This window comes from Leifsonia sp. NPDC058248 (assembly GCF_042881905.1).
Lineage (GTDB): Bacteria > Actinomycetota > Actinomycetes > Actinomycetales > Microbacteriaceae > Leifsonia.
The window spans coordinates 56,996-167,304 of the sequence record NZ_JBHVXB010000004.1 but is presented as its reverse complement, the minus strand read 5'-3'; the positions used below and the strand labels follow the sequence as shown (position 1 = coordinate 167,304).

Annotated in this window: 113 protein-coding genes, 2 tRNA genes and 1 pseudogene (2 of these 116 running past the window's edge); 82 read left to right on the top strand and 34 right to left on the bottom strand. The window is 68.2% G+C overall.

The window, feature by feature from the left end; genetic code table 11:
- From ACFVV5_RS08375 to ACFVV5_RS08360, 4 genes are all read left to right on the top strand, one after another.
- Positions 1–235: the 3' end of a copper homeostasis protein CutC gene (locus tag ACFVV5_RS08375; RefSeq protein ID WP_387241806.1), read on the top strand. It extends 494 nt beyond the left edge of the window; the window shows 235 of its 729 coding nt (coding positions 495–729); the start codon falls outside the window, past its left edge; it ends in the stop codon at positions 233–235.
- 232 nt (positions 236–467) lie between these two features.
- The gene (gene serA, locus ACFVV5_RS08370) at positions 468–2,060 is read left to right on the top strand and encodes a phosphoglycerate dehydrogenase (protein WP_387241804.1); all 1,593 of its coding nucleotides are present in this window, start codon (positions 468–470) and stop codon (positions 2,058–2,060) included.
- Positions 2,061–2,156: 96 nt separating this feature from the next.
- Positions 2,157–2,522: a YciI family protein gene (locus ACFVV5_RS08365; protein ID WP_387241801.1), complete on the top strand. Its 366-nt coding sequence runs from the start codon at positions 2,157–2,159 to the stop codon at positions 2,520–2,522.
- A 37-nt stretch (positions 2,523–2,559) separates the two neighbouring features.
- Positions 2,560–3,777: an RNA polymerase sigma factor gene (locus ACFVV5_RS08360; protein WP_387241798.1), complete on the top strand. Its 1,218-nt coding sequence runs from the start codon at positions 2,560–2,562 to the stop codon at positions 3,775–3,777.
- A 16-nt stretch (positions 3,778–3,793) separates the two neighbouring features.
- Here the strand turns inward: ACFVV5_RS08360 and ACFVV5_RS08355 are convergent, their stop codons facing one another.
- Positions 3,794–4,345 (bottom strand): TetR/AcrR family transcriptional regulator, encoded by a 552-nt coding sequence (locus ACFVV5_RS08355; RefSeq protein WP_387241795.1) that lies wholly within the window; start codon positions 4,343–4,345, stop codon positions 3,794–3,796.
- A gap of 60 nt (positions 4,346–4,405) precedes the next feature.
- Between ACFVV5_RS08355 and ACFVV5_RS08350 the strand changes: the two genes are divergently transcribed.
- The 3 genes from ACFVV5_RS08350 to ACFVV5_RS08340 are packed head-to-tail and all read left to right on the top strand — an operon-like array spanning position 4,406 to position 8,251.
- A complete protein-coding gene (locus ACFVV5_RS08350) occupies positions 4,406–5,941 on the top strand; it encodes an MFS transporter (RefSeq protein WP_387241793.1) in 1,536 nt (511 codons plus the stop codon).
- A gap of 56 nt (positions 5,942–5,997) precedes the next feature.
- Complete coding sequence (locus tag ACFVV5_RS08345) at positions 5,998–7,080, top strand: 3-isopropylmalate dehydrogenase (RefSeq protein ID WP_387241790.1); 1,083 nt, start codon at positions 5,998–6,000, stop codon at positions 7,078–7,080.
- Between the two features lie 40 nt (positions 7,081–7,120).
- Complete coding sequence (locus ACFVV5_RS08340) at positions 7,121–8,251, top strand: branched-chain amino acid aminotransferase (protein WP_387241787.1); 1,131 nt, start codon at positions 7,121–7,123, stop codon at positions 8,249–8,251.
- A gap of 88 nt (positions 8,252–8,339) precedes the next feature.
- Here ACFVV5_RS08340 and ACFVV5_RS08335 read toward each other — a convergent pair whose 3' ends face one another.
- Positions 8,340–9,401: an aminotransferase class V-fold PLP-dependent enzyme gene (locus ACFVV5_RS08335; protein WP_387241784.1), complete on the bottom strand. Its 1,062-nt coding sequence runs from the start codon at positions 9,399–9,401 to the stop codon at positions 8,340–8,342.
- Between the two features lie 80 nt (positions 9,402–9,481).
- On the opposite strand from ACFVV5_RS08335, the gene ACFVV5_RS08330 reads away from it, so the two are divergent.
- The 6 genes from ACFVV5_RS08330 (at position 9,482) to ACFVV5_RS08305 (ending at position 14,788) form a co-directional block, all read left to right on the top strand.
- Complete coding sequence (locus ACFVV5_RS08330) at positions 9,482–10,447, top strand: LysR family transcriptional regulator (protein WP_387241781.1); 966 nt, start codon at positions 9,482–9,484, stop codon at positions 10,445–10,447.
- A gap of 15 nt (positions 10,448–10,462) precedes the next feature.
- Entirely contained in the window at positions 10,463–11,347 is an 885-nt protein-coding gene (locus ACFVV5_RS08325) for a ketopantoate reductase family protein (RefSeq protein ID WP_387241778.1), read from the top strand.
- 10 nt (positions 11,348–11,357) lie between these two features.
- A complete protein-coding gene (locus tag ACFVV5_RS08320) occupies positions 11,358–12,125 on the top strand; it encodes a fumarylacetoacetate hydrolase family protein (protein WP_387241775.1) in 768 nt (255 codons plus the stop codon).
- Between the two features lie 25 nt (positions 12,126–12,150).
- Entirely contained in the window at positions 12,151–13,686 is a 1,536-nt protein-coding gene (gene gltX, locus ACFVV5_RS08315) for a glutamate--tRNA ligase (RefSeq protein ID WP_387241772.1), read from the top strand.
- A 10-nt stretch (positions 13,687–13,696) separates the two neighbouring features.
- Positions 13,697–14,659: an NAD(P)/FAD-dependent oxidoreductase gene (locus tag ACFVV5_RS08310; RefSeq protein WP_387241769.1), complete on the top strand. Its 963-nt coding sequence runs from the start codon at positions 13,697–13,699 to the stop codon at positions 14,657–14,659.
- Positions 14,660–14,716: 57 nt separating this feature from the next.
- A tRNA-Gln gene (locus ACFVV5_RS08305) sits at positions 14,717–14,788 on the top strand.
- Between the two features lie 575 nt (positions 14,789–15,363).
- Here ACFVV5_RS08305 and ACFVV5_RS08300 read toward each other — a convergent pair.
- Positions 15,364–15,705: a hypothetical protein gene (locus ACFVV5_RS08300; protein WP_387241767.1), complete on the bottom strand. Its 342-nt coding sequence runs from the start codon at positions 15,703–15,705 to the stop codon at positions 15,364–15,366.
- Between the two features lie 331 nt (positions 15,706–16,036).
- On the opposite strand from ACFVV5_RS08300, the gene ACFVV5_RS08295 reads away from it, so the two are divergent.
- The gene (locus tag ACFVV5_RS08295) at positions 16,037–16,861 is read left to right on the top strand and encodes an alpha/beta fold hydrolase (protein WP_387241764.1); all 825 of its coding nucleotides are present in this window, start codon (positions 16,037–16,039) and stop codon (positions 16,859–16,861) included.
- Between the two features lie 147 nt (positions 16,862–17,008).
- Positions 17,009–17,446, top strand: a complete 438-nt coding sequence (locus ACFVV5_RS08290) for a DUF2510 domain-containing protein (protein ID WP_387241762.1) — start codon at positions 17,009–17,011, stop codon at positions 17,444–17,446.
- An 80-nt stretch (positions 17,447–17,526) separates the two neighbouring features.
- Here the strand turns inward: ACFVV5_RS08290 and ACFVV5_RS08285 are convergent, their stop codons facing one another.
- Positions 17,527–18,162 carry a response regulator gene (locus tag ACFVV5_RS08285; protein WP_387242372.1) on the bottom strand — a complete coding sequence of 212 codons (636 nt, stop codon included), beginning with the start codon at positions 18,160–18,162 and terminating at the stop codon, positions 17,527–17,529.
- 198 nt (positions 18,163–18,360) lie between these two features.
- Here ACFVV5_RS08285 and ACFVV5_RS08280 point away from each other — a divergent pair, with 198 nt between their 5' ends.
- The 3 genes from ACFVV5_RS08280 (at position 18,361) to ACFVV5_RS08270 (ending at position 20,665) form a co-directional block, all read left to right on the top strand.
- A complete protein-coding gene (locus ACFVV5_RS08280) occupies positions 18,361–19,035 on the top strand; it encodes an SDR family NAD(P)-dependent oxidoreductase (protein ID WP_387241759.1) in 675 nt (224 codons plus the stop codon).
- A gap of 161 nt (positions 19,036–19,196) precedes the next feature.
- Complete coding sequence (locus ACFVV5_RS08275; protein ID WP_387241756.1) at positions 19,197–19,868, top strand: SMI1/KNR4 family protein; 672 nt, start codon at positions 19,197–19,199, stop codon at positions 19,866–19,868.
- A gap of 236 nt (positions 19,869–20,104) precedes the next feature.
- A complete protein-coding gene (locus tag ACFVV5_RS08270; protein ID WP_387241753.1) occupies positions 20,105–20,665 on the top strand; it encodes a dihydrofolate reductase family protein in 561 nt (186 codons plus the stop codon).
- Between the two features lie 40 nt (positions 20,666–20,705).
- Here ACFVV5_RS08270 and ACFVV5_RS08265 read toward each other — a convergent pair whose 3' ends face one another.
- The 4 genes from ACFVV5_RS08265 to ACFVV5_RS08250 form a co-directional block, all read right to left on the bottom strand.
- Entirely contained in the window at positions 20,706–21,095 is a 390-nt protein-coding gene (locus ACFVV5_RS08265; RefSeq protein ID WP_387241750.1) for an MmcQ/YjbR family DNA-binding protein, read from the bottom strand.
- Positions 21,096–21,154: 59 nt separating this feature from the next.
- The gene (locus ACFVV5_RS08260) at positions 21,155–21,508 is read right to left on the bottom strand and encodes a hypothetical protein (protein WP_387241747.1); all 354 of its coding nucleotides are present in this window, start codon (positions 21,506–21,508) and stop codon (positions 21,155–21,157) included.
- Positions 21,509–21,579: 71 nt separating this feature from the next.
- Positions 21,580–21,906: a hypothetical protein gene (locus ACFVV5_RS08255; RefSeq protein ID WP_387241745.1), complete on the bottom strand. Its 327-nt coding sequence runs from the start codon at positions 21,904–21,906 to the stop codon at positions 21,580–21,582.
- A 101-nt stretch (positions 21,907–22,007) separates the two neighbouring features.
- Positions 22,008–22,277, bottom strand: coding sequence for a hypothetical protein (locus ACFVV5_RS08250; RefSeq protein WP_387241742.1), 270 nt, complete (start codon positions 22,275–22,277; stop codon positions 22,008–22,010).
- A 976-nt stretch (positions 22,278–23,253) separates the two neighbouring features.
- Here ACFVV5_RS08250 and ACFVV5_RS08245 point away from each other — a divergent pair.
- The 3 genes from ACFVV5_RS08245 to ACFVV5_RS08235 all read left to right on the top strand — a co-directional run bounded on the left by ACFVV5_RS08245 (position 23,254) and on the right by ACFVV5_RS08235 (position 24,637).
- Entirely contained in the window at positions 23,254–23,496 is a 243-nt protein-coding gene (locus tag ACFVV5_RS08245) for a hypothetical protein (RefSeq protein ID WP_387241739.1), read from the top strand.
- Between the two features lie 66 nt (positions 23,497–23,562).
- Positions 23,563–23,877, top strand: a complete 315-nt coding sequence (locus ACFVV5_RS08240; protein WP_387241736.1) for a hypothetical protein — start codon at positions 23,563–23,565, stop codon at positions 23,875–23,877.
- A 331-nt stretch (positions 23,878–24,208) separates the two neighbouring features.
- Entirely contained in the window at positions 24,209–24,637 is a 429-nt protein-coding gene (locus ACFVV5_RS08235) for a hypothetical protein (protein ID WP_387241733.1), read from the top strand.
- Positions 24,638–24,692: 55 nt separating this feature from the next.
- Here the strand turns inward: ACFVV5_RS08235 and ACFVV5_RS08230 are convergent, their stop codons facing one another.
- From ACFVV5_RS08230 to ACFVV5_RS08215, 4 genes are read right to left on the bottom strand one after another with little or no spacing between them, the layout of a single operon-like run.
- The gene (locus ACFVV5_RS08230) at positions 24,693–25,637 is read right to left on the bottom strand and encodes a helix-turn-helix transcriptional regulator (protein ID WP_387241730.1); all 945 of its coding nucleotides are present in this window, start codon (positions 25,635–25,637) and stop codon (positions 24,693–24,695) included.
- Between the two features lie 18 nt (positions 25,638–25,655).
- On the bottom strand, positions 25,656–26,636 hold the full coding sequence (locus tag ACFVV5_RS08225) for a CorA family divalent cation transporter (RefSeq protein WP_387241727.1): 981 nt from the start codon (positions 26,634–26,636) through the stop codon (positions 25,656–25,658).
- Complete coding sequence (locus tag ACFVV5_RS08220) at positions 26,637–27,848, bottom strand: PucR family transcriptional regulator (protein WP_387241725.1); 1,212 nt, start codon at positions 27,846–27,848, stop codon at positions 26,637–26,639.
- On the bottom strand, positions 27,845–28,090 hold the full coding sequence (locus tag ACFVV5_RS08215) for a hypothetical protein (RefSeq protein ID WP_387241723.1): 246 nt from the start codon (positions 28,088–28,090) through the stop codon (positions 27,845–27,847). The genes ACFVV5_RS08220 and ACFVV5_RS08215 overlap by 4 nt, the downstream gene beginning before the upstream one ends.
- Before the next feature lie 433 nt (positions 28,091–28,523).
- Between ACFVV5_RS08215 and ACFVV5_RS08210 the strand changes: the two genes are divergently transcribed.
- The 3 genes from ACFVV5_RS08210 to ACFVV5_RS08200 all read left to right on the top strand — a co-directional run bounded on the left by ACFVV5_RS08210 (position 28,524) and on the right by ACFVV5_RS08200 (position 31,473).
- On the top strand, positions 28,524–28,937 hold the full coding sequence (locus ACFVV5_RS08210; protein WP_387241720.1) for a PRC-barrel domain-containing protein: 414 nt from the start codon (positions 28,524–28,526) through the stop codon (positions 28,935–28,937).
- 137 nt (positions 28,938–29,074) lie between these two features.
- Positions 29,075–29,746, top strand: coding sequence for a hypothetical protein (locus ACFVV5_RS08205; RefSeq protein WP_387241717.1), 672 nt, complete (start codon positions 29,075–29,077; stop codon positions 29,744–29,746).
- Between the two features lie 23 nt (positions 29,747–29,769).
- Positions 29,770–31,473 carry an ABC1 kinase family protein gene (locus ACFVV5_RS08200; protein WP_387241715.1) on the top strand — a complete coding sequence of 568 codons (1,704 nt, stop codon included), beginning with the start codon at positions 29,770–29,772 and terminating at the stop codon, positions 31,471–31,473.
- Positions 31,474–31,617: 144 nt separating this feature from the next.
- Here ACFVV5_RS08200 and ACFVV5_RS08195 read toward each other — a convergent pair whose 3' ends face one another.
- The gene (locus ACFVV5_RS08195) at positions 31,618–33,528 is read right to left on the bottom strand and encodes a protease pro-enzyme activation domain-containing protein (RefSeq protein WP_387241712.1); all 1,911 of its coding nucleotides are present in this window, start codon (positions 33,526–33,528) and stop codon (positions 31,618–31,620) included.
- 235 nt (positions 33,529–33,763) lie between these two features.
- Here ACFVV5_RS08195 and ACFVV5_RS08190 point away from each other — a divergent pair, with 235 nt between their 5' ends.
- The 5 genes from ACFVV5_RS08190 to ACFVV5_RS08170 all read left to right on the top strand — a co-directional run bounded on the left by ACFVV5_RS08190 (position 33,764) and on the right by ACFVV5_RS08170 (position 38,899).
- Positions 33,764–34,339 (top strand): dihydrofolate reductase family protein, encoded by a 576-nt coding sequence (locus tag ACFVV5_RS08190; protein ID WP_387241709.1) that lies wholly within the window; start codon positions 33,764–33,766, stop codon positions 34,337–34,339.
- 83 nt (positions 34,340–34,422) lie between these two features.
- A complete protein-coding gene (locus tag ACFVV5_RS08185; RefSeq protein ID WP_387241706.1) occupies positions 34,423–34,821 on the top strand; it encodes a DUF2510 domain-containing protein in 399 nt (132 codons plus the stop codon).
- A gap of 398 nt (positions 34,822–35,219) precedes the next feature.
- On the top strand, positions 35,220–35,915 hold the full coding sequence (locus ACFVV5_RS08180) for a FadR/GntR family transcriptional regulator (RefSeq protein WP_387241703.1): 696 nt from the start codon (positions 35,220–35,222) through the stop codon (positions 35,913–35,915).
- A gap of 234 nt (positions 35,916–36,149) precedes the next feature.
- Entirely contained in the window at positions 36,150–37,400 is a 1,251-nt protein-coding gene (locus ACFVV5_RS08175; RefSeq protein ID WP_387241701.1) for an MFS transporter, read from the top strand.
- On the top strand, positions 37,397–38,899 hold the full coding sequence (locus ACFVV5_RS08170; RefSeq protein WP_387241698.1) for an alpha-N-arabinofuranosidase: 1,503 nt from the start codon (positions 37,397–37,399) through the stop codon (positions 38,897–38,899). The genes ACFVV5_RS08175 and ACFVV5_RS08170 overlap by 4 nt, the downstream gene beginning before the upstream one ends.
- Positions 38,900–38,969: 70 nt before the next feature.
- Here the strand turns inward: ACFVV5_RS08170 and ACFVV5_RS08165 are convergent, their stop codons facing one another.
- Entirely contained in the window at positions 38,970–39,107 is a 138-nt protein-coding gene (locus tag ACFVV5_RS08165) for a hypothetical protein (RefSeq protein WP_387241695.1), read from the bottom strand.
- Between the two features lie 128 nt (positions 39,108–39,235).
- Positions 39,236–39,736, bottom strand: coding sequence for a hypothetical protein (locus tag ACFVV5_RS08160; RefSeq protein ID WP_387241692.1), 501 nt, complete (start codon positions 39,734–39,736; stop codon positions 39,236–39,238).
- A 165-nt stretch (positions 39,737–39,901) separates the two neighbouring features.
- Between ACFVV5_RS08160 and ACFVV5_RS08155 the strand changes: the two genes are divergently transcribed.
- From ACFVV5_RS08155 to ACFVV5_RS08135, 5 genes are all read left to right on the top strand, one after another.
- Positions 39,902–41,035, top strand: a complete 1,134-nt coding sequence (locus ACFVV5_RS08155; RefSeq protein ID WP_387241689.1) for an ABC transporter ATP-binding protein — start codon at positions 39,902–39,904, stop codon at positions 41,033–41,035.
- A gap of 73 nt (positions 41,036–41,108) precedes the next feature.
- Complete coding sequence (locus tag ACFVV5_RS08150; protein ID WP_387241686.1) at positions 41,109–42,299, top strand: ABC transporter substrate-binding protein; 1,191 nt, start codon at positions 41,109–41,111, stop codon at positions 42,297–42,299.
- The gene (locus ACFVV5_RS08145) at positions 42,278–43,153 is read left to right on the top strand and encodes an ABC transporter permease (protein WP_387241683.1); all 876 of its coding nucleotides are present in this window, start codon (positions 42,278–42,280) and stop codon (positions 43,151–43,153) included. The genes ACFVV5_RS08150 and ACFVV5_RS08145 overlap by 22 nt, the downstream gene beginning before the upstream one ends.
- The gene (locus ACFVV5_RS08140; RefSeq protein ID WP_387241680.1) at positions 43,153–43,965 is read left to right on the top strand and encodes an ABC transporter permease; all 813 of its coding nucleotides are present in this window, start codon (positions 43,153–43,155) and stop codon (positions 43,963–43,965) included. Before ACFVV5_RS08145 ends, ACFVV5_RS08140 begins: the two co-directional genes overlap by 1 nt.
- A 137-nt stretch (positions 43,966–44,102) precedes the next feature.
- Positions 44,103–44,492 (top strand): SHOCT domain-containing protein, encoded by a 390-nt coding sequence (locus ACFVV5_RS08135; protein WP_387241677.1) that lies wholly within the window; start codon positions 44,103–44,105, stop codon positions 44,490–44,492.
- A gap of 9 nt (positions 44,493–44,501) precedes the next feature.
- Here the strand turns inward: ACFVV5_RS08135 and ACFVV5_RS08130 are convergent, their stop codons facing one another.
- A complete protein-coding gene (locus ACFVV5_RS08130; protein ID WP_387241674.1) occupies positions 44,502–46,373 on the bottom strand; it encodes an alkyl/aryl-sulfatase in 1,872 nt (623 codons plus the stop codon).
- A gap of 40 nt (positions 46,374–46,413) precedes the next feature.
- Here ACFVV5_RS08130 and ACFVV5_RS08125 point away from each other — a divergent pair, with 40 nt between their 5' ends.
- From ACFVV5_RS08125 to ACFVV5_RS08115, 3 genes are all read left to right on the top strand, one after another.
- Complete coding sequence (locus ACFVV5_RS08125; protein WP_387241671.1) at positions 46,414–47,106, top strand: DUF1992 domain-containing protein; 693 nt, start codon at positions 46,414–46,416, stop codon at positions 47,104–47,106.
- A gap of 119 nt (positions 47,107–47,225) precedes the next feature.
- Positions 47,226–47,828, top strand: coding sequence for an HdeD family acid-resistance protein (locus ACFVV5_RS08120; protein WP_387241668.1), 603 nt, complete (start codon positions 47,226–47,228; stop codon positions 47,826–47,828).
- Between the two features lie 9 nt (positions 47,829–47,837).
- Positions 47,838–49,253 carry an ATP-binding protein gene (locus ACFVV5_RS08115; RefSeq protein ID WP_387241665.1) on the top strand — a complete coding sequence of 472 codons (1,416 nt, stop codon included), beginning with the start codon at positions 47,838–47,840 and terminating at the stop codon, positions 49,251–49,253.
- Positions 49,254–49,280: 27 nt separating this feature from the next.
- Here ACFVV5_RS08115 and ACFVV5_RS08110 read toward each other — a convergent pair whose 3' ends face one another.
- From ACFVV5_RS08110 to ACFVV5_RS08085, 6 genes are all read right to left on the bottom strand, one after another.
- On the bottom strand, positions 49,281–49,703 hold the full coding sequence (locus tag ACFVV5_RS08110; RefSeq protein WP_387241663.1) for a hypothetical protein: 423 nt from the start codon (positions 49,701–49,703) through the stop codon (positions 49,281–49,283).
- A gap of 16 nt (positions 49,704–49,719) precedes the next feature.
- Positions 49,720–50,118 carry an SHOCT domain-containing protein gene (locus ACFVV5_RS08105; RefSeq protein ID WP_387241660.1) on the bottom strand — a complete coding sequence of 133 codons (399 nt, stop codon included), beginning with the start codon at positions 50,116–50,118 and terminating at the stop codon, positions 49,720–49,722.
- 14 nt (positions 50,119–50,132) lie between these two features.
- Entirely contained in the window at positions 50,133–52,499 is a 2,367-nt protein-coding gene (locus ACFVV5_RS08100; RefSeq protein WP_387241657.1) for a sulfatase-like hydrolase/transferase, read from the bottom strand.
- 20 nt (positions 52,500–52,519) lie between these two features.
- Positions 52,520–52,933, bottom strand: a complete 414-nt coding sequence (locus tag ACFVV5_RS08095) for a hypothetical protein (RefSeq protein WP_387241655.1) — start codon at positions 52,931–52,933, stop codon at positions 52,520–52,522.
- A 172-nt stretch (positions 52,934–53,105) separates the two neighbouring features.
- A complete protein-coding gene (locus ACFVV5_RS08090; RefSeq protein ID WP_387241652.1) occupies positions 53,106–53,567 on the bottom strand; it encodes a DUF6325 family protein in 462 nt (153 codons plus the stop codon).
- Between the two features lie 200 nt (positions 53,568–53,767).
- Complete coding sequence (locus ACFVV5_RS08085; RefSeq protein ID WP_387241650.1) at positions 53,768–56,356, bottom strand: LuxR C-terminal-related transcriptional regulator; 2,589 nt, start codon at positions 56,354–56,356, stop codon at positions 53,768–53,770.
- Positions 56,357–56,507: 151 nt separating this feature from the next.
- On the opposite strand from ACFVV5_RS08085, the gene ACFVV5_RS08080 reads away from it, so the two are divergent.
- Genes ACFVV5_RS08080 through ACFVV5_RS08070 form a run of 3 tightly spaced genes read left to right on the top strand, consistent with a single transcriptional unit; the run spans position 56,508 to position 57,987 of the window.
- Entirely contained in the window at positions 56,508–57,353 is an 846-nt protein-coding gene (locus ACFVV5_RS08080) for a class II glutamine amidotransferase (RefSeq protein ID WP_387241647.1), read from the top strand.
- Complete coding sequence (locus ACFVV5_RS08075) at positions 57,350–57,748, top strand: TM2 domain-containing protein (RefSeq protein WP_387241645.1); 399 nt, start codon at positions 57,350–57,352, stop codon at positions 57,746–57,748. The genes ACFVV5_RS08080 and ACFVV5_RS08075 overlap by 4 nt, the downstream gene beginning before the upstream one ends.
- Before the next feature lie 17 nt (positions 57,749–57,765).
- The gene (locus ACFVV5_RS08070; protein ID WP_387241642.1) at positions 57,766–57,987 is read left to right on the top strand and encodes a hypothetical protein; all 222 of its coding nucleotides are present in this window, start codon (positions 57,766–57,768) and stop codon (positions 57,985–57,987) included.
- Here ACFVV5_RS08070 and ACFVV5_RS08065 read toward each other — a convergent pair.
- The gene (locus ACFVV5_RS08065) at positions 57,965–59,098 is read right to left on the bottom strand and encodes an AI-2E family transporter (protein WP_387241639.1); all 1,134 of its coding nucleotides are present in this window, start codon (positions 59,096–59,098) and stop codon (positions 57,965–57,967) included. The genes ACFVV5_RS08070 and ACFVV5_RS08065 overlap by 23 nt on opposite strands.
- Before the next feature lie 116 nt (positions 59,099–59,214).
- Here ACFVV5_RS08065 and ACFVV5_RS08060 point away from each other — a divergent pair, with 116 nt between their 5' ends.
- The 11 genes from ACFVV5_RS08060 (at position 59,215) to ACFVV5_RS08010 (ending at position 69,524) form a co-directional block, all read left to right on the top strand.
- Positions 59,215–59,880 carry a GAP family protein gene (locus ACFVV5_RS08060; protein ID WP_387241636.1) on the top strand — a complete coding sequence of 222 codons (666 nt, stop codon included), beginning with the start codon at positions 59,215–59,217 and terminating at the stop codon, positions 59,878–59,880.
- Between the two features lie 79 nt (positions 59,881–59,959).
- Positions 59,960–60,385, top strand: a complete 426-nt coding sequence (locus tag ACFVV5_RS08055) for a DUF6325 family protein (RefSeq protein ID WP_387241633.1) — start codon at positions 59,960–59,962, stop codon at positions 60,383–60,385.
- A gap of 29 nt (positions 60,386–60,414) precedes the next feature.
- On the top strand, positions 60,415–60,780 hold the full coding sequence (locus ACFVV5_RS08050) for an SHOCT domain-containing protein (protein ID WP_387241630.1): 366 nt from the start codon (positions 60,415–60,417) through the stop codon (positions 60,778–60,780).
- Positions 60,781–60,812: 32 nt separating this feature from the next.
- On the top strand, positions 60,813–62,495 hold the full coding sequence (locus ACFVV5_RS08045) for a SulP family inorganic anion transporter (protein ID WP_387241627.1): 1,683 nt from the start codon (positions 60,813–60,815) through the stop codon (positions 62,493–62,495).
- A gap of 46 nt (positions 62,496–62,541) precedes the next feature.
- Positions 62,542–64,155 (top strand): MFS transporter, encoded by a 1,614-nt coding sequence (locus tag ACFVV5_RS08040; protein ID WP_387241624.1) that lies wholly within the window; start codon positions 62,542–62,544, stop codon positions 64,153–64,155.
- Positions 64,152–64,682, top strand: coding sequence for a hypothetical protein (locus ACFVV5_RS08035; RefSeq protein WP_387241620.1), 531 nt, complete (start codon positions 64,152–64,154; stop codon positions 64,680–64,682). Before ACFVV5_RS08040 ends, ACFVV5_RS08035 begins: the two co-directional genes overlap by 4 nt.
- Entirely contained in the window at positions 64,682–65,800 is a 1,119-nt protein-coding gene (locus ACFVV5_RS08030; protein WP_387241618.1) for a DUF998 domain-containing protein, read from the top strand. Before ACFVV5_RS08035 ends, ACFVV5_RS08030 begins: the two co-directional genes overlap by 1 nt.
- 72 nt (positions 65,801–65,872) lie before the next feature.
- Positions 65,873–66,802: a 5'-3' exonuclease H3TH domain-containing protein gene (locus ACFVV5_RS08025; protein ID WP_387241615.1), complete on the top strand. Its 930-nt coding sequence runs from the start codon at positions 65,873–65,875 to the stop codon at positions 66,800–66,802.
- 5 nt (positions 66,803–66,807) lie between these two features.
- Positions 66,808–67,563, top strand: coding sequence for a 3-oxo-5-alpha-steroid 4-dehydrogenase (locus ACFVV5_RS08020; protein WP_387241612.1), 756 nt, complete (start codon positions 66,808–66,810; stop codon positions 67,561–67,563).
- Between the two features lie 57 nt (positions 67,564–67,620).
- Positions 67,621–68,289: a response regulator transcription factor gene (locus ACFVV5_RS08015; protein ID WP_387241609.1), complete on the top strand. Its 669-nt coding sequence runs from the start codon at positions 67,621–67,623 to the stop codon at positions 68,287–68,289.
- Complete coding sequence (locus ACFVV5_RS08010; protein WP_387241606.1) at positions 68,286–69,524, top strand: sensor histidine kinase; 1,239 nt, start codon at positions 68,286–68,288, stop codon at positions 69,522–69,524. Before ACFVV5_RS08015 ends, ACFVV5_RS08010 begins: the two co-directional genes overlap by 4 nt.
- A 35-nt stretch (positions 69,525–69,559) precedes the next feature.
- Here the strand turns inward: ACFVV5_RS08010 and ACFVV5_RS08005 are convergent, their stop codons facing one another.
- On the bottom strand, positions 69,560–70,810 hold the full coding sequence (locus ACFVV5_RS08005; protein ID WP_387241603.1) for an APC family permease: 1,251 nt from the start codon (positions 70,808–70,810) through the stop codon (positions 69,560–69,562).
- A 60-nt stretch (positions 70,811–70,870) separates the two neighbouring features.
- Positions 70,871–72,466 carry an MFS transporter gene (locus ACFVV5_RS08000; RefSeq protein WP_387241600.1) on the bottom strand — a complete coding sequence of 532 codons (1,596 nt, stop codon included), beginning with the start codon at positions 72,464–72,466 and terminating at the stop codon, positions 70,871–70,873.
- Between the two features lie 143 nt (positions 72,467–72,609).
- Between ACFVV5_RS08000 and ACFVV5_RS07995 the strand changes: the two genes are divergently transcribed.
- Together ACFVV5_RS07995 and sufU are read left to right on the top strand one after the other, a co-directional pair.
- Positions 72,610–73,887, top strand: coding sequence for a cysteine desulfurase (locus tag ACFVV5_RS07995; protein ID WP_387241597.1), 1,278 nt, complete (start codon positions 72,610–72,612; stop codon positions 73,885–73,887).
- Positions 73,884–74,324 (top strand): Fe-S cluster assembly sulfur transfer protein SufU, encoded by a 441-nt coding sequence (gene sufU, locus ACFVV5_RS07990; RefSeq protein ID WP_387241594.1) that lies wholly within the window; start codon positions 73,884–73,886, stop codon positions 74,322–74,324. The genes ACFVV5_RS07995 and sufU overlap by 4 nt, the downstream gene beginning before the upstream one ends.
- Positions 74,325–74,396: 72 nt before the next feature.
- On the opposite strand, the gene ACFVV5_RS07985 is transcribed toward sufU, so the two are convergent.
- Together ACFVV5_RS07985 and ACFVV5_RS07980 are read right to left on the bottom strand one after the other, a co-directional pair.
- Positions 74,397–74,924: a GNAT family N-acetyltransferase gene (locus ACFVV5_RS07985; RefSeq protein ID WP_387241591.1), complete on the bottom strand. Its 528-nt coding sequence runs from the start codon at positions 74,922–74,924 to the stop codon at positions 74,397–74,399.
- 23 nt (positions 74,925–74,947) lie between these two features.
- A complete protein-coding gene (locus tag ACFVV5_RS07980; RefSeq protein ID WP_387241588.1) occupies positions 74,948–75,919 on the bottom strand; it encodes a Dyp-type peroxidase in 972 nt (323 codons plus the stop codon).
- Positions 75,920–76,403: 484 nt separating this feature from the next.
- Between ACFVV5_RS07980 and ACFVV5_RS07975 the strand changes: the two genes are divergently transcribed.
- The 3 genes from ACFVV5_RS07975 to ACFVV5_RS07965 are packed head-to-tail and all read left to right on the top strand — an operon-like array spanning position 76,404 to position 80,317.
- On the top strand, positions 76,404–77,705 hold the full coding sequence (locus ACFVV5_RS07975; RefSeq protein ID WP_387241585.1) for a glycine betaine/L-proline ABC transporter ATP-binding protein: 1,302 nt from the start codon (positions 76,404–76,406) through the stop codon (positions 77,703–77,705).
- The gene (locus ACFVV5_RS07970) at positions 77,705–79,435 is read left to right on the top strand and encodes an ABC transporter permease/substrate binding protein (protein ID WP_387241582.1); all 1,731 of its coding nucleotides are present in this window, start codon (positions 77,705–77,707) and stop codon (positions 79,433–79,435) included. Before ACFVV5_RS07975 ends, ACFVV5_RS07970 begins: the two co-directional genes overlap by 1 nt.
- Before the next feature lie 9 nt (positions 79,436–79,444).
- The gene (locus ACFVV5_RS07965; protein WP_387241579.1) at positions 79,445–80,317 is read left to right on the top strand and encodes a metal-dependent hydrolase; all 873 of its coding nucleotides are present in this window, start codon (positions 79,445–79,447) and stop codon (positions 80,315–80,317) included.
- A gap of 43 nt (positions 80,318–80,360) precedes the next feature.
- Here the strand turns inward: ACFVV5_RS07965 and ACFVV5_RS07960 are convergent, their stop codons facing one another.
- The 3 genes from ACFVV5_RS07960 to ACFVV5_RS07950 all read right to left on the bottom strand — a co-directional run bounded on the left by ACFVV5_RS07960 (position 80,361) and on the right by ACFVV5_RS07950 (position 81,629).
- Positions 80,361–81,125: a nuclease-related domain-containing protein gene (locus ACFVV5_RS07960; protein WP_387241576.1), complete on the bottom strand. Its 765-nt coding sequence runs from the start codon at positions 81,123–81,125 to the stop codon at positions 80,361–80,363.
- Positions 81,126–81,190: 65 nt separating this feature from the next.
- The gene (locus tag ACFVV5_RS07955) at positions 81,191–81,355 is read right to left on the bottom strand and encodes a hypothetical protein (RefSeq protein ID WP_387241573.1); all 165 of its coding nucleotides are present in this window, start codon (positions 81,353–81,355) and stop codon (positions 81,191–81,193) included.
- A gap of 25 nt (positions 81,356–81,380) precedes the next feature.
- Entirely contained in the window at positions 81,381–81,629 is a 249-nt protein-coding gene (locus tag ACFVV5_RS07950; protein WP_387241570.1) for an SCO4226 family nickel-binding protein, read from the bottom strand.
- 120 nt (positions 81,630–81,749) lie between these two features.
- Between ACFVV5_RS07950 and ACFVV5_RS07945 the strand changes: the two are divergent.
- The 3 genes and pseudogenes from ACFVV5_RS07945 to ACFVV5_RS07935 all read left to right on the top strand — a co-directional run.
- A pseudogene (locus ACFVV5_RS07945) lies at positions 81,750–82,193 on the top strand (AAA family ATPase); the annotation flags it as partial.
- A gap of 475 nt (positions 82,194–82,668) precedes the next feature.
- On the top strand, positions 82,669–84,582 hold the full coding sequence (locus ACFVV5_RS07940; protein ID WP_387241567.1) for a LuxR C-terminal-related transcriptional regulator: 1,914 nt from the start codon (positions 82,669–82,671) through the stop codon (positions 84,580–84,582).
- A 140-nt stretch (positions 84,583–84,722) separates the two neighbouring features.
- Positions 84,723–84,986 carry a hypothetical protein gene (locus tag ACFVV5_RS07935; protein WP_387241564.1) on the top strand — a complete coding sequence of 88 codons (264 nt, stop codon included), beginning with the start codon at positions 84,723–84,725 and terminating at the stop codon, positions 84,984–84,986.
- Here ACFVV5_RS07935 and ACFVV5_RS07930 read toward each other — a convergent pair.
- Positions 84,983–85,621: an MBL fold metallo-hydrolase gene (locus ACFVV5_RS07930; protein ID WP_387241561.1), complete on the bottom strand. Its 639-nt coding sequence runs from the start codon at positions 85,619–85,621 to the stop codon at positions 84,983–84,985. The two genes, ACFVV5_RS07935 and ACFVV5_RS07930, sit on opposite strands and share 4 nt — an antisense overlap.
- Before the next feature lie 114 nt (positions 85,622–85,735).
- On the opposite strand from ACFVV5_RS07930, the gene ACFVV5_RS07925 reads away from it, so the two are divergent.
- From ACFVV5_RS07925 to ACFVV5_RS07915, 3 genes are all read left to right on the top strand, one after another.
- Positions 85,736–87,811, top strand: coding sequence for a heavy metal translocating P-type ATPase (locus tag ACFVV5_RS07925; protein ID WP_387242369.1), 2,076 nt, complete (start codon positions 85,736–85,738; stop codon positions 87,809–87,811).
- Positions 87,812–87,893: 82 nt separating this feature from the next.
- Positions 87,894–88,793 (top strand): diacylglycerol kinase family protein, encoded by a 900-nt coding sequence (locus ACFVV5_RS07920; RefSeq protein WP_387241558.1) that lies wholly within the window; start codon positions 87,894–87,896, stop codon positions 88,791–88,793.
- 86 nt (positions 88,794–88,879) lie between these two features.
- Positions 88,880–88,952, top strand: a tRNA-Glu gene (locus ACFVV5_RS07915).
- 64 nt (positions 88,953–89,016) lie between these two features.
- Here ACFVV5_RS07915 and ACFVV5_RS07910 read toward each other — a convergent pair.
- Entirely contained in the window at positions 89,017–89,280 is a 264-nt protein-coding gene (locus ACFVV5_RS07910) for a KTSC domain-containing protein (RefSeq protein ID WP_387241555.1), read from the bottom strand.
- Between the two features lie 23 nt (positions 89,281–89,303).
- On the opposite strand from ACFVV5_RS07910, the gene ACFVV5_RS07905 reads away from it, so the two are divergent.
- The 9 genes from ACFVV5_RS07905 (at position 89,304) to ACFVV5_RS07865 (ending at position 98,126) form a co-directional block, all read left to right on the top strand.
- Positions 89,304–89,558: a hypothetical protein gene (locus tag ACFVV5_RS07905; RefSeq protein WP_387241552.1), complete on the top strand. Its 255-nt coding sequence runs from the start codon at positions 89,304–89,306 to the stop codon at positions 89,556–89,558.
- A 185-nt stretch (positions 89,559–89,743) separates the two neighbouring features.
- Positions 89,744–90,826 carry a TerC family protein gene (locus ACFVV5_RS07900; protein ID WP_387241549.1) on the top strand — a complete coding sequence of 361 codons (1,083 nt, stop codon included), beginning with the start codon at positions 89,744–89,746 and terminating at the stop codon, positions 90,824–90,826.
- Positions 90,823–91,560, top strand: a complete 738-nt coding sequence (locus ACFVV5_RS07895; protein WP_387241546.1) for a PP2C family protein-serine/threonine phosphatase — start codon at positions 90,823–90,825, stop codon at positions 91,558–91,560. Before ACFVV5_RS07900 ends, ACFVV5_RS07895 begins: the two co-directional genes overlap by 4 nt.
- Positions 91,561–91,732: 172 nt before the next feature.
- Positions 91,733–93,247, top strand: a complete 1,515-nt coding sequence (leuC, locus tag ACFVV5_RS07890; RefSeq protein WP_387241543.1) for a 3-isopropylmalate dehydratase large subunit — start codon at positions 91,733–91,735, stop codon at positions 93,245–93,247.
- On the top strand, positions 93,247–93,846 hold the full coding sequence (gene leuD, locus ACFVV5_RS07885) for a 3-isopropylmalate dehydratase small subunit (protein WP_387241540.1): 600 nt from the start codon (positions 93,247–93,249) through the stop codon (positions 93,844–93,846). The genes leuC and leuD overlap by 1 nt, the downstream gene beginning before the upstream one ends.
- A 38-nt stretch (positions 93,847–93,884) precedes the next feature.
- Positions 93,885–95,213 (top strand): UDP-N-acetylglucosamine 1-carboxyvinyltransferase, encoded by a 1,329-nt coding sequence (murA, locus tag ACFVV5_RS07880; RefSeq protein ID WP_387241537.1) that lies wholly within the window; start codon positions 93,885–93,887, stop codon positions 95,211–95,213.
- Between the two features lie 7 nt (positions 95,214–95,220).
- The gene (locus ACFVV5_RS07875; protein WP_387242366.1) at positions 95,221–96,003 is read left to right on the top strand and encodes a lysophospholipid acyltransferase family protein; all 783 of its coding nucleotides are present in this window, start codon (positions 95,221–95,223) and stop codon (positions 96,001–96,003) included.
- On the top strand, positions 95,993–97,141 hold the full coding sequence (locus ACFVV5_RS07870; protein WP_387241534.1) for an NAD(P)H-dependent glycerol-3-phosphate dehydrogenase: 1,149 nt from the start codon (positions 95,993–95,995) through the stop codon (positions 97,139–97,141). Before ACFVV5_RS07875 ends, ACFVV5_RS07870 begins: the two co-directional genes overlap by 11 nt.
- Positions 97,038–98,126 (top strand): D-alanine--D-alanine ligase family protein, encoded by a 1,089-nt coding sequence (locus tag ACFVV5_RS07865; RefSeq protein ID WP_387241531.1) that lies wholly within the window; start codon positions 97,038–97,040, stop codon positions 98,124–98,126. Before ACFVV5_RS07870 ends, ACFVV5_RS07865 begins: the two co-directional genes overlap by 104 nt.
- Before the next feature lie 91 nt (positions 98,127–98,217).
- Here ACFVV5_RS07865 and ACFVV5_RS07860 read toward each other — a convergent pair whose 3' ends face one another.
- Positions 98,218–98,733 (bottom strand): DUF3515 family protein, encoded by a 516-nt coding sequence (locus tag ACFVV5_RS07860; protein ID WP_387241528.1) that lies wholly within the window; start codon positions 98,731–98,733, stop codon positions 98,218–98,220.
- A gap of 24 nt (positions 98,734–98,757) precedes the next feature.
- On the opposite strand from ACFVV5_RS07860, the gene thiL reads away from it, so the two are divergent.
- Positions 98,758–99,759: a thiamine-phosphate kinase gene (gene thiL / locus ACFVV5_RS07855; protein WP_387241524.1), complete on the top strand. Its 1,002-nt coding sequence runs from the start codon at positions 98,758–98,760 to the stop codon at positions 99,757–99,759.
- 50 nt (positions 99,760–99,809) lie between these two features.
- Here thiL and rsmD read toward each other — a convergent pair whose 3' ends face one another.
- The gene (rsmD, locus tag ACFVV5_RS07850) at positions 99,810–100,379 is read right to left on the bottom strand and encodes a 16S rRNA (guanine(966)-N(2))-methyltransferase RsmD (protein WP_387242363.1); all 570 of its coding nucleotides are present in this window, start codon (positions 100,377–100,379) and stop codon (positions 99,810–99,812) included.
- A gap of 49 nt (positions 100,380–100,428) precedes the next feature.
- Here rsmD and ACFVV5_RS07845 point away from each other — a divergent pair, with 49 nt between their 5' ends.
- The 10 genes from ACFVV5_RS07845 to mutM form a co-directional block, all read left to right on the top strand.
- A complete protein-coding gene (locus ACFVV5_RS07845; protein ID WP_387241521.1) occupies positions 100,429–101,169 on the top strand; it encodes a hypothetical protein in 741 nt (246 codons plus the stop codon).
- A complete protein-coding gene (locus tag ACFVV5_RS07840) occupies positions 101,166–103,367 on the top strand; it encodes an ATP-dependent DNA helicase RecG (RefSeq protein ID WP_387241518.1) in 2,202 nt (733 codons plus the stop codon). The genes ACFVV5_RS07845 and ACFVV5_RS07840 overlap by 4 nt, the downstream gene beginning before the upstream one ends.
- Positions 103,368–103,454: 87 nt before the next feature.
- Entirely contained in the window at positions 103,455–103,937 is a 483-nt protein-coding gene (gene coaD, locus ACFVV5_RS07835; RefSeq protein WP_387241515.1) for a pantetheine-phosphate adenylyltransferase, read from the top strand.
- A complete protein-coding gene (locus ACFVV5_RS07830) occupies positions 103,934–104,998 on the top strand; it encodes an AAA family ATPase (RefSeq protein WP_387241512.1) in 1,065 nt (354 codons plus the stop codon). Before coaD ends, ACFVV5_RS07830 begins: the two co-directional genes overlap by 4 nt.
- A gap of 33 nt (positions 104,999–105,031) precedes the next feature.
- Positions 105,032–106,315, top strand: coding sequence for a DUF58 domain-containing protein (locus ACFVV5_RS07825; RefSeq protein ID WP_387241509.1), 1,284 nt, complete (start codon positions 105,032–105,034; stop codon positions 106,313–106,315).
- The gene (locus tag ACFVV5_RS07820; protein ID WP_387241506.1) at positions 106,308–108,578 is read left to right on the top strand and encodes a transglutaminaseTgpA domain-containing protein; all 2,271 of its coding nucleotides are present in this window, start codon (positions 106,308–106,310) and stop codon (positions 108,576–108,578) included. Before ACFVV5_RS07825 ends, ACFVV5_RS07820 begins: the two co-directional genes overlap by 8 nt.
- Positions 108,579–108,677: 99 nt before the next feature.
- Positions 108,678–109,184, top strand: a complete 507-nt coding sequence (locus ACFVV5_RS07815) for a YceD family protein (protein WP_387242360.1) — start codon at positions 108,678–108,680, stop codon at positions 109,182–109,184.
- 2 nt (positions 109,185–109,186) lie between these two features.
- Positions 109,187–109,390 carry a 50S ribosomal protein L32 gene (gene rpmF / locus ACFVV5_RS07810; RefSeq protein WP_387241503.1) on the top strand — a complete coding sequence of 68 codons (204 nt, stop codon included), beginning with the start codon at positions 109,187–109,189 and terminating at the stop codon, positions 109,388–109,390.
- Positions 109,391–109,400: 10 nt separating this feature from the next.
- On the top strand, positions 109,401–110,132 hold the full coding sequence (gene rnc / locus ACFVV5_RS07805; RefSeq protein ID WP_387241500.1) for a ribonuclease III: 732 nt from the start codon (positions 109,401–109,403) through the stop codon (positions 110,130–110,132).
- Positions 110,110–110,309 carry the 5' portion of a bifunctional DNA-formamidopyrimidine glycosylase/DNA-(apurinic or apyrimidinic site) lyase gene (gene mutM, locus ACFVV5_RS07800; protein WP_387241497.1) on the top strand. 739 nt of this gene lie beyond the right edge of the window, so the window shows 200 of its 939 coding nt (coding positions 1–200); the start codon lies at positions 110,110–110,112; its stop codon lies beyond the right edge, outside the window. Before rnc ends, mutM begins: the two co-directional genes overlap by 23 nt.

The window sequence follows — 110,309 nt, the reverse complement described above, 5'->3', positions numbered from 1 at the left end:
AGTCGGGATGCTCGCCGCACTCACCGCCGAGGCGTCCGGCCGCCTCCAGGTGATGGCCGGAGGGGGAGTGACGGTGTCCGACATCCTCGCCATCGCCGCGACCGGGGTGGACGCGGTGCATCTGTCTGCGCGCACCATCGCGCTCGGGGCGCCCAGCGGCCCCGGCGGAGGCGACCCGTCGTACGACCTGACGGACCCCTCGATCGTGCGCGCCGCGGTCGCCGCCGCAGGCTGAGCCGGCCGCGCACGCCGCCTGCAATCGAGTCCTGAGTCGCTGGGTCGAAACGCGCCCGTTTCGACCCAGCAACTCAGGACTCGATTGCGCGGACGCGGGTGCGGGGTGCGGGGCGCGGGGCGTAACGCGGCGAAAGACGACCTGCGCCAGCCGGTAGAGTGTGTGCTGATCGCGCCCCAATGATCGTGGCGCTCGCCTCCCAAGCCTGCTCCCCTCTCAAAGGAACCGCCACGTGACAAAGCCGGTCGTGCTGATCGCCGAAGAACTCTCGCCTGCCACCGTCGACGCCCTCGGGCCGGACTTCGAGATCCGCTCGGTCGACGGAACGGATCGCCCCGCGCTGCTGTCCGCGGTCGCGGATGCGGAGGCGATCCTGGTGCGGTCGGCGACCAAGGTCGATGCGGAGGTGCTCGCGGCGGCACCCCGACTGCGCGTCATCGCGCGCGCCGGAGTCGGGTTGGACAACGTCGACATCAAGTCGGCCACCACCGCCGGCGTGATGGTCGTGAACGCTCCGACCTCCAACATCATCTCGGCGGCAGAACTGACGGTCGGCCACATCCTGAGCCTCGCCCGCCACATCCCGGCCGCGCACAGCGCTCTCGCGCAGGGCCAGTGGAAGCGCTCGAAGTACACCGGCGTCGAGCTCTACGAGAAGACGGTCGGGATCATCGGGCTCGGCCGCATCGGCGCGCTGATCACGGCCCGACTGCAGGCGTTCGGCACCAAGGTCATCGCCTACGACCCCTACGTCACCTCGGCCCGCGCGCAGCAGCTGGGCGTGCAGCTGGTGACCCTCGACGAACTGCTCGCCGAGGCCGACTTCATCACGATCCACATGCCGAAGACGCCCGAGACCACGGGCATGATCAGCGACGACCAGCTCGCGCTGATGAAGCCGACGGCGTACGTCGTGAACGTCGCCCGCGGCGGTCTGATCGACGAAGACGCGCTCTACCGCGCGCTCTCGACCAAGTCGATCGCGGGGGCCGGCCTCGACGTGTTCGTCAGTGAGCCGCCCACCGACTCGCCGCTGCTCGCGCTCGAGAACGTCATCGTCACGCCGCACCTCGGCGCCTCGACCGACGAGGCGCAGGAGAAGGCGGGCGTCTCGGTCGCCAAGTCGGTGCGCCTCGCACTGGCGGGCGAGCTGGTCCCGGATGCGGTCAACGTCGCCGGCGGCGTCATCGACCCCTACGTGCGCCCCGGCATCCCGCTGGTGGAGAAGCTCGGCCAGGTCTTCTCGGGCCTGGCGCACAGCCCGCTCACGAGCGTCGACGTCGAGGTGCGCGGCGAGCTCGTCGAGTTCGACGTGAGCGTGCTCAAGCTCGCCGCCCTCAAGGGGATCTTCACCAACGTCGTCAGCGAGAACGTCTCGTACGTCAACGCGCCGCTGCTCGCTGAGCAGCGCGGCATCGAGGTCCGGCTCATCACCGACTCGGTCAGCGAGGAGTACCGCAACCTGATCACTCTGCGGGGCGCCCTGAGCGACGGCTCGCAGGTGTCGGTCTCCGGCACGCTCACCGGGACGAAGCAGATCGAGAAGGTCGTGGAGATCAACGGCTACGACGTGGAGGTGCCGATCGCCGAGCACCTCATCGTCATGGTCTACGACGACCGTCCCGGCATCGTCGCCGTCTACGGCCACGAGTTCGGCGACGCCGAGATCAACATCGCGGGCATGCAGATCGCCCGCACCTCGGCCGGCGGCAAGGCGCTCAGCGTGCTCACCGTCGACTCCCGTGTGCCCGACGGACTGCTCGAGAAGGTGCGCGTCGCGATCGACGCCGACCTGATGCAGGAGATCGACATCACCGAGTCCTGAAACTTTTTCGGGCGGCCTGTCGATTTCTGCGGGAGGCTTACGTCGTACTGGTGTTCACATCAGAAGCGCGATCAGCGCGAGACGTAGGGAGACATCATGTCCGAAGAGTATGTGGTCCTCATCCGTGAGCCCGACTGGAACCCGGGGGAGATGTCCGCCGAGGCCATCCAGGCCGGCATGGCCGGTCACGGGGCGTTCCAGGAGGCAGTGGCCACGGCCGGGGAGAAGATCCTCGGAGGCAGCGCGCTGCAGTCGGTCTCGGAGGCGACCAAGATCACTCCGCGCGAGGGGAGCACTCCGGTCTTCACCGACGGACCCTTCGGTGAGACTCGCGAAGTGGTGACCGGCTTCTACAGCTTCACCGCGTCGAGCCCGGAGCAGGCCAGAGAGCTGGCCGCACTGGTGCCGACCCACGGCTGGGTCGAGCTGTATCCGGTGCTCGTGCTCGATCGGGTCAGCTGACCTGTCGTCCCGGAGGCCCGGCCTGATTGAATGAGCTGTGGCCTCCGGGATCGAGCAAGCCTTCCGTGCTGACGCTCCGCGCATCCTCGGCGCCGTCGCACGGTACACCGGCGATCTGCTGACGGCCGAGGATGCCGTGCAGGAGGCGTTCGCCCGTGCCGTCGAGCTGGCGGCCCGCGGCCACGCGCCCGACAACCCGTCCGCCTGGATCACCACGGTGGCCAGACGGATCGCGGTCGACACGATCCGCAAGGAACGCACGACCACGCGCTCGCTCCCCGCCCTCGCGGCCGAGCTGCGCCGAACCGCGGATACCCCCATGCCCGAGACAGAGTTCGCCTTCACCGGCGACGAACGACTGGAGCTGATCCTGCTCCTCTGCCACCCCGAGGTGAGCGAGGAGGCCAGGGTGGCGCTCGCCCTGCGATTCGTCTGCGGGGTTCCGACCCGTGAGGTCGCGGCGGCGTTGCTGGTTCAGGAGGCGACGATGGCCGCGCGGCTCACCCGGGCCAAGCGGCGGATCCACGATTCGAGCATCCGGTTCGCCATCGACGACGACGCCGACGTCGAGGCGCGGTTCCCGGATGCCCTCACCACCATCTACCTCCTTTACACCGTCGGCCACGCGGCGCCCGACGACCGCGTGCGTGCTGACGCCCTGGTGCTCGCCCGCGACGCCCACCGCATCCGGCCCGACGATCGCGAGGCGGACGGCCTCCTCGCGCTCCTGCTGCTCACCGAGGCGCGGCAGGCGACCAGACTGTCGCCCGACGGTGATTTCGTGACGCTCGCCGAGGCCGACCGCGGCGGCTGGAACGCCACGATGATCACCGAGGGGGAGCGCCTGGCGACGACGGCGCTCGGCGGACGGGGACGTTTCGCACTGCAGGCCGGGATCGCGGGACTGCATGCCCTCGCACCGAGCTGGGCCGCCACCGACTGGCCGGGGATCGCCCGGCTCTACGACCGCCTGGTCGAGATCTGGCCGTCGCCGTCCGCGCGCCTGGGCCGGATCGTCGCCCGCGGCTACAGCCCCGACGTGGGGCCGGAGGCAGCTCTTGCCGAACTCGGCGCCGATCGGGAGCTCTTCACCGGGACGCTCGCGCCGCAGGCGTTCGCCGTACGCGGCGACCTCGCGCGGCTGGCGGGGGATGCGCGCACGTCGGCCACCGCGTACCGGCGGGCGATCGAGCTCGAGCCGAACGAGCGGGTGCGCCGGTTCCTCAGCGCGCGGCTCGACGGCCTCGGGCGGTAGCCAGGGTCACCCGCCGTCAGCGGCCGGTCCCGCCGGCGAGCTCTTGCACGAGCGCGATCAGCCGGTCCATGTCCGCGTCGCTCGTGACCACTGCCGTGGTGTCGGGCAACAGGGCCGAGTTGTAGTAGATCCCGTCGCCGATGAGCATGATCGCCTTCGCCGCGATCGGGTCGGCGACGGCCGATTCCAGGATGCCCAGCCAGCCCTGCTGCATCCGGCTGAGGGTGTCGCGTGCTCGCGCATCTGCGCCCTGGGCGAGCCGCGCCGTAGCGATCACCGTGCGGTCGAGGGAGCTCTGCGACGACACGGAGCTGCGCACGAAGTAGTCGACAGGGCCGGCCGGCGCCGTGCGCATCCGCTCCAGGTCGTCGGCCACGAGCACCCGCAGCCGTTCGAGCACACCTTCGACCAGGGCGTCCTTCGATGCGAAGTGGTAGAGCAGGCCGCCCTTGGAGACGCCGGCGCGGGCGGCCACGGCGTCGAGCGTGGCGGCGCGCTCGCTCTGCTCGGTGAGCAGCTGTTCGAAGGCGTCGAGGATGCGGTCGCGGGCTGACGGGGTCGGGGGCATGACCACATGTTAGCCGTCTCGGAGTTGTTACTGTACCGTCCAGACGGTAAAGTAGGAATCATGTCCGCCCTGCCCACCACGCACCCGTCGCCCGTCGTCGCCCCCGCGCGCGCCGGCGCCCGGGAGTGGCTGGCGCTCGTCGTGCTCATGCTCCCGGTGCTCCTGGTCTCGATCGACAACACGGTGCTGAGCTTCGCGCTGCCGTCGATCGCGCAGGCGCTCGAGCCGAGCGGCACCGGGATGCTCTGGATCATCGACGCGTACCCGCTCGTGCTCGCGGGCCTGCTCGTCTCGATGGGGAGTCTCGGCGACCGCATCGGCCGCCGCCGGCTGCTGATGATCGGGGCGACCGGCTTCGCTGCCGTGTCGATCGCCGCCGCCTTCGCGCCGAGCACCGAACTGCTGATCGCCGCGCGAGCCAGCCTCGGCTTCTTCGGAGCGATGCTGATGCCGTCGACGCTCTCACTGCTGCGCAGCGTGTTCGCCGACCGCGACCAGCGACGGCTCGCGATCGCGATCTGGGCCTCCGGTTTCGCCGCCGGCTCCGCACTCGGTCCGATCGTGGGAGGGCTGCTCATCGAGCACTTCTGGTGGGGCTCGGTCTTCCTGCTGGCCGTCCCGGTGCTCATCCCGCTCCTGATCCTGACGCCGCTGCTCATCCGCGAGTCGCGCGACCCGAACCCGGGACCGATCGATCCGGTGAGCATCCTGTTGTCGCTCACGGCGATGGCGCCGGTCGTCTACGGGATCAAGACGCTCGCGGGCGGCGGCTTCTCCGTGGTCGGTGTCGTCGCGATCGCGGTGGGCGTCATCGCCGGCGTGCTCTTCGTGCGCCGTCAGCTGAGGCGGCCCATCCCGATGCTCGACATGCGGCTGTTCCGTCGCGCGTCCTTCAGCGGAGCGGTGCTCATCAATCTGCTCAGTGTCATCTCGCTCGTCGGATTCCTGTTCTTCGTGTCGCAGCACCTGCAGCTGGTCATCGGTCTCAGCCCGATCGAGTCCGGGCTCGTGCTGCTGCCCGGGCTGGCGACCATGATCGTCGCCGGTCTCGTCATCGTGCCGATCGCCCGGCGCGTCCGGCCGAGCATCGTGATCCCGATCGGGCTGCTGATCTCGGCGACCGGGTACGGTCTCATCGCCATCGTGGGCGGGGACGCGTCCGCGTCCGCGCTCCTCCTCTCGTTCGTGCTGCTCGGCGCGGGCATCGGAGCCGCGGAGACCGTCTCGAACGACCTGATCATCTCCAGCGCGCCCGCGAACAAATCGGGGGCGGCCTCTGCCGTCTCCGAGACCGCCTACGAGCTCGGAGCCGTGCTGGGGACTGCGATCCTCGGCACGATCCTCACCGCCTCGTACCGCGCGGCCGTCGAGCTCCCGGCGGGGCTGAGCGAGGCGCAGGCGGGCGCCGCGCGCGAAACCCTCGGTGGCGCCACCACAGTGGCCGGCCACCTCCCGGCCGGCCTCGGAGAGAGCCTGCTGGAGTCCGCGCGTCTCGCGTTCGACTCCGGGGTCGCCCTCACCGCCGGCATCGGTTCGGCCCTGATGGTCGTCGCCGCCGTGCTCGCCGTGGTGTCGCTCCGCAACGTGCGCGACTGAGCCGGGCGGCCGCCGGTAATGTTGCAGGAAGACCCTCACGAGAGCTCAGGAGAAGCATGCCGCAGACGATCAGACTCGCCGTCATCCCGGGGGACGGAATCGGGCCGGAGGTGGTCGCCGAGGCGGTCAGGGTGCTCGACGCGGTCACGGCCGGCAGCGACCTCGTGTTCGAGAAGACGCCGTTCTCGCTGGGCGCCGCGCGCTTCCTCGAGACCGGCGACGTGCTCACGGATGCCGACCTCGCCGCGATCGCAGAGCACGACGCGATCCTGCTCGGCGCCGTCGGGGGAGTGCCGGGCGACCCGCGTCTCGCGAACGCCAACATCGAGCGGGGGCTCCTGCTGAAGCTCCGCTTCTCGCTCGACCACTACGTCAACCTGCGCCCGACCAGGCTCTTCCCGGGCATCGCCAGCCCGCTCGCGAACCCCGGCGACGTCGACTTCGTCGTGGTGCGCGAAGGCACCGAGGGCCCGTATGTGGGCAACGGCGGCGCGATCCGGCAGGGCACGCCGCACGAGGTCGCCAACGAGGTGTCGGTGAACACCGCCTACGGCGTCGAGCGCGTCGTACGCTACGCCTTCGAGCAGGCCGAGTCTCGGCGCCACAAGCTCACCCTGGTGCACAAGACCAACGTGCTGACCTTCGCCGGGGGGCTGTGGAAGCGCATTGTCGACGCGGTCGCGGCCGAGCATCCGGATGTCGTCGTCGACTACCTGCACGTCGACGCGGCCACCATCTTCCTCGTCACCGACCCTGCTAGATTCGATGTGATCGTCACGGACAACCTCTTCGGCGACATCCTCACCGATCTCGCGGCCGCGATCAGCGGCGGCATCGGACTGGCGGCCTCGGGCAACATCAACCCCGCCGGCGTCTTCCCCAGCATGTTCGAGCCGGTCCACGGATCCGCGCCCGACATCGCGGGCCGGCAGAAGGCCGACCCCACCGCGGCGATCCTCTCCGTGGCGCTCCTGCTCCGACACCTCGGCCGGCCGGAGCTCGCAGAGCGTGTGGAGGCAGCGGTGACAGCCGACCTCGCCAACCGCGCGCAGAACGCCGGCGCCGCGTCCAGCACCACCGCATCCCGCACCACTGCGCAGATCGGCGACGCAATCGCCGCCCTGGTGGCGCAGAATTAGTTCAACCCCGCTCGAATCGAGTGCAGCGCAAAGGACTCTTATGAACGCTTCGACCAGCATCACCCTCACCGACGGCCCGACCACGTCCGGCCTCCAGTTCGCCGTGACCCGCAACGAGGCGGCACGGAGCGTTGCCGAGCGTGACGAGATCCTCGCCAACCCCGGTTTCGGGAATCACTTCACCGACCACATGGTCGACCTCTGCTGGTCGGCCAAGGGCGGCTGGCACCGGCCGCGGGTCTCGCCGTACGGCCCGATCCAGCTGGAGCCGTCGGCCGCCGTGCTGCACTACGCCCAGGAGATCTTCGAAGGACTCAAGGCGTACCGGCACGAAGACGGCTCGATCTGGACATTCCGCCCGGAGGCGAACGCGGCCCGGATGCAGCGCTCGGCCTACCGGCTCGCCCTGCCAGAGCTCCCGGTCGAGTACTTCCTCGAGACGCTCAAGCAGCTCATCGCGCTCGACGGCGACTGGGTCCCCTCGGCTCCCGAGACCAGCCTCTACCTGCGCCCGTTCATGTTCGCGAAGGAGGCGTTCCTCGGGGTGCGTCCGGCCAACAAGGTGGCGTACTACCTGATCGCGAGCCCGGCCGGCGCCTACTTCTCCGGCGGCGTCGCGCCCGTGTCGATCTGGCTGACCGAGCGGTACTCGCGGGCCGGCAAGGGCGGAACCGGCGCGGCCAAGACCGGCGGCAACTACGCGTCGAGCCTCCTCCCGCAGGCCGAGGCCGCGGAGCACGGCTGCGCGCAGGTGCTGTTCCTCGACTCCGTCGAGGGCAAGTACCTCGAAGAGCTCGGTGGCATGAATGTGGTGCTGGTCTACAAAGACGGAACGCTCGTGACCCCCGAGTCCGACAGCATCCTCGAAGGCATCACTCTCGAGTCGGTGCTGCAACTCGCGCGCGACCGCGGCCATAAGGTCGAACAGCGCAAGGTGACCATCGACGAGTGGCGCATCGGCGTCGAGTCCGGCGACATCGTGGAGGTGTTCGCCTGCGGTACCGCTGCGGTGATCACCCCGATCGGTGAACTCAAGTCGGACACGTTCACGGTCGGCGACATCACGGCTCCTCCCGGGGAGCTCACCATGTCGCTGCGCCAGGAGCTCACCGACATCCAGTACGGCCGCGTCGCCGACCGCCACAACTGGATGACGCGGCTCGACGCATAGCCGCTCGCCCGCGCCGCCACTTCCGTTGAGGGGTGGCCAACGCAGCAGAATCGGCCGATTCTGGATGCGTTGGGCCCCCCTCAACGCGTCAGCGCAGGGCCTTCTCGACGAGGTCGATGTCGGCGGGGGTGTTCCAGAGGTGGAAGGCGACGCGTGCGCGGCCCGCACGACCCGAGGCCCGGATGCCCGCAGCGGTCAGCGCCGCGAGGTCGCGGCCGTCGGCATCCGGCCAGGTGACGATCGGCTGAGCGAGGGCCGGGATGGCGAGGCGCTCGCTCAGCTCGTCGCCCAGGCCGCTCACGTACGTGCGCACCTCGTGCAGGTCGAGCGCGGCGAAGAACTCGAGGGCGGCCGCCGTGCCGGGCCAGACCGGCCAGGCGGGGGAGACGTCGAAGCGGCGGGCATCCGGGGCGAGCTGGATGCCGGGACCGTAGCACGACGCCCACGGGTCGTCTCCGGCGAACCAGCCCGCCTGCACGGGACGCAGCTGGTCGAGCATCCGGTCGCCGACGGTCAGGAAGGCGGACCCGCGCGGGGCGCACAGCCACTTGTAGGCGTGGCAGACCGTGAGGTCGAAGCGTGAGGCGTCGACGGGAAGCCAGCCGGCCGCCTGGGTGAGGTCGGCGAGGGTGCGGGCGCCGTGGCGGGATGCTGCGGCGACCACTGCGTCGGTGTCGGCGATGCGCCCGGTCGCCGACTGCACCACGGAGAACGCGACCAGCCAGGTGCGCGGGCCGATCGCGTCGGCGAGTCGTTCGAGGGGCGCGTGGATCACGGTGACCCCGCGATGGGATTGCGCCAGGAACGGGTAGATCATCGAGGTGAAGTCGCCGTCGACGCAGACGATCTCCGCACCGTCGGGCGCGGAGCAGGCCGCGAGGCTGGTGAGCACCGAGATCTGCGAGCCGATCGCGACCTGGCCGACGGCGACCCCGACCAGGCGGGCGTAGGCGGCCCGGGCGGCTTCGACGGCTTCGCCGTAGTGGGCCGGGGTCGCCTCCCCGGCCGCCCAGGCGTCGAGCTCGGCACGGGAGGCGGCAAGCGTCTCCTGCAGCGGAAGCCCCTGCGTGCACGCCGCGAGGTACCCGGCGGAGTGCGTGAAATGGCTGCGCGCCTCGTCGAGGGTGGGAGCGGATGTCGTGCGGGCCATGCCTCCAGCGTGACGGATCCTCATTCATTCGACCACAGCCAGTGTTGAATTACATTCATTAGCTGTGGTTATGTTTCGGTATGACTCTCGACACGGCATCCGGCGTCACCAGACTCGACCTCGACTCGAACGCCCTGCGCGTCGTGCGCGCGGTCGCCGACCACGGATCGATCACCCGGGCGGCCGGCGCCCTCGGCTACAGCCAGCCCGCGATCAGCCAGCACCTCAAACGGCTCGAGGCACGGCTCGGGATGCCCGTGGTCACGCGCGTCGGACGCGGAGTGCGCCTCACCGAGGCCGGCCGGGTGCTCGCCCGGCACGCGACCACGGTGACCACTGCGCTAGACGCCGCCGCCGGCGAACTCGCCGACCTGCAGGGACTGCGCTCCGGACGGGTGCGGCTGACGGCCTTCCCGTCCGCCTCGTCGACCCTGGTGCCGCGGCTGCTCGGAACGATGGGAGCCGCGCATCCGGGAGTGCGCATCACGTACGCCGAGGCCGAGCCGCCCGAAGCGGTGGCGGCCGTGCGGGCGCAGACGGCCGACCTCGCGATCACCTTCAGCTATCCCGGCGACCGCGTCGACCCGCACCGGGAGAGCGCACGCGGCCTCGCCGTCATCCCCGTATGGCGCGACGAGATGCTGCTCGTGCTGCCGGCCGGGCATCCGCTCGCCGATGCGCCCGCCCTCGACCTGGCCGACCTCGCGGGCGAGTCGTGGATCGCCGGCTGCCCGCGCTGTCGCGGCCACCTGCTCGAACTGACGGATGCCCGTGACTTCGTGCCCCGCATCGCGTACGAGACCGACAACTTCGTCGCGGTGGTGAGCATGGTCGCCGAAGGCGTCGGGGTTGCGCTCATCCCGTCGCTCGCGCTCGGACCCGCCGTGAGGAACGATGGCGTGGTCATCCGGCCGACCGTGAACCACGACCATCGCACGATCAACCTGGTGGGGGCATCCGGAGCCGACCAGGTGCCCGCGATCGCGACGACGGCCACGGCACTGCTCGCTCTCGACGCCGAGGACTGGTCGCTGACCGAGGCGTGAACCTAGGCTGGAGCCATGACTGATGCTCGCCCCGTGATCGCCGTCGTCGGACCCGGAGCAGTGGGCGGCCTGCTCGCCTGGCTGCTGCATCGTGCGGGCGAGTCCGTCGTGGCGGTGGGCCGTTCCTCGACCGTCGCGGCCATCCGGGCGAACGGCATCGAGGTGCGCAGCGGCGAGTTCGGCACCGGCGTCGAACGGGTGCCGGCGAGTGTCGAGCTCCCGCGCGGCGCCAGCGTCATCGTGGCGACGAAGACGTACGGGCTGGCCGACGTGCTCCCGAGGGTCGCGGCGGCCGAACCGGTCGAGGTGCTGTCGCTGCTCAACGGGATCGAGCACCTGGCGCCACTGCGAGCGGCGCTGCCGGGGGTCGCGGTCGTCGGTGGGTCCATCACCGTGTCGGCGCTGCGTGCATCGCCCACGGTGATCGACCACCGGAGCCCATTCGTGCGGGTCGAGGTCCCGGATGCCGCTGCCGGCTTCGCCTCCGTCGCGGCCCTGACCGCCGCCGGGGTGAGCGTCCGCACCGGCGGCACCGAGGCCGAGGTGCTCTGGGCGAAGTTCCGGATCCTCGCGTCGATGGCCCTGCTCACCTCGTACTGGCGCGAACCGGTCGGGGTGGCGCTGTCGACCGACCCCGAGCTCACCGAAGACGTGCTCGCCGAAGTCGCCGCGTGCTCGACGGCCGAGGGCGTGCCGGCAACCGGAGCCCAACTCTCGGCGGCGCTGCGGTCGGTGCCGGCGGGCATGCGCACCTCGCTCCAAGAGGACCTCGCGGCGGACAACCCGAGCGAGCTCGACGCGATCGGCGGATCGCTCGTGCGCGTCGGCTCGGCACACGGGGTGGCGACGCCGGCCATCGAACGCATCGTCGAGGCGATCGGCGGATCGTCTCCGCGCTAGGCTCGACAGCGTGAAAATCGCACGCTTCAGCCACGCAGGCGCCATCGACTACGGAATCGTCGACGAGGACGCCCTCGTCGTCCTCGCGGGCGACCCGATGTTCGCCGGCTTCGACACCACCGGCGAGCGGGTGCCGCTCGGCAAGGTGGGCGCTCTGCTCGCGCCGGTCATCCCGCGCTCGAAGGTCGTCGCCGTCGGCAAGAACTACCGCGACCACGCAGCGGAGATGGGTGGGGAGGCCCCGGCGGAGCCGCTGCTGTTCCTCAAGCCGAACACCTCCGTGATCGGGCAGGGCGACGCGATCGTGCTGCCGCCGCAGTCGGCGCAGGTCGACTTCGAGGGCGAGCTCGCCGTCGTGATCGGCACCATCGCCAAGAACATCAAGGCGGAGGACGCCGCCGCGTACATCTTCGGCTACACGGTGGCCAACGACGTGACCGCCCGCGACCTGCAGAAGATCGACGGGCAGTGGGCCCGCGCCAAAGGCTTCGACACGTTCTGCCCGCTCGGCCCGGTCATCGAGACGGAGCTGAAGCCCGACGCGATCATCCGCACCCGGGTGAACGGCGAGCTGAAGCAGGACGCCAGGATCAGCGACATGGTGCACGACATCCCGTCGATCGTGGCCTACGCCTCGAGCGTCTTCACGCTGCTGCCCGGCGACGTCATCCTGACCGGAACGCCGGCCGGCGTCGGCCCCATCGTCGCCGGCGACACCGTCGAGGTCGAGATCGAAGGCGTCGGATCGCTCGTGAATCCCGTGCGCGTCGCGAAGTAGCCTCGCTGACTAGGATTGCAAGGGTATGTCTGACACCCCTGAAACCCCAGCAAACACCGTGCACCCGTTCTCCACGGCCACCGGCGCCGACGTCCGCGTCCGGTTCTGCCCGTCGCCCACGGGAACCCCGCACGTCGGTCTGATCCGCACCGCGCTGTTCAACTGGGCCTACGCCCGGCACACCGGTGGCAAGCTCGTGTTCCGCATCGAGGACACCGACGCCGCTCGCGACAGCGAAGAGAGCTACGACCAGATCGTCGAGGCGCTCACCTGGCTCCGACTCGACTGGGACGAGGGTGTGGGCGTCGGCGGACCGCATGCGCCCTACCGCCAGTCGCAGCGCTACGACATCTACCGCGACGTGGTCGGCAAGCTCACGGCATCCGGTCACATCTACGAGAGCTTCGCCACCGGCGAAGAGATCGAAGCGCGCAACGTCTCGCTCGGCCGCGACCCCAAACTCGGCTACGACAACTTCGAGCGCGACCTCACCGACGAGCAGAAGGCCGCCTACCGCGCCGAGGGCCGCCAGCCCGCGCTCCGCCTGCGCGTTCCGGACGACGACCTCAGCTTCGACGACCTGGTGCGCGGCGAGATCACCTTCCCGGCCGTATCGTTCAGCGACTTCGTCGTGGTGCGCCCCAACGGGCATCCGCTGTACCCGTTCGTCAACCCGGTCGACGACGCGCTGATGGGCGTCACCCACGTGCTGCGCGGCGAGGACCTGCTCTCGTCGACACCTCGGCAGATCGCGCTCTACCACGCGCTCATCGACATCGGCCTGACCACGTTCGTGCCGCGCTTCGGCCACCTGCCCTACGTGATGGGCGAGGGCAACAAGAAGCTCTCCAAGCGCGACCCCGAGTCCAACCTGTTCCACCACCGCGACCGCGGGTTCATCCCCGAGGGCCTGGTCAACTACCTCGCGCTGCTCGGCTGGTCGCTCACCCACGACCGCGACGTGTTCAGCATCGATGAGATGGTCGCCGCGTTCGACGTGGTCGACGTGAACCCCAACCCCGCGCGGTTCGACCTGAAGAAGGCCGAGTCGATCAACGGCGACCACATCCGGATGCTCGACGTCGCCGACTTCGCCGAGCGCACCATCCCGTACCTGGTCGCCGCCGGCATCCTCACGGAGCCGCTGACCGACGCTCAGCGTGCGGTGCTCGCCGAGGCGGCGCCGCTGGTGCAGGAGCGCATGCAGCTGCTGGGCGAGGCGCCCGGGATGCTCGGCTTCCTGTTCACCGACGCCGCATCCCTCGTCGTGGAAGACGACGCCCGTGCATCGCTTCCCGCCAACGCCGCGGAGATCCTCGGGGCGTCCCTCGGTGCGCTGGAGGACGTGCCCGAGGCGGAGTGGACGCACGAGAGCATCGAGTCGGCGCTGCGCGACATGCTGATCGAGACGATGGGCCTCAAGCCGCGCGTCGCCTTCGGACCGTTGCGCGTGGCGATCTCCGGACGCCGCGTGTCGCCGCCCCTCTTCGAGTCGATGGAGATCCTCGGCAAGTCCGAGACCGTCGCCCGGCTCGACAAGCTGTCGGCCGCGCTCGGATAGGTCTGCGGCGATGACGGAACGGAGGGCGGGGGAGCCGGAGTCGTACGAGGTGGTCGTGATCGGCGGAGGGCCGGCCGGGCTCTCGGCGGCGCTCAACCTCGTACGCGCGCGGCGGAGCGTGCTGGTGATCGACAGCAACCGGCCACGGAACGCTGCGACCCTGCTCGCCCACGGATTCCTCACGCGCGACGGCGTGCCGCCGCTGGAGCTGCGCAAGCTCGGACGCGACGAGGTCGAGAGCTACGACAACGGCGAAGTGGTGTTCGCGCTGGCGCAGACGGTGGAGGTGTCGGAAGGCGGATACCGCATTCGGGCGTCCGGCGTGCGCGGGGCGGCCGACCTCGACGTCGTCGCCGAGACGGTCGTGATCGCGACGGGCGTGATGGAGACGTTGCCGGCGCTGCCGAGCATCCGGGCCTACTACGGCACCCACCTGCACAGTTGCGTCGAGTGCGACGCCTTCGAGAAAGCGGATGCTGCGCTCGCGCTGATCGGCGAGACCACCGACCTCGCGGAGCGCGCACTGCTCCTCAGCCAGTGGTCGAGCGACCTCATCGTCTTCACCAACGGAGTCGGGCAGGTGAGCGACGACGACGAGCGCACCCTGGCCCGCCTCGGCGTGAGCGTGGAACGCCGCCCCATCGACGACCTGGTGGGGGAGAAAGGCGTGCTGTCCGGTGTGCGACTCGCCGACGGAACGGTGATCGGGCGGGAGGGTGGATTCGTCCGTCCGCTGTGGTCGCCGTCGCTCGGTTTCGCGGACGACCTCGACCTCGACCGCGACGACCACGGCTTCCTGCTCACGGACGCCCAGGGACGCACGTCGCTGCCCGGGATCTACGCGGCAGGGGAGTCTGCGCCGCCCGGGCCGCAGCAGCTCATCGTCGCAGCGGGCGCCGGCGCAGTGGTCGCCGGAGCGGTGAACCGCGACCTGATCGGCCTGGCCGTCGAGCGTGGCGCAGCCGTTTTGTAGTTCGGGCCCCCCGTAGGCTAAAGTTGACTCTCGGCGCCGGTCTCCGGATCAGCGCAGTGGGGTATGGTGTAATTGGCAACACGGCTGATTCTGGTTCAGTTGTTCTTGGTTCGAGTCCAGGTACCCCAGCAGTTCTTCGAAGTGAAAGTGAGCCCGGTCTTCCGGGCTTTTTTCATGCCTTCGCTCTCGCACGCCGGATGCGTCAGCCGATCAAATGCCCTCGGTAGGGCGACGCGATCGCCTGACGCGGGTGCTCTGTGGGTGTGTTGTTGCCCGGATCATGCGCTCGTCGGATAGTCGCGAAGAACGAAAGTCCGTGTCGCCGGGGCCATTTTGGTGAGAAGATGTCATTAATCGCCCCAGACCCTGGTGATGCTGTCTCCGAATCATTTTCGGCGCGTCACCACGGCTGGCCCGGATGACCGTCGTTTCGGGCGACGCCGTCATCCGGGCAGTGATATCGGATGCGCCTATTGTGATCGTCCGTGACGCAAAGCATTGGCGCCGCGGATCGCGGAGTTGAGACGCTCCACGAGGCGAGGGCCTGGTGACCCGACACCCGGCCCTCGTCGAGGGCCGTGCAGTGCATTTTGCGGAAGTCGGGCTATGCCGTCTCCGTCGGAATACCGCTCAACCAGACGCACACGTCAACGAGATGTCGCGGCGCCGTTCCGGCGGATCGAGAAGCAGTGGATCCGCCCGGATCAATTGGACCGCAGCAGCCGCGCGAGCGCCAGCCCGGCCGCTGACACCAGCGGAGCCGCGGCGATGACCAGCGCGACCGGATTCGGGCGGAACGTCGGCCCATGGGGCCCGCCGATGTAGGCGCCGATCGGTATTGAGTAGCCGCCGCCACCGCCGCCGCGTCCCTCGCCTCGCGTGGCGCCATCCGGATCGTCACCAGACCCCTCCCCGCCTCCGAAGCCGAAGACGACGATCGCGACGGGGAGGATGTCGTGTCCGTCGAGCGTGGTCTTCTCGCCGTACGCGAGCCGCGCACCCCAGGAGGGCACCGAGTCAGCCAGTCTCTCGATGAGGTTCGTCATGGCACGACCGTACGCGCGTCCGTGGCCCGCGACCAGAGGCAGTGCCCTTCGACGCCGACGGGCCCGAGCTCACGCAACCGATCCTTTTCTTTCCGCCACGAAAGTTGTCCGTTTCGGTAGAAACAACTTCACTCACGACGAATGACGACTCACGTGGCTCACAATCGCCGTGAACGGCTGATTTGCACGATCACGCGAGTCTCGCGCAATGCAGGGAGCCGGCGGTAACGGACGTGGATTTCGGGCACGGTGCCGATGTAGCCTGGCGATGCACCTTGGGTGCCCGCCGATCAGTCGAAACCACTCACACAGTACTGACTGAGGAGAGAATATGGGCACTATAACCACGTCTGACGGCACGGAAATCTTCTACAAGGACTGGGGCGCGGGACAGCCCATCGTGTTCAGCCACGGCTGGCCGCTCTCCGCCGACGACTGGGACAACCAGCTGCTGTTCTTCCTCAACCAGGGCTATCGCGTCATCGCGCACGACCGCCGCGGACACGGCCGGTCGACGCAGACCAGCGACGGTCACGACATGGATCACTATGCCGCCGATCTCGCAGCCCTGACGGAGCAGCTCGATCTTCACGACGCCATCCATGTCGGCCACTCCACCGGCGGCGGTGAGGTTGTGCATTACATCGGCCAGTACGGCGAAGACCGAGTCTCACGCGCAGCGATCATCAGCGCGGTGCCTCCGCTCATGCTGAAAACCGATGCGAATCCGAACGGCTTGCCCAAGAGCGTCTTCGACGACCTCATGGCGCAACTCGCCGCGAATCGGTCCGAGTTCTACCGCGCTCTCCCGACCGGACCGTTCTACGGATACAACCGGCCCGGTGTGGAAGCATCGGAGGCGATCATCCAGAACTGGTGGCGTCAGGGAATGATGGGTGGCGCCAAGGCGCACTATGACGGGGTCGTAGCCTTCTCGCAAACGGACTTCACCGAGGACCTCAAGAAGATAACGGTGCCGGTGCTCGTGATGCACAGCGAGGACGACCAGATCGTCCCTTACGCAGACGCCGGCCCGCTCTCCGCAAAGCTCCTGCGTAACGGCACGCTCAAGACCTATAAGGACTTCCCACACGGAATGCCTACCACGCAGGCGGACACGATCAACGCCGACCTTCTGGAGTGGCTGAAGAGCTGACCGACTGAGAGTTCGGCGCGCTCGTCCCCGGGCTTCCGCGGCCCGGAGATGTTGGACGGGCGTGACCATCCCGGCCCGCGTTCCATGGGGGGACGCAGGCTCGCGAACGCGTGGCCTAGCGGACGCCGCTCTGCCACAATGACGCCCATGGATGCCTCACAGGATGGCCAATCGCTCCCGCCGGCCGGATGGTTCGTGGACGCACAGAATCCCGCACAGGAACGCTGGTGGGACGGAACGAAATGGACCGAGCATCGGCGCAACCGTGAGGTCACTCCGGCTCCGCAGACCTATTCGCCGCCAGCTGCCCAGCCGCAGCCGTACGCATCGAACGCCTACCCTGGCCAGCAGCCGTACGCTGCACCGCGTCCGACGGGCCTGAGCCCGCGCGGGCGCACGGCGTTGACCGTCGGGATCGTGGCCGTTGGCCTGTTCGTGCTCGGCTTCTTGCTGATGATCCTCGGCGGGTCGACCGCGCAGCTGAACTTCCTGCTCTGGCTGGGGCTGCTCGTATTCAGCGGGGCGGTCGTCTGCGGCATCATTGCTGTGATTCTGGCAATCGTCGCCGCAGTACGACATACCTGATCGACGAGATAAACAGCGCGTCGAAGAGCCGGAAGCGGGAAGCGAACCTTCTGCGGAGGCTGCTTAGCCGCGCGTCTCGACTAGACGAGTCCGGTCCGGGCGGCGACGACCGCGATCTGCACCCGGTTTTTCACACCCCACTTCGTTTTGATCGCTGACAGGGTCGACTTGACCGTGGTCTCGGCGACGTAGAACTGCTGCGCGAGCTCCGCGTCGGACGCACCGGTGACGAGGGCGAGTGCGAACTGCCGTTCCCGGTCGGTGAGCTGGTCCAGTTTCGTCAGCGCGTCCTGCCGGGCATCCGTGTTTCTCGCGTCGTGCACCCACTCGGTGAGTTGCTTCGCGGCGCGTGGTGAGAACGCGGCGTCACCGGCTGCGACGTGGCGGACCGCGTCGATGATCCGGTGCGGGTCTTCGTCTTTGAGGAGGAACCCGGCGGCGCCGGCGGCGACCGCGTCGAGGACACGTCCGTCTTCGTCGAACGCAGTCATCATCAGGAATCTCGGGCCGGCCCCGTGGAACGCTTCGACGACGGCGACACCATCCATTCGTGGCATCCGCACATCGCAGAGGATCACGTGGGGGCGGAGTTCCGCGACCGCGGACACAACCTCGTCACCATCCGTCCGGCGACCGACAACATCGATGTCGACAGTGGTGGTGAGGATGGCTGTGAGACCAGCGGCGGCAAGCTGGTCATCATCGACGATGAGCACCCTGATCCGGTCAGGGATGCTTGAGTCGGTCACGCGGTGAAGTCTAGCGGCGGCCGGGCACAGAGGTGGTTCGGCTGGGTTCGTGCTCGCGACGGGTAATCTCGCAGAGGTCAGGTGTGTAGACGGTGATCCCCACAAACTGTCGCCCAACCTGGCGCGCTATGGTCAAGACAACACCATCGATCAAAGGAACCCACCGTGCCTGTCATCGCCATCATCGGAGCTGGACCGGGACTCGGAGCGGCAGTTGCGCGAAGGTTCGGGCGCGAAGGCTTCTCGATAGCCCTGATCTCGAGGAACCAGTCGAAGCTTGACGCCATGGCCGCGGAGCTCACGGCCGGCGGCTTGACCGCGCGTGGTTACGCCGCGGACGTGCTGGTACCGGCGGCACTTGAGGACGCCCTTGCACGTGCCGCGGCAGAGCTGGGACCCATCACCACGTTGCAGTACAGCCCGCTGCCGTCGCGTGAATACCTGAGGCCGGTGCTCGACCTGACTCCGGAGCTGGCGCTGGAAGCATTGCGGTTCTCGGCTCTCGGGCTCATTCACGCGGTGCGTACGGTGCTACCAGCGATGCGTCAGGCCGGAGGCGGCAGCGTCATCCTGATCAACGGCGGAACCTCGGTGAAGGCACGCGCCGACTTCGCAGGCACATCGGTCGCGTTCCCGGCCGAGAGCGCTTACGGTCAGATGCTCCACGACGCACTCGAGGGTGAGGGCGTCCGTGTCGCGCAACTCGTGATCCCGGGAGGCATTCCTCAGCTTCAGCTTGTCAATGGCATCGACGACGTCGCCGATCGCATTTGGGAGCTCCACGCCGTTGCGGGTCCGTTCCGTACTTTGCTCATCCCGCTCGAGGACGGCAGAGAGTAGGGGCGTTATCCGCGTTGGACTGTCTTCGTTGACTTCGGGACCGGCACGTCGAATCGGCCGTCGCTCAGAGCAATCGTGATCCCGGTGACGAGCTTCGCCGTATCAACACCGAAACGCCGTGTTGACGGGTTTCGACGGTGGCGATGTGACGTGAAGAGGGGATGTCGCGACTCGCAGTTTGTTGGGTGAATCGACGCATGGATGATCGTGGCGCCCGGATGGCAGAGGCTCTCCGTCGGGTCGAGCTGGAACTGCCTTCTTTGGCGCCGGCGTTGTGGGGAAATCTGCGAGGACCAGTCGATGACGAGGCGCTAACAGCCTTGCGGGCTGCAGTGTGGCCGATGCCGCTCCCTGCCGAGCTCGAGGTGCTCCTCCGCTGGCACGACGGGCAACCAGCACATGGTGAATGGTGGCCGACACTCGATTGCGGTCCGCTCCTGGGCGCGGACAGGATCGTTGAGTACGTGAAGCTGTTCCAGCAGACAGAACCGTGGCAGTGGAGTCATGCGTGGATCCCAGTCACGCAGGAGGGGTGGTACCAGGCCGCGGTCGACGCGGTGCCGGAACGATCGGGCACCGTCATCGACGCGAGCTGGCCCGATCGTCCCCGAGCCATCGCACCGAGCCTCGCCGACGCCATCGGCGCGGCGGTGGACCTCGGCCGAGCCGGACTTCTCCCGACCCCCGAGGATGACCGCGCAAAACGGGAAGAACGCGCAGCGTTCCTTGACGACCTCTGGCAGACCGAGTGGGCCACCAACCTCCTCGGACGACGCAGCGAAATCGACCCTGGCACCTGGCCCGAATCCTGGGGCGGACCGCAAACCGTCTAGACGGTCCGGAAGGCATGCTTGGGATGCGGACCACCTGAGCAGAGATCGCCTGGTGATCACCGTGCAGGAGTGGGCGGAGACCCCGTCTTTTCAGGTAGCGGAGCGGCGGTCGCGGCCGGCGACAGCTCTCGGTGGTGTGACGTGATCGCGCGCACCTTCCCGAGGTAAGTCTCACAACGAAGTCATTCTGAGTACGATCCAGTGAAACGCGATGCGCGCATCACGGGAGGAACCAGATGAGACCACTTCGATACTCGATCAACGTCACGCTCGACGGCTGCTGCCATCACGAGGCGGGGCTCCCTCCGGACGAGGATTCGATGCGCTACTGGACCGCTGAGATGGGACGAGCTGATGCCCTGCTGTTCGGCCGGGTGACCTACGAGATGATGGAGTCGGCGTGGCGGAAGCCAGCCACGGGCACGTGGCCCGACTGGATGGATGAGTGGCAGATCCCGTTCGCCGAGACCATCGACCGGGCGAAGAAGTACGTCGTTTCGAGGACGCTCGGCGGGGTCGATTGGAATGCCGAGCTGGTGCGAGGCGACCTGGGGCAGACGGTTCAGCGGCTCAAGCAGGAATCAGGCGAGGGCCTGTGGGTCGGTGGGGTGACGCTTCCTCTGGCGTTGGCAGATCTGGGTTTGATCGACGAGTACGAGTTTCTCGTGCAGCCGGTCCTTGCCGGACACGGGCCGACGTTGCTCGCCGGTCTGCGCGAGCGCATCCAGCTCGAGCTCGTGGATCGCCATGAGTTCCGGTCGGGGGCGGTCGCCATGCGATACCGCCCACGCGTGTAACGGCTTGACGCGATTTGTCTTGGAACGTTTTGCCAATCCTCTAAGCGCCGACGTCGTCGAGCTCACGCCGCAGATACTTCGGAGCCTGTACACGCCAGGCGTCCGTCACGAGCTCGGCGAGATGGTCCACGTCGATGCCGGCCATGCGGAATGCGACCTTCGGCTCGCCCCAGGTGGTCGTGGTGCGCAGGAACACGTTGGGCGCCATTTCGACAAGGGCGAGCGCGTCCAGGCGGTCGGCGACCTTCACCCCGACGACGAGCTCGGCCGCGATTATCTCGCGGACGTCAGCGGGGATGCTCGGCCAAGGATGGCACTCCCACGCATAGAGCTTGCCGCGAACGAACCAAGCGGCGCCGCCCGTCGTCGCGCGCTCCTCGCTACCGGGCAACCCGACAGCGGTCCGGCGCAGGTCGTCGAGGGTGGCCATGGTGTGAGACTATGCCGCACTACCGACAGGGAGGCACGTCGGCCTTAGTTGACGATCCCTCAGCGAGACAGCGGACGAAGCTGGTCCTCGGTCACCGGGAATGACAACGTGTAGTAGATCTGGGTCGCGTTCATATCGCCCCAGTCGTCCTTCTTCACGCGGATAGCGATGGATGACACCTCGGCGATCCGGACACGCAACCAGGAGCCGTCGTCCAGCCGCAACTCATGCGCGTCGGCAAGGTAGCCCAGTCCAAGTTCGTCGAGAGTCTCCTCTGCGAGCATCCAGTCCACCACGTCTGTCCGCCGACGCCCCAACAGGTCGATTGCGACGAATCCCTCGCTGACTGGCTTCATCCACCCCACTCGCTCCCCGTCGTTCGAGCGTCGGTGTTCGATCCAGTCCGGTTCCATGTCTCAAGGGTAACGATCCACCCACCGAGGGTATCCGCAAGCCGATCGACTCCCGGGCGCGGGATGCGGCGTCAGTCCGTTGGAGTGAACGTAGTGGTGACCGAGGTGCCTCGCGGGCGGAAATCGCCAGTCAGACGGATGAGGTTGCGGCGAGCGATCCAGCCCTGCTGGCGTGATTCGGCGTGGTCGACGGTTTCGACGAAGAGCTCGAACCGCCGCTCGCCCTTTTCTCTGGCCAGCCACGCAAGGACTGCTTCGACCGAGTCCGCTCCCGTGATTCGTTGCGGATCGTGCTGTGCCGCCTGCTCGACGTCGTCGCCGGTCCAGAAACAGACCCAGTAAACCGACGCGTCCTGCTGCTGCGCTTCGAAGTACGACTCGTCCCAATCGGCCTGCATCCGTTTCCCCTTCCGGTTTCGACGCTAGCGGTGTGCGCGTGTCAGCACTGGAATGTGTCAGCGCTCCCCATTTAGTTAGCAGGAACCATCGGCCGGTCGACCTACCAGACGATGCCGCCCCCGACCGAGATGCCGCCCCACGTGAGCGCGATGAAAATCGCGGCGAACACGACGGGCGCGATGCCCTTGCCGCTGCGCGCGAGCCCCTTCAAGAGGGCGATCACGGCGAGGATTGCTGCGACGATCGAGAGGCCGCCGCCCAGGACCAGCCCGATGAACAGCGGGATGGGCATGAGCACAAGGCCGGCCAGCGCGAACCAGAACGCGGCCCAGGCAACGGGATTAGAGCGGTATTCGACGGAGGAGGACACGCTCCATTATCTCGGATCTCCAGTTCCGAGCTGCTCGTCCAGCTGCGGCGATCACCCGATGATCCCCTCTGGCCGCGAACGGGTGAGATGGGCTCCGCGAACTGCCGTAGGGCTCGATGTGTCTGGGACGCTTGTCGATGACGTATCGTGGTTGGCCAAACAACTCACCCAGGCGGGTCCAGGCCGATCAACTTGTCCAAGAATGGCTGCGTTACACCAGTCGGCTCGGCTATGCCGTTCGCATTCATGAACGTGCGCTATGCCTCCCGCGCGGCGCGAGCCAGAGCGAGAGCATCGACCGTCTCCTGATTGGACGGGGGGTCATCTCGCAGACGGTGGGCGATCGTCACGTAGTGTCCGCCGGTCGCCGAATCACCGTCGTCCCAGATGTTGGCGACTCGCACGTTCCGATCCCGATTGAAGTGCTTCCAGGTGTTGGCCTAGTCGCGGCAGAGTTGAAGCTGGGGGCTGTTCGCCACGATCGATGGAACCTGCTCGTGCAATGAAAGCTGATGAGAGAACGTCTCGCCTAGGTGATGGCAATCGATCACGAAGCTATTTGTGATCGCCCAGAGGTCGGTGTTCAGATTCGATCTGAGCGCCATCGTAGATCTCTTGAAGACGGGCCAAGTACTTCGTCACCAGCAGCCAGCGACTCTCCCAAGGCCATCCGCCTGTGTGCTGAACCGATACCTGCTGCCAGCTGAAAGTTGTCTTGCTAGCCGCCTCAGGTTCGCCCGTAACGATATTGATTGAGAAGCGATGAGCCGAGGATGCTCGCTCGCGCTTGGGGTCATAGAGCACCGCGTACGAATCAGACACGCCCAAATCAATTCTGAGGTGTGTAATATATGATGTCTTAAGTTAAGAAACTGGTGGTTGAAATGTACTCCAAATAGATGTTACGTTCGCCTCACCGCGGTCGGGGCACGGTGACCGCATTCGACTTGAGCGGGGAGTGATCGTGGAGGGTGAGATGGAAGATCGCGAGAGGTCGGAGCGAGAGATGGATGCACCAGCGAGTGTCGGCTCCAGCCGCGGGGTTGGGATCGCGATGATCGCAGGCGGGGTTGCGGTGCTGGCGCTCGTGCTCCTCTTCCTGCCGGGGATCACTCACTGGTTCGAATACGTCACCGCCGCAGTGGTTCTTCTTGTTGCGTTTGCCCTTGTGATCCGGGGGGTTGTCATCGCCGTTCGCAAGGGCGACAAGCGGGACTGACCATTCCTCGGTGCTTCGGTCTCGCTCAAGGTGAATAATCACGTCTGTACAAAATATTGGGGAAAGATGCACCACACAGAATCAGACTTTCCGAGCGAGAACGATTCGGCGCAGGTCGGTCGCTACTTGGAAGCGTGGATTACGGGACGACCACTCGGCGACGTCCGAGCAATGGCCTTCGTCGCTGAATCTGGTCTGGTCCAGTCCGCGTTGGCGCTGCTTGGCAAGGATGACATCGCAATTGTTCCTGCGGGCTCAGACATTCGCGGGTTCCCTGGCAAAACGGTCGAGTATCTCGGGCGGTTCGTGGATGTGGGCGATGAGATGACAATCGATGGTCGATCCATCGAGATGCAGGATTACCTCATGGTTAAGTTCTGATGCGGCACTCTGGCTGTCTTTTGGCTGGGTATTCGCTCTTGGAAGCGTGGCACTCGCCATCGGGCTGCGGCGAGACCTGTGAGACGTCGACGCTTCGACCCGTTGGCTGTCGGACTTAGTCTTACGCCCGGCCCGGCGCCTGAAACCACCTGCCCCATCCGGTCGTTGCCCGAGGAAAATCTCAGGTCGGGACCGTCTCAACTGCCGGCTCGATCGAGCGCCTCGCAGGGGTGCATTCGTCTGGAAGCTCAGCAATCGATGTACCGCGACGGGCGGTGCGGGGAGCAGAATGGCGAGGAACTCGGCAACCGTTCCAACGTGAGGAGCCACCATGTCCGCCTCTGCCGCTGCAGTGAATCCTTCCGAGAGTCTTCGCCGGCGCTCCCGCGAGGCGCTCTACGCCCTGGCGGTGCAGTTCCTGCTCGGGATGGCCGCCAACCTCATCGGTGAGCCGGAGGGGACGTTCGCGGTCGTCTTCGACACGATCGTGATCATCCTGCACATCCTGATCGCGATCGGCCTGGTCCTCATCAGCATCAGAGCGCTCCTCGCCGCTCGAGCGGCAGGGATCGGCCAGCGCCTGGCGCTCTGGGGGCTCGTGGTCATCGTGGTGACCTTCCTCGCCGGTGTCGGCACGGTCATCAGCGGAAACGAGTGGGCATCGTACGTGATGGCCGTAGGCTTCCTGGTCGCCGCCGCCATCTACGGAGCCACCTTCTTCGCCTCGTACCGACTGGCCTCCGTCCCGCCGCAAGGCTAGGACCTCGAGCCGCGGGTTTCTTCCCGCCGATCAGGATGCCCGCGATCGCGACCGCTCAGCGGTGCATCCGGCGCCACTCGCGCGGGGACGTGCCGTACCACCGGCGGAACGACCGGGAGAAATGGGCTTGATCGGCATAGCCGGTTCGGTGTGCGATGTCGGCGATCGAAAGGTCGTAGGGCGAATCCATGAGAAGCCGGGCCGCGCATTGAGCCCGCTGTTCGCGGATCCAGTCGCCGAGTGACAGGCTCTCGCGGGCCAGGATCAGGTACAGATATCTCACCGAGATGCCATGAGCGTGGGCGATACGGGCGGGGGAGAGTCCATGGTCGAAGAGGTGCAGTCGCACGTACTCCATGATCCGGGGGAAGAGCGTGCCGGCGTGCGGTTCGGTCTCTCGCGCCGCGTCACCTGCGGCGGCGGAGATCACGCTGCGTGCCATGTCGACGATCGGCGTGGAGAACAAGGCCATCGCGGGATCCCCTCTGATCGACTGGTGCACGACCCGCATCAGAAAGCCGGAAACCGTCGAAGACAGCGCCTCATCGATCTGCAGCTGCGAGGCCAGCAGCGAGTCGACGAGCTCCTCCGGCAGTCCCAGAGTCCGGTAGGGGATGACGATGGAGTACCGATGGCTGGACTCCCACTGGTGGGCTTCGAGATCGAACCTGGTCGAGGTGAGAACCATCCGTGCCGGCGGCAGCGAGACCTGTTGGCCGTTCTGGTGCACAGCATTTCTGCCGGCATCCGTCCGGTCGAACAGCAGCAATTCGAGGTCGCTTCCGCCCGGCTTCGCCCGTCGGTGGAGTGAACTGTCGGCACCGTCGATGAGGAGTTCGGCAACACCGAGCTCCCCGATACGGCCCGCACCGAAATGGCCGTCGAGGCCACGATCCTGACGGACCCGGAACTCGGCGGGGGCAGCTCCGCCCCGAAACCAGGACGTCAACGCCTCGGCGCGCTCACGCGGCGGGACGTCGAAAAGCGATTGCAGAACCATGACGTCGACTACTGCTTCCTACAGCCATCCGCGTTGCTTGAGCCGGATGTACGCCCAGACCTCGACCGCGATGATGACGACCGCGATAGCAACCCACCCGTACTCCCAGTTCGTGCCCGGAAGATTCTTGAAGTTCATTCCGTACAGACCGGAGATGACCGCCGGAATCGCGAGCATCGCCGCGATGGCGGAGATCTTTCGGGAGTCGATGCTCTGGGCGCTCGCGATCGCGTTCTCGTGCGTGGCGATCACGCCGTCGAGAGCGGATTCCTGGTCGGCGCAGAGCTGGCTGACACCCGCCAGGTCGTCGATGAGGTCCTGAACGAAGGGTTTGAGATCACGGTCACCGGCCGTGAGATCATCGAGCCGATCCTTGTTGTTGGCGAACGCGATCGCGAGAGTCGAGACGGCCCGTGTCACCTTGCCGATCCGCTTGCGCAGCCGGTAGATCCGCTTCGAGTCATCCCGGACGGTCTCGTCGAACACCTGATCCTCGAGCTGTTCCAACTCGGTTTCGTTGATGCTCGCGGCCACGATGTATCCGTCGATGATGCTGGAGACGATCGCGTGAACCCCGCTCATCACGCCGCCAGCCAACCCCGTGGGCGCATTCTCGAGGACGGAAGGCAGGTCGACCTGCTGCGACGCCGACCCCCGTTGAACAGTGACGAGGAGACCGGTGCGAGCGAAGATGAACGTCTCGGTGATGTCCGGATCGTCCGAGGCCGACGCGGACCCGACTTCCCACATCACGACGAAGAGGTGCTGCTCGAACCATTGCACTTTGGGCTGCAGCCGACTGGCTGTCGCGTCCTCGACCGCGAGCGGATGCAGACCGAGCTCCTTGCCCAACTCGACCATCCCCGCGGCGTCGGGAGCGGACACGTCCACCCAGACGAAGCCACCGTTCGTGCTTGCAACGGCACTTTCCGCATCGGTCGGACTCTCATCGAAGGTCCGCGCACCGTTTGCGTCGAAACGACGAATCACCTTGTCCATTCAGAGTCCTTTCGTTCCGTCGCCCGAGGATCGTTGGTCGGGCGTGCGCCGTGGGAGTGAGACGACCGCCAGATACAGCTCGGCGGCATCGCGTGGATCGGAGAGGCTCCTGAGAGTCAGCGTCTCGAGCCGACGCAGCCGGTTGCGCACCGTGTTGGGGTGCACGAGCATCGCCCGGGCCGCCTCGGGGACGGAGCCGCCCGTGCCGAACCAGGTGCGGACGTTGTCGAGGATCGTCGCGCGTTCGGGTTCGGGAAGTGCGAGGACCCGGCTGAGCACGAGGCTGGAGAGTTCGGACGCCACGTCGGGCGCGCCTGCGGCCATCGTGCTGATCGCGGAGTCGGGGAAGAACCTCACCTGACCGTCATCGGCGGCCGCGAGCGATGTGCGTGCGAGCCGGACGGCCTGCGCGATGTGGCCTAAGTCCTCGGTGACCGGGCTGATCCCTGCGCGCACCTCATAGTGCTGCAGGGTTTTCCGCACGAGTCGGAGCTGAGCCTCGTGGCAGGAGACAATGCCGAGTTCCACGTCGGAGCGCAGCAGCCAGACCGACTCGATAGCGTCTTCGAGCAACCGCCGGTCGATGAGGGGAACAGGCACATGGCCGTCCTCGTGAGCCTCGACGGCGACGACGACATACGGCCGGTTGCGGGGGAGTCCCAGCCGGTCGACGGCCTGCCAGAGGGAGGCGTTCGGCTGGTCGTGCCCGCTCAGCACGGTGTCGATCAGTGCGTAGCGTTCGCGCTCGTCGTTGATGAGGCGGACTTCCTTCGCGTCGCGATAGCCGGCGCTGATGAGGTCGACGAAGTCGTCGTTCATCATCCAGACCTGCCCGGCGACCGAAACGAGTTCAGCGTCGGATGCGGACCCGGAGGACCGGCCGTAATCGACGATCACGTTCCAGATGAACTCCGAGCCCACTCTGATCGCGTCGAGGACCTCGGAGAGTGGGACGTTCGCCCTCGCGCGGGTCGCGCCGATCACCCGCGCCGTCTTGTGCCGCTCACCATCGGGCAGGTCGAGTGAACAGACGAAGTCGATATGCGCGACACAGGCGTCGAGCAGTTCCTGTTCGGGGATGAGCGACGGCTCGCGATAACTGGGCACTCGTCGCCTGATGGATTCGGCCAGCCGGGCGGGAAGGTCTGCTGCGGCGGCGAGCAGCGACGACGCGAGTGCCGGGAGGAGGCTGGAGGGCTGCACATCCGTCATGGATTCGTCCGTTCAAAGCGGGGTGAGTGCTCCGCGACGGAGCTGAGTAGAACCTGGGCTTCAGAGGGACGCGATTGAGTGCTGGTTTCGCTCATACGGGATGCTTCGAGTGCGCTTTCGACGAGGTAGGTCACGTCGATCCAATAGGTCGACGGAGTGTCGATACCGGGCAGCGGGACATCTGTCGTCGGTTGTGGATCATTCATCGGCTGCTTCTCTGATCGCCGGAATACGCCGTTCATCTGCAGTTCCCTTAGTTCTTCCCAGTCGTTTCGTGTGGTTCGGGGGCTGCGGGTGGTGGGGGTCAGTTGGTGGTGTGGGTGAGGTGGCGGATGGTGGAGGCGGCGCTGAGTTCGGCGATGCCGCGGAAGATGGCGAGGACGCTGACGTACAGGCTCCGATCACAGGGAGTTAAAGGTGACAGAACCGATATTGGCTGCCCCCTGGCCGGGGGGGCAATGGAATCGTTAACACGATCCGGTGCCTCAAAATGTACGCCCGAACAACCGGCCCGGAACAGGTGGAACGGCCAGTGTTCAGACCGTCGTATCGGGAGTACACGAATTGGAGTTTCGTCATTCACGCTCGTACAAGACTCCGAGCGCTTCGCTTCTTAGCGTTGTTGACACATCGAGTGATCGATGCGTGTCAACACCGAATTGAGGAGAAACAGCTATGGCCACGTTCAACCCCAACGAACTCGTCCGACTGAGCGACACCGACGAGGTGACGCTCGATCCCGACGCGGACATCCGAGGACGCAAGGTCGTGGACAGCGCCGGAGAGGACCTCGGAAAGGTGCACGACCTGCTGGTCGACCAGACGACCAACAAGGTTCGTGCTCTGGTCGTCAACCACGGCCACCTCCTCGAAAAAACGACCTCGGCGATCCCCGTCGACGCCGTCACGCGGATCACGGCTGACGAGGTCGTGATCGATCAGAACAAGGACAGGATCGGTGGAGCGCCGGCATACGACCCGACGCTGGTCTATGACGAGGGATACTACGTCGACGTCTACGACTACTACGGTTACTCGCCCTACTGGTACGACGAGTACGTCTACCCCGCGTACCCCTACTACGTGTGATCCGACCGGTCCGGCCGGAGATCCACTCGGCTCCTCCGGCCGGACCGGCCCCCCTGCGGGATCCGGAGGCGGACGTGCCACGTGACGTCGCGGCTCCACCGCACCCCCACGAACAACTTCTCTCGAAAGGACTTCTCATGGCACTGTCAGACCTCATGCTCCGACTTGGGAGCCAGGCCAAGGATCTCGAAGACTCCGTCGCAGCGCTTCGCACCGACAACGACGCGAAGCTGAAAATACGCGCGAGCGAACTGCGCGAGTCGCTGTCGATGATCACATTCGCATTCGGCCAGAAGGTCGAGGCCGACTCGGACGCCGTCGCCAGCCGGTGGGCGGGGCTGCAGCGCACCGTGTCCGACGGCTTCGACGCACTCCGCACCGAAGCCGCCGCTCGCGCCGGCGACCCGTCTGTTCCGGCGGACACCGCAGCGAGGCGGGCGGAGCTCGACGCTGAGGATGCGATCGATTTCGCCGTCTACGCCCTGCAGGAGGCGAGGTACTACGTGCTCGCGGCTCTGGCCGCTCGGGGAGATGCCACCGGGCCCGTTGAGGGTTCGCCCGACAAGCCGACGCCCGACAAGCCGGCGCCCGCCAAGCCAGCGCCCGCCGAGGCAGGGCCCGATGGCGACGTCGCGGTGGAGAAGATCGTCGCAACCGATGGTGTGACCGCGGTCGGGGATACTCTTGTCACGGATGGCCAGACCGCCGTCGAGGACGTCGTCGCCACCGACGGCGACACGGTCGTGGAGACGGTCGACACGATCGATGTCGACGATCACGCGAGCGCCGACACAGAACCGACGAAGTAAGAAGTGGGCAGGAGGGCCGCGAGATGAGCGACGTCGCAGGAGTACTCGTTCGGCAGCGACACCGGATCTCGGAGATCGCCGGAGTGCTGCGCCGGTACGGCTTCGCACGTCTCGCGGCCAATGCTGCTGCGGCGACGGGGGAGAACGGCGGTTCCCACACATCGTTCGTCGAGCGGAAGGCCGATCCGGAGCTCGTGCAGCTGAGCGCGGGCGCCCGACTCCGGTCCGCGCTTTCGGAGCTCGGCACGACCTGGATCAAGTTCGGCCAGATGCTGAGCCTCCGCCCCGACATCGTCGGTGTCGACGTCGCCGACGAGCTGTCCAAGCTTCAGGCTTCCGTCCCTCCGGATGCTCCGGGGCTGGCGGAGAAGCGCATCGTCAGTGCACTGGGCATGCCGATCGCAAAGGCCTTCGCAACTTTCGACAGCACGCCGATGGCCTCCGGCTCCGTCGCGCAGGTGCATCGTGCCAGCCTCGACGACGGCACGGCCGTCGCCGTCAAGGTGCTCCATGAGGGGGCCGAAGAACGTGTGATCAGCGACCTCGAACTCATGGGTGCTCTCGCCACATACGCCGAGGCCAACGATCCGGAGCTCGCGCGGTTCTCACCGACGACGCTCGTGGCTGAGTTCGACACCATGATGCGAGCGGCGATCGATCTGACGAAGGAGCTGGACAGCCTGACGACGTTCCGCGCGAACTTCGCGGAAGAACCGGACGTCCTGATCCCCGAGCCCTACCCGGAGCGGTCCGCCAAACAGGTCCTCACCATGGAGCTGATGACCGGGCGACCGTTCGCCGACCGTGCGTCGCTCGAGCGGGACGGCTGGGACGTCGACGCCCTGGGCCGTCGCGCCTCGAACATCTACCTCGAGATGGTGTTCCGCGACGGTATCTACCACGCCGATCCGCACCCCGGAAACTTCCTGCTTCCAGACCCCGATCACATCGCGATCCTCGATTTCGGCGACGTCGGACGGCTCACGGGTGTGCGGAAAGAGCAACTCGAAGACCTCCTGCTGGCCGTGTCGAAGCGGAGCGTCGATGGCGTCACCGACGCGGTCATCGAGATCACCAATGCACCGGCCGACGTCGACATCACCGCACTCCGGGGCGATGTCGACCTGTGGCTGAGCACGTACCTCAAGGGAAGCGTCGCCGGCCTCGACATCGCCGGGATGCTGCGATCCGGGTCCGCGCTGCTTCGCAAGCACAGACTCACCTTCCCGTCCGACCTCGCATTGCTGTTCCGTGTGCTGTTGCGGCTTCAAGGCCTCGGCCAGAAGCTCGGGACATCCGAGTCGATCACCGATCTGCTCGAGCCGTACCTTCGAAAGATGATGCTGGAACGACTCGACCCCCGGCGTCTCGCTCACAACCTCGCGAGGACGGCCAAGTCGTGGGACCGGTTGTTCACCTCTCTGCCTGACGACGTGCGCAAGGTCTTCGGTCAGCTGCGCGCCGGCACCGTCTCGGTGGAGTTCAAGGTGCATGACACGGATGGTTCCGTGCCGCAACTCGTCGACGGCATCCTCGCCAGCGCGTCGATCCTCGCAGCGTCTCAGCTGTTCTCCCGCAAGACCGGCCCTCTGATCGGGGGAATCTCCGTCCCGGGGGTCGTCAGCCTCGCCGTCGGCGTCGTCACGTGGCACCGGCTGCAGATGAAGCGCCCCGGATACCGCAACACGGTGACCCGGATCGTGAGCATGGTGAAGCCTCGATCATAGGCGCGGGTCGACGGAAGGCTCCTTGGGCCGGCGACACCCCGAACAGGGACGCGCGCCGGGCGGCTGACACCCACCCCGTTCGACGAACGCAGGACGAAAAACAGAAGGGCCCGGCGATCGCCGGGCCCTTCTGGTGTCGGGACCTTACGGTGCCGGGGTGAGCCATCCCGCCCGGGCACTGCCCCAACCGGTCTCCGTGTCCCATCCGGCACCGACCGTGAGGGTCGTGTTCTTGGTGTTGAACGAACGCACCGAGTAGGTGTACCCGCCGGACGCGTCCAGCCCGTTCACGAAGTCGACCCGGATGTTGCCCGCATCGATGCCCGTGCCGGTCACGTCGTGGAAGCCCGCGTGGTCGGCGTAGATCATCGGGTTGAGCAGGCCGAGGCCGTGACCGCTGGCCTGGATCTTCAGCGCCGTCATGCCGGCGAACAGCGGTGATGCGAGGCTCGTTCCGCCGATCCGGTAGGTGTCGTAGGCGGCGCCGCCCGGGAAGGACTGCGTCTGGCCCACCAGCATTCCGGTCGTCGGGTCTCCATCCATCGACACGTCGGGCAGCGCACGGCCGCCGTTCGGGCTCTGGATGCCGGCCGCGAGCTGGTAGTCGGGCTCCGCGATGTTCGACGAATACCCGCCGCCGCCGCCGTAGAGGAACGGCGTGGTCGGCGACCAGGCCCTGCTGACGATCGTGTATTTGGTGGTCTGCCAGCCGGTCTCACCGGTCACACCCGCCTGGGTGATCGCTGTCGAAGTGCCGCCGACGCCGGTCACGTACGGATCGGAAGCGGGGTAGTCGGTCTGCGGAGTGCCCAGGTTGGTGACCTCGTCGCCGGAGTCGCCGGTGGAGAACGCGTAGCTGATGCCCTCGACTGCTCCCTGCAGGAATGCGGTCTCATAGGCCTGCAGCAGAGTCGGCTTCACGACATCGCCCACGCCGCCCCACGAGTTCGTCACGATGTCCGCGACGCCCTCGTCGTTGATGCGGCTGAACGTGTCGAGCAGATCCGTGTCCTGGCAGCTCTTACCCGCGTAGTACCGGATGTTCGCCGCAGGCGCCATCGCGTGCACCGCCTCGACGTCGAGCGTCTCCTCGCCGTACCAGCCGGACGCGTCGCACTGCTTCGGCGACTTGTTGCTCTGCACCTGGCGGAACGAGTCGGGCATGCTCTGCGTGAACTGGCCGGCGGTGAACGCCTTGTCGCCGTTGTCGGTCGCGTAGCGGTTGGCGTCGGCTTCGACCGTCGGCGAGGCGTAGGCGTCGGTGATCGCCACCGTCACTCCGCGGCCGTCGAGACCCGCTGTCGCGCCTGCCTCATAGGAGTTGCGCAGCTGGGGACCGGTGTACCCGCACGGTGCGTAGGGCAGCGTCGCCCCGTTGAACAACGGCAGTGTCGTTCCGTCCGGCGTGGGAACCGTGGCAGGGGTCGCATCGCCGTACCAGTGCGAACAGACCGGCGCATTGCGGAATCCGGCGCTGGGTGGCGACGGCTTCTGGGTCAGGGGCTGGACGACCGAAACGGTTGTGTCGAGTCCCGAGATGGCGATGACGGAGGCAGCGACCGCGTCAGGCGCGCTCGCCGGTCCTGTCGGTGCCTGGACGGTGAGGCCATCGTGCGTGAAGTTCGCGATGGAGACGCCGAACGCCTTGTTCGCAGCCCCTACGCTGCCGGTGACGTCGAGGTAGCGATGGTTCGCGTCTGCGCTCACCTTGAGGCCCGCACCGGTCAGCCATCCGCTCACTGCGCCGACGGTGGCAGCGGTGGCGTCGAACTTCGCGTGGTACTGGGCCGGAGTGAGGAACTGATGGCGGCTCGACGCGGCGGTCGCCGCGGCTTTCAGCGCGTCGAGTCCGCCGTTCGGCGCGAGGTACACCCGCACGTTGACGGGTGCATTCGGGGACGCGGCCCCGAGGTTCTTTCCGTGGCTGAGCCACCCGGGTGTCGAGTTCGGAACGGGTTTCGAGGCGGGGGCAGCGGTAGCCGCGCCCGCTCCGGTCAACGCCGCGACGAGTGCCGCGATCGCTACCAGGGAAACTCCGAGAGCATGTTTGCGCATCCAGATCTCCTGACATATGAGTTGGCGGCCAACGGTCGTCGGTCGCCAATTTTCTTGCCAAACGTATGACCGGACCGCCCGCAGGGCAATACCCTCGCGTACGCAGACCGCAGACCGAAGGCAGCACCCACTGCCGAGGCGTAGCGCTCCTCGACGGTCGGTGACACACTCGTGAGCGCACGACACGGCAACTCAAGCGGATTTCTCGGCCCCGGGCCGTGGAAGGAGAATTCTCATGGCCCTCGTGATCTGCGACATGTCGATGTCTCTCGACGGTTACGTCACCGGCCCCAATGACAGTCGTGAGAATCCGTTCGGTGACGGCGCAGGGATGCTGCACGACTGGATCTTCGACCAGGCGACCGATGAGGATCGCGCGATTTTGCAGGAGATGATCGACGGCGCCGGCGCGGTCGTGATGGGTCGCACGTCGTTCGAGAAGAACGAGGGCGACGGGGGCTGGGGCGACAGTGGCCCCGCCGGCGACACACCGTGCTTCGTGGTCACCCACACCATGCCGACCACGTCATATCCGTCGGTGTTCACCTTCGTCACCGACGGAGTTGCCAGTGCGATCGAGCAGGCCGGTGTCGCGGCGGGTGACAAGATCGTCGGCCTGCACGGGGCAACGGTGATGCAGCAGGCTCTCCCGCTCGGCCTCGTCGACGAGATCAGGGTGCACGTCGTGCCCGTGCTGCTCGGCGGCGGGACACCGCTCTTCGGCTCGCTCACCGACGCGATCGGCCTCGAGCGAACCCGGGTCGCGGTGACGCCGGCCGCGACGCACCTCTGGTTCCGGGTGACCGGGTAGCGTCGACCGCGCCCATCACCCCATCTGGGGGTTGGCCGGCGTGGCGCCCACCGCCAGACTGTCGACGACCCGACAGGAGACGCATGGCTGAGGCAGGCTGGTATCCGGACCCGATGACACCCGGGGTGACCCGATACTGGGACGGCAGTGTGTGGACGGAGCACACGTCGGGGGTTCCTGCCCCGCCGCCTGCCTACCCGTACGGGTACCCGGTCAGGCAAGCCGTGGCCGCACCGACGAACAAGAAGGCGACGACCGCGCTCGTCCTCGCGCTCGTGAGCCTTCTCGTCAACCCGGTCATGATCCTGTCGATCCTGGCGATCGTGTTCGGAGCCCAAGGGCGCGGCGAGGCCGAGCACCTCGGTCGTTCCGGTTTCGGCAAGGTCGGTATGGCGGCGTCCACCTGGGCGATCGTTCTCGGCATCGTCGGCTGCGTGCTCTTCGTGGTCATCGTCGCCAACTACGCGAACAACGTCAACTAGCCGGTTCGTCGCGTCACGACATCCTCCTCGACCGTGCATGGCAGAAAGGGCATCCCATTTCAGACAACTCCGCCGACCGCAACGAAGCGTCGACGCCCGTCAACACACCCCCGCCGGATGGCGCGTTCGGCGGGTATCCGCCCCTGAACGAGCAGCCCGATCCGGGACCGACACCGGCACCGTCGAGGAGACGCCGTCTCCGGGTGTGGCTCGGCCCGGCGATCGGCGCCGTGGTCGTCATCGGGGTCGCCATCGGGTTCGCCGTCGTCGTCGGCGTCTCCGCGAGTGGCCACTGACTTCTGCGTGAAGCTGACGCGCGCGACTCGCGCGCCGAGGTCCGCGGCGACCGGGAGGCACACTTGTAGGATATGTGAACCCACTCGCGGAAGAGAGATGCAATGTCCGGTCGACTCCAACGCCCGTCACTGACCACACTCGCTGCCGACGCCGTGCTCGAACTGATTCGCGAGCGCGGCCTCAAGGAGGGTGATCCTCTTCCCAGCGCAGGCGAGCTGGCCGAGACGCTGGGGGTCAGCCGCACCGTCGTCCGCGAGTCTCTGGCAGAGCTCGCCGGCCAGGGGCTGGTGAAGAACCAGCAGGGGAGCGCGAGTGTCGTGGCGTTGCCCGGAAGCCGCCAGCTCGAACGCATCGTGCGCATGCGATTCGCGATCCAGGGCGGGAGCCTGGAGACCGCTCAGGAGCTCAGGGAGTCCATCGAGGTGGCGGCGGCCAGACTCGCCGCCCTTCGAGCGAGCGAGTCCGACATCGACGCATTGAAGGTGAAGCTCTCGGAGCTGCGTGCGGCGCGGACGGTCGACGACCTTCATGAAGCCGACCGGGCGTTCCACCGCGCCGTGGTCGACGCGAGCGGCAACGACCTGATGGCAGTGACCATCGACGCGATGACCCCGCTGCTCGATCAACTCCTCCTGCGGGTATGGGACGGCTGGCTGAGTTCGGGGCGCGAGGCGTCGGAACTCGTCGAGGCGCACGCCATCATCCTGAACCGCATCGAAGCGGGTGACGGCGACGGGGCCGCACAGGCGATGCGGGAGAACCTGCGGCAGGGTCGCGTCGGGTTCGAACTGTCCTGACGATCGACTTGACAAGGGCACCATCGCGTCGCAAGCTATCACATATCATACAAGTGCCTCGCTGAGCCGGGCGATGGAAGTGATACGCCAGGTAGTCCTCATCGCCGAGCCCGGGTGGCAGCAAGGAGTGGAACACGCATGTCCAGCGACATGACAGAACGCACTATCGAGACACGGGACCGCGAAGGCGGCGACTCCGAAAAGGTCGTCAGGCCACGCGGGAATGTGCGTTGGATGGTGGTAGCGCTCGCGTTCATCGGGACCTCGATCATCTACATCGACCGCGCCAACCTCGGTGCCGCCGTTCCCTACATCCAGAAGGAGTTCTCACTCAACAGCACCGAGATCGGACTGATCCTGTCGGGATTCTTCTGGACCTATGCTGTCGCCCAGCTCTTCGCGGGATGGTTCGTCGACAAGGTGGGCGCCCGTCGCAGCTACGCGCTCGGAGCCCTCCTCTGGTCGGTGTTCACCGCCGCGACCGCTCTCGCTCAGGGATTCGCGTCGCTGCTCTCGCTCCGCCTCCTCCTCGGACTCGGCGAAGCGCCGGGATATCCGAGCAACGTCAAGGCGGTCCGCGAATGGATGCCGCGCCGCGAGCGCGGTCTGGCCACCGCCATCTTCGACAGCGGTTCGCGTGTCGGCACGGCGCTGTCCCTTCCGATCGTGGTGCTGGTGATCAGCGTGCTCGGATGGCGCGAGTCGTTCGCGATCACCGGTCTGCTCGGTGTCGCCTGGGCGGTCGCGTGGTATCTCTTCTACCGCAGCCCCCGGGAGTTCAAGCGCCTGACCCCGCAGGAGCTGGACTACATCGAGCGCGATCAGGAGCAGCAGCAGGAGGCCGCCCTCAAGGGTCCGCGCGTTCGCTGGGTCGACCTGCTCAAGTTCCGGTCGGTCTGGGGCATGATGCTCGGCAACTTCTGCATCGCCTTCGTCATCTACTGGTTCGTCACCTGGTTCCCCACCTACCTAGTCGACGGCCGGCACTTCGACCTCCCGTCGCTCGGTCTTCTCGGCCCGATCCCCGCGCTCGTCGCCGTTCCACTCGGCTGGCTCGGCGGCGTCGTCGCCGATCGCCTGATCCGCCGGGGCTGGGGCAGCACCCGCGCACGCAAGACCTGCATCGTCGGAGGCCTCATCGTCTCGACGTCGATCCTTCTCTCGCTGTTCACGAACAGCGCTCCGATCGCGATCGCCCTGCTCTCGCTCTCCTACGGAGCGCTGACCTTCGCCAACGCGAGCGTGTGGCTCCTCCCGGGCGAGCTCGCTCCGACGACCCGCCACGTCGGGTCGCTCGCCGGCCTGATGAACTTCGCGGGAAGCGTCGCGGGCATCATCGTCTCCATCGCTGTCGGCGCACTGCTCGACGCGACCGGAGGCTCGTTCACAGCGCCGCTGATCATGACGTTCGCGTTCCTGATCCTCGGCATCATCTCATTCGGGTTCATCATCAAGCGCGTCGAACCGTTGGAACTGAAAGCATGAGCGCGACCCGCATCGTCCTGCACGACTCGTTCACCGTCGGAACCCTCGACCGCCGTCTGCTCGGCACCTTCGTCGAGCACATGGGGCGGACCGTCTACACGGGGATCTACGAACCGGGACACCCGACGGCCGATGCCTTCGGGTTCCGGGGTGACGTGCTCGAGGAGGTGAAGAGCCTCGGGCCGACCATGGTGCGCTACCCGGGTGGCAACTTCGTGTCCGCCTACAACTGGGAGGACGGTGTCGGCCCGGTCGAGGACCGGCCCGTGCGGCTCGACCTGGCCTGGCGCACCCGCGAGACGAACGAGGTGGGGCTGAACGAGTTCGCCGCGTGGAGCAAACGGGCCGGCCTCGAGCTCATGCTCGCCGTGAATCTCGGAACCCGCGGCGTGGATGCTGCGCGCTCGCTCGTCGAGTACTGCAACCATCCCGGCGGCACCTATTGGTCGGACCTCCGCCGATCCCACGGCGTGCAGGAGCCGCACAACGTCAAGGTCTGGTGTCTCGGCAACGAGATGGACGCGCCGTGGCAGATCGGTCACAAGACGCCCCAGGAGTACGCGCGCACCGCTGTCGAGGCCGCCAAGGCCATGCGCCGGGTCGACCCGACGATCGAATTGGTCGCGTGCGGCAGCTCCAACAGCAGGATGCCCACCTTCGGAGAATGGGAGGCGACCGTGCTCGAGGAGACCTACGAGCAGGTCGACTACATCTCGCTGCACAACTACTACGAAGAACTCGACGACGACCTCGAGAGCTTCCTCGCTTCATCCGATTCGATGGACGATTTCATCCGTTCGGTCGTGGCGACCGCCGACCACATCAAAGGGAAGCTGCACAGCGACAAGACCATCGATCTGTCGTTCGACGAGTGGAACGTCTGGCACCAGACCGAATTCCATTCGTTCGACGGCACGCGCGAAGCCTGGCGCGATGCCCCGGACATCGCGGAAGACGTCTACAACGTCGCCGAGGCGGTCGTGGTCGGGACGCTGCTGATCTCGCTGCTCAACCACTCCGACCGGGTGCGGATGGCCTGCCTGGCGCAGCTCGTCAACGTGATCGCTCCCATCACCACCGAGCCAGGCGGCCGGGTGTGGAGGCAGACCACGTTCTTCCCGTTCGCCGACGTCTCGCAGCTCGCGGGTACGCGCACCCTCCGGCTCGAGACCACGTCGCCGAAATTCGCGACCGCCAAGTACGGCGAAGTCGACGCCGTGGTGGCCTCCGCCACCATCAACGATGAGAACGGGGAGGTGGTGATCTTCGCCGCGAACCGCTCGCTCGACACGGTGTCGGAGCTCGATCTCACGCTCGGCGGAACGCTGACGGACTACCGCGTCGTCGAGCACCGCGTCTTGACGGGGGATCCGCGGGCCACGAACAGCGCCGACGCCCCGCGCGCGGTGACGCCGGCCAGCCGTCCCGTCGACCACGTCGCGCTCACGCCGGTGTCGTGGAACGTCATCGTGCTGAAGCCCGCTGGGCGGGCGAACTGAAGAACCGCTGGTGCGGTGGTGAGTTCGTCCCACCGCGCCAGCGCCATGGCCTGAAGAGGTCTGGGGTCGGTCAGCGCTTCTTCATGTCGGAGACGGCGTCGGTGTGCGCCTTCGAGTCCGACTTGGCGCGCTTATCGAGGCGTTTCTCTTTGAGCGACTTGGCCGCGACTGTCTTCGTGCCGTTCTTCTTCGGTGACTTGTCTGACATGGCTGGCTCCCTCGATCGGGAACCGGACGGCTCCGTACTGCTGACCTTATGCGGATTCGCGCTCGGGGGAGCGAATCACACCGAATCGACAGGAAATCGGCTCGACCGGATGCGGGCCGGGCACGACCTCACCCGGAACTCGGCAGGGTGCTGGATTTCACCTTCTCGGGCGTCAGGTCGGAGTACGGCTGCTGCGCTCCGGTGAGCACGGGCACGTCGAGCGTGATCGCGGTCGTGTCCGCCTGCTGGAACGAGACAGGGAACAGGGCGCCGGCGACGACATCCGGATCCTCGACCAGCACGATGGAATCGCCCGGTGTGCCGAGCTGCAGAGAGTCGCCGGCCTCGACCGTGAACTCCTGCGTCGTGTTCGCGGGCCCGTATTGCACAGTCACGTGGTGGCTGCTCTCGTCCGTGTTCACCAGAGTGGCGACCAGGTTGCCGACCCCTCCGTCGGACGTGACGAGCACAGCGTTGCCGACGAACACCTGTCCCGTCGTACCGCTGACCCCGTCACTGGTCTCCGTGATGTACTTCGTCTCCTGAGGCGCGAACAGGTCGCATCCGGCCAAGCCGACCAGGACGGCGATCCCGAGCATCCCCGCCACGGCGATACGCGTCTTCCTCATACTCCAACACTGCACCTCGGGGTGTTGCGGAGGCATCATCCCTTCGGGGTGACAGTGCTGACCCGGTGTGGACCGCACGCGGAGCGGTCCACGGAAAACTCCTTGACGACGGAATGCGCGCGTGGTTGCATTACCTCAACTCAAACCGTTCCCCGAGAGGCGGAAATGACCGCATTCCGCAGCAATAACCCGATTGAACCTTCGGAATCAGCACCATCCGACGCGAATCGGGTCTCTCCCATCGGCCTGGCCTCCGCTGCGGAGCGGACGGCAGAGGTCGCACCGCAGATCTCGCTGCGCGGCGTACGCAAGACGTTCGGAACGGTCACCGCGGTCGACGGGGTCGACCTCGACGTGTACGACGGCGAGTTCTTCGCGATGCTCGGACCGTCGGGCTCCGGCAAGACCACCGTGCTCCGGATGATCGCCGGCTTCGAGACGCCGACCGCCGGCTCGGTCTTCCTCGACGGTGTGGACGCGACGGGCCTGCCGTCGTACCGCCGGAACGTCAACACCGTGTTCCAGGACTACGCCCTCTTCCCGCACATGACCGTCGCGAAGAACATCGAGTACGGCCTGCTCGTCGACAAGGTGCCCAGGGCGGAGCGCGTGCGGCGCGTCGGCGAGGCGCTGGAGATGGTGCGCCTCGGCGCGTTCGGCGACCGCAGGCCGACACAGCTCTCGGGCGGCCAGCGTCAACGCGTGGCACTGGCGCGCGCACTCGTCAAGCGCCCGAAGGTACTTCTGCTCGACGAGCCCCTCGGCGCGCTCGACCTCAAGCTGCGCGAGCAGATGCAGCTCGAGCTCAAAGCCATCCAGCGCGACGTCGGCATCACCTTCGTGTTCGTCACCCACGATCAGGATGAGGCGCTCACCCTCTGCGATCGCCTCGCGGTCTTCAACGACGGCCGCATCGAACAGCTCGGCGACGCCCAGGAAGTGTACGAGTTCCCGGCGACCGCGTTCGTGGCCGGATTCGTCGGCTCGTCCAACTTCATCCGACCGGATGCCGCACGCGATGTGCTCGGCATGTCGGGCTCGTTCGCGGTGCGTCCGGAGAAGGTGTCCGTCGTCCTGCGCGGCGCGCCTGTCGCCCCCGGCGTTCCGCACCTGGACGGAGTGGTGCGCGACGTCGTCTACGCCGGCGCCATCACCCGCATCGTCGTGGACGGGCCGGCCGGGCTCACACTCAGCTCGACGGTGCTCAACACGGCGGGGGAGCTCGATGCGAGCATCCGGCGTGGCAGCGAGGTCACACTGTCGTGGCCGGCCGCCGCCCTGCGCAGGATCTCCGACTGAGCGCCACCGCCACAGCGTCACCAGCACAGCATCACCACCACAGCACAGGAACGAGAGGCACATCATGAGAAGGATGTTTCGCACAGCAGGAGTGGGGGCGGCCGTCGTTCTCGCAGCCGCGCTGGCACTGTCCGGATGCTCGTCGGGCGGCACGTCACCCTCCAAGCGGGCGACGCCGCCCGCAGAGAAGATGGCATCATCGGTCGGCGCCGGCGAAGGCCAGCTCAACCTGATCGCTTGGGCCGGCTACGCGGAGGACGGGAGCAACGACAAGTCGGTCGACTGGGTGCATCCGTTCGAGACGGCGACCGGCTGCATCGTGCACACCACCTACGGCGCGACCTCGGACGACATGGTGCAGCTCATGCGCACGGGGCAGTACGACGGGGTGTCCGCGTCGGGCGACGCCACGCTGCGCCTCATCTACGGCGGCGACGTGGCCCCGGTCAACACCAAGCTCGTGCCGAACTACACGACCATCTCGTCGTTCCTGAAGAACGGCAACTGGAACTCGGTCAACGGGCAGATGTACGGCATCCCGCACGGCTGGGGCGCCAACCTCCTGATGTACACGCCGTCGACCGTGACGCCGGCACCGACGTCGTGGTCGGCCGTCTTCAGTGACGCGAGCAAATACAAGGGGAAGGTCACCGCCTACGACTCTCCGATCTACATCGCCGATGCGGCGCTTTACCTGAAGTCGTCCGATCCGTCGCTCGGCATCACCGACCCGTACTCTCTCACGACAAAACAGCTCGCCGCGTCCGTCGCTCTGCTCAAGAAGCAGAACGCGAACATCGGGGAGTACTGGTCGGACTACACCAAGGCGGTTCAAGCGTTCGAGTCGGGCACCTCGGTGGTCGGAACGACCTGGCAGGTCATCGCCAATCTGATCAACTCCGACGCGAAGGTCAAGGTCGAGACGGTCGTCCCGAAGGAGGGCGTGACCGGATGGTCGGACACCTGGATGGTCTCGTCCAAGTCCAAGCACCCGAACTGCATGTACAAGTGGATGGACTACATCACGTCGGCCTCGGTGAACGCGCAGGTCGCCGAGTGGTTCGGTGAGGCGCCCGCCCAGACCCTCGCCTGCGAGAAAACGAGCGACCCCGACTTCTGCACCCAGTACCACGCGACCGACGAGGCGTACGCGTCGAAGATCCACTACTGGACGACGCCCACCAAACAGTGCGTCGACGGCAAGGGCGATGACTGCACCTCGTACACCGACTGGGTGAACGCGTGGCAGCAGATCAGGGGCTAGTCCCGACCCGATCGCCCGGCTACCTCTCCACGAGGCCCAGGGCACGGCTGGCGCTGCTCCTCAGCGTCCCGCTGCTCTGGCTCGTGGTGATGTACCTGGGGTCGATCGCGGTCATGCTCGTCTCCGCGTTCTGGTCGGTCGACGACTTCACCGGCGCTGTCGTCCAGACGTTCACGCTCGACAACATCGCCCGGCTGTTCACCGACCCGCTCTTCGGCACGGTCGCGCTCCGCACCATCCTGGTCGCTCTCGGGGTGACGGTGATCGATGTGGTGATCGCCGTTCCGATGGCCCTGTTCATGAGCAAGGTCGCGTCTCCGGGCGCGCGGGTCGCCCTGCTGGTCGCCGTGACGACCCCGCTGTGGGCGAGCTACCTCGTCAAGGCGTACGCGTGGCGCATCCTGCTCGCCCCGAACGGCCCGCTGGCGTTCGTCACCGGCGGCTACAGTCCGGGCTACGGCCTGACCGCGACTGTCATCACGCTCGCGTATCTGTGGCTGCCCTACATGATCATCCCGGTGTACGCCGGTTTCGATCGCGTGTCGGACTCGCTCCTCGAGGCGAGTTTCGATCTCGGCGCGGGTGCCTGGCGCACCGTGCGCTCGATCACCCTGCCGCTGGTGTTCCCGGCGATCGCAGCCGGCTCCATCTTCACGTTCTCGCTGACCCTCGGCGACTACATCGCGGTCGGGATCGTCGGAGGCAAGACCCAGCTGCTCGCGAACCTGATCTACGGACAGCTGGTGACCGCGAACAACCAGCCCTTCGCGGCCGCGCTCTCGCTGATACCGCTCGCCGCGATCATCCTGTACCTATTCGCGATACGACGCACCGGCGCCCTGGAGAACGTGTGATGAGACTGCCCACCGCCCTGCGCGTCACGCTCTACATCTGGATGGCCCTCGGCTTGGCCGTCCTCTACATCCCGTTGCTGCTCATCGTGCTGAACTCGTTCAACAGCTCGCGCACCTTCGGCTTCCCGCCCACCGGCTTCACACTCGAATGGTGGCAGAAGGCGTTGACGTCGAGCGGCGCGCTGAACGCCCTCGGCACCTCCGTGCTCGCGGGGGTCTGCGCCATGCTCATCGCGCTGGTGCTCGGCACCATGGCCGCGTTCGCCGTGCAGCGGTACACGTTCTTCGGCCGCAACACGATCAGCTTCCTGGTCGTGCTGCCGATCACACTGCCGGGGATCGTGACCGGCATCGCGCTGAACGCGACCTTCGTGCAGGTGCTCGGCCCCTTCGGGGTCGCTCTGGGGCTCGCCACCGTCATCATCGGTCACGCGACCTTCTGCATCGTGATCGTCTACAACAACGTGCAAGCGCGGTTGCGCCGGATGGGGACCTCGCTCGAGGAGGCGTCGGCCGACCTCGGCGCCACCGGATGGCAGACGTTCTGGCGGGTCACCTTTCCCGGAGTGCGGGGTGCGCTGATCGCCGGCGCGGTCCTGGCCTTCGCACTGAGCTTCGACGAGATCGTCGTGACGACGTTCACGGCCGGCCCGGCCATCCAGACCCTGCCGCTGTGGATCTTCAGCAACCTCTTCCGCCCCAACCAGGCGCCGGTCGTCAACGTGGTCGCGGCGGTGCTGGTCGTCGTCGCGGTCATCCCGGTGTGGCTGGCGCAGCGCTTCTCGGGCGACTCGACCACGAGCCGCGTGTAGGGCGGTCACATCTCGACGTGGTGAGCGCGTGACCCTGATCGCGACCCGCGAAAATGCCTCTAGCCGTCAGCAGGTGGGCTGGGTATAGCCTGTGTGCACCGCGCGGAGCGTCCGCGCCGAGCGCTAAGGGGATCGCAGTGAATTGGAACAACTCGGGCAACGTGATCTGGTTCTTCTTCTGGATCTTCGCGTACACGGTCTACCTGATCGCTCTCTTCAGCATCATCATCGACCTGTTCCGCGACCACAAGCTCAACGGCTGGTGGAAGGCGCTCTGGGTCATCTTCCTGATCTTCGTCCCCTTCCTCGGTGCGTTCGTCTACCTGATCGCTCGCGGACGCGGCATGGCCGAACGCCGGGCCGGCGATTACGTGGTGGTGAAAGAGGACGACGACTACAACGGGTCGACGCCGATGGCCAATCCGGCGCATGAGATCGAGAAGGCGAAGACCCTGCTCGACCAGGGGATCATCTCGCAGGGCGAGTTCGACGCCATCAAGAACAAAGCGCTCGGCAACAAGTTCTGAGCGGCGCGCCTACGGGGTGACGATGTCGAACGACGGGTCACCGGTGGTCAGTACGCCCAGCAGCGACGGCAGCACGCTCGCATCGCCGCCGACGGCGATGCCGGGACTCGTGGTGTCGCCGGCCAGCAGCGCGAGCATCCGGGGCTTGGTCAGAGCGAGGGTGGCCTGGACGCTTCCGTCGCCCGCGCGCTCCCGGTGGATCAGGACGCCGTTGCGGAGCGTGACGCGGTAGTCGGTCCCGAGGTCGGTGAACGTCACGTCGAGCGAGAGATCGAGGTCCCACGCCTTCGGCCCGTCCACCGAGAGCGCGAGCGAGTCGAAGAGCTGCGGGATGCTCAGCTGTGCGACGATCGCGGGGGCGGCGGTGGCTGTCGGAGTGCCGAAGTTGCCATCGCGCAGCTCGGTCGCGCCGGAGAGGAAGAAGTTGCGCCAGGTGCCGTTCTCGGAACCGTAGGCGAGCTGCTCGAGGGTGTCGGCATAGAGCGTGCGGGCGGCGCTGTGGTCGGCGTCGGTGAACACGGCGTGGTCGAGCAGCGTCGCGGCCCAGCGGAAGTCGCCGGCGTCGAAGGCGTTCTGCGCCAGCGCGACGACGGCGTCGATCCCGCCGAGGGCGTCGACGTAGCGCGTGGCCAGCTCGGCGGGCGGATGCGGCCAGAGTCGTGCGGGGTTGCCGTCGAACCAGCCCATGTAGCGCTGGTAGACGGCCTTCACATTGTGGCTGACGGACCCGTAGTAGCCGTGCGTGTTCCACGCCCGCTCGAGCTGGGGCGGAAGCTGGATGGCCTCGGCGATCTCGGCTCCGGTGAGGCCCTGGTTGAGCATCCGGAGCGTCTGATCGTGCAGGTAGGCGTACAGGTCGCGTTGCGTCGACAGGAACTCGACGACCCGGTCCTGGCCCCAGGTGGGCCAGTGGTGGGATGCGAAGGCGACGTCGGTCTTGGGGCCGAACGTGTCGATCGCCTCGGTCAGGTAGGTCGACCACACGTGCGGGTCGCGCACGAGCGCGCCGCGCAGGGTGAGCAGGTTGTGAAGCGTGTGGGTGGCGTTCTCGGCCATGCAGAGCGCGCGGAACGCCGGGAAGTAGAAGTGCATCTCGGCCGGGGCCTCGGTTCCGGGAGCCAGCTGGAACTCGATCTCGACGCCGTCGACCGTGTGCTTCTCGCCGGTCTCGCGGATCTCGAGGGTGGGCACGATCAGGCCGACTTCGCCGGACGAGGTGGTCTGCCCGAGGCCGGCTCCGACCTGTCCCTGCGGACCCCGGTCCAGCACCGCACCGTACATGTAGCCGGCGCGGCGGCTCATCGCGGTTCCGGCGTAGACGTTCTCGGAGACCGCGTGCTCGACGAAACCCTCCGGAGCGAGGACCTGGATGCGCCCGGCCTTGACGTCGGCCTCGGAGGCGACGCCGAACACGCCGCCGAAATGGTCGACGTGGCTGTGGCTGTAGATCACGGCGACGACCGGTCGGTCGCCCCGGTGGGCGCGATAGAGCCCGAGCGCCGCCGACGCGGTCTCGGTGGAGATCAGGGGGTCGATGACGATGACCCCCGTGGCGCCTTCGACGAACGTGATGTTCGACAGGTCGAGCCCGCGCACCTGGTAGATGCCCTCGACGACCTCGTACAGGCCCTGCTTGGCAACCAGGATCGACTGCCGCCAGAGGCTGGGATTGACCGAGGCGGGGGCGTCCCCGCGCAGGAAAGAGTAGCTGTCGCTGTCCCACACGACGCGACCGTCGGCTGCGGTGACGACGCCGGGTTCGAGCGCCGCGAGGAACCCCCGGTCGGTGTCATCGAAGTCGGCGGTGTCGTCGAACGGGAGCGCTGACAGGAGGCTGCGGTTCGCTGCTTCGATCGACTCGGTGGGCGGTTTTTGATCCATCACGACGTCCCCTCGTGTTGTCGCAGGTGTTGCTCCGACTATGCCCTCCATCGCAACCGGAGGCAAGGACGCGGCGAGCGTCGAAGGGTCGGGCTCGACGGACGCCGCCGGGAAATCTAGGCTGGATGTCGTGGCCGGCAAGAAGGAGCGCAGCGACTCCAGACTCAATGCGGCCCGCTACCAGGTCGACCGGCTGATCGAGGAGTCCGGCGAGGCGGAGGAGGACGCCAACGCCGGGCAGCCGACGATGGAGCAGCGGGCGCAGTTCGTCGAGCTGTCTATCGTCCAGGCGATGCGCCGGGGCGACTTCGACAACCTCCCGGGTGCAGGGAAGCCGCTTCAGAACCTGCGACAGACGCACGACCCCAATTGGTGGATCCGGCAGAAGATCGAGCGGGAGCGCCTCACCGGACTCGGCCCGCCCGCGCTCACCCTCCGCACCGAGGACGCCGAGCTGAACGCACGGCTGGATGCGGCGTCGTCGGAACACGCCGCCCGCGAACTGCTCGAGGACTTCAACCGGCGGGTCGTCGAGGCGCGCCGCCAGCTGCGGGGCGGCCCACCGGTCGTCACGCCGACGCGCGACATCGAGGAGGAGCTGGCGAAACGTCAGGAGCGCCGGACGAACCGGTACCGCGAGCAGCAGGAGGCCCGGGAGCGAGAAGAGGCCGAGTACGCCGCGATGTCGCGGCGGGAGCGGCGCCTCGCCCGACGGCGCCGCGACCGGGGCTGAGACCCTCTCGCCGCTGCTGCGGGACCGTTCCGGCCGATGTCGGCTGTCCCCGCGATTCGATGGACACGGCCCGCCGTGCCGCGATAGTGTCCGGTCAAATGCAGCGAAAGGATCCGATGATGTCCACTTCACAACCGTCCATGTTCGCCTCTTTCTCCATCAACGGCAAAGACATGACGCAGTCCGCCATCAACAGCGTGCGCGTCGCGCTGGGGATCAGCGGTGCCGTCGCACTGATCATCGGAGTGGTGATCACCTTCTGGCCCAAGACGGCCGCCGCAGGGCTCACCGTGCTGCTCGGCATCTACCTCCTCGTCGCCGGGCTCGCCTATCTGGGCATCGGGATCTTCTCGAAGGGTCTCAGCGGCGGAGCGCGGGCACTCGACATCGTCTTCGGCATCCTGATGGTCATCGCGTCGATTCTCGCCTTCGCGAACCTGCAGTCGACGACCGCGGTTCTCGCGGTGTTCTTCGGCATCCTCATCGGCATCGCCTGGATCGTCGAAGGGGCCGTGACGCTGGCGCAGCTGGGCGACGCGCCCTCCCGCGGCTGGGCGCTCTTCTTCGGCATCCTGAGCATCATCGCGGGCATCGTTCTGCTCTTCTCGCCGCTGTGGGGCTTCGTCGTGCTGTTCATCATCGCGGGCATCAGCCTGATCGTGCTCGGCATCATCCAGATCGTCCGGGCGATCACGTTCGGACGCAACGTCAAGGCGGCCTAGGCCGCTCCGGTGAGCAGCGAGCCTGTGAACGTCGATTGGTCGACCGCTACGGCGGCGTCGCTCGACGGACGGCTGTTCCAGTTCCGCGGGCCCCTGGGCACCCCGGTCGATCCCGGTGGTTTCGTCACGCTGACCGAGACGGGCGGCCGCCGCCAGATCGGTCAGATCGACGATGTCAGATTCGCCCCGGACGACTCGCTGACGGGCGTCGGCAAGATCGTCGGCGTCCTCGACGCCGACGGCCGGCTGGACGTCAAGCACTCGTTCGCCTTCACCGTCGCCGAGCTGACCGCGACGGATGCCGACACGATCGATCGCGTCTTCGCGGAGGCGGGCGGGACGCTCAACGTGGGCTCCTTGATCGCGTCCGACGGCATCCCGGCCCGGTTACTGCCGCACCGGTTCAACCGCCACACGTTCTGGTGCGGTCAGAGCGGGTCGGGCAAGACCTATGCCCTCGGTGTTCTCATGGAGCAACTGCTCCTCCACACGAGCCTGCCGATGGTCGTCTTCGACCCGAACGCCGATTTCGTGCGACTGCGGGAACCCAGCGGAGACGAATCGGCGGCCTCCGACGAGCACCGGATGCTCGCGCAGCGCGACATCCGCATCCTCCGGCCCGGCCCGTCCGACCACGACTCCCTGCGAGTGCGCTTCGTCGACATGCCGCTGCCCTCGAAGGCGGCCGTGCTCCGGCTCGACCCGCTGGACGACCGTGCGGAGTACAACGAGCTCATGCACATCGAGGAGACGGTCGGCGTGCTCGACGCCGATCAGATCATCCCGAAGCTGCTGGAGCGCGAAACCCCCGCAGCGCGCGCACTGGCGGCCCGCATCGAGAATCTGCGCCTGATCGACTGGGAGGTGTGGGCCGGCGAGTTCGCGGCTGTGACCGACGTGCTGGACACCCGCCCGGATGCGACGGTTCTCGATCTCGGCGGCTTCGGCTACCCCGACGAGTCGCTCGTCGTCGCCCTCGCGGTGCTCGACGACCTGTGGGCGAAACGCGAGCAGCGGCGTCCCATCCTGATCGTGATCGACGAGGCTCACAACCTGTGCTCGCCCGACGCCCAGGGGCCGTTGCCGCGTGCGGTGCGCGATCGTCTCATCCAGATCGCAGCCGAGGGCCGCAAGTTCGGGCTGTGGCTGCTGCTCTCGACGCAGCGCCCGTCGCGCATCCACCCCAGCATCATCTCGCAGTGCGACAACCTGGCTCTGATGAAGATGACGTCGCCGCTCGACCTCGACGAGCTCGCCACGATCTTCGGGTTCGTGCCGCCGGCGATGCTGGCCCGGTCGCCGCGCTTCCGGCAGGGGGAGGCGCTGTTCGCCGGCGGTTTCGTGCCGGCGCCGACGATGATCGCGATGGGCGCGCGGCTCACCCGGGAGGGTGGGGCCGACGTGGGGGTGCCGATCCGGTCCTGAGTACTGAACCCGCGTCTTCTTGGCGTCTTACGACGACCCGAAGAACCGGTTCGCGCGTCCCGTGAAGAGGAGCACGATCACGGCGACGGAGACCAGGATGCTGAGCACGGTGGTCCAGAGGAGTGACGGCGCGCCGACCGAGAGCAGGATGGCGCCCACGATCGAGAGCGCCTGGAAGATCGCGGAGACCACGCGGGCTCCGTTGCTCCCGCGGAAGAGGCCGCCGGCGACGATCAGGACGACGAGCCCCAGGATCATGACGGCGACGGCGAAGGTGATGAGGAGTGCCGGACCGCCGAATTGCGCGACCATGTCCTCATTGGCCAGCTGGAAGAGCAGCAGGAGGCCGGTGATGAGGTTGATCGCTCCGGAGATCCACGTCAGCACGGCCACGACGGTGACGCCGCCCGGCCGGGCATCCTTCGGTGTCGGCACGCTTTCTTCGGTCATGGTCGTCGTCAGCCGATCAGACCGCGGCGGGCCGGGATGTTCCGAGCGCGTGCGCCTTCAACGTCTCGAACTCCGCAGGGGTGATCGCGCCGGAGTCGAGCAGGGTCTTGGCCTTCGCGATGTCGTCGGCCGCCGACCCGGTGGACGCGACCGACCGGATGTACGTGTTCGTGTCGGCCTGCTCCCGTTGCGCCATCGCCATCTGGCGTTCGGACATTCCGCGGCCGCGGGCGACGAGGTAGATGAGCGCTGTGAGGAACGGGACGAAGACCAGGAAGATGATCCAGAGGGCCTTCAGCCAGCCGTTCAGCGAGTGGTCGCGGAAGATGTCGGCGATGATCGAGAACAAGACCATCAGGTACGCGACCCAGACGAAGATCCAGAAGAAATATGCGACGAAATCCCAGAAGTTCATGATCGGCTCCCTCTCTATTGTCGTGCCATGGCGATCCGGAAGCGTTCTTCCGGGTCGATGAAGTGGTCGTTGTCGTCGACCCCCAGGTCGATCTGCACCCAGTTGATCCTGCCGGTGAACCGGCTGGTCTTCGGGGTGTAGTCGGACGCGACCGCCGTGCCGGACTCGTAGCCGACATCGGTGGTCTCGTCGGCGGAGAAGATCATCGCCTGGGTGGCTCCGACCCGGCCGGAGCCGGCCTTCTCGCCGTCGTAGTAGAGGGTGACATCGCCACCCTTCGCCAGCCCGCCGCCGTCGTAGGCGAACTCGGCGCGCACCTGATGCGTGCCGGCCGGGATCGGCTCCGAGGCTTCGATCGGGAACTCCTGGATGCCCAGCACGTTGTAGACGAATTTGGCCCTGCCGCCGGTGGTGTAGAGGCTCCAGCCGCCGAATCGTCCGCCTTGGGCGATGATCACCCCGTCGGCACCGCCCTCGGGGACGACGATCTCGGCGGTGATCGAGAACGACTTGTTCTTGATGCTGACGACGCTGTTCTCGGAGAGCCGGCCCATCCCGGCGAACAGGAGCTGGCTGTTGCCGCGGATGAGTGTCGGCCGGCCCGCGAGTTCGGGGTTGAGCCGCTCAGCGCCGCGGTCGTCGATGGGGAGCACGTTGTACTTGGCCGCTTCGATCAGCCAGAGCCGTTGGAGTCGGTGCAGCGTCTCCGGTTGCTCGGCTGCGAGGTCGCGGGCCTGGCTGTAGTCGGTGGTGCCGTCGTAGAGCTCCCAGACATCGTCGTCGAATGCGGGGATGACACCGCCCATCATGACCCACGGGGTACGGTGCTTCGTGACCGCGCTCCATCCCTTGTGATAGATGCCCCGATTGCCGAACATCTCGAAGTACTGCAGGTCGTGTCGCTCGTCGGCCGCCTGATCGTTGAAGGTGTACAACATGCTCGTCCCCTCGATCGGGGACTGCTGAACGCCGTTCACCATGGTCGGTTCGGGCAGGCCCGCCGCTTCCAGGATGGTCGGGGCCACGTCGATCACGTGCGTGAACTGGGTTCGCCGTCCGCCCTTCTCGGCGATCCCGTCCGGCCAGTGCACGATGGTGCCGTTACGGGTGCCGCCCCAGTGCGAGGCCACCTGCTTCGTCCACTGGAACGGCGCATCCATCGCCCACGCCCAGCCGACCGCGTAGTGGTTGTACGACGTCGGACTGCCGAACTCGTCGAGCTTCGAACGCAGGTACTCCGGCGTCTCGAGCGCGGCCATCCCGTTGAAGTTCGCCATCTCGTTGAAGGCGCCGTTGAGGGTTCCCTCTGCCGAGGCGCCATTGTCCCCGATGATGTAGTAGATGATCGTGTTGTCGAGGATCCCGAGATCGGAGATGGTGTCGATCACGCGGCCGATGTGGTGGTCCGTGTGCTCCATGAACCCCGCATAGACCTCCATCTCGCGCTCCAGCACCGGCTTGAGGTCATCCGGCATGTCATCCCACGCGGGGATCTCGGTGTGCCGCGCAGTCAGCTCGGCGTCGGCCGGGATGATCCCGAGCTCCTTCTGACGTGCGAACGTCTTCTCCCGCTGTGCGTCCCAGCCGTCGGCGAATCGTCCCGCGTACTTGTCCGCCCACTCCTTGGGAACGTGGTGCGGGGCATGCGTCGCGCCCGGCGCGAAATACACGAAGAAGGGCTTCTCGGGCATGAGAGCCTTCTGGGTGCGGATCCAGGTGATCGCGTGATCGGCCAGGTCCTCGGTCAGGTGATAGCCCTCTTCCGGCGTCGCGGGAGGTTCGACGGGCGTCGTCCCCTCGTAGAGAGCGGGGTCCCACTGGTTGTTCTCCCCGCCGATGAAGCCGTAGAACGCCTCGAAGCCTCCTCCCGCAGACGGCCACGCGTCGAACGGCCCCATAGGGGACGACTGCCAGACGGGGACTTCGTGGCACTTCCCGAACTGCGCGGTCGAGTACCCGTTCAGCTTCAGGGTCATCGCCAGCGGTGCCTTCGTGTTCGGCCGGACGGAGCTGTTCCCGGGCGCGGACGTCGCCGTCTCGGTGATGCTCCCCATGCCGACGGAGTGGTGGTTCCGCCCGCTCAGCAGCGCAGCACGCGTGGGGGCGCAGAGAGCTGTGGTGTGGAAGCGGTTGTAGCTCAGGCCGCCTGCGGCGAGCTTCTCCGCGTTCGGGGTGGCGCAGGGACCGCCGAACGCGGTCGCCGACCCGAAGCCGGCGTCATCCACCAGGATGATCAGGACGTTCGGCGCGCCCTCCGGAGGAAGCAGCGGCTCGATCGGAGGATACGAGGTCTCCGGGTCCTTCGCATCGTAGGTCGTCAGGCCCGGCCGGGGACGGTCGGGGATCGGGAGCATCGTGCGCGCATGACGATCGGGATTCATGACGGTCCTCCGGACGGGCTCTACGGCCTCGGGCGCAGTTCGCGGCCGTGGGCGGTGATCGCGTAGATGATGAGGATGTCGATGCCGATGTTGATCGACGCCCACCACGGCTGTGCGGGGATCAGCAGCAGTTGCCCGATCGCGCTGAGGATGACGAGGATCACCGCCACCACGCGCGCCCAGCCCGTCCCGGTGAACAGCATGCCGCCGGTCACGATCAGCAGGATGCCGGTGATGAGGGTCCACCACCCCCAGCCGCTGATGTCGAAGAGGAACAGCTGTCCCTTCGTGACGACGTAGTACGGGTCGGGCGCGAAGATGGCCACGATTCCCTGGATGACGCTGAAGATCCCGTTGAGGAGCAGCATCACGGCGGCGAACCGGATCCAGCCGATCCACCCGGTTCTCTGGACTGTGCTCTCTGCAGTGCTCATCTCCCGACCTCCCGTTCAGATCCGACGGCGTCGCGGTGTCACCGCGGCGCCGATGACCGCTGCCTTGGCCACGGGCGCCGGGCCGGGCGTGACAGCCCTGGTCACGACGGCCGCCTTTGCGATCGGGGCGCGAACGACCCCTACTCGTCCGACACGTCCTGCTCTCAACATCTCAGGCTCCTTCTTCCGCTTCGAGTGCTGCCTCGGCTTCGAGGGCTTCCGCTATGGCCTGGCTGTGGATGCGACCGTCGGCGATGAGTCGACCGCCGGCACGGCGCGCGGCCGCTGCGAACGGGCCGGCCCAGAGGTTCTCGTAGACGAGCACGCCCGCCACGCTCCCCGGATCCATCGCCGCGGCGAGGTCGGCGACGTCGTCCGCGGCCAGGAAATCGGCGAGGCCCGCGGCGATCGCCTCGAGCGGACCGAGGCCCTCGACGTCCGACAGCTCCATCGCATCCACGTCGCCCTCGTCGTCTTTGATCAGGATGATCGCGTCGACGAGCCGGATCGTGCCCGCGTCGACGAGCTTCACGAGTTCGTCGATCACTTCGCCCGAGAAGTTCTGCTGCCCTTCGGGGAACTCGATGATCACGAAGTCGACCGGTCCGACGTCCTCCTGTATCTCATCAGTCATGTGCTTGCTCCTTCGTCCGTGTGCCCCAGATGGTCCAGGATGTCCGTGATGTCGATGGGTTGAGTCGGCGGAAGGTCCGTCGCAGCAGGGTCGATGCGATCCACAATTCGCTCCCTCCGCTTACGCACGCCCATAGGGACGCGTTGCGAAATTAGCGCGGCAACGCGACGGGCGGCATCATCCTGTTCGGATGATGTCTGCTACTGCAGAAGGCCGAGCTCGCGGGCGCGCACGATCGCCGCACTCCGATTGGGCACGTCGAGCTTGCGGTAGATGTGGACCATGTGAGTCTTGATCGTGTTGACGGAGACGTAGAACCGCTCCGCCAGCTCGGTGTTCGTCGAACGGCTCGGCAGGTACGACAGGATCTCGAGTTCGCGGGCGGTGAGAGGCTCGGGGAGCCCTTGCGCACCCGCGGGAGCAAGCACGACGCCGGCGCGTTCGAGGATGCGCGTCTGGAAGTCGGACGGGGGACTCGGCAGTCGCTGCAGTTGGGAGACCACCGTCGGCCCGGCACGCAGGAACACATCGATCAGCTCCTCGGGCTCTGCGCGGTGCAGCGCGGTGCGCAGCAAGCGCTGCGCCGTCGAGGTGTGCCCCTCGATGTCGGCCAGCCAGCCGAGGAGGATCAGGCGTTCGACGACCGTGAGCGGCGCGTCGGTGGGGGAGGGTTCGGGGACCGACGCGAGAAGGGTTCGCGCGCGATCCGGCTGGAGCAGTGTCAGCGCTGCCGCGATGCGCTCGAACCGCACCCACGGCGTGTCGTCGTGCCCGTCGGCGTCGGCGATCAGTCCGCCCTCCGCCCGCCCGTCGAGGCGCCGCGTCCGGAAGCGGGAGGCGCTCAGGCGATCGCGGACGATGGCCGGGGGCGGCCCGGGGGGCGGCGACATCCGAGTGCGTTCGCCGGCGCCCTCGGCTTCGCGGATCCGGGTCTCGAGGAGGTGACCGACCCACAGGAGCTGCGTGCGCCCGTTCGCGGCCGCGCGGGTGACTCCTTCGCGCAGCGCACGGGATGCCCGGATCGGCTGAGCGCGCTCCTCGGCGACGAGAGCCTGCGCCAGATGCGCGTCGGCCGTCGAGGGGTGGGTGATGAGCTCGGCTTCGACGGCGACGTCGAGGGCCTCGGCGATGAGCTCCTCGGCCAGCGGCGTCCGTCCGCACCAGGCTTCGACCAGGGCGAGGGAGCCCAGCGCCCCGACCCGCCAGGGCGCGAAGCTCGCACCCTCCGACTCGAGCGCCTGCTCCAGCCACCTCCGCGACTCGTCGAGGTCGCCGCTCAGGAACTGCGATCGGCCGCCCGAGAGCAGCGCGAGCGTCATCAGAGAGGAACGATCGGTGATCCCGAGCACGTCGGGGGTCGAAGTGCCCGGATGCTCCTCGAGCAGTGCGACGGCGCGGCACGCGATGTCGGCCGAGTTCTCCGGGTGGGGGCTCCATTGGGCGCGAGCGGAGAGGATCGTCTGAGCGACCATCCGCTGGCCTTCGGACGCATCGGCGTGGGTCAGCACCCGTCGCAGGAGATCCTCGGCGACGACCATCTGGCCTTCGAGGGCGCGCAGGACTCCGAGGAGGAGGGTGACGTCGACCCGATCGGGCACCACCGAGCGGGGGAGTTCGGTGATCCACCGGATCACCGTGCGCATCTCGCCCCTCTCATAGATCTCCGCGCCGCTGGAACGGATCAAATCCAGGGCTGCGTCCCAGTCCTTCGCCCGCAGCAGGTATTCGACCGCTCGATCGATCTCACCGCGCTCCCGATGCCAGGCGGCGGCGCGCGTGAGGACCACCCGCTCCGCGTCGGGCGCCTCGGCCCGGAGGTTGTAGCGCAGGAGGTCGCGGAACAGCTGGTGGAAGCGGAACCACTCGCGGTGGCTGTCGAGGGGCACGAGGAAGAGCGACCCGCGTTCCAGCGTCTCGAAGAACTGCTGCAGGTCGTGCTCGCCGGTGACAGCCGCAAGCAGCTCGCCGCTCACCTCGTCGAGGGCCGATGCGAGGAGCATCCGGGCTCTCAGCGCCGCCGGCTGAGCGTTGAGCACCTCCTCGCCGAGATAGTCGGCGATCAGGCGGTCTGTTCCGCCGAACTGCTCGATGAACGAATCGTCGTCGTCGCTGCTCTTGAGCCTCAGACCCGCCAGCTGGAGGCCGGCTGCCCACCCCTCGGTGCGTTCGACGAGAAGACCCACGTTCTCGTCGGAGAGCGTGTGCCCGGAGATGTTCTGGAGCAGCTCGGCCGACTCCGCGGCGGTGAAAGCGAGGTCGGACCCACGGATCTCGGTGACGTCGTCGTGCAGGCGGTGGCGCACCCAGTTGAGCGGGAGGTCGACGCGGGACGCGATCACGAGATGGACGTGGGCGGGCAGGCGATCGACGAGCCACAGGAGGTCGTCGATCACGGTCGTGTTCGTGAGATGGTGCAGATCGTCGAGGACGATGACCGACGGGGGGAGCTCACCGAGCTGGAGGGCCAGCGCGTTCAGAAAGGCCTCGCCGAGTCCGCGGTGTGGCGGCCCGACGAGCTGGGTCAGTGCGGCGAACCCGGGTCGCACGGTTGCGAGCCCGCCGACGAGCCGACCGGCGAGGTGCGCAGGATCGTTGTCGTGGGGCACGATGTCGACCCACACGAACTCACGCTCGGGATGCCGCTCCGCCCATTGCGCGAGCAGCACGGTCTTGCCGGCGCCGGCCTGCGCTACGAGAAGAGCGAGCGGCTGGCTGAGCGAGCCGTCCAGTTCTTCGCGGAGCGCCGGCCGATCGACGACCTGAGTTGGTACACCCCATCCCGTGACCATATCCGGCTCTCTTCCGACCTCAGTGTGACAGGACTTCGCTCGTGAGACCAGCGCTTATCACCCGCCTCGGATGATTCGCGCAACGCTGGTGAATGGGATCGTAGCCCCATCGATCGACGTACAAGTGGCCGAATGCAAGGAGATGATCGTCATGTGCCGGTGGCTGGCGTATTCGGGGGAGCCCCTCAAACCGTCGACGGTGGTGCTGGACGCCCAGCATTCGATCGTCGCCCAGTCGCTGAACTCTCCGCTGGGTGCGGAGACAGTCAACGGCGACGGGTTCGGCTTCGGCTGGTATTCGACCGGCGCCACGAAGGGGAGTGAGCCGGCGCTGTTCCACAGCACCGATCCGGCCTGGAACGACCTCAACCTCCGCGAACTGACGAGCAACATCGAGAGCCCGTTGTTCTTCAGTCACGTGCGTGCAGCGGCCGGGCCGCCGATCCAGCAGACCAACTGCCATCCGTTCCGTTACGAGAACTGGATGTTCATGCACAACGGCGCTCTGGCGGACTTCCACAAGTCGAAGCGTGAGCTCACCTTCGCCATCGATCCCTCGCTCTACCCGAACGTCTTGGGCACGACCGACTCAGAGGTGCTCTTCTACCTCGCCCTCACGCTGGGCCTGCGCGATGATCCGGTCGCGGGGCTCGGGGCGGCCATCCGGATGGTCGAGAAAGTCGGCCACGAGAACGGCATCCGCTTCCCCATGCAGGGCACGGTCGCGATCTCCGACGGCGAGACGATGTGGGCGTTCCGGTATTCGTCGGAAGGACGGTCGCGGTCGCTGTTCCACTCGGTGGACATCCCGACCCTGCAGGAGATGTATCCGGACATCGACCGGCTGAAGATCTTCGGCAAACGTGCGCAGGTCATCGTCTCCGAGCCGTTGAACGACCTTCCCGGCGTCTTCACCGAAGTGCCGGAGTCGACGGCCGTGATCCTGGACGCCTCCGGCTCGCGCCACGAGCCCTTCCTGCGCGAGGAGGAGTGGTGAGCGACGAGGACGGGGCGGCCGCGAGTCAGCCGGCCGCATCCGTCGTACCGGCCGCACCCGTGCAGACCGCACCCGTTGTGCCTGCCGCAGCCGCGGCGCCTGCCGCACCCGCGGTGCCGGCCGCATCGTCGTCCGTGACCAACGTGTACGTCCAGTTGCCGCCCCCTCCCGCCGCAGCCCTGATGCCGAAGTCGCCGGCCCTCGCCTACCTCGCGATGGGCTTCTCGCTCATCGGTCTGTGCGGGATGCAGCACTTCTATCTGGGCAAGCTCGGCCAGGGTGTCCTGTGGCTGATCACCTTCGGCCTGTTCGGCTTCGGCACCGTCGCCGACCTGTTCACTCTGCGCTCGCAGACCAAGACCATCAACGCCCGCCGGGCGCTCGGCATCGCCTAGCCGGCCGGAATCCCACCGTGTCCACCGAACTGTACGAGATCGTCATCAAGGGGACACTCGGGCCCGCTGTCGCGGCGGCGTTCCCCGGCTTCACGGTGAGTTTCATCGACCGTGGAAAGACCCATCTGGTCGGACCCATCGAGGATCAGGCGCGACTGCACGGACTGCTCGAGGTGCTCGGCGGGCTCAATATCGAGCTGGTGTCGGTGAACCCGGTCACTCCGTCGGAGGCGACGTAGCGGGATCCGCCTTGTGCGCGGCGCGCTGTCCCTGGCGGTTCGCTTTCGCGGCAGCATCGGCGGCCTTGGCGAGGTTCCTGGTCTCGCCGGTCGGTCCGAGGGCCGGCCGCCACCAGTGAGCGCCCGGGTCGGCGTCGACGAGGATGGTCTTCGCCAGCAGCGTGAGCGGGATCGCGAGGATTGCGCCGACCGGTCCGATGATCACGGCCCAGAAGAGCACGGAGAAGAAGGTGATCGTCTGGCTGAGCGAAACGGCCTGCCCGACCACACGGGGCTGGACGATCGACTGGACCACGGCGTTGATGATCCCGTAGATGACGACGACCGCGATGGCGGTCGGCCAGCCACCGACCAGGAACCCGAAGAAGAGGGGCGGGATGAGCGCGAAGAAGTAGCCGATGTTCGGGATGAAGCTGCAGAGGAAGGCCAGCAGTCCCCAGAGGAGCGCAGCCGGCACCTGCAGGATATAGAGCGCGATGGCGTTCAGGGCGCCTTGCGCGACGCCGAGCACCGTTGTGACGACCATATAGCGGCGGACATCGTGGGCGTAGTGGCCGAGCGCCGCCACCAGGTCCGGCTTGTGCGCGTTCAACTGGCCGAGCACCGTCTTGGCGTAGACGGCGTCGGCGGCCATCAGGATCATCATCGTCAGGACGATGACCAGCGCGCCGGTGATGCCCGCGACGTTCCCCAGGGTGTCCGTCACCACGGTGGCGATCTTGCTCGGATCGATGCCGTCCTTGAGCTGTTTGATCTGCGCTTGACCGACCCCGATGCTCTTCAGCCAGGTGGCGATGTTCTCCCCGATCTGCGCGAACTGGCTGGAATAGCTCGGGAGCATCGCGACGAACTGTGCGAACGCGATCAGGACCGTGTAGGTGAAGCCGGCGAGCAGACCGAAGACGACCAGGATGACGGATCCGGTCGCGAGCCCTCCGGGCACGCCTCTCTTGAGGAGGCCGGTGCGCACCGGGTTCGCGCAGATCACCAGGACCAGAGTGAGCAGGGTCGGCGCCAGGATCCCGCGGATCCCGCTCATGCCGATCGCCGTCACTGTCGCGGCCGCCAGGCCGACCAGGATCGTCGTCGCGCGCGGTAACCCACCTGTCATGTCCCAACGGTAGGGATCGTGACGGCAGTGCTACATCATCCCAACCGGGTGATGTAGGCCGCCGGATGCCCGGATTACCGTGCTGACAGCGAGAACGACTCACGAAGGGAGTGTGCATGTGGGCGGCTTTGGGTCATGTGCTCCCGATCGCCGTCGCTGTCGCGCTCAGTTCTGTGCCGATCATGACAACCATCCTGATCCTGCTCTCGCCGAACAAGAGCCGCTCGTCGCTGACCTTTCTGCTCGGCTGGGTGCTCGGGCTCATCGTGGTGGTCGTCGCGTTCACGCTGCTCGCGCACGCGATCCCGAGCGGGCCGCCGAGGAAGTCGCAGGCGGCGATCGGCACCTTGCTCATCGCCATCGGGGTCGCCCTGCTCGTGTACGCCGTGATCGTCTGGCGCCAGGGTGCGGGGAAACCGTCGAGCGGCATCCCGAAGTGGATGTCGGCGGTCGGCTCGCTGGGGCCGTGGTCGACCTTCGGGCTCGCGCTCGTCCTGAACGTCCGGCCCAAAGCGATCCTGCTGAGCGCGGCCGCCGGCCTGTCATTGCGAGGGGACGACCTGTCGAACGGCGAGACGGCCATCGCGATCGGCGTGTACACGCTCGTCTCGGCGTCGACCGTCGCCGTTCCGATCATCGCGAGTTTCGTCTCGCCCGCGAAGACCGAGCGCTCGCTCGTCCGGGCGCGTTCGTGGCTGGACGCCAACAGCCGCATCGTGAGCATCCTGATCTTCATCATGATCGGGGTGGTGATCATCGGAAACGGTCTGACGCGTCTGTGAGACGAAGCCGGGCCACGACGGAAGGGAAGAACCATGGGATATGAGGAAGAACCCACGAGCAGAAAGCGGAGAGACGATCATGGCTGAATTCGAGTACGGCCCCGTCGAGATCTTCTTGATCGGATTCGACGGCGAGCGTCCCGGCCAGAAGGTGGTGGACGGCATCCTCGAGCTCATCGAATCGGATGCGGTGAGGCTGCTCGACCTGCTGTTCGTGACGCGTGCGCTGGACGGCGAGCTGACCGTCGTGGAGCTCGAGGAGATCGCGGATCAGTACGGTCTCGTGGGCCTTGAAGTCGTCGAGCTCGGGCTGGCAGGCGAAGAGGACGTGAACGACCTGGGTGAGGCCATCGAACCGGGAACCTCCGCGGCCATGCTCGTGGTCGAGCACGTTTGGGCGCGCGAGTTCGCCGAGACGCTCTACCGGGCCGGCGGCCGCGTCCTGCAGACGGAGCGGATCCCCGCACCCGTCGTCAACGAAGTGGTCGCCGCCACCCAAGGGTGACGCCGACCGGATACCGAAGGAGAACAATCATGCTTGGACGACGAGCGGGCCGCGGGGGACTCCTCCGCGTTGCCGCGACCACGGCTGTCGTCGCGGGAACCGCGACCGCAGTCTCGGGCGGGATCCGCGGACGCCAGGACGCCAAAGCCCAGCAAGCCGCTGAAGCACAGGCCTACGAACAGCAGCAGCAGCAGGCGCAGATGGATGCGGCCGCCCAGCAGGCGGTCGCCCAGCAGCAGGCGTATCAGGCGCCCCCGCCCCCCGCGCCTGCAGCGCCCGCCGCGTCGGCCGGAGACGACCTCATGACCCAGATCCAGAACCTCGCGACGATGCACTCGCAGGGGATCCTCTCGGACGACGAGTTCGCCGCCGCCAAGGCGAAACTGCTCACGTAGCGACCGGCAGTGGTGGTCGAAGGGCGGTCGGGGTGACAGAGCGCCGCACGCGACGACCTCGCTACCGGAACATCGGGAAGGACCTCGGGGCCGGTCTGGTCCGCGGTCTCGTCGGGGTTCCCGACGGGCTGGCCAACGGGCTGCTGGCGGGGCTCTCGCCGGTGGCCGGACTCTACGGCTATCTCGTCGGGACCGTCGTCGGCGCCGTGTCGACCAGCTCCGTGCTGATGACCGTCCAGTCGACCGGCGCCCTGGCGGTGATCGTGTCGGACGTCTCCGAGGTCCACCACGGGCAGGGACAGGCCACGGCTCTCGCCACGCTGGGCATCCTGACCGGGCTGGTCATGCTCCTGCTGGGCGTGCTGCGGCTCGGTTCGCTCGTGCGCTTCATCCCGAACGCGGTGCTCACCGGCTTCATCACCGCTGTCGCGATCAACATCATCCTCGGCCAGCTCGCCGGTTTCACCGGTTACACCAGCGAGGCGCAGGGCCGGCTCGCCCGCGCCTTCTCCACCGTCATGAATGTGACGTCCTTCCACTGGCAGTCCGTACTCGTCGGGGTGATCACCATCGCGCTCATCGTCGTGCTCGAACGCACTCCGCTGCGTTCGCTCGGTCTCGTCGTCGCAGTGGTGGTCGGCTCCCTCGTCGCGGCCATCCCGCAGCTCGGCGGAGTCGAGGTGCTGCGCGACATCACCGAGATCCCCGCCGCACTGCCGGTGCCGGTGCTCCCGTCGCTCGAGGCGGTGCCGGTGCTGCTGATCCCCGCTCTGTCGCTGGCCTTCGTCGGGCTGGTGCAGGGGGCCGCGATCAGTCAGGCCGTGCCGAATCCGAACGGCGAGTACCCGAATGTGTCGGGCGACTTCCGCGGTCAGGGTCTCGCGAACATCGCGTCGGGCATCCTGCGCGGGATGCCCGTGGGCGGGTCGATGTCGTCGACCAACCTGCTGGTGGCGGCCGGCGCGAAGAGCAGACTGGCGAACCTCTCCGCCGGCGCGGTCATGATCGTCGTGATCCTGGGGTTCAGCGAACTCGCCGGCTACATCGCGATGCCCGCGCTGTCGGGTCTGCTGATCGTCGTGGGCGCCCGGATGCTGCGGTTCGACCAGATTCTCGGCGTCTGGCGCACCAGCCCCGCGCAGGCCACGATCATGGTGATCACTTTCGTGCTGACACTCATCATCCCGCTGCAGTACGCCGTGCTCATCGGGATCGGGATCGCCGTGATCCTGTTCGTGACCCGCCTGTCGAACACCCTCCGGGTCGTCCAGTGGGTGTTCGACCCGGGCGCGCCGCTCCCTCGGGAGGAGAAGCCGCCGGTCGTGCTCGCGCCGCACGAACTCGTCGTGCTGACCGTCTACGGGAGTCTGTTCTTCGCCTCCGCACCGCTGTTCACCGATCAGCTGCCGACGGTCACCGACGACACCCGCGGCTCGGTCGTCGTGCTGCGGCTGCGCGGCAAGGACGACCTGGGCAGCACCATCATCCGGGCGATCACGCGGTACGCGGCCGAACTGCACGACACCGGGAGCCACCTGATGCTCTCGGGGATCGGGAAGAGCCTCCTCGATCAGCTCTCGGCAACCCGAGCACTCGAGGCGATCGGCCGGGAGAACGTGTTCACCGCCACGGCGAAAGTGGGGGAGTCGCTGGCGGCGAGCATCGCCCGTGGGAACGAACTGATCGAGCAGGACCGGAGAAGGGACGACACGTGAACGACGGATCATTGCGGCGGGAAGCGCGGCGGGAAGATACTGAGCCATGAAGAAGTGGTCGGTCGTCATCATCCTCGGATTCGCCCAGTTCGTGATGGTCCTCGACGGCACGGTGATGAACGTCTCCATCTCCACCGTGGTGGCCGACCTCTCGACCACCGTCTCGGCGATGCAGGCAGCGATCACCTTCTACACGCTCACCATGGCGTCGGTGATGCTGCTCGGCGCGAAGCTCGGCGACGTCTGGGGGCGACGGAGAGCGTTCGTGATCGGCTCGATCGTCTACGCGATCGGCTCGCTGATGACGGCGCTCAGCCCGAATTTCGCGTTCCTGTTCCTGGGCTGGTCCATCATCGAGGGTCTGGGGGCCGTGCTGGTGATCCCGGCGATCGCCGCCCTGGTGGCCGACAACTACGAGGGCCGCGCACGCATCACGGCGTACGCGACGATCGGCGCCGTCTCCGGCGCCGCCGTGGCCGCGGGACCGTTGATCGGCGGATTCGTGACCACCTACTTCAGCTGGCGCTACGTCTTCGTCGCCGAGGTCGTGATCATGGCGGGCGTCGTCATCTTCTCGCGGTTCATCACGGACAAGACCGCGCCGCAGCACGTGCGCATCGACGTCCTGAGCGTGCTGCTGTCGGCGGCCGGTCTGGTGCTCGTCGTGTTCGGGATGCTTCAGAGCAAGACCTGGGGGTGGGTCATCCCGCTCGCGTCGCCCGAGATCGGCGGAGTCGCGATCGCCCCCCTGGGCATCTCGCTCACAGCCTGGCTGATGGTCGTCGGCGGAGTACTCATCTACTTCTTCGTGCGACGCCAGCGGTACCTGGTCCGCGAGGGGAGACCTCCCTTGGTGCATATCGAGATGTTCTCGATCACTCAGCTCCGCAGCGGTCTGTCGGTGCTGGGCGCGCAGTACGCGGTGACGGCGGGGCTGTTCTTCATGGTGCCGGTCTATCTGCAGATGACATTGGGACTGGATGCGCTCCAGACGGGAATCAAGATCTTCCCGCTCTCGGTGTCGCTCATCCTCTTCTCGATCGTCGGCACGGCACTGTCGCGGGTGTGGTCGCCACGCCGGATCGTCCGTGTGGGGCAGCTCGTGCTCGTGCTGAGCGCGTTCCTGCTGCTCGGCTCGGTGACGCCCGAATTGCAGAGCGCGCTCTTCGCCACCGGGATGTTCCTGGCCGGCACGGCGCTCGGGCTGCTCGCGTCCCAGCTCGGCAACGTCAACATGTCAAGCGTCGGCGAGAAGGAGACGAGCGAGGTCGGCGGGTTGCAGGGGGTGTTCCAGAACCTGGGCTCCTCCCTCGGCACCGCCCTGATCGGGTCCATCCTGATCGGCGCGCTGACCACCTCGTTCGCCTCCGGGGTGGCGAGCAGCGCCCTGCCCGACGAGGCGAAGGCGTCCGTGAGTCAGGCCACGGAACGAGGTGTGGCGATCGTGCCCGCGGCGGATGTCGAGAAGATCGCGACGGATGCCGGGCTCTCCAGTGCCGACGCGAAGACGCTTCAGTCGATCTACACCGACTCGCAGCTCTCGTCGCTCGGCGTCGCCTTCTTCGGTCTCATCCTGATCTCGCTGTTCTCCCTCTTGTTCTCCCGCGGTATCCCGACAGAGGTCGCGGGACGCGGGCGATCCAAGGAGGCGGCGCGATGACATCACCGCACGACGTCTCCCAGGCCTCCGAGCGGCCGACGTTCGGAGGCCCGCGGGCGAGCCTGATCACCGAGGAGTCGGTGTACGGCACGATCCTCGTGAGCGGCATGATCGTCGTCTCCGGCGCGTACCACTCGAGCTCGTGGCAGACCTTCACGACGGTGATCGGCACCGTCATCGTGTTCTGGGCGGCGCACGTGTACGCCGGCACGGTCGCGGGCCACGGAGTCGTCGAAGGGGACCAGACGACCCTCCCGATGGCGTTCCGGCGTTCGCTCCGGCGGTCACTCGGCTTCCTGATCTCCGCGGTGCCGCCGTCGTTCGTGCTCCTCCTCGGCGCCCTGCGGATCGTGCCCGACGCGCTCGCGCTCTGGGTGGCGCTCTGGCTGGGCGTCATCATCCTCGGTGTGCTCGGCTACAGCGCGTTCGCGTTGCGGGGGAGCAGCTGGCCCATCCGTATCCTCGGGTGTCTCGGAACAGCGGCCTTCGGCGTCGCGATGATCCTACTGAAAGCGGTGATCCACTGATGAGTCGATCCGTCCCCCTCGCGCGACTGCTGAGGCATCCGGTTGCGAACTCGGAGTCCCTGGAATCGTCGGCGCTCATTGTCGGCGCCCTCGCGTTCATCGTCTCCGGGGTGGTGGCCCTGTTCGTCTTCTGGGGCCAGTACCTCCCGATCTCCGGGCCGGGCTCGGTCGGGCAGTTCGTCGCTGTGTTCTCCGGCTTCGTCTCCCTCGTCGTCTTCGTGGGCGCACGCGTGCTGGTGGGCCGGAACACGACCCGCACCGGCGCCCGCAACGGCCTCGACGTCCCCGGCGCACGGCTGCACTGGTTCGACGTCGCCGCCCTCGCGCTGGCGCACGGCGTCATCGCGCTGCTCGGCTGGACCGCTCTCTCCGACGTGCTCTCCGAGAGCTTCAGCGACGCGGTCGTCTACGCGCTGTCGGCCGCGGTGCTCGCCGGAGTGGGCGTGGCCATCACCGCGTACGCGGTGTTCCTCTCCGCGGTGAAACTGACGCCGATGCTGCTGTCGGTGGTGCTCGCGGTCTTCGTGGTCGTCGGTGTGTTCGCGAGCATGCTCAGCTCGGCTGACCCGCACTGGTGGAAGAAGAACCTGAGCACGCTCGGCATCTCCGACGACGTGTCGGCGCTGGCCTTCAACGTCACGCTCATCATCGCCGGAGTGCTCGTGACGACGATCGCCCACTATGCGACAGCCACGATCCCCGTGTCGAACGCGAAGGAGGCCCGCGGGCGCGGACTGGTGCGGCTCGCGCTGGTCCTCATGGGCATCCTGCTGGCGTGCGTCGGCATCTTCCCGGTCGACCGGTTCCTGGAGCTGCACAATCTGTCGGCGTCGGGAATGGCCGTCATCTACGTCGTGATGGTCCTCAGCCTGCGCCGGCTCATCCCCTCGATGCCGCGGGTGTTCGTGCTGCTCGGCTACGTCTACGTCGCCGTCATCGTCGTGCTGGCCGCGTTCTTCGTGAGCGGCTACTACAACCTGACGGCCGTCGAGCTCGTCGCGTTCCTCCTGATCTTCAGCTGGGTCATCGTCTTCCTCCGCAACACGGGGGCGATGCGCGGCGCCGACGAGGGGCCCACCTCGGACGAAGGCCAGGTGAAGCACGAGGTCGCGGCCTGACCGCTCGGGCGTCGACACCCTGGCTCGTCGCCAGGTGCGCGCTCCCGGGCATCCACGTGCCATGATCGTCGCATGACCGGGCGACTGATGCTCCTCGACACTGCCTCCCTCTACTTCCGCGCGTTCTACGGGGTGCCCGACACGGTGAAGGCGCCCGACGGCACCCCGGTGAACGCGGTGCGCGGACTGCTCGACATCATCGCGCGACTCGTCGCCGACTTCGAGCCGACAGAGCTCGTGGCCTGCTGGGACGTCGACTGGCGTCCGCGCTGGCGGGTCGAGCTGATCCCGAGCTACAAGGCGCACCGCGTGGCCGAGCTCGTTCCGGGCGGTAGCGATGTGGAGCAGACGCCCGAGGCGCTGGTAGTGCAGATCCCGGTCATCCGGCAGGCGCTCGACGCCCTCGGCATCGCCATCGTCGGGGCAGCGGACTACGAGGCCGACGACGTGATCGGCACGCTGGCGACCGGCGCCGCAACCCTCGTCGACATCGTCACCGGCGACCGCGACCTGTTCCAGCTCGTCGACGACGACGCCGGCGTGCGGGTGATCTACACGGCCAAGGGGATGAGCCAGCTCGAACTGATCACCGACGACGTCATCGAGTCGAAGTACGGGATCGTCCCGGCGCAGTACGCGGCCTTCGCCACGATGCGCGGCGACTCGTCGGACGGCCTGCCGGGCGTTCCCGGCGTGGGGGAGAAGACTGCGGCCGGCCTGCTGCGGGAGTTCGGCGACCTCGACGGCATCCTCGAAGCGGCCGAGGACCCGGAGACGCCGATGTCGTCGACCGTTCGCGCACGGTTCGCCGCCGCGTCCGACTATCTCGCCGTCGCGCCGCGGGTGGTGGCCGTCGCCCGCGACCTGGACCTCCCGTCGTTCGATCCCGCGATCGGCCCGCTCGCCGGCGACCGGCTCGCGGCAGCGCTGGAGCTCGCGGACACGTGGGGGCTCGGCGGTTCCATGCAGCGGGTGCTCAAGGCTCTCGGCACGGAGGTCTGACCCGGATGCTGCCCGACGGCCCGTACCGCTGGTTCGTGTTCCTCGAGGTGGCGCTCGCCGTCGTGACCTTCGTCGCCCTCTGTTTCATCGTCGCCCCATACGGACGTCACGGTCGCACCGGCTGGGGACCGACCGTTCCGGCCCGGGTGGGCTGGGTGATCATGGAGAGTCCGGCGTCCATCCTCTTCCTCGTCTTCTATCTCCTCGGCGCCCACAGGTTCGAGCTGGTGCCGCTGATCTTCCTGGCGCTCTGGCAGCTGCACTACATCCAGCGCGTGTTCGTCTATCCCTTCCTGATGCGCAGCAGCGGCCGGATGCCCGTAGCGGTCATGGCGATGGCGATGGCGTTCAACCTCCTCAACACCTGGATCAACGCCCGGTGGATCTCGGAGTACGGATCGTACGCGACCTCCTGGCTCGCCGACCCCCGGTTCCTGATCGGAGTGGTCGTGTTCCTCGGCGGAATGCTCCTCAACCTGAACTCCGACCGCATCCTCCGCCGCCTGAGGAGGCCGGGCTCGGGCGGGTACTCGATCCCGTACGGCGGCGGGTACCGCTTGGTGTCGAGCCCCAACTACCTCGGCGAGATGATCGAGTGGACGGGCTGGGCGATCGCCACCTGGTCGCCGGCAGGACTCGCCTTCGCGCTCTACACGGTCGCCAACCTGGCGCCGCGGGCGATGGCCAACCATCGCTGGTACCACGAGACCTTCGACGACTATCCGGCGTCGCGCAAGGCGCTCATCCCGTATCTGATCTGAGTGCGGTCCTGAGTCGAACGCGCGGATCGGCAAAGAACCGCCGCCTATACTGCGAGCGTGGAAGCGAGACCGCGGGTACTGATCGTCGAGGATGACGCGCGGCTGGCCGGGATGCTCGGCGAGCTCCTCGGCTCCGAGGGCTACGACGTCGTGCTGGCCGGCGACGGGCAGCGCGGCCTGCACCTGGGACTGACCGAGGACTTCGACGTGATGGTGCTCGACCGCGGACTGCCGGCGGTCGACGGGCTCGACGTGATCGGCCGCCTGCGCGATCGCGGCGTGCTCACCCCGGCGCTCGTGCTGTCGGCGCTCGGCAACGCCGCCGACCGGGTGGAGGGGCTGAACCGCGGGGCCGAGGACTACCTGGCGAAGCCGTTCGACATCGACGAGCTTCTGGCGCGGCTGCGCGTACTGCGGCGCCGGCTGGCGTCGACGGTGCCCGTCGTGCGTTTCTCAGGCGGGACGCTGGACGCCGACAGCCGGAACGTCGCCCTCGACGACGGCCGTCGCTTCTCGCTCTCCGAACGCGAGTCCGCGCTGCTGGAGCGCCTGGCCCGGCGGCCGGGCCAGATCTTCTCCCGCGACGACCTGCTGGCGAACGTGTTCGCCGACGCCGACGATCCGGGCGTCGTCGACACCTACGTGCACCACGTGCGCCGCAAACTCGGACGCCAGGCGATCGAGACCGTGCGCGGCGTCGGCTACCGCATGGGGTCCGCCCTGTGAGCCGTGCCGACGATCGGGAGCTCCGGTCGGCGTCCACCCGGCTCGCGATCCAGTTCGCCGCGCTCATCCTGGTGATGTTCGCGGTGCTCGGCGCGGTGGTGGTCGCGATCGTGTCCGCGGGCCAGTCCGAGGCCGCTCAGCGCGCTCTGATGGACGCATCGATGGTCGACTCACCGCACGACGTGCATCCGCCGGCCTTCGTCACGATCGTCGGTCCCGACGGCCGTTCGCAGAGTTCGCGCGATCTGCCGACCGGACTCCCCGACGAGCAGGCTATCGAACGGGTATCGTCGTCGGGAGTCGCCGAGCAGACGACCACACGCCTCGACGGCGACACGTACCTCGTCCGGACGTCGTCGCACGACGGCCGGGTCAGCCAGGTGGCCTACGACCTCGGCGAGCAGCAGGACGAGCTCGGCCGGCTGATCACCGCACTCGTCATCTCGGGCGTCGTCGCGGCGGCGGCGGCCGCGCTGATCGGGGTGTTCATCGCACGACGGGCGATGCGGCCGCTCGCCGACGCGCTCGCGATGCAGCGCCGGTTCGTGGCGGATGCGAGTCACGAGCTCCGGACGCCGCTCACCCTGCTGAGCACCCGCGCGCAGCTGGTGCGGAGACGGCTCAGAGATGCAGACGGTGCGGACGACGTGCAGGCGGTGACCGAGGGAATCGACGAGATCGTGGGCGACTCCAAGGCCCTGACCGAGATCGTGGAGGACCTGCTGGTGGCGGCGGATCCGCGTGAGGCGGGCATCCGGGAGCAGGTCGACCTGCGGGAGATCTCCGAGGAGGCGGCGGCGACGATCCGTCCCAAGGCCGCCGAGGGCGGCGTCACGGTCACGGTGACGGACGGGGAGCCGGTCGTGGTGACCGGAGCGCCGATCTCGTTGCGCCGGCTCGTCCTCGCGATGCTCGACAATGCGGTCGAGTACGCGGCCGGCGTCGTGGAGGTCTCGGTGGCGCGGGAGGGGAAGACTGCGGTGCTGCGGGTGCAGGATGACGGGCCCGGTTTCCCAGCCGAGACGGCGACGCGGGCCTTCGACCGCTTCGCGTCGGCGCGGGAGAGCAGTGAGCGGGCGGGCGATGGGGCGCCTGCGGCGTCCCGGCACTACGGGCTGGGTCTGGCCCTCGTGGCCGAGGTGGCGACCCGCCACGGAGGCTCCGTCGCCGCCCGCAACGCCGGCCCCGGAGGCGGCGCGTCCGTCGAAGTGCGGCTGCCCGTCGCGACCCGATAGGGCCCGTCGAGCACGAGGACGCGGCAACTCCGGAGTCAGTGCCGCGCGCGATCCACGAGCAGCCGGATGCCGCGCGCGCCGAAGCCGACGGCGAGCACCAGCACGCCCACGACGACGCTCGCGGGCGGCAGGGTCACGACGAGTACTGCGCAGCCGAGCATCCCGAGCACCTGTACGGCACGCGGGTAGCGACGGCGGCCCGCCCCCTGGGTGACGGCGGCGAGGTTGGCCACGAAGTAGTAGAGCAGCACGCCGAACGACGAGAATCCGATCGCGCTGCGCACGTCGACGGTGGCGACCAGTGCGACGACCACGAGGGCGAGCGCGATCTCCGCGCGGTGCGGCACCGACCAACGCGGATGCACGGCGCTGAGAAAACGGGGCAGGTCGCGTTCGCGGGCCATCGCCAGAGCGGTGCGCCCGACGCCGGCGACGAGGGCGAGCAGCGCGCCCAGGGAGGCGAGCGCGCCCCCGAACTGCACGATCGGCACGGCCCACGCCCAGCCCGCTGCGGCCGTCACGTCGCGCAGCGGTGCGGACGACCCGGCGAGGGCGGCAGGTCCGAGCGCGCCGAGCGAGACCGCACCGACCACGGCGTAGAGCACGACGACGACGGTCAGCGAGATCGTGATCGCCCGCGGGATCGTGCGCTCCGGCGACCGCACCTCCTCGCCCATCGTCGCGATGCGCGCATACCCCGCGAACGCGAAGAACAGCAGGCCGGCCGACTGCAGCACGCCGTACACCGACCCTTCGGTGCCGCCCGCGAACGAAGCGGGGTCGAATCCGGATGCCCCTGCCGCGACCACGACCGCCAGCACGGCGAGCACGAGCACCACGATCACCCGGGCGAGCTGGGCGGTCCGGGTGACGCCGAAGTAGTTGACCGCGGCGAGGGCGAGGACCGCCGCGATCGCGAACGGGTTGCTCCAACCGGGAGGAGCCGCGTACGACGCGAAGGTGAGCGCCATCGCCGCGCAGCTGGCCGTCTTGCCGATCACGAAGCTCCAGCCGGCGGCGAACCCCCACCACGGGCCGAGCTGCTCGCGCCCGTAGAGGTAGGTTCCGCCCGACGAGGGGTACGCGGCGGCGAGCTGGGCGGACGACGTGGCGTTGCAGAAGGCGACGATCGCGGCGACGCCGAGCCCGACGAGCAGCCAGGTGCCCGCGGCGGCGGCCGCCGGTGCGAAGACCGAGAAGATGCCGGCGCCGATCATCGAGCCGAGGCCCAGCACGACGGCGTCGCCGAGTCCGAGGCGGCGGGCGAGGGCGCCGTGCGTTGTCACCTTCGCATCCTAGGGCCGACGTGTAACGCGCCGGTTAACGGCCACCGGAAGCGACGTCTCCTACCGGTCACGCCGGCCGACGGCGGCCGCCACGAGGTGGGTCACCTCGGGCTCGGTCGTCGACAGCTCCTTGACCCGTGTGAGGTTCTCGTCGTCCGCGCCGGTGAGTCGCTCATGCTGGCGAAGGTGCTCGTCCCACGAGCTCACGCCGAACGCCTCGACGAACGCGTCCGGGAGCTCGCGCTCGGCGTAGAGGCGCCAGCTGCGGGCGCCCGTGCGCCGGCGGGTCTGCTCGACCAGGCTCATCGCGTGGAAGAAGCCGTCGACCCGGTCGGGTGGCACCGTGTAGCGCACGAGCACGAGGGTCGCGGCCGAGGCGGCGGCCGGGATGAACGTGGCCTCGGGCAGCGGCATGGGCGCTGGCGACCGGTCGATGTGCTCGGTGGCCAGCAGAGGCCAGACGAACTGGCTGGCGGCGACGAGGGCGAGGAGCACGCCGGCGCCGACGATCACGGGGATGACGCCCCACACGCCGGCGGCCACCCCGCTGAGCGTGGCCCCCGCCGCCGTGCCGCCGAAGAACGCGATCTGATAGATGGAGAGACCGCGCGAGCGCACCCAGGCCGGAAGGAACGTCTGGATCGAGCCGTTGAGCAGAGCGATCACCCAGATCCAGCCGACGCCCGCCACCAGGAGGACGGGCAGAACCGCCGCCAGCGACGGGAGCACGGCGAGGAGCACCAGGCAGACGCCGAACAGGGCTGTCGCCAGCTGGGTGGCGCGGTTCACGCCCAGCGTCCGGCGCCCGCGCGGGAGGAGAAGAGCGCCGAGCACGGAGCCGACGCCGAGGGCCGCGAGCAGCAGACCGTAGCCGGTCGCGTCGAGGTGGAGCTGCTGTTGGGCGACCAATGGCAGCAGCGCCCAGAGCGCGTTCGCCGGCACGATGAACAGCACGAGCCGCATGAGCACCCGACGCACGACCGGGGCGTTCCTGGTGTAGCGGAGGCCCGCGATCGTCGCGCCCCAGAACGGTTCACGGGAGTGAACGAGCGGGTCGTACGTGCGCCAGAGCAGCAGCACCAGCATGAAGAAGAGGAACGATAAGGCGTTGAGCAGGAACACGAACGGCACGCCGACCTGGGCGATCAGCAGGCCCGCGAGCGCCGGGCCGATCGCCCGCGCGATGTTGACCCCGATCGAGCTGAGCGCTGCGGCGTCGGTCAGCGACGACCGGGGGACGATCTCCGGAACCAGCGCCTGATAGGCCGGTGCCTGCACGGCCGAGCCGGCGCCGAGCAGGAACGTGAGGAGCAACGTCACGGCCGGCGATGCGAGTCCGGCCCAGGCGAGGAGGGCGAGCGCGAGACCGACGACGGTCTGGAATCCTTGCACCGCGATCAGCAGTCTGCGCTTGTCCACGAACTCGCCGAGCACGCCGGCGGGGATCGCCAGGAGCAGGATCGGCAGCGACGACGCCGTCTGCACCAGCGCGACGAGGGTGGTGGAGTTCGGCTGGTCGAGCAGCAGCCATTGCGCGCCGACCGTCTGCATCCAGGTGCCGATGTTGCTGACGACGGCAGCGATCCACAACCAGCGGAAGACAGCGATCCGCAAGGGACCGATGAGGGAACCGCTGTGAACCGCCGCCGTCGTCACCACGCCTGCCTTCCGCGCCTTGTGGTGGGGAGCCTAGCGCCAGACCGCGCTCCGGTCAGCCCCACGCCGGGAATGCGCACGCGTTCGGGCGGCTTGCAGTTGAGGCGACTAGAATTCTGCGTTGGGATCACGTGAACACAAGAATGCAAACCGAACCACTGGACGTCGTCCGTCTGCGTGCGGACTTTCCGATCTTCGACCGCGAGGTCAACGGCAATCCGTTCGTCTACCTCGACTCCGGCGCGACCGCTCAGAAGCCCCGTCAGGTGCTCGATGCGGAGCGCGACTTCGTCGAGCGCTACACCTCTGCCGTCCACCGTGGAGCGCACACCGTCGCCGGCGAGGCCACGGAGCTCTTCGAGGATGCCCGCGCCACCGTCGCGCGGTTCGTCGGCGCGGTGCCCGACGAGATCGTCTGGACCTCGAACGCCACCGAGGGCATCAACCTCATCGCCTACGGGATGTCGAACGCATCCCTCGGCCGCGGGGGAGCCGCCGCCGAGCGCTTCCGGCTCGGCGCGGGCGATGAGATCGTCGTCACAGAGGCCGAGCATCACGCCAATCTCGTCCCCTGGCAAGAGCTTGCCGCCCGCACCGGAGCCACGCTCCGCGTGATCGGCCTGCACGACGACGGTCAGCTGCGTCTCGACGAGGCCGCCACGATCATCAACCCGCGCACCAAGGTGGTCGCGTTCGCGCACGTCTCCAACGTGCTCGGTGCGATCAACCCGGTCGAGACGCTCGTCGGCCTGGCGCACGCCGTCGGCGCCCTCGTGGTGCTGGACGCCTGCCAGTCGGCGCCCCACCTGGCGCTCGACCTCCACGCGCTCGATGTCGACTTCGCCGCGTTCTCCGGGCACAAGATGCTCGGGCCCACCGGTGTCGGCGTGCTCTACGGACGAAAAGAGCTTCTGGATGCCCTGCCGCCGTTCCTCACCGGCGGCTCCATGATCACCACTGTCACCCTGACCGAGACGGAGTACCTCCCGGCGCCCGCCCGGTTCGAGGCGGGAACCCAGCGCGTCTCCCAGGCCGTCGCCCTGGCCCGCGCGGTCGAGTACCTCGAGGCGGTCGGGATGCCCGCCATCGAGGCGCACGAAGAGCTGCTCGGCGCGCGCCTGCTCGACGGGCTGGGTCGCATCCCGGGCGTCCGCGTGCTGGGTCCCGGTGCGGGCGTGGCGCGCGTCGGCCTCGCCAGTTTCGTGGTCGACGGCATCCACTCCCACGACGTGGGACAGTTCCTCGACGACCGCGGCATCGCCGTGCGCGTCGGCCACCACTGCGCGCAGCCGGTGCACCGCCGCTTCGGCGCGACCGCGAGCACGCGCATCAGCACCTACCTCTACAACACGGCCGACGAGGTGGACCAGGCCGTTCAGGCGGTCTCCGACGCCCGCACCTTCTTCGGAGTGGACCGATGACCTCCAGCGATCTTCAGAACCTCTACCAGCAGGTCATCCTCGACCATGCCAAGCAGAAGCACGGCTACGGGCTCCACGACGGAGCGGTGTCGTCGTCACGGCAGGTGAACCCCACCTGCGGCGACGAGATCACGCTGAACATCCACGCGAATGTCGACGGAGAGGTGCAGTCGATCAGCTGGGAGGGCCACGGATGCTCGATCTCCACCGCCTCCGCCTCGCTGCTCGCCGACATCGTGAGCGATGAGCCGCGCGAGGTGCTGACCGCGAAGATCGCCGCGTTCCGGGAGCTGATGCAGTCGAAGGGCACGATCGACGGAGACGAGGAACTGCTCGGCGACGCCGTCGCCCTTGCGGGCGTCTCCCGCTACGTCACGCGTATCAAATGCGCGATGCTGCCCTGGGTCGCGCTCGAAGACGCCCTGGCCAGGGCCTGACGCGCGGGCACAGGGCCTGACGCGCGAGCACACGGCCTGACGGACAGGCGAACGGCCTGACGGCCGCCGTCGTCAGAGGTCGAGCGCGAACGTGAACAACTGGATCGTGCGGCCGTCGTGCAGGATGACCATCTCGCGCTCGGTGCGGCGGGTGAAGCCGAGCTTGGTGTAGAGCGCGTGCGCCCCCAGCATGTTGTCGCCGCTGTGCAGGACCACCCGGGCTGAGCCGCGCTCGGCGGCCTGGCCCAGCGCGAACACGGTCAGCGCCTTGCCGATCCCGCGACCGCGTGCGGTCGGCGACACCGCGAGCAGCCGGAAGTACAGCTCGTCGTCGCCGATGCGCCCCTCGTCATCGAGTCCCGGGCGCAGGATCGAGACCGTGCCGAGCAGTTCGCCGGTCTGCTCGTCGGCCGCGACCCACACGTCATACGACGGCAGCAACGACTCCGGATGCCGCAGCTGCTCCTGGTACCCGGCGGACAGGTCGTCGTAGTCGTTCGTGTACGCTGCATGGCTGAGGGTGCCGATGGCGGGGTATTCGTGGGGTTCTGCGAGACGGATGAGCACGGTATCGGCAACGTCGGAGGCGAGGTGTTCCATTCCCTCAACCGTACAGCCGCGCGTCAGCCGCCCAGGCCGTCGAGGAAGCTCCGCGTCGGCGCGAAGAAGGTCACGCCCGTGGCGGCGGTCGAGAAGTCGAGGATGCGGTCGTGGCTGCCGGGCGGGTCTCCGATGAACATGCGCTCGAGCATCCGCTCGATCACCCAGAGCTGCCCCGAGTACCCGATGAAGTAGGTGCCGAACTCGGCGTGCCCCGGACGACCGAACGGCATGTTGTCGCGCAGGATGTCGTGCTCGACCCCGTCTTCGTCGGTGATCGTCGCGAGCGTCTTGTGCGACTTCTGGCCGTACTCCGCGTCGCCGAGCTCCACGTTCTCGAGTTTGGTGCGCCCGATCACGCCCTCCTGGGCCGGCACCGGCAGGGACCCCCATTTGCCGAGATCGTGAAGGTACTTCTGCACTACCACATAGCTTCCGCCGGCGAACTCCGGGTCCTCCTCGCCGACCAGCGACGACGCGGCCATGTCGCTTCCGTCCGGGTTCGCGGTGCCGTCGACGAAGCCGAGGAGGTCGCGGGAGTCGAAGTAGCGGAAGCCGACGACCTCGTCCTCGACCTCGACGGCGCCGCCGAGCGCGTTCAGCAGAAGGCGCTCGAACTCGAAGCAGAAGTCGGCGCTCTCGGCCCGGATGTGGAAGAGCAGGTCGCCCGGGGTCGCGCCGGCCGTGTGAACGGCTCCTGCGATCTCGCGGAACGGGTGCAGCTCCTTCGGCATCGTCTGCTGGCCCGTGAGGCGGGGCCACGCCGCGGCGCCGATCGCGGTGTTGCACGACAGGTGCGCGTTGAGGTCGCGGAACCCGACGGTCTTCACCAGGTCGGACAGGCCGGCGAGGACGTCGCGCACCACCTGGTAGGAGGCGTCGTCGTCGGCGATGCGCACGACGAGGAAGATCGCGGACCGCGACAGCGGGGCGTCGATGCTCTGCGCCTCGATCGGGACACGCTGCCAGTTGTGATCTCCGCTGTCGGTCGTCATGGCACGAGTCTGCCGCAGGTCGCCGCCGGCTGCCAGTGCCGGTTCGGCCCGCCGACGTCGGGGCTCCGGATGCCCGCGGAGCGCGACACTCAGGCAACGCCCAGGTCGGGCGACAGTGACAGGGCGATCCCTGTGAGCGGAGCGATGTGCATCCATGCCCGGAGCGGAATGCGGGGTCGAAAGCCGAACGCCGATTGGCTTCGGACCTTCACAGGTTGATAGCGTCGTCCATGCCCCTCGCCGCCCGCGGAGTGGAGACGGGGCCGCAAAACCAGCCCGCGATCCCGGGTGCCGGCGGGCCGGAAGGTCCTCCTTGCAGGCCCGGGATCGTACGGTCGGATGGTGTGGGCGCACCCCACGGTGCGCCGGCAGCAGGCGACTCGCGAGCATCCTGTTCGCTTGAGACGCCGGCGTTGCTCGCATCCTCCACCCGGGCGCGACCACGGAGCACCAGGGGTCCGCCCTGAGGTGCCGCGGAGAACACGTGAGCGAGTCTGTCGCCATCGAGGCACGGAACCTTTTCAAAGTATTCGGACGGAAACCCGGCGAGGTGGTGCGCCGGCTGAAAGACGGGGCGACCCGCGATGAGGTGGCGGCCACCGGCACGGCGGCGGTCATCGACGCCGGCTTCAGCGTGAAGGCGGGCGAGATCTTCGTCGTCATGGGGCTGAGCGGCTCGGGCAAGTCCACGCTCATCCGGCTGCTCAACGGGCTGCTCGAGCCGACCAGCGGCGACGTCGTGGTGATGGGAACGCCCATCGCCGGCATCCCGGGCAAGAAGCTGCGGGAAGTGCGGCAGAAGCACATCTCGATGGTCTTCCAGCACTTCGCTCTGCTCCCGCATCGCACCGTGCTCGACAACCTCGCCTACGGGCTCGAAGTGCAGGGCGTGCCGGCTGCCGAGCGTCGCGAACGTGCGGAGAAGGTGCTCGACCTGGTGGGACTCTCCGGCTGGGGCGGCAAACTGCCCGGCGAGCTGTCGGGAGGCATGCAGCAGCGGGTCGGCCTCGGCCGCGCGCTGGCCGCCGATACCGACGTGCTGCTGATGGACGAGGCGTTCTCGGCACTCGACCCGCTCATCCGGCGCGAGATGCAGGAGCAGCTGCTCGAGTTGCAGAGCCAGCTCGGCAAGACCATCGTCTTCATCACCCACGACCTCAACGAGGCCATGTTCCTCGGCGACCGGATCGCCGTGATGCGCGACGGTCGCGTCGTTCAGATCGGAACGCCGGAGGAGATCCTCACCGACCCCGCGAACGACTACGTCGAGAGCTTCGTTCACGACGTCGACCGTGCCCGGGTGCTCACGGCCGCCAGCGTGATGGAACCGGTGCGGGCGCTCGTCACGGTCGCCGCCGGTCCCCGCGCGGCCGTGCGCACCATGCGCGACCTGCAGACGTCGGCCGCGTTCGTGGTCGGCCACGGCCGCCGGCTCCTCGGGGCCGTGCGCGATCGCGACGTGATGCGCCAGGTGCGTGAAGGAGAGACCGACCTCACGCCGGTCATCCGCGCAGACATCGCGTCCGTCTCCCGCGACGAGGTGCTGAGCGAGCTCGTCGGCCTCTCGGTCGAGAGCGAGCTCCCGCTCGCGGTCGTCGACGACCGGCACCGTCTGCTCGGTGTGATCCCGCGGGTGACGCTGCTCGCCGCGCTCGGAAACGTCACCAGCGACACGACCGAGATCCCGATCGTCGTTCAGCCGCAGGCGACCATCCCGGTCGAGGTGATGACGCAGACCTTGCGCGACACGGCGCCGGGAGCAGCCGACCTCGAGGGGGTGCGCTGATGGACTTCCGTCTTCCCTTCGGCCAGTGGGCGACCGTGGTCGTCGACATCGTCACCGAGGTCTTCGGGCCGGTCTTCGACGTGATCCGTGCCATTTTCACCGGGCTGTTCGCCGGGATGGACTGGATTCTCCAGACGCCGCCGTTCTGGGTGGTGATCCTGGTGATCGCGGCGCTGGGGGTCTGGCTCAAGGGCTGGGCCTTCGGCGCCGGAACCGTGGTCGGGCTCCTGGTGATCGCCGGCATGGACCAGTGGGGCAACGCGATGGACACCCTCGCGCTCGTGCTGGTCGCGGCGGCCATCGCCGTGGCGATCGCCGTGCCCGTCGGCATCCTCGCAGCCCGCAGCACGACCGCCTCGGCGATCATCCGGCCGGTGCTCGACTTCATGCAGACGATGCCCGCGTTCGTGTACCTGATCCCGGCGCTCATCCTGTTCCGGGTGGGCGTGGTGCCGGGCATCGTCGCCACGATCATCTTCGCGATGGCGCCGGGCGTGCGGCTCACCGAGCTGGGCATCCGGGGCGTGGACAGTGAGATCGTCGAGGCCGGCCGCGCGTTCGGGTCGTCTCCGCGCCGCATCCTGCGCCAGATCCAGCTCCCGCTCGCGATGCCGTCGATCCTCGCCGGCGTGAATCAGGTGATCATGCTGTCGCTCTCGATGGTGGTCATCGCGGGTATGGTCGGCGCCGGAGGTCTCGGCCGCGACATCGTGCAGGCCCTCAGCCGGGTGGATGTCGGGCTCGGTTTCGAGGCCGGCCTCTCGGTGGTCATCCTGGCGATCATCCTGGACCGCCTCACCGCCGCCGTCGGCTCCGTTCGGAAGCGGCTGCCGCGTCGTGCGATCATCGCCCTCGGCACGGCCGCGGTCGTCGCGGTCGCGGGCACCGGGGTCGCCGCGGTCACGCAGGCAACCGGTGCGGGCGGCAGCAAGGGCGAGATCACGGTCGCCGTCTTCAACGGCTGGCCCGAAGGGGAGGCAGCGTCCTACCTCTGGAAGGACGTGCTCGAGAAGAAGGGGTACACCGTGAAGTTCGAGTACGCGGATGCCGGCCCTGCGTTCGCCGGACTCAGCACCGGCGACTACGACGTGGCCTTCGACGGCTGGCTTCCGACCACGCACGCGGCGTATCTCAAGCAGTACGGCGACTCGCTGGTCGACCTCGGCGCCTGGAACGACGAGGCGAAACTGACCATCGCGGTCAACAAGGACGCCCCGATCGACTCGCTCGATCAGCTCGCGTCGCACGCCTCCGACTTCGGCGGCCGCCTGGTCGGGATCGAGCCCGGCGCCGGCCTCACCGAGGCGACGCAGAAGAAGGTCATCCCGCAGTACGGGCTCGGCAAGCTCGACTTCGTCACCTCCTCCACGCCGGCCATGCTCGCAGAGCTCACGAGCGCGATGAAGAAGAAGGACAACATCGCCGTCACGCTGTGGCGACCGCATTGGGCCTACGACCAGTTCGACCTCAAGGACCTGAAGGACCCGAAGAACACGCTGGGCGCCGCCGAGTCCATCCATTCGATCGCGAGCACCGGATTCGGCAAGCGGTTCCCCGAGGTCGCCGGCTGGGTGAAGGGTTTCACACTCGACTCCGACAAGCTGTACTCGCTGGAGAACGCGATGTTCAACAGCGGGAAGACCGACGACTATCAGCCGATCGTCGCGAAGTGGGTGAAGGAGCACCAGTCGTACGTCGACTCGCTCACGACGGCGCCGGCCGGCTCGTAGGGTAGACGGATGAGCCTTCCGCACGCCGACACCATTGTCACCTATCCCGACGGCGACCTCGCCTCCACCGGCACGGTCGTGCACGTCGAGCCGCTCGGCGACGGCCGCACGGCGGTCGTCCTCGACCGCACGGCGTTCCACCCGGTCGACCCCGTGTGGCCCGACCAGCCCGCAGACGTCGGGACGCTCACCGTGAACGGCGTCGAGCATCCGGTGCTCGACGCCGTCGTCGGCGCCTCCGACGGCAATGCCCTCTACGTCGGCGACGCACCCGTGCGCACCGGCACCGACGGGTGGGCGTTCGTGGTCTGCCACCTCGTGGCCCATGCCACGGGCATCGAGCCGGGCGCCGAGGCGACAGTGACGGTCGAACCGGATGCGCGTGGCGCGTTCTCGGCCGGCCACACCGCCTGTCACCTCGCGTCGCTGGCCCTCAACGAGGCGCTCTCCGGACTCTGGACCAAAGAGGCTCCGACCGACGGCCGCGGAAACCCGAACTTCGACCAGCTCGCGATCACCGAGTCGCGCATCCTGCCCGACGGGTCTCTGGACACATACCGGATCGGCAAGAGCCTGCGCAAGAAGGGCTTCGCCGCCGCCGAGCTGCCCGGCCGGCTGGCCGAGGTCTCCGCGGCTGCGAACGCGCTGCTCGCCGGCTGGGTGGCGTCGGGTGCGCCCGTGTCGATCGTCCGCACCGGCGACGGCCTGGGGGAACGGCGCACGTGGCGCTGCGAGCTGGCGGACGGCGCGGTGGAGATCCCGTGCGGCGGAACGCACCTGCACGCGCTGACGCAGCTGGCGGGCATCCGGGTGGAACTGGAGACCGCCGAGGCCGAGGGGGCCCTCGAGCTCAGGATGCGCACCGAGGCTGCCCCGGCGTAGCACCGTCTGACGATCAGCCGCCGGACGATCAGCCGCCGAACGATCAGCGGGGGAACACCGCCAGGACGACGGCCACGACACTGAGGGCCCCGGCGAGGATCCACCCCTTCTGCACCCAGCGGGCGACGCGCACTTCCCGCGCCAAGGAGTCGAAGCGGTCGACCGTCGAGCTGTCGGACGGGACCGGACGCCAGGTGCCGGGGCGATCGAAGAGTTCGGCGATCGCTGCGGCGGTGGTGCTGTCGACGACCCGCGGGCGATGCGTCATCCAGCGCAGCAGACCCTCGGCCGTGAGCACGGTCACGCGCATCGGCTGCTGCCGGACGCTCATGCTGGCGGGGGAGACCACAGCGACGACGGCGTGCACCGGTGCGACGAGCCCGGCCCCGGCCAGCACGTGACGGATGCGCGACGCCTCCAGTTCGGAGTTGCGCAGATACGGCTGCTTGGCGCCGTTCACCAGCACCGCACGTTCGGCGACCCAGACCTTCGCACCGCGGTGGTTCTTGGTGTTGATCGCGAACACGCCCGCGGGGCCGACCACCAGATGGTCGATGTCGGCGTCGCCCTGCCCGACGGGAACCGCGTGGAACACCGTCCAGCCCGGGGGCAGACGGTCGAGCATGGCGCCGACTTCGCGTTCGCCGGTCGCCCCGGCGAACCACGGCGACGCCTCCTCGGTGAGGGGCGAGACGCCGAACGCGCGGGCCACGGCGGATCGCGGCGCCACGGCGTCCTGCAACCGGACGACCTGCTCCATCACCGAGTGACCGGCGACGCGGTCGCGCATGCTGTTCTGGGAAGTCACCGCGCCACGCTACCGGCGCCGCGCACGAGCGCGCACGCCCCAGTGCGGGGAGCACCCCGATGGGCCTACCCCTTGGTGAGGGGCAACTCGTCGTCGCCGGGAAGCCGCTCCTGGAGCGTGTCGTTGTGCTCGGCCACGGTCTCGAGGCGGTCGTCGTCGGTCTTCCCGAGCTCCTTCACCTTCTCCGCGAGCTCGTCGGCCCTGGTCGTGTGATCCTTCTCGTCTGCCATGGGCCGCACTGTACGCCCGCGCGGCTCAGACCTCGATGCTCACCTCGAAGACCTGACTGGTCGGATGCCCGGCCCGCTCGTGGATGCGCATCAGAGCCTCCTTCGACGGTCCGGTCGACATGCAGAAGACCTTGCCGCTCTGCGGGTCGAGCCACGCGTGCTCGATGTGGACGCCCTCCTCGTTCTCGATCGCCGTGTCGGCGTCGTGTGCCGCCATCAGTTGTTCCTTCGTGACGCCGACGAAACCGTCGTGTACGTCGATGAATCGTGCCATCGCTGACTCCTTTCTCCTCCTCGCAGCCTCGCGGTAGGCATCCGGGCAGGCCATCGGTCGTCTGACCGATCATGGGTCGCGGGCCTGTCGGCCGCGGCGTGACGCTCCTAGACTGTCCGTGTGATCTCGGCGCACCCGACGCCTGGGGGTCTCGCCCGTGTCTGCCCGGACTTCGTGGGTCGCGAGGATCTGCTCGCACTCGCCCTCCGGCGCTGGCAGAAGGCGCTCGACGGCTCAGGGCATCTGCTCCTCCTCGGTGGCGAGGCGGGCATCGGCAAGTCGCGCCTGCTCGACGAGCTCACCGACCGGATCGCGGCCCCGCGCACGGTCCAGGTCGGCGCGTTCCCCAGCGACCGCGAGACGCCGGGAGTGCTTCTCCTCGAACTGGCGGGGGAGCTGCGGGCCGCACGGGAGGGGGAGGCGGCCGACCGCATCCGGACCCTGGTGCTCGACGAGAGCGCCGGCGACTTCTCCCGTCGGCGCCGTCTGCTCGTCGCCGAGCTGACCGCGACGCTGCAGGAGGTGCTCGCCCAGCCGACGCTGATGCGCATCGAAGACGTGCAGTGGGCCGACGAGCTCAGCCTCGACGTGCTCGAACGCGTGGCCGGCAACCTGCGCAACGAACCGAGCATGGCCGTCCTCACCTATCGCAGCGACGAACTCTTCTCGCAGTCGGACTTCCAGCTCTGGCGCACCCGCCTGCTCGGTCAGCGGCGCGCCGAGGAGGTGCTGCTTGCGCGGCTGGACGCCGACGGCACGGCCAGGATGTTCACCTCGATCGTCGGGCGGGAGGCGGCCAGCGACGAGCTGGAACGGCTCTACGAGTCGAGCGACGGCATCCCGCTGCACATCGAGGAGCTCCTGGCGGGCGGTCTCGACGAGGTCCCCGACACGATCGCCGAGGCTGTCATCGACCGGGCCGGGCGGTTGCGTCCACGCACGGCGGGAGACGCTGGCGGCCGCCGACGTTCTGGGCCGCAGCTTCGACGCGGCCCTGCTCGCGCGGATCACCGGGGATTCTCCGATCGAGGTCGAGCTGATGCTCGACGAGCTGATCGCGCAGCACTTCGTCACAGTTCGCGCCGACGGCCGCACCTACGACTTCCGGCATGCGCTCATCCGCGACGCCGTCTACGAGGACATCGGGCTCGCCCGGCGTCGGTCCCTGCATGCCGCGGTCGCCCAGGCGGTCGAGGAGGCCGGATTCCCGGATGCCGCCGTCTCCGATCACTTCGAGCGGGCCGGCCTCGCCGCGGAGGCGTACGCGCGGGCCGTGGCGGCGGCCGATCACGCGGTGAAGCTCTCGGCCCACCGGGAGGCCGCCGAGTTGCTGGAGCGCGCCGAACGGACGATGCCGACGACCTCCCCTCCCGCCGCCCAGGCCGAACTGCACCGCCGGCTGGCCGGTGAGCTCGCGGCGATCGACGACAACGAAGCGGCCGAGCGCGAATACCGGCGTGCCATCGACCTGCTGCGCGAGCAGGGCGACGAAGTGGGCGCCGCCGAGCTCGTGCCGTCGCTGGTCGCGACACGACACCTCCTCGGCGCCGACCTGAACGCCCGGATGCACGACCTCGACGACGCACTCGCCCGGCTGTCCGGACTGCCCGAAGCGGAGACCCGGCGGGCGCGCACCCAGCTCCTCGGGGCGCTGGCGGCGGTCAACATGCTCGACCGCCGCCTTGAGGAGGCATTGGAGTACGGACGCCGCGCGGGCGAGCTGTTCAGCGACGACGACCTCGAGACGCGCATCGGCGTCGACGCCACGGTCGGCTCGGTGCTCGTCTTCGCGGGCGAAGGCGAGGCGGGCTGGCGGCTGCTCGAAGAGACCACGGCGCGAGCCGTCGAAGCGGGACTCGAGGCCGCCGCCGCGCGCAGCTACCGGATGCTCGGCTCCTGTGCCTCGATGCTCGGCGAGTACGGCCGCGGAGAGCACTGGCTCTCCGAGGGCATTGAGTACACGGCGCGCGTTGAGCGGTGGAACGACCATCACTACCTCGTGGCGCACCTCGCCAACGTCCGGTGGGCGACCGGTGACACGGCGTCCGCATCCGCCCTCGCGTCCCGGGCGCTGGCCGACGGCCGCTGCGCCATCACCACCCGGGTCACCGCGCTGCACGCGCTCGGCTCTGTCGCGTTGGCCTCTGCAAACGACGAACGGGCGGCGGCACTTCTCGAAGAGGCCATGGAGATCGGCGAGGGGATGCACGAGCTGCAGCGACTGTCTCCGGCGCTGTGGGGTCTGGCCGAGCTCGCACTGCGCGGAGGGAGGCATGCCGAGGCCGTCGAGCTGAGCGAGCGCGGTCATGCGGACTCGGCACGGGTGTCGGACGCGGCGTACCTCTATCCCTTCGTGGTCACCGGGACACGCGCCCACCTCGCGACCGGAGGACCGACGGCCGCGCGAGACTGGCTCGCGCGCTGCGCCGTGCTGGTGCACCGGCGCGGCATCCCGGTCACCCTGCCGGCGCTCGACCACGCGGAGGGTCTGATCGAGTTGGCGGAGGGCCGTCCGGGTCAGGCGCGCACCGCGCTGGAGCGTGCGGCCGAGGGCTGGAGCGCATCCGGTCGGTGGTGGGAGCTGACGCAGTCCCTGATCGATCGCGCGATCTGCGCCGCCCGCTCGAAGAGCCCGGCGCTGGCCTCCGACCTGCTCGCCGAGGCCCGGGGGAGCGCGACCGCGGCGGGCGCGACGGCGCTGCTGAAACAGGCGGCGGCAGCGGCGTCCGGCTCTCCCCGCGACGACGGGACGTACCCGCTCACGGCGCGCGAAGTGGAGGTGGCGCGGCTGGTGGCGACCGGCTCGACCAACCGGCAGATCGCCGGCACGCTCTCCATCGCGCCCAAGACGGTCGGCTCGCACATCGAGCACATCCTGGCCAAGCTGGGGGCAGCGCGGCGCGCCGAGATCGCCGCCTGGTCGGCCGCTCATCCGAGCCGCCCGGTGTCGTGACGCCTGGGACGCGCATCCGGAGTCGCCGCCTCGTGACGTCCGTGACGTGCATCCGGAGTCGTCGCCTCGTGACGTCCGTGACGTGCATCCGGAGTCGTCGCCTCTTGACGCCCGCCCCTCCGGTGGCGTTCACTCGGCCTATGAGCCGAATCGAAACCGGAATCGTGTCATACACCCTCTCGAGCGACTACTACGCGCGGGTGGGCGCCGACTTCGACACCGAAGCGGTCGACGACGCCATCCTCGCCCAGCTCAACCGCCTGGTGCCGGTCGGCATCACGGTCGAGCGCAGCGGCCGGGTGCTCGCCGACGAGGAACTGGCCGACGTGGCCCGCGCGATCGACTGGCCGGCCCTGCTCAAGACCATCGACGTCGACCAGATCCTGGCCGACCACGGTCGCTAGAGGTCGAGCGAGTCGCCGGGCTCGAGCGCGAAGAACTCGCCGCCGCCCTGCTCCGTGGCCCACTTGATGCGCCCGTTGGACATGTCTTTGCCCGCGCGCGCCAGCACCATCTCGTGGGTCGGGAAGCTGCGCTTCGGCTTCACGGCGAGTACGTAGTCCATCGACTCGGCGATCTTCATCCACGGCGCTCCGGCGGGCACGGCGAGCACGTCGACCTCCACGCCCTCGGGGATCGTGTACGAGTCGCCGGCGTAGTAGAGCTCGTCGTTGATGAGCACGCCGAGGTTGTCGACCACGGGGATGCTCGAGTGGATGACCGCGTGTCTCCCGCCGAAGAAGCGGAGCGTGAACGGCTCGGCCTCGACGGTGTCGCCCGCGTGGACCACGGTGATGTCGAAGTCCGGGGCGGCGGCCGCGACGCCTTCCGGCGCGAAGATCGGCACCTCCTCGTTGAGCTCGAGGATGCGCCTCAGCTGTTCGGGGGTCCAGTGGTCGGCGTGCTCGTGGGTGATCACGATCGCGACGGTGTCGGCCGTGTCGGTGAGCGGCGACGTGAACGAACCGGGGTCCACGAAGAGCTTCTTACCGGATTCTTCGAGGAGCAGGGCGGCGTGTTCGAACTTCGTGAGTCTCATGGCTCCAGGAAATACCCAATCGTGCCCGCGCTGCAACTCGTCGGCCGCTTTCTCGCGAGCATCCCGGAGACGGTTGAGGAATATACCCCTAGGGGGTACCGTTGGGGCGTGGATATGGACGAGACGACGCAGCAGCACGACCACTCGGCGATGAACCATGCGGCTCACGAGCACGACGAGCACGGCCCGCATGGCGATCACGGCGACCACGGTGACCACGCCGGCCACGATCCGGCGATCTTCCGGCGCAAGTTCTGGCTCACCCTGGTGCTCACCATCCCGACCCTGGTCTTCTCGCCGGGGCTGCAGGAGATCCTCGGCCTGAGCGGGCCCCGCTTCCCGGGCAGCCAGTACATCCCCGCCGTCTTCGGCGTCGCCATCTTCTTCTACGGCGGACTCGTGTTCCTGCGCGGCGCCGTGGACGAGCTGCGCAGTCGGCGCCCCGGCATGATGACCCTGATCTCGCTCGCCATCGTCGTCGCCTTCGGCTACAGCCTGGCCGTGACCTTCGGTCTGCCGGGCATGGACTTCTGGTGGGAGCTCGCCACCCTGATCCTGATCATGCTGCTGGGCCACTGGATCGAGATGTCCGCGGTGATGGGCGCTCAGGATGCGCTCGGCCAGCTGGCGAAGCTGCTTCCGGATGAGGCCGAGCGCGTTCTGGGCAGCGGTCCGGATGCACGATCCGAGACGGTCGCGGTCGGTGACCTCGGCGTCGGAGACCTCGTTCGCGTGCGTCCGGGCGCGGCGGTCCCGGTGGACGGCGCGATCGTCGAAGGCTCGTCGGAGCTGGACGAGTCCCTGCTCACCGGCGAGTCCCAGCCCGTCCCGCGCACGGTCGGCGAGCAGGTCGTCGCCGGGAGCATCTCCGGCAGCGGGTCGCTCCTCGTCCGCGTGACGAAAGTGGGCGGCGACACCGCCCTTGCCGGCATCATGCGACTGGTCTCCGACGCGCAGGCGAGCAAGTCTCCCACCCAGGTACTGGCCGACCGCGCGGCAGCCTGGCTGTTCTATGTGGCGTTGGCCTCCGCCGCCCTCACCCTGGTGGTGTGGGTGTTCCTGCGGCCGGACGATCCGGCGTTCGTCCTCGAGCGCGTGGTCACGGTGCTCGTGATCGCCTGCCCGCACGCGCTCGGGCTGGCGATCCCGCTGGTCGCCCAGATATCGACCGCGATCGGCGCGCGCAACGGACTGCTGATCCGCGACCGGCACGCGATGGAGGACGCCCGGCTGATCGACGTCGTGCTGTTCGACAAGACGGGAACCCTCACGGAGGGCCGCCAGGGCGTCGTGGCCGTCACGGTGGCGGACGACGCCGACGAGGATGCGGTGCTCGCGCTGGCAGCGTCCGTCGAGGCCCCGGCCGAGCATCCGATCGCCCGTGCCATCGTCGCGGAGGCGGTGGAACGTTCGCTCCGGCTCGTGAAGGTCGACTCGTTCCAGGCGCTCGGCGGCCGTGGGGCGACCGGGGTCGTCGACGGTTACGAGGTCACGGTCGGTGCGCCGCGCATCCTGACCGAGCGTGGTGTCACGCCGTCGGCCGAACTCGTCAACACCTCGCGGGACGCGGCGAAGCTGGGCCGGACCGTCGTGTTCGTGCTGCGCGGCGACGAGGTGCTCGGGCTGATCGCCCTCGCCGACGTCGTGCGGCCCGAGTCGGCGGAAGCCGTGCGCACGCTGCACGAGCGCGGCATACGCGTGGCGATGCTCACCGGCGACTCGCGCGAGGTCGGCGAGGCGGTCGCGGCGCAGCTCGGCATCGACGAGGTGTACGCGGAAGTGCTGCCGGGCGACAAGTCGAGCACCGTCGCCGCCCTGCAGAAGGACGGCTCCCGGGTCGCGATGGTCGGCGACGGCGTCAACGACGCGCCCGCGCTGGCGCAGGCCGACGTGGGCATCGCGATCGGCGCGGGGACGGACGTGGCGATCGAGTCGGCCGGGATCGTCCTGGCCTCCAGCGATCCGCGCGGGGTGGCGAAGGTCATCCGGCTGTCGCGGGCGACCTACCGCAAGATGCTGCAGAACCTCGCCTGGGCGGTCGGTTACAACGTGGTCGCGCTTCCCCTGGCCGCCGGCGTGGCGATCGGCATCGGCATCGTGGTGTCCCCGGCGTTCGGCGCCGTGCTCATGTCGGTGTCGACGATCGTGGTGGCGCTGAACGCGCAGCTGCTCCGCCGCATCCGCCTCTGACCCCGGATGCGGCGACCCGCGGAACGACCCGTCTAGGGATGTTGCGGGCCCGCGGTGGGGGAGTCGGCCATAATCGTGACCTATGGCCGCATCCCTCACCGTCGTCGTCGCGGTCAACCCGATGGCGTCGTTCGGCCATCGGAGCGACGTGGGACCGCGCGCCATCGAGCGCCTGCGCGCGGCCGGCCACACAGTCGTCGACGTGGGCGCGGCCAACATCGAGCTGCTCCGGCGGGAGACCGAGCGTGCCGTCGCCGCCGGGGCGGACGCCCTCGTCGTTGTCGGCGGTGACGGCATGGTCAACCTCGGCGCCAACATCGTCGCGCAGACCCCCACCCCGCTCGGGATCGTGCCGAGCGGCACCGGCAACGACATCGCCGACGGCCTCGGGATCCCGCTGCGAGACACCGAGGCCGCGATCGACGCGCTGCTCGACGCCCTCCACCGGCCGCCGCGTGTCATCGACGCCGGCCTCGTCCGTCACGGCGAGCTGAGCACCTGGTTCGCAGGTGTGCTCTCGGCCGGCTTCGACGCGACCGTCAACGAGCGTGCCAACCTGATGACCCGTCCGCGCGGTCGCAGCCGCTACGTCTTCGCCCTGCTGCGGGAGCTCGCCACGCTGCGCCCCATCCACTACGAGGTCGTCGCCGACGGCGTCCCCTTCGAGACCAGCGCGATGCTCATCTCGGTGGCGAACAACCGCTCGCTCGGAGGCGGCATGCGCATCGTCCCGCACGCCGGGTTCGACGACGGGATGCTCGACCTCTTCGTCGTCGCCAGGATGTCCAGACTCCGCTTCCTCCGGGTCTTCCCGCGCGTATTCTCCGGAACGCATACAGACCTCCCCGAGGTCTCCTTCCGCAGCGTCCGGAGCATTACGCTCAGCGCTCCCGACGTCGTCGCGTACGCGGACGGCGAGCGCATCGGCCCGCTTCCCGTCGAGGTCTCGGTCGTTCCCGGGGCGCTCCGGATGCTCGCCTGAGCGTCCTTCGCCCGCCACGCCCGGGCGCCGGCTCCCGTTTTGGAACCCGCGCCCGGAGTGTGGCATACTCATTGAGTTGCAAAAACGGCCCCATCGTTTAGCGGCCTAGGACGTCGCCCTCTCACGGCGGTAACGCGGGTTCAAATCCCGCTGGGGTCACACCATCACGAGAAGCCCTCTCGAACCACGGTTCGAGGGGGCTTCTCGCATGCCTGCGCGACCGCTACCGCACCTTCTCCGTCGGGCACACATCCCGTATGCGCCCGGTGAAGTACTGCCCCGCACTCTCGGCATCCCACAGCTCGCGCCACACCCGCGCCGGGACCACCCAGTACCGGTACACGTCGCCGCTGACGAACTCGAGCTCGAGGATGCGCCGCGTCGCAACCGGCGGTGCATGGTCGTCGTGACAGCGTCGTCCGATTCGTCGCTCATGGCCGCAACGGTAGACCGGGCATCCGGAGCGGTGGAAGATGACGGGAGACATTCCGGCGGGGAGGGCGAGGCGACATGGTGCAGGCGAGCTGGGACGAGTTCACGGCGGGATTCGACGCCAGGGACCTCGAGCTCATCGAAGCCTTCCGGGCTGTCGCCATCGAGCTTCCGGATGTGACGGAGCACGTCCATCGCACCGAGGTCCAGTACAAGGTCGCGCGCGTCTTCGCGTCCGGCTACGTGAAGAGCCATTGGCTGGAGATCGCCGTCGACCTCCTGCGCGAGGCCCACGACACCGTCGGACCGGGCACGAGACCGGGCACGAGCTGAGCGGGAGGCTCCTGTAGACTTCCCGGAGCGAAGGGGAGTATCCCGGACGACCCACGGCGGGTCGGCGCTGTGGACGTCATCACGGAACGATCGCATTGTTCCCGGGCACAGCGGCACCCGACTGGATGGGTGCGGGAGAGACTTTCGGCCCGTGTCTCTGGCGCCCTTCGAAAGGTAAACACCCCGTGGAGCTTGCTCTTCCTGCTTGGTTCGAGATCACGTCGTTCGTGGTCCTCCTGCTCATCCTGGCCTTCGACCTGCTGATCGTCTTCAAGCGGCCGCACATCCCGAGCGCCAAGGAGTCGACGCTCTGGGTGACGTTCTATGTCGCGCTCGCCCTGATCTTCGCCCTGCTGATGTTCCTGATCGGCGACGCCGAGCATGCGGGGCAGTTCCTCGCCGGCTGGCTCACGGAGTACAGCCTCAGCATCGACAACCTGTTCGTGTTCGTGCTGATCATGTCCCGGTTCGCCGTGCCGCGGAAATACCAGCAGGAAGTGCTGATGGTGGGCATCATCCTCGCGCTGGTGCTGCGCGGCATCTTCATCGTGCTCGGCGCATCCCTCATTGCCAGCTTCAGCTGGATCTTCTACATCTTCGGCGCGTTCCTGCTCTACACGGCCATCCACCAGGCCTTCAGCACGCACGATGAGAACGAAGACGAGGAGAACGCCTTCGTCCGCTTCATGCGCAAGCGCCTGAAGGTCTCCAAGCAGTACGAGGGCTTCAAACTCCGCACCCTCGTGGACGGCCGCCGCATGTTCACGCCGCTGATCATCGTCTTCCTGGCGCTCGGCACCACCGACCTGCTGTTCGCGCTCGACTCGATCCCCGCGATCTTCGGCATCACGCAGAGCCCGTTCATCGTGTTCGCCGCGAACGTGTTCGCGCTGATGGGCCTGCGCCAGCTCTACTTCCTCCTCGGGCATCTGCTCGACAAGCTCGAATACCTCAAGTACGGGATCGCGTTCATCCTGGCCTTCATCGGCGTCAAGCTCGTCTTCCACGCGATGCACGAGAACGAGGTGCCCTTCATCAACGGCGGTCATCCCATCGAGTGGGCGCCCGACATCGGCACCTGGACGTCGCTCGCGGTGATCATCCTGTCGATGGCGGTCGCTACGATTGCAAGTCTGGTGAAGCTGAAGATCAGCGGCACCACCGTCGCCGAGGCCATCCACGGCGACGACCCGGACGAGTCCGGCGAAGCGGACCAGCCGGCCCCGGGCGGGCCGGCCGGCAACACCGAGGAGGGCACCGCCAGATGACGTCAGTCGACGTGAGCGTACGCAGCGATGTCGGGGCCGTACGTCACGTCAACGAAGACAGCCTGCTGGCCGCCGACCCCGTGTTCGTGGTCGCCGATGGCATGGGCGGTCACGCGCGCGGAGACGCGGCGAGCCGCACCGCGGTCGAGACGCTGGCGGCGTCCGTGCCGTCCGGCACCCTGCCGACCCCGGATGAGGTGATCGCGGCCATCGACGAAGCCAACGCTGCCGTGCGCGCACTCTCCGGAGCCGACGAGTCGGGGGTCGCTGTCGCAGGCACCACCCTCACGGGCGTCGTCCGCGTCCGCGACCCCGAGAGCGGCGACGAGCCGCGCTGGATGGTCGTCAACGTCGGCGACTCCCGGGTGTATCAGTGGGACGGTCACGTCCTCCAGCAGCTGAGCGTCGACCATTCGGCCGTCCAGGAGATGCTCGACGCGGGCCTGATCACCGCGGAACAGGCGCTCGTGCATCCGGAGCGCAACGTCATCACGCGGGCGCTGGGCGCCGAAGACCTGGTCGACACCGACGTCCTGATCCTGCCGATCGAGGGGCACCAGACCTTCCTGATCTGCTCCGACGGGCTCACCAAGGAGCTGACCGACGAGCAGATCTCGGGCATCCTCACCGACGTCCGCGGCGACCACGCCGCCGACGCGCTGGTGGAGGCGGCGGTCGAGGCCGGGGGACGCGACAACGTCACCGTCGTCGTGGTCGAATCGCTCGCCGCGTAGCTCCGGGCCGAGCGCGTTTGCCAGGTTCACGGCGGCTCGGGTGATAACCTGAAATCGTGCTTTACGGTGTGCTTCTCCTTAGCTGCCGCGACGAGTCCTAGTTTCCGGGCCTCCCTCGTCGCGGAGTTCGTCGTTGGCTGACCACCGAAGCAAGCAAGGAGTACACGACCCCATGAGCAGCGAATCCGAGAGCCGTTCCGTCTCCGCCGACCGGCAGGCTCTGACCCTCGCCGAGAAGGTCTGGCGCGATCACCTCGTCGTCAAAGGCGAAGACGGCTCGCCCGATCTCATCTACATCGACCTGCACCTCGTGCACGAGGTCACCAGCCCGCAGGCCTTCGACGGACTGCGCCTGGCCGGGCGTCCGGTGCGTCGTCCCGACCTCACGATCGCGACCGAAGACCACAACACGCCGACCATCGGCATCGACCGGCCCATCGCCGACCTCACCAGCCGCACCCAGATCGAGACCCTGCGCAGGAACGCTGAGGAGTTCGGCATCCGGCTGCACTCGCTGGGCGACGTCGAGCAGGGCATCGTGCATGTCGTCGGCCCCCAACTCGGCCTGACCATGCCGGGCATCACCGTCGTGTGCGGCGACTCGCACACCTCGACGCACGGCGCGTTCGGCGCGATGGCGCTCGGCATCGGCACGAGCGAGGTCGAGCACGTCATGGCCACGCAGACTCTGCCGCTCGCGGCGTTCAAGACCATGTCGATCACCGTCGAGGGCGACCTGCGTCCCGGTGTGACGGCGAAAGACATCATCCTGGCGGTCATCGCCAAGATCGGCACCGGAGGCGGTCAGGGCTACGTGCTCGAATACCGCGGCAGTGCCATCCGCGCGCTCTCCATGGAGGGCCGCATGACGATCTGCAACATGTCGATCGAGGCGGGCGCCCGCGCCGGGATGGTCGCGCCGGACGAGACCACCTTCGCCTACCTGAAGGGCCGTCCGCACGCGCCGGCCGGTCAGGACTGGGATGACGCGGTCGCCTACTGGAAGACGCTGCCCACCGACGACGACGCGGTCTTCGACGCCGAGGTGTACCTCGACGCCGATGAGATCGAGCCGTTCGTCACCTGGGGCACCAACCCCGGCCAGGGCGTCTCGCTGAGCGAGAGCGTCCCGAACCCCGCCGACATCGACGACGCAAACGAGCGCGCGGCCGCAGAACGCGCCCTGGAGTACATGGATCTCACGGCGGGAACGCCGATGAAGAGCATCCCGGTCGACGCGGTGTTCATGGGTTCGTGCACCAACAGCCGTATCGAAGACCTGCGGGCCTTCGCCTCGGTCATCAAGGGCCACAAGAAGGCCGACAACGTCCGCGTCATGGTGGTCCCGGGCAGCGCCCGCGTGCGCATCGAGGCCGAGGCCGAGGGCATCGACAAGATCGTCGAGGAGTTCGGCGCCGAGTGGCGGTTCGCCGGCTGTTCGATGTGTCTCGGCATGAACCCCGACCAGCTCGCGCCGGGGGAGCGCTGCGCCTCCACCTCCAACCGCAACTTCGAAGGCAGGCAGGGCAAGGGCGGCCGCACGCACCTGGTCTCCCCGCTGGTCGCGGCGGCCACGGCCATCCGCGGAACGCTCTCCAGCCCCTGGGACCTCGAGGGCGACGAAGGCGGCGACACGCCGGGCCGTGACGGCTCGGATGCGCGCCGGGGAGAGAAGGTGGGCGCCTGATGGAAAAGATCTCCACGGTCACCGGCGTCGCCGTACCGTTCCGCCGCTCCAATGTGGACACCGACCAGATCATCCCGGCGGTGTTCCTCAAGCGCGTGACCAAGACGGGCTTCGACGACGCCCTCTTCCACGCCTGGCGTCAAGACCCCGACTTCATCCTCAACCAGGCGCCGTACCAGGGCGCGCGGGTGCTGATCGCGGGCTCCGACTTCGGCACCGGCTCATCGCGTGAGCACGCCGTCTGGGCGCTGCGCGACTACGGTTTCGCCGCGGTGCTCAGCCCCCGGTTCGCCGACATCTTCCGCGGCAACGCGGGCAAGCAGGGACTCCTCGCCGGCCAGATCAGCGAGGAGGACGCCGAGCGTCTCTGGACCGCCATCGAGGCGGAGCCGGGAATAGAGGCGACGGTGGATCTGGTTGCCAAGACTGCGAGCGTCGGTGGGGTCACGGTGTCATTTGACATCGACGATTACACTAGATGGCGTTTGCTCGAAGGGTTGGACGATATCGGTCTGACCCTGCGCGACGAGGCGCACATCACAGAATTCGAAGCCCGTCGCGAGAGCTGGCGGCCCAAGACGTTACCGGTGAAACTTTGACATCACTCCTTCAGGACGCCCAAGCAGCAGGAGCCCACGTGGGGCTCAAAGGCGATCGCATCTCCATCAACGGAGGCATCCCGCTCCGCGGCCGCATCGAGCTGAAGGGAGCGAAGAACCTCGTCACCAAGGCGATGGTCGCCGCCCTCCTCGGCGAGGGTCCCAGCGTGCTGCGCGACGTTCCCGACATCAGCGATGTGCGGGTCGTGCGCGGTCTGCTCGAGATCCACGGCGTCAAGGTCACCGACGGCACCGACGAGGGCGAACTCCTCCTCGACCCGAGCAATGTCGAGAGCGCCCACATGGCCGACATCGACGCGCACGCCGGCTCCAGCCGCATCCCGATCCTGTTCTGCGGACCGCTGCTGCACCGCCTCGGCGAGGCGTTCATCCCCGACCTCGGCGGCTGCCGCATCGGCGACCGCCCGATCGACTACCACCTCGAGGTGCTGCGCAAGTTCGGCGCCATCGTCGACAAGCTGCCCACGGGCATCCGGATGACCGCCCCGAACGGTCTGCACGGCGCCAAGCTGGAGCTCCCGTACCCGAGCGTCGGAGCCACCGAGCAGGTGCTCCTCACCGCCGTCCGTGCCGAGGGCATCACCGAGCTCAAGGGCGCGGCGATCGAGCCCGAGATCATGGATCTCATCAACATCCTGCAGAAGATGGGCGCGATCATCACGGTCGACACCGACCGCGTCATCCGCATCGAGGGCGTGTCGAAGCTGGTCGGCTTCAGCCACACCGCGCTGTTCGATCGCAATGAGGCCGCCAGCTGGGCCGCGGCCGCGCTGGCGACCGGCGGCGACATCTACGTCGGCGGCGCACGCCAGCCCGAGATGCTCACCTTCCTCAATGTCTTCCGCAAGGTCGGCGGCGCCTTCGAGATCCACGACGACGGCATCCGGTTCTTCCACCCCGGCGGCGAGCTCAAGCCGGTCGTCATCGAGACGGATGTGCACCCCGGGTTCATGACCGACTGGCAGCAGCCCCTCGTCGTGGCCCTCACCAAGGCCAAGGGCGTCTCGATCGTGCACGAGACCGTGTACGAGCAGCGCTTCGGCTTCGTGGACGCGCTCGTCGAGATGGGCGCCACCATCCAGATCCACAAGGAGTGCCTGGGCGGCCACCCGTGCCGTTTCGGCCAGCGCAACTTCAACCACTCGGCTGTCATCACCGGCCCGACGCGCCTGCACGGCGCCGACATCGTGGTCCCCGACCTGCGCGGCGGCTTCAGCCACCTGATCGCGGCGCTCAGCGCCGAGGGACGTTCGACCGTCAGCAACGTCGGGATCATCAGCCGCGGGTACGAGAACTTCATCACCAAGCTGGAGCTGCTGGGAGCCGACTTCGTTCTCGAAGGATAATGGGGTGGTGAGTCAACCCTCTTCAGCGCAGAACCCTGTCTCCAAGCTCCCTCGCAAGGAGACGAGCACGCCGTCGATCTTCTGGGTGCTCGCCGGAATCATCATTCCGCTGTTCAGCATCCTGGCGCGCTTCCGGATCGTCGACGGCCAGAAGCTCCCGCGCCGCGGGGCCTTCGTGGTCGCGCCGAACCACTACACCGAGATCGACCCGGTCGCCGTCGGCATCGTGACCTGGCATCTCGGGCGGATGCCGCGCTTCCTCGCGAAGGGCAGTCTGTTCCGGGTTCCCGTGCTCGGGTGGTTCCTCCGCAAGTCGGGCCAGGTGCCGGTGGAGCGCGCGGGGTCGCCCCGCGGGTCCGCCCCGCTGAAGGCCGCGCAGCAGATCGTCGACGACGGCCGCATCGTGATCGTCTACCCGGAGGGCTCGCTGACCCGCGACCCCGACCTGTGGCCGATGCGCGGCAAGACGGGCGCTGCGCGCATGGCGCTGGAGCACGACATCCCGGTGATCCCCATGGCCCATTGGGGCACTCAGCAGGTCATGGCCCGCTACGCCAAGAAGATCAGCCTCTTCCCGCGCAAGACGATCACCGTGAAAGTCGGCGACCCCGTCGACCTCTCGGTGTTCCGCGGGCGCAATCTCGACGCGGCCACGCTCACCGAGGCGACGGCCGTCATCATGGACGCCGTCACCGCGCTGCTGGAGGACCTCCGCGGCGAGAAGGCTCCTGAGACCCGGTGGAACCCCGCCGAGCACGACCAGAAGGAGACGGGCCGCTTTGAAGGCTAACGCTGGCAGGAAGCCGGTGGTCGCGCCCAAACGCGTCGCCGTCCTCGGGGCGGGGAGCTGGGGGACCACGTTCGCCAAGATCCTCGCCGACGGCGGCTCCGACGTCGTGCTCTGGGCGCGGCGGCCTGAGCTGGCCCGCGAGATCAACGAGGTCAAGCGCAACAGCGACTACCTCGAGGGCATCAACCTGCCCCGCAACCTGCGCGCCACGTCCAAGCTGGGCGACGCGATCCAGAGCGCCGAGCAGGTCTTCATCTCGATCCCGAGTCAGATGCTCCGCTCCAACCTGGAGGCGATCGCGCCGTTCCTGGGGCCGGAGACGGTCGTGGTGAGCCTCATGAAGGGCGTCGAGAAGGGCACCGGCCTCCGGATGAGCGAGGTGATCGCCCAGGGGCTGCCGATCGAGCCCGAGCGCATCGCCGTCGCCTCTGGGCCCAATCTCGCCCTCGAGATCGCCCGCGAGCAGCCCACCGCCGCCGTCGTCTCGTCTGTGAGCCTGGAGACGGCGCAGGCCGTCGCGATGGCCGCGACAAACCGCTACTTCCGCAGCTTCGTGAACACCGACGTGATCGGCACGGAGTTCGGCGGGGTCCTGAAGAACCTCATCGCCGTGGCGATCGGCATCGTCGACGGCGTCGGCTACGGCGAGAACACCAAGGCGTCGATCATCACGCGCGGTCTCGTCGAGATGACCGACTTCGCCGTCGCCTACGGCGCCGAGGCGGTGACCCTGTCCGGTCTCGCCGGGCTCGGCGACCTCATCGCCACCTGCGAGTCGTCGCTCAGCCGCAACAACACCGCCGGCCGTCTCCTCGGCCAGGGCTACAGCTTCAACGACGTCGTGAAGCAGATGAACCAGACGGCCGAGGGTCTCGCCTCGGTCGCGCCCATCCTCACGCTCGCCGAGGCGCGCGGAGTGGAGATGCCCATCGTGCGCCAGGTGAGCCAGGTGCTTGCCGGTACGCTCGATCCGAAAGACATGGCGCCGCATCTCACCACGGATTCGGACGAACCCCAAGGTGAAAGGACTACGGATGACGGACAGACTCGCGGTCGCTCTTCTGTTTGGGGGTCGCTCAAGCGAGCATTCGATCAGCTGCGCGACGGCGGCGGGAGTGCTCACAGCGATCGACCGTGAGAAGTACGAGGTCATCCCGGTCGGCATCACGTCCGACGGCGCCTTCACCCTGCAGCCAGACGACGCCGCGCTGTTCGCGCTGAACGCGGAGAGCATGCCGACGGTGCACGACAACGGCACGCGCATCCACTGGCCGGAGTCGGCGAGCACACGCGAGCTGACGGTGACCGAGAACGGCGAGACGCGTTCGCTGGGCGACGTCGACCTGGTGTTCCCGATCCTGCACGGTCCGTGGGGCGAAGACGGCACGATCCAGGGGATGCTCGAGCTGGTCGACCTCCCGTATGTCGGCAGCGGCGTCCTCGCCAGCTCGCTCGGCATGGACAAGCACTTCACCAAGAGCGTGCTGCAGCAGGCGGGCATCCCGGTGGCGCCCTGGCGCACGGTGACGGCCTACGAATGGCACACGGATCCGGATGCGGTGCGCGCGTCGGCCGCTGACCTCGGCCTCCCCGCCTTCGTCAAGCCGGCCCGGGCCGGGTCGAGCGTCGGCGTGAGCAAAGTGAACGACTGGGCCGAGCTGGGCCTCGCCATCGACATCGCGTTCGCCGAAGACGATCGTGTGCTCATCGAGTCGGCGCTGGTGGGCCGCGAAGTGGAGATCGCCGTGCTGGGCGGACGCCCGGGCCAGGCCACGCGCGCTTCGGTGGCCGGCGAGATCGTGATCTCCGGGCGCGACTTCTACGACTTCGACGCCAAGTACCTCGGCGCTCCGGGCATCGACCTGGTGTGCCCGGCCGACCTGACGGCCGAGGAACTCGCCACCATGCAGGAGCTCGCCGTGACCGCGTTCGACGCGATCGGCGGCGAAGGCCTCGCCCGCGTCGACTTCTTCCTGACGGCCGACGGCTTCGTCATCAACGAGATCAACACGATGCCGGGCTTCACTCCGATCTCGATGTTCCCGCGCTGCTGGCAGGAGTCGGGCCTCGGCTACCCGGCCCTGATCGACGAACTGATCTCGGTGGCTCTGGCCCGCGCCTGACCGCCCGGCCCCGCCCCGGCCACCAGCCCGTCGAGGGGTGGCCAATGCAGCCGAAACCGCGGGTTCAGGGTGCGTTCGCCACCCCTCGGCGCTAGCGGGAGGGCGTGGGGGACGGGGTCGAGTCGGTGTCGAGGGTCGAGAGGCACTTCTGGGTCTGCTTGATCGCGGCGATCGCGCCCGAGAACTCGGGCAGCACCGCCGCATCCGAGACGCCGGAGACGTGGTCGATGATCACTTCGGTGGCCGGAGTGCGCCCGAACGTCTGGTAGACGATCGTCTTGGCCGCCGGATCGGTCATCAGCACCCAGTCGATTCCGCTCACAGTGATGCACGGCTTGGTCGTCGGCCCGATCGGCGGCACTCCGCAACGCAGCAGGACGGCCGCGGGGTCGCCCCACGCGCCGGTCGCCTGCGCGTTCGTCTCCCGCTGCGCCTTGCCGGCGACCGTGTCGGGCAGGCGCACCGAGACCTCGGCGCAGCCCGGATCGTTGGCGCCGGACGCCGGGTCGAGCGACACCGTCGGCGTGCATCCGGTAAGGGCGAGGAGAGCGGCGGCGAGCACGGGCACGGCAAGGGTCACCGCGCGTGCGGTGTGGCGTCTGGGCATCGGTTTCAGGCTACCGTTTGATGCATGACGATGTCTGGGAGCGGAACGGCCGAGGTGACGCTCGGGGAGGCGTCCGAGCGGGAGGCGCTCAAGCGGATCTTCCCCCGTCTGCCCGCCTCCTCCGCGACCATCGTCGGACCGGGCGACGACGCCGCCGTGCTGTCTGCTCCGGATGCCCGCTACGTCGTCACCACCGACATGATGGTGCACGGACCGGACTTCCGCTGGGCGTGGTCGACCCCGTACGACCTGGGCTGGAAGGCCGCGGCGACCAATCTGTCCGATATCGCGGCGATGGGCGCCGTCCCCACCGCACTCGTCGTGGCGATCGCGGCGCCGTCGAGCACGCCGGTCTCCGACCTGGAGTCGCTGGCCGACGGCCTGCGCGACGGCTGCGCTGCCCTGGCGCCGGGCTGCGGTGTGGTCGGCGGAGACCTCTCGGTGTCCGACACGTTCACGATCGCGGTCACCGCGTTCGGCGACCTCGCCGGCCGCGAGCCGGTGCTGCGCAGCGGGGCCCGAGCGGGCGACGTGGTCGCCGTGTCCGGGCCGCTCGGCGCCGCCGCGACCGGACTGCGGCTGTTGTTCGCCCGCGCGGTGGACAGCGCCGGCGAGCCGGACCGTGCGCGCTTCGAGGAGGTGCTGCGCGAGCATCCGGAGCTCGTCGGCGCACAGTTGCGGCCGGCGCCCCCGATCGGCGACGGTCCACGGGCGGCGGATGCGGGAGCGACCGCGATGCTCGACCTCAGCGACGGGCTCGCGCTCGACGCCCGCCGGGTCGCCGAGGCGAGCGGGGTCGGCATCGACCTCGACCCGTCGGCGCTGGGCGACGACGTCGAGGTGGCGTTGACCGGGGGAGAGGACCACAGCCTGCTCGCGACGTTCCCGGCGGGCACCGCCCTCCCGGGCGGCTTCCGGGCCATCGGTGCCGTCGTGAGCGGCGCGGGACTCTCGGTGGGCGGGCGTCCGTTCGACGAGCGGGGCGGATGGGACCCGTACGTCGGCTGGGACGGCCACGGGGGCTGAACCGGCGGCTCGCCCCTGGCGGCTGCGTGGGCCCCGGGGTCACCGAGCGGCTACTGCTCCGGCTCGAGCCACCACAGGGTCGTGTCGCCGTACTCCTTCTGCCGGTCGAGCACGAGACCGGCCGGAAGGGTCGGCTCACCCGAGCGGGTGCTGCGCTCGACGCACACGATCGCGTGCGGCGACAGCCGGTGCACGAGCGTGGTGAGCGTCGCGAGGAGCTCGGCGTCGTCGAGCTCGTAGGGCGGGTCGATGAACACCAGGTCGTAGGTGGAGCCCGACCCGGTGAGGAAGGTCTGCACCGCCGTCGCCCGCACCTCGATGGAGGGCGCCGCGCTGCGGGGGGCCGCTTTGAGCACGGCGGACGCGTTCGACCGGCAGGTCGCTGCTGCCTCGGCGCTCCGCTCGACCAGCATCACGCGGGAGGCTCCACGGCTCGCAGCCTCCAGCCCGAGCGCGCCGGAACCGGCGTACAGATCGAGCACGCGAGCACCGCGCAAAGCGTCTCGCGCCTCGAGGGCGGAGAAGATGGCCTCCCGCACCCGGTCGCTCGTGGGGCGCGTGCCGTTCTTGGGCACCTGGAGACTGAGCGAGCCGGCGAAACCGGCGACGATACGAGTCATGGTCATTCGAGCCTAGCGGCCAGGGCATCCGGACCACGAAGATATGAGGATGGACGAACGACTCGACCAGAGCGAGCTCGACGCCCTGTGGAACTTCGACGACCCGATCGCCTCCGCGGAACGTTTCGCGCAGGCGGCAGCCGAACCCGACCGCTCCGAAGTGGTTCGCGCGGAACTCGAGACGCAGCGCGCGAGGGCGTTGGGCCTGCAACAGCGCTTCGACGAGGCGGAGGCGCTGCTGGACTCGCTGGAGCCCGGAATCGGCCAGCTCGGGATCCGCATCCCGCTGGAGCGCGGTCGTCTGCGCAATTCGGCCGGCCGGTCCGCCGAGGCCATCCCGCTGCTCGAGGAGGCGCTCGCCAACGCGCGCCGCGACGGTGACGTGTTCCTGGCCGTCGACGCTGCGCACATGCTCGCCATCGCCGACCCGGAACGGTCGGCGGAGTGGACGCGCGCCGGGCTGGCCGAACTCGAGAACACCCGCGACCGGCGCACCTGGCGCTGGGCGATCAGCCTGCACAACAACCGCGGATGGCGTCTGTTCGACCAGGGCGCGCCCGCCTCGGCGCTGGAGGAGTTCGCGAAGGCGCTGACCGTCGCACGCGAGGACGGCACCGACGACCAGCTGTTCTGGGCCGAGTGGACGCTCGCGCGCTGCCTCCGCGAGGTCGGGCGCACCGGGGAGGCTCTCGCGATCCAGACCGAGCTGGCCCGCAAGCGACCCGAGGATCCTCACGTGCAGGAGGAGGTCGCCGCTCTGACGGCGGGGACGCATACGATCGAACCATGAGTTCCGTCTCCACGCCCGCCGTCGAGGGCGCGATCACCCTCGACTCCAAGCTGAGCGGCGTGCTCGGCGGGCGCACGTCCTCGGCGTTCGAGAAGGCGTTCGGGATGCGTTCCATCGCCGATCTGCTCAGCCACTATCCGCGCCGCTACGCGAAGCGCGGAGAGCTGACCGCCCTGGCCAACCTCCCGATCGACGAGAACGTGACGATCGTCGCCGAAGTGCTCCGAGTGCAGGAACGCCCGATGCGGGCGCGCCGCGGCTCGATCCTCGAGGTGAAGATCTCCGACGGCGAGGGCATTCTGACCCTCACCTTCTTCAACCAGGCCTGGCGGTCCAGAGACCTGGTGCCGGGCGTGCGCGGCATCTTCGCCGGCAAGGTCTCCGACTACCGGGGAGCGCTCCAGCTCGCGCATCCGGACTACGAGCTCTTCGAACCGGATGAGGTCGCCGGGCTGGCTGCCGGCACTGCGGCCGCGAAGAACTGGGCTCAGACGCCCATCCCGATCTACCCGGCCACCGGCACGGTCGCCAGCTGGCAGGTGCAGAAGGCCGTCGCCCTCGCGCTCGACGCGCTGGGGCCGGTCGACGACCCGGTTCCGGATGCTGTCGCCACCCACCGCGGACTCCTCGCGTTCCGCGACGCCCTCGAACGCATCCACCGTCCCGAGAAGGACTCGCACTGGCAGCGGGCGCGCGACGCTCTTCGGTTCCAGGAGGCCTTCGTGCTCCAGGCGGCACTGCTGCAGCAGCGTGCCGCTTCGCGCTCTACGGCGACGACGCCGCGCGCTGCCGTCCCCGGTGGCTTCCTGGAGCGTTTCGACGCCGCGCTGCCGTTCACGCTCACCGACGACCAGGCGACGGTGGGTGGCGAGATCGCGCGCGATCTCGCCGACACGGCTCCGATGAACCGGCTGGTGCAGGGCGAGGTCGGCTCGGGTAAGACGCTGGTGGCGCTGCGGGCGATGCTCGCCGTGGCCGACTCCGGAGGTCAGGCCGCGCTGCTCGCGCCCACGGAGGTGCTGGCCGGGCAGCATCTGCGTTCCATCGTCGGGGTGCTCGGGCCCGAGCTGGCTGCCCGGCTGATGCCGACGCTGCTGACCGGTCAGCTCACCACCGCCGAGCGCAAGAAGGCCTTGCTGCGCACGGTCTCGGGTCAGGCCCGCATCGTGGTGGGAACGCACGCGCTGCTCGGCGACGCCGTCACCTTCTTCGATCTGGGCCTCGTGGTGGTCGACGAGCAGCACCGGTTCGGAGTCGACCAGCGCGAGGCGCTACGGGCCAAAGGAGGAACGCCGCCGCACGTGCTGGTGCTCACGGCCACGCCGATCCCGCGAACCGTGGCGATGACAGTGTTCGGCGACCTCGACGTCTCGACGATCGCGCAGCTCCCGGCCGGCCGTCAGGGGATCGAGAGCTTCGTCGTGCCGCTCGCCGACCGCCCGGGCTGGGAGCGCCGCATCTGGGAGCGTGCCGCGGAGGAGATCTCGAAGGGCCGTCAGGTGTTCGTTGTCTGCCCGGCGATCACGGGCAAAGACGTCGAAGACGACGGCGAGGAGGTGGAGCCGGAGGAGGGTCCCACTCGCCCCATCGCCAGCGTCGAGACGGTGGCGGCCCAGGTGCGCGCCGACCCGCTCTTCGCGGATGCCCGGATCGGCGTGCTGCACGGCCGGCTGCCGTCCGATGTCAAAGACGAGGTGATGCGGTCGTTCGCCGCAGGCGCCCTCGACCTGATCGTCGCGACGACGGTGATCGAGGTGGGCGTGGACGTGCCGAACGCGTCGGCGATGGTGATCCTCGACGCCGACCGGTTCGGGGTGTCGCAGTTGCACCAGCTGCGCGGCCGCGTCGGTCGCGGCGGCGTCCCGGGCATCTGCCTGATGGTCACCGGCGCCGAGCAGGAGACGCTCGCGCGCGAGCGCGTCGAGGCGGTGGCGGCCACACTCGACGGGTTCGAACTGGCGAACATCGACCTGGAGCTGCGGCGCGAAGGCGACGTGCTGGGGAGCAGGCAGTCCGGCGGCCGTTCGTCTCTGCGGCTCCTCCGGGTCGCCAGCGACGGGGAGCTCATCTCGGAGGCGCGGACCGCCGCGCAGGAGACGCTGGAGACGGACGACGGGCTGGCCGGACATCCGGCTCTCGCTGCCGCGCTCGCGCGACGCCTCGACGAGAGCGAGCGGGCCTTCCTCGGCAAGTCCTGACCGTTCGCCCGGTCGTGACACGCCCGCAACATTTCGGTAACGGATTCACAACGAATTGCAGGGTATGCCGGGATAGTCTGAAGGTCTATGAACAGGATCGCCGTTGTCCCTGGATCGTTCGACCCGGTCACCCTCGGGCATCTCGACGTCATCGAACGTGCCGCGGGCCTGTTCGACGAGGTGCATGTGCTCGTGGTCCACAACCCCGACAAAGGCGCGCTGCTGCCCATCGCCCAGCGCGTCTCGCTGCTCGAGCGGTCCATCGAAGACGCCGGCATCACCGGCAACATCGTGGTCGCATCCTGGAGCGTCGGCCTGCTGGTCGACTACTGCACGGACGTCGGGGCGCACGTGCTGGTCAAGGGCATCCGTTCGCAGATCGACGTGGCCTACGAGACGCCCATGGCCATCGTCAACAGAAACCTCGCGGCGGTCGAGACGATCTTCCTCCTCCCGAATCCCGCGAACGCCCACGTCTCCAGTTCGCTCGTGCGCCAGGTCTCGGCGCTCGGCGGCGACGTGAGCCCGTACGTCCCTTCGGCCGTCTACGAGTATTTGCAGGAGACATGAACAGTTACGCGACGCGTCAGCCAACCGAGTCCACTGTCGCCCCGGACGAGGTGACCGGCGAGCCCTCTGTGGGCATGGACCTGGTGGAGCTGCGACGCGCCGCGGAGCAGATCACCGACAATGTGGAGTCCGTGATCGACGGCAAGCACGACGCGGTCACGACGGCGCTGACGGTGCTGCTGGCCGAGGGGCACCTGCTCATCGAAGACGTGCCGGGCGTGGGCAAGACCATGCTGGCGAAGTCGCTGGCGAAGTCGGTGGACTGCACGGTCAGCCGCATCCAGTTCACTCCCGACCTGCTGCCGAGCGACGTCACCGGCGTCTCGGTCTACAACCAGGCCGAGCGCCGATTCGAGTTCAAGCCGGGCGCCGTGTTCGCCAACATCGTGATCGGCGACGAGATCAACCGCGCGAGCCCCAAGACCCAGTCGGCGCTCCTCGAGTGCATGGAGGAGCGGCAGGTCACGGTCGACGGCTCCACCTACCCGCTGTCGGCGCCGTTCATCGTGGTCGCCACTCAGAACCCGGTGGAGATGGAGGGCACATACGCCCTGCCGGAGGCTCAGCGCGACCGGTTCATGGCGCGCATCGCGATGGGCTACCCCGACGACGAGTCGGAGCGGGCGATGCTCGACTCGCGCGATACGTCCAGCCCGCTCTCACGGATCGGTCCGGTCGTCACCTCCGAGCAGCTGCGGGCCATGATGGCCACCGCGCGCGGCGTCTTCGCCTCCCTGCCCGTGAAGCAGTACGCCGTCGACATCGTGCGAGCGACGCGCGAGGACCGCGATCTGCGGCTCGGCGGCAGTCCCCGCGCGACGCTCCAGCTCGTGCGGGCCGCCAAGGCGAAGGCCGCCCTCGAGGGTCGCGACTTCGTGCTGCCGGACGACATCGACTCCCTGGCCGTCGCCGTTCTCGGCCACCGCCTGCTGCCGACGAGCCGGGCACTGGGCCACCACCACGAGAGCGCGCCGGTGATCGCGGACATCGTGAGGCGCGTCGTCGCCTCCACGCCGGTGCCGGTGGGCTCCGGCGCGATCGGGTCGGGCCGGGCGGACTGAGCCGTGCCGCGACGTCCTCGTTCCTCGTCGCCCGTGCGCAAACCACGGCCGACCGTGCGGGGCTGGGGTCTGTTCGCCGTCGGAGTCGTCGCCCTGCTCGCCTCGGCGTACTTCGGCCGCACCGACGTGCTGTTCGTCGGCCTCTTCTTCACCGTCCTGCCGCTGGCCGCCATGATCTCGGTGACCGTCGACCGGCCGCGCCTGACGGTCACCAGGAGCTTCCACCCCGACATCGTCGGCGTCGGCGAGGTCGCGACCGTGGTGACGACGGCGCGCAACGAGTCGCCGCGTCCGAGCCCGCCCGCCCAGTGGCGGGAGTTCGCGCCGCCGGCCGTCAGCGTGCAGGCCGCTGCGCCCTTCCCGCGGCTCGGCGCACATCAGGTGAACGTGACGCACGGACGCGACACGATCGTGCTGCGCCAGGATGTCCGCGCCCTGCACCGCGGCTCGCATCCGGTGGGCCCGCTGATCGTCAGCCGCACCGACCCGTTCGGACTGGCCTACGCGGAGTACGCCCTCGGCCACCCGCGCCAGTTCGTCGTGACGCCGCGGGTGTCGTCACTTCCCGGAGGCGACCTCGACATCGCCCGCAGCGAAGGCACCGAGCACGAACTGCTCCGCCACAGCATCCCGAGCGCCGACGAGCTGATCGCCCGCGAGTACCGGCCGGGCGACCCGCTGCGCCGGGTGCACTGGCGGGCGACGGCGCGACACGACAAGCTGATGGTGCGCCAGGAGGAGCGGCGCAGCAACCCCGAAGCCTGGCTGCTGTTCGACACTCATGTCGGCGCCGGCCCGGATGCGGAGTTCGAGACGCTCGTGGAGATGGTCGCCTCGGTCGGCGTGCATCTGCTCGACGAAGGGTTCGTGGTGAGCGTGGTCGAGACCGGGCCGCGGCAGCTCTCAGGACGCTCGGGCGCCGGCCGCACCGGCACCCTCGGCTCGGCGACGCCGACCTACGACGTGGGCAGCGCCGATCGCCTGCTGCTCTCCGATCTGGCGGCGGTGGAGCAGAGCGTCGAGGGTCGTGACGACGCCGTGGCCGAGCTCGCGGCTGGACTGCGCCGGTCCGGACGCGCGGTCCCCGTGTTCGCGATGCTGCTGAGCGGCTCGGTGGACGAACTGGGCGCGCTGGCGGCGGTACGGCCCATGTGCGACCCGGCCGTCGCGTTCATCGGTGCATCGGCCCCTCCGGCGGTGGGCGAAGTGCTCGCCGACGCGGGCTGGCTGTGCGTGCCGTTCGGCGCCGGGGACGACCCGGCGGACAGCTGGCAGCAGGCCCTCGTGCGCCAGCGGGCAGGTGCCCACCATGGTTAGCGAGTCGGCGGTCGGCGCGGCGAGCATCCCGCGCGTCCGCACCAGGCGGATCGGCTACTGGCGGCTCACCGGAGCCCTGATGCTCCAGATGCTGGCCGTGAGCTTCGCGCTCATCGGGCTGATCGAGGGCGGCGGCTGGTGGTTCGCGCTGATGTTCTCGGCGGCGCTCATCCTGGTCGCCGGCGCCGGGCTCCGGATGCTCGGAGTACCGCGCCGCATCGTGCCGCTGCTCCAGCTCGCCGAGTTCGCGATCATCATGACCGTCGCGTTCGGACGGGGGACCGGGCTGTTCGGCCTGATCCCGACCCCCGCCACCTTCGCCCGCTTCGGCGACATCGCCGACCAGGCCATGCTCTCCATCTACCAGCAGGGGACACCGTCCCAGGCGCTGCCGGAGTTCATGTTCCTCGTGGTGGGAGGCGGCTGCCTGCTCGCGCTCGTCCTCGACACCGCCGCGATCGCGTTCCGCGTCCCGGCTCTGACCGCCCTCGGGATCGCCCTCGTGCTGGTCGTCCCGGGTGCACTCCTCGGAGACGGCCTCGACCCGTTCGCGCTCGCGACCAACGCGGCCGCCTTCCTGTGGCTGCTACGGTGCGACGTCCGCACCAGGCGACCGGGAACGGCCCGGCCCACGGCATCCCTCTCGATCTCCGCCGCGGCGATCGTGGTCGCCCTCGTGCTCGCCGGCACCGCGCCCGGCTTCGACCGCGGGGGAGCATCGTCGTTCACCGCCGGCGGCATCTCGATCGGCGGAACCGTCACTCCGCTGATCGACCTCGGCCGCGACCTGCGCCGCCCGGCCGCGGTGCGCGCGCTCACCTACACGACCACCGCTCCCAGCGGTCAGTACCTCAAGCTCGCGTCGCTCGACCAGTTCACCGGCTCGGTGTGGAAGCACCGCGAGCGCGACACCAAGCGCCTGCCCGCGCGCAACACGATCGGCCCCGTCTTCGGGCTGTCGGACACGGTGAAGACCACCAAGATCACCACGAACATCCAGATCGACAACATGCAGAGCCGCTGGCTCCCGGTGCCGTACCCGGTGCAGGGCGTGAAAGGGCTGAACGGCACCTGGTCCTGGGATCCGGACGACCTGACGATCGGCGGCGTGAACACCACGACGCAGGGCCAGAACTACACGGCGACCAGCGTCATCCTGCAGCCGACCGCGCAGCAGCTGAAAGACGCGGGCGGATTCATCCCGGCGTCGGTCGAGCGCGACCTGTTCCTGCCGCCGCAGCTGCCCGCGATCATCACCTCCACCGCACTCGCGGCGACGGCGGGCTCGCTGTCGGAGTACGACAAAGCCGTCGCCCTGCAGGACTACTTCCGCGACAACAACTTCGTCTACTCGACGCAGACTCCGCTCAAGCAGGGCTACGACGGTGACGGCGCGCGGGTCATCGCCCGGTTCTTGGAGCTGAAGAGCGGCTACTGCGTGCACTTCGCGTCGGCGATGGCGCTGATGGCCCGCACGCTGGGCATCCCGTCGCGCGTCGCAGAAGGCTACCTGCCCGGCGCGACCAACGGCGGGACGGCGAACAACCCGGGGCAGTACACGGTGACGAGCGACGACCTTCACGCGTGGCCCGAACTGTACTTCGCCGGCGTCGGCTGGGTGTCGTTCGAGCCGACGGTGGGCCGGGGGACGATCCCGACCTACACGCGGCCGGAGAGCCTCACCCCCTCGAACGCCCCGGCCCCCAACTCGACCTCCAGTGCGGCCGCCCGGCCTCTGGTGCCGACCGACCCGGCCAACACCGGGAGCGCGACAGGAGCGACCGCGGCAACTCCGTTGCAGCCGATCCTCTCCGGTGTCGGCGTCGGGCTGCTCGTGGTGGCGCTCCTGCTGACGCCCGCCGTGCTGCGCCGCATCCGGCGCCGCAACCGCCTCAGACGCCTTACCGACGAATGGGGCGGGGCCTCCGTGGCGTGGGACGAGCTGAGCGACACGGCCCGCGACCTCGGCTGGGCGGTGCCGGATACCGAGACGCCGCGCGTCTTCGCCGATCGCGTGGCCGCCGCCGTTGCGGGCACGCCGGGGGAGGAGGCGGTGAGACGGCTCCTGGCGGTGCGTGAGCGGGACGCCTACGGTCCGCCCACCCGGGCGACGGCCATCGGGCTCTCCACGGATCTCGAGCGCGTGCTCGGCGCGCTGGAAGAGCAGGCCGGGCGCGCGCTGCGGGTGAAAGCGGCCCTGATTCCGGTCTCGCTCATCCCTCCCACCTGGACGCCAGCCCAGAGTGCGCGCGGATCGGCCTGAGTGCGGCCGCGCATCCGCGTAAAATAGTGGATCGTGACCAAGTTCAAGACCACTCCGTACACCCTCAATGTGTACGACATCGTCCACCGCCCGGGGGAGATGCGAGAGCAGACCATCGCGCTGCCCGTCGCGGCGAAACTCGGCGAGGGGCTGGTGAGCGTTCCCGAGGGTGCGACCATCGACCTCGACGTCCGGCTGGAGTCGATGCACGAAGGCATCCTGGTCTCCGGCGACGCGCAATCCACCGCCGTCGGGGTCTGCGGACGATGCCTGATCGACATCGAACAGCCTGTCCAAGTCGATTTCCAGGAACTTTTCGCGTATTCTTCTGACGAAGCTTTTGATTTTGAGGTTCACGACGACCACGTGGATCTTGAACCTCTGATCAGGGACGCGGTAGTGCTGGCACTGCCGTTTCAGCCGGTGTGCCGGCCGGATTGTCCCGGACTCGATCCCGAGACCGGAGAACGACTGGCGGATGTACCGGACCGCAAACCCCAGGAATCCACCGATAGCCGGTGGTCTGCGCTTGCGGCATTCCAGGCTTCCGACAACGTGAAGCAGGACGTTCCTGCCGACATCGACATAAACCGAGAAGAGAGATAGTCATGGCTGTTCCGAAGCGGAAGCAATCGCGCGCCAACACGCACGCCCGTCGTTCGCAGTGGAAGGCCGAGGCCCCCACGCTCGTCAAGACCATCGAAGGTGGCAAGGTCACCTACAGCCTGCCGCACCGCGCCAAGGTCGTCGAGGACTCCGCAGGCACCGCCCTGTTCCTCGAGTACAAGGGCCGCAAGGTCGCAGACGTCTAACTCCAGCGCGATGGCCGGCACCGAATCCCTGAACCAGGGCAGTACCGACCGCACCGCACTCATCGAGAAGCTCGGAGTCGTCATCGACCCCGAGCTTCTCGAGTTGGCGCTGACCCACCGTTCGTACGCGTACGAGCACGGGGGCATCCCCAACAACGAGCGTCTCGAGTTCCTCGGGGACTCCATCCTGGGTCAGGCGGTCACGGTCAAGCTGTTCCGCGAGAATCCCGGGCTCGACGAGGGCGACCTCGCCAAGCGACGGGCCAGTCTCGTGAGCTCGGTCGCACTCGCCGAAGTGGCGCGCGCCATCGGCCTCGGCGAGTACCTCCTGCTCGGCCGCGGCGAGAACTCGAGCGGCGGCCGCGACAAGGCGTCGATCCTCGCCGACACGGTCGAGGCGATCATCGGCGCGGCCTACCTCGACGTCGGGGGCGAGGAGGCCACTGCGCTCGTGCTGCGGCTGGTCGAGCCGCTGCTCGACGACCCGAGCCGGTTCGGCGCGGCCATGGACCCCAAGACGAGCCTGCAGGAGGCCGCGGCGCACCGCGGAGCCGGCCTGCCCGTCTACACGGTGACCAACACCGGTCCCGACCACAGCAAGACCTTCCACGCCACCGTCGAGGTGACCGGGCTCGTCACCGCCACTGGCGAGGGGACCAGCAAGAAGCAGGCCGAGATGTCTGCCGCTCTCACCGCGTGGACCGAGCTGACCAGGCGCCGTGCCCGAGCTTCCCGAGGTTGAGGTCGTCCGCGCCGGACTCGCTCCGGCGGTGAGCGGCGCGACCATCCTCGGCGTGGAGGTCTTCGAGCCCCGGTCGCTGCGCCGCCACGATCCGGTCGGCGGCACGTTCGAGGCACTCGTCACCGGCCGCACGATGGCGACACCCGTCCGGCGCGGCAAGTTCCTCTGGATCCCGCT

Bases quoted from the DNA above. Each gene is read 5' to 3' on its own strand.
- rpmF (WP_387241503.1), top strand. From the start codon at position 109,187: ATGGCTGTTCCGAAGCGGAAGCAATCGCGCGCCAACACGCACGCCCGT.
- ACFVV5_RS07950 (WP_387241570.1), bottom strand. From the start codon at position 81,629: ATGGCACGATTCATCGACGTACACGACGGTTTCGTCGGCGTCACGAAG.
- ACFVV5_RS08110 (WP_387241663.1), bottom strand. From the start codon at position 49,703: ATGACCGAAGAAAGCGTGCCGACACCGAAGGATGCCCGGCCGGGCGGC.
- ACFVV5_RS08230 (WP_387241730.1), bottom strand. From the start codon at position 25,637: ATGGTTCTGCAATCGCTTTTCGACGTCCCGCCGCGTGAGCGCGCCGAG.
- ACFVV5_RS08065 (WP_387241639.1), bottom strand. From the start codon at position 59,098: ATGACAGGTGGGTTACCGCGCGCGACGACGATCCTGGTCGGCCTGGCG.
- ACFVV5_RS08095 (WP_387241655.1), bottom strand. From the start codon at position 52,933: ATGAGCACTGCAGAGAGCACAGTCCAGAGAACCGGGTGGATCGGCTGG.
- ACFVV5_RS07930 (WP_387241561.1), bottom strand. From the start codon at position 85,621: ATGAGACTCACGAAGTTCGAACACGCCGCCCTGCTCCTCGAAGAATCC.
- ACFVV5_RS08155 (WP_387241689.1), top strand. From the start codon at position 39,902: ATGACCGCATTCCGCAGCAATAACCCGATTGAACCTTCGGAATCAGCA.
- ACFVV5_RS08165 (WP_387241695.1), bottom strand. From the start codon at position 39,107: ATGTCAGACAAGTCACCGAAGAAGAACGGCACGAAGACAGTCGCGGCC.
- ACFVV5_RS07920 (WP_387241558.1), top strand. From the start codon at position 87,894: ATGGCCGCATCCCTCACCGTCGTCGTCGCGGTCAACCCGATGGCGTCG.
- ACFVV5_RS08255 (WP_387241745.1), bottom strand. From the start codon at position 21,906: ATGCAGGCCGATTGGGACGAGTCGTACTTCGAAGCGCAGCAGCAGGAC.
- ACFVV5_RS08325 (WP_387241778.1), top strand. From the start codon at position 10,463: ATGACTGATGCTCGCCCCGTGATCGCCGTCGTCGGACCCGGAGCAGTG.
- ACFVV5_RS07955 (WP_387241573.1), bottom strand. From the start codon at position 81,355: ATGGCAGACGAGAAGGATCACACGACCAGGGCCGACGAGCTCGCGGAG.
- ACFVV5_RS07910 (WP_387241555.1), bottom strand. From the start codon at position 89,280: ATGTCTCCCGTCATCTTCCACCGCTCCGGATGCCCGGTCTACCGTTGC.
- ACFVV5_RS08225 (WP_387241727.1), bottom strand. From the start codon at position 26,636: ATGGACAAGGTGATTCGTCGTTTCGACGCAAACGGTGCGCGGACCTTC.
- ACFVV5_RS08105 (WP_387241660.1), bottom strand. From the start codon at position 50,118: ATGAACTTCTGGGATTTCGTCGCATATTTCTTCTGGATCTTCGTCTGG.
- ACFVV5_RS08300 (WP_387241767.1), bottom strand. From the start codon at position 15,705: ATGACGAACCTCATCGAGAGACTGGCTGACTCGGTGCCCTCCTGGGGT.
- leuD (WP_387241540.1), top strand. From the start codon at position 93,247: ATGGAAAAGATCTCCACGGTCACCGGCGTCGCCGTACCGTTCCGCCGC.
- ACFVV5_RS08235 (WP_387241733.1), top strand. From the start codon at position 24,209: ATGTCCGCCTCTGCCGCTGCAGTGAATCCTTCCGAGAGTCTTCGCCGG.
- rsmD (WP_387242363.1), bottom strand. From the start codon at position 100,379: ATGACTCGTATCGTCGCCGGTTTCGCCGGCTCGCTCAGTCTCCAGGTG.
- ACFVV5_RS08020 (WP_387241612.1), top strand. From the start codon at position 66,808: ATGCTGCCCGACGGCCCGTACCGCTGGTTCGTGTTCCTCGAGGTGGCG.
- ACFVV5_RS07935 (WP_387241564.1), top strand. From the start codon at position 84,723: ATGAGCCGAATCGAAACCGGAATCGTGTCATACACCCTCTCGAGCGAC.
- ACFVV5_RS08295 (WP_387241764.1), top strand. From the start codon at position 16,037: ATGGGCACTATAACCACGTCTGACGGCACGGAAATCTTCTACAAGGAC.
- thiL (WP_387241524.1), top strand. From the start codon at position 98,758: ATGACGATGTCTGGGAGCGGAACGGCCGAGGTGACGCTCGGGGAGGCG.
- ACFVV5_RS08210 (WP_387241720.1), top strand. From the start codon at position 28,524: ATGGCCACGTTCAACCCCAACGAACTCGTCCGACTGAGCGACACCGAC.
- ACFVV5_RS08040 (WP_387241624.1), top strand. From the start codon at position 62,542: ATGAAGAAGTGGTCGGTCGTCATCATCCTCGGATTCGCCCAGTTCGTG.
- ACFVV5_RS07845 (WP_387241521.1), top strand. From the start codon at position 100,429: ATGGACGAACGACTCGACCAGAGCGAGCTCGACGCCCTGTGGAACTTC.
- rnc (WP_387241500.1), top strand. From the start codon at position 109,401: ATGGCCGGCACCGAATCCCTGAACCAGGGCAGTACCGACCGCACCGCA.
- coaD (WP_387241515.1), top strand. From the start codon at position 103,455: ATGAACAGGATCGCCGTTGTCCCTGGATCGTTCGACCCGGTCACCCTC.
- ACFVV5_RS08290 (WP_387241762.1), top strand. From the start codon at position 17,009: ATGGATGCCTCACAGGATGGCCAATCGCTCCCGCCGGCCGGATGGTTC.
- ACFVV5_RS08260 (WP_387241747.1), bottom strand. From the start codon at position 21,508: ATGGAACCGGACTGGATCGAACACCGACGCTCGAACGACGGGGAGCGA.
- ACFVV5_RS08185 (WP_387241706.1), top strand. From the start codon at position 34,423: ATGGCTGAGGCAGGCTGGTATCCGGACCCGATGACACCCGGGGTGACC.
- ACFVV5_RS08350 (WP_387241793.1), top strand. From the start codon at position 4,406: ATGTCCGCCCTGCCCACCACGCACCCGTCGCCCGTCGTCGCCCCCGCG.
- ACFVV5_RS08270 (WP_387241753.1), top strand. From the start codon at position 20,105: ATGAGACCACTTCGATACTCGATCAACGTCACGCTCGACGGCTGCTGC.
- ACFVV5_RS08125 (WP_387241671.1), top strand. From the start codon at position 46,414: ATGCCCTCCATCGCAACCGGAGGCAAGGACGCGGCGAGCGTCGAAGGG.
- ACFVV5_RS07970 (WP_387241582.1), top strand. From the start codon at position 77,705: ATGGACTTCCGTCTTCCCTTCGGCCAGTGGGCGACCGTGGTCGTCGAC.
- ACFVV5_RS08330 (WP_387241781.1), top strand. From the start codon at position 9,482: ATGACTCTCGACACGGCATCCGGCGTCACCAGACTCGACCTCGACTCG.
- ACFVV5_RS07865 (WP_387241531.1), top strand. From the start codon at position 97,038: ATGACGGACAGACTCGCGGTCGCTCTTCTGTTTGGGGGTCGCTCAAGC.
- ACFVV5_RS08030 (WP_387241618.1), top strand. From the start codon at position 64,682: ATGAGTCGATCCGTCCCCCTCGCGCGACTGCTGAGGCATCCGGTTGCG.
- ACFVV5_RS08355 (WP_387241795.1), bottom strand. From the start codon at position 4,345: ATGCCCCCGACCCCGTCAGCCCGCGACCGCATCCTCGACGCCTTCGAA.
- ACFVV5_RS08080 (WP_387241647.1), top strand. From the start codon at position 56,508: ATGTGCCGGTGGCTGGCGTATTCGGGGGAGCCCCTCAAACCGTCGACG.
- ACFVV5_RS08240 (WP_387241736.1), top strand. From the start codon at position 23,563: ATGCACCACACAGAATCAGACTTTCCGAGCGAGAACGATTCGGCGCAG.
- ACFVV5_RS08120 (WP_387241668.1), top strand. From the start codon at position 47,226: ATGTCCACTTCACAACCGTCCATGTTCGCCTCTTTCTCCATCAACGGC.
- ACFVV5_RS07815 (WP_387242360.1), top strand. From the start codon at position 108,678: ATGCGAGAGCAGACCATCGCGCTGCCCGTCGCGGCGAAACTCGGCGAG.
- ACFVV5_RS08195 (WP_387241712.1), bottom strand. From the start codon at position 33,528: ATGCGCAAACATGCTCTCGGAGTTTCCCTGGTAGCGATCGCGGCACTC.
- ACFVV5_RS07860 (WP_387241528.1), bottom strand. From the start codon at position 98,733: ATGCCCAGACGCCACACCGCACGCGCGGTGACCCTTGCCGTGCCCGTG.
- ACFVV5_RS08130 (WP_387241674.1), bottom strand. From the start codon at position 46,373: ATGGATCAAAAACCGCCCACCGAGTCGATCGAAGCAGCGAACCGCAGC.
- ACFVV5_RS08035 (WP_387241620.1), top strand. From the start codon at position 64,152: ATGACATCACCGCACGACGTCTCCCAGGCCTCCGAGCGGCCGACGTTC.
- ACFVV5_RS08060 (WP_387241636.1), top strand. From the start codon at position 59,215: ATGTGGGCGGCTTTGGGTCATGTGCTCCCGATCGCCGTCGCTGTCGCG.
- ACFVV5_RS07895 (WP_387241546.1), top strand. From the start codon at position 90,823: ATGACGTCAGTCGACGTGAGCGTACGCAGCGATGTCGGGGCCGTACGT.
- ACFVV5_RS07820 (WP_387241506.1), top strand. From the start codon at position 106,308: ATGGTTAGCGAGTCGGCGGTCGGCGCGGCGAGCATCCCGCGCGTCCGC.
- ACFVV5_RS08150 (WP_387241686.1), top strand. From the start codon at position 41,109: ATGTTTCGCACAGCAGGAGTGGGGGCGGCCGTCGTTCTCGCAGCCGCG.
- ACFVV5_RS08215 (WP_387241723.1), bottom strand. From the start codon at position 28,090: ATGAACGGCGTATTCCGGCGATCAGAGAAGCAGCCGATGAATGATCCA.
- ACFVV5_RS08265 (WP_387241750.1), bottom strand. From the start codon at position 21,095: ATGGCCACCCTCGACGACCTGCGCCGGACCGCTGTCGGGTTGCCCGGT.
- ACFVV5_RS08100 (WP_387241657.1), bottom strand. From the start codon at position 52,499: ATGAATCCCGATCGTCATGCGCGCACGATGCTCCCGATCCCCGACCGT.
- ACFVV5_RS07985 (WP_387241591.1), bottom strand. From the start codon at position 74,924: ATGGAACACCTCGCCTCCGACGTTGCCGATACCGTGCTCATCCGTCTC.
- ACFVV5_RS08085 (WP_387241650.1), bottom strand. From the start codon at position 56,356: ATGGTCACGGGATGGGGTGTACCAACTCAGGTCGTCGATCGGCCGGCG.
- ACFVV5_RS08200 (WP_387241715.1), top strand. From the start codon at position 29,770: ATGAGCGACGTCGCAGGAGTACTCGTTCGGCAGCGACACCGGATCTCG.
- ACFVV5_RS07980 (WP_387241588.1), bottom strand. From the start codon at position 75,919: ATGACGACCGACAGCGGAGATCACAACTGGCAGCGTGTCCCGATCGAG.
- ACFVV5_RS08050 (WP_387241630.1), top strand. From the start codon at position 60,415: ATGCTTGGACGACGAGCGGGCCGCGGGGGACTCCTCCGCGTTGCCGCG.
- ACFVV5_RS08205 (WP_387241717.1), top strand. From the start codon at position 29,075: ATGGCACTGTCAGACCTCATGCTCCGACTTGGGAGCCAGGCCAAGGAT.
- gltX (WP_387241772.1), top strand. From the start codon at position 12,151: ATGTCTGACACCCCTGAAACCCCAGCAAACACCGTGCACCCGTTCTCC.
- ACFVV5_RS08190 (WP_387241709.1), top strand. From the start codon at position 33,764: ATGGCCCTCGTGATCTGCGACATGTCGATGTCTCTCGACGGTTACGTC.
- ACFVV5_RS08220 (WP_387241725.1), bottom strand. From the start codon at position 27,848: ATGACGGATGTGCAGCCCTCCAGCCTCCTCCCGGCACTCGCGTCGTCG.
- ACFVV5_RS07995 (WP_387241597.1), top strand. From the start codon at position 72,610: ATGCAAACCGAACCACTGGACGTCGTCCGTCTGCGTGCGGACTTTCCG.
- ACFVV5_RS08175 (WP_387241701.1), top strand. From the start codon at position 36,150: ATGGTGGTAGCGCTCGCGTTCATCGGGACCTCGATCATCTACATCGAC.
- ACFVV5_RS08160 (WP_387241692.1), bottom strand. From the start codon at position 39,736: ATGAGGAAGACGCGTATCGCCGTGGCGGGGATGCTCGGGATCGCCGTC.
- ACFVV5_RS08275 (WP_387241756.1), top strand. From the start codon at position 19,197: ATGTCGCGACTCGCAGTTTGTTGGGTGAATCGACGCATGGATGATCGT.
- ACFVV5_RS08055 (WP_387241633.1), top strand. From the start codon at position 59,960: ATGGCTGAATTCGAGTACGGCCCCGTCGAGATCTTCTTGATCGGATTC.
- ACFVV5_RS07830 (WP_387241512.1), top strand. From the start codon at position 103,934: ATGAACAGTTACGCGACGCGTCAGCCAACCGAGTCCACTGTCGCCCCG.
- ACFVV5_RS08365 (WP_387241801.1), top strand. From the start codon at position 2,157: ATGTCCGAAGAGTATGTGGTCCTCATCCGTGAGCCCGACTGGAACCCG.
- ACFVV5_RS08180 (WP_387241703.1), top strand. From the start codon at position 35,220: ATGTCCGGTCGACTCCAACGCCCGTCACTGACCACACTCGCTGCCGAC.
- leuC (WP_387241543.1), top strand. From the start codon at position 91,733: ATGAGCAGCGAATCCGAGAGCCGTTCCGTCTCCGCCGACCGGCAGGCT.
- ACFVV5_RS07940 (WP_387241567.1), top strand. From the start codon at position 82,669: ATGCTCGACGAGCTGATCGCGCAGCACTTCGTCACAGTTCGCGCCGAC.
- ACFVV5_RS07905 (WP_387241552.1), top strand. From the start codon at position 89,304: ATGGTGCAGGCGAGCTGGGACGAGTTCACGGCGGGATTCGACGCCAGG.
- ACFVV5_RS07840 (WP_387241518.1), top strand. From the start codon at position 101,166: ATGAGTTCCGTCTCCACGCCCGCCGTCGAGGGCGCGATCACCCTCGAC.
- ACFVV5_RS08025 (WP_387241615.1), top strand. From the start codon at position 65,873: ATGACCGGGCGACTGATGCTCCTCGACACTGCCTCCCTCTACTTCCGC.
- ACFVV5_RS08090 (WP_387241652.1), bottom strand. From the start codon at position 53,567: ATGACTGATGAGATACAGGAGGACGTCGGACCGGTCGACTTCGTGATC.
- ACFVV5_RS08310 (WP_387241769.1), top strand. From the start codon at position 13,697: ATGACGGAACGGAGGGCGGGGGAGCCGGAGTCGTACGAGGTGGTCGTG.
- ACFVV5_RS08140 (WP_387241680.1), top strand. From the start codon at position 43,153: ATGAGACTGCCCACCGCCCTGCGCGTCACGCTCTACATCTGGATGGCC.
- sufU (WP_387241594.1), top strand. From the start codon at position 73,884: ATGACCTCCAGCGATCTTCAGAACCTCTACCAGCAGGTCATCCTCGAC.
- ACFVV5_RS08345 (WP_387241790.1), top strand. From the start codon at position 5,998: ATGCCGCAGACGATCAGACTCGCCGTCATCCCGGGGGACGGAATCGGG.
- ACFVV5_RS08170 (WP_387241698.1), top strand. From the start codon at position 37,397: ATGAGCGCGACCCGCATCGTCCTGCACGACTCGTTCACCGTCGGAACC.
- ACFVV5_RS08335 (WP_387241784.1), bottom strand. From the start codon at position 9,401: ATGGCCCGCACGACATCCGCTCCCACCCTCGACGAGGCGCGCAGCCAT.
- ACFVV5_RS08340 (WP_387241787.1), top strand. From the start codon at position 7,121: ATGAACGCTTCGACCAGCATCACCCTCACCGACGGCCCGACCACGTCC.
- ACFVV5_RS07965 (WP_387241579.1), top strand. From the start codon at position 79,445: ATGAGCCTTCCGCACGCCGACACCATTGTCACCTATCCCGACGGCGAC.
- ACFVV5_RS07925 (WP_387242369.1), top strand. From the start codon at position 85,736: ATGGACGAGACGACGCAGCAGCACGACCACTCGGCGATGAACCATGCG.
- ACFVV5_RS08245 (WP_387241739.1), top strand. From the start codon at position 23,254: ATGGAAGATCGCGAGAGGTCGGAGCGAGAGATGGATGCACCAGCGAGT.